Genomic DNA, 115,343 nt, shown 5'->3' on the forward strand with positions numbered 1-115,343 from the left:
AAGCAGTCCCCACTGCCACAACCTGCAGGCAGCACCTTGCTAAACATCGGGCTCCCGCTCGGACAGGCCGGTCCGGACAGCCCGAGATCCTGGCCATCGACCGGCACACGCAAATGCCAACATTTGCCGTACTGGGCCTGACATCCAGCCGTATCGCGTCGGAAGATCAAGGACGCGCGTGCGACAACGGTCGAGCGCCTGTTCGGCATCTAGCTAGCGAACAATGCCCCGATCGCGACGCTGTCGCAACTTCCTAGCCGCCAGTTCGGGGGAGGTCCTGTCCGAGGCGAACCTGCGGGGACTTGGTCCATCCGAAACGCAGGTGGTGATTGACGGTCGGCGGCGAGATTGATGTGCGGGTCTTTCTCGACCTGGATCGGCGCGGCCATGTCATTGCCGGCTACGGCTTGCAGGCGAGGCCGGAGAGGATGGATTGTTGACCTTCGGCGACTTGCCCAGACTATCTCAGCAGCGCCTGCGGGAAGCAGGGCGGCGGTCGCTGTGCGTGCTTCAACAGCCTCAGGGGTCGGATTTCCTTAGCAATTCGGTGCCCATGAGGGACCCTCCAGGAGTTGGGTCCCTCCATATGCTCTGCGAATATGAGCGGATATTTTCGTTGTGAATGTCGTCAGTGTCGAGACACGAACGTAACGAGCCGGAGTGCCCGTCCTTCGCGCCCAATGCGGCCGGGTAGATATCGGCAACGGTCTTGCCGGGCTTGGTTTTGGTAGAGGGGGTGACGAACAGCTGACCGGTTCGCCGGTTGATGGTTGCGCCTGAATTGATCGAGCCGAACGAGTCCGTCGGTAAATCCGCGCCGTGATCCGGTCGACCCCCTTAAAAATCACGGTGCGATCGATCGGACCAGTATCTTTCGCGCCGTGCAACAGATTGTGGATATCGGCCACGCGCGCAGACGGTCGGGAAGCCGGGACACAGGCACGTGCTCGCTCCGCTGCGAAGCGTGTCGGCTGAATGTGGTTCGGGAAGAACCGCGGCCGATGCGGAACGGAACACCGCATTGGTCCGATTTTTGCCGGCCGCCCAAGGTCCTGCACCTCGCCGGATATCTCCGGCAGGACGCAGATTCTTGGTACAAGTGCCAGACCCAGTCGGTTGGCCCCGGGCCGATCAATAATGGAGCCGGAATTCCACGCCGACCCGCCGAGGAGTCAGCACGCCGCGGGAATAATAGCGTTCGACCGTGTCGGTCCGGACCTGGTTGAACGAGGACCGATCGTTGCTGATCGCGGTCACCGCATATTTATCGAAGATGTTGTCGGCGAAGAGACCGATTTCGAACGGTGCGGTGATGTAGTTCAGCGATGCGCTGTGCGTCACATAGCTCGGGATCGCCTCGCCATTGCCGCGCAGGCCGACGCGGGAATAGATGCTGCCGCGGTAGACAGAGGCCCAGTTCGCCTGGATCCGGCGACCGTCGCCGAGCGGATGATTATAGACGAGCTGCGCGCTGCCGGAATTCTTGGCCGAGCCGGGCAGCCGATCGCCGTCGAACGCATCGTCGCGGACGCCCTGGCTGACGACCAGTCCGGTGACGTCCCGCGTCAGATGGGCATCGACATAGGAGTAAGTGCCGATCACCGCCAGATTGGGCGTGATCTTGAACGTGCCTGAAAAATCGAAACCCTTCGACACTGCCTCCGCGCCGTTGACTGTGATGCCGATCGCGCCGTTCAACGTCTGGCTGGGCACCTGGACGCCCGACCATTTGACATGGAAGGCATCCACCGTGAACTGGAGCCGCTTGTCGAACAGGCTGGTGCGCACGCCGATTTCCGCATTCTTGGTCCGGTCCGGGCCGTAGAACAGCTCGTTGGGCAGGGCGCACAGGACCTGGCCACCCGAGGCGGCCCTGGCCAGATCCTCCGGCGTGCAGGCCACGACCTGATTGACGCCGCCGACCCGGTAGCCGGTCGAGTAGGTGGCATAGGCCAGCAGATCGCTGCTGAACTTGTACGACGTGTTCGCTTTCCAGACGAAGCCGTCCTTGCCGGTTCCCCCGGTCCGCACCCGCGCGGGGTTGATCGTCGTGGACGGGAAGGGGCCGATCCCGACGCCGATCAGTGGGAGGGCGCTGCCGCCGGCGACGGTGGCATCATATTTGAAGTAGCGCAGACCGCCCGTCACCTGCCACGCGCTGGTCAGGTTGAGCGTCGCTTCGCCGTAGACCGCCTTTTCCACCGTCTTGCTGCGCAGCTGGGCAATATATTCCAGATTGTCGGCCCGGTCGAGGCCGGCAAATTCGGAGAAGCCCGGCGTATATTCGCGCCGGTCGGTGTTGAGTTTCAGGCGGTTGTAGAAGCCGCCGATCACCCAGTTCAGCGGACCGCCATGGGTGGAGACGAGCCGGACCTCCTGATTCAGCTGCTTATACTTGCGTTCGTTGTTGGCGAAGGAAGAGAAGGCCGGGAACGCTTCATAGCCATAGTCCAGATCGAGCAGCAGATCGGTGTTGTCGTCGGTCGTGCTGATATCCTGCTCGGTATAGGCGGTGGTGCTGACGAGCTGGGCGATGTTGCCGAGCCCGATGTTGAATTCGGCCGAAAACAGATCCGCGCTGCGGTCGACCGGTTCGAGATAGCGGAACGGCCCTTCATAGTTGCCGGTGCCCAGCACGCCCGCGCCATTGGCCTGTCGCCCGCCGGTCTTGGTGCGTTGATGCGCGTAGGTGAGGTACGCCTTGATGTCGGGATTATATTGAAGCAGCAGCTGGTTGCGCGTGGTGAACGTGCGTTCGTAGTTCACATCCTCGCGGCGCCGGAAGTTGGCGGCATAGTCCGCGGTCGTGCCGAACGATCCGGTCGACGTCGCGGTCGCGCGGCCGGGTTGCGGGTCGGAAACGCCCGGCTGCTGGAGCAGGTAGTTGTAATCGATGAAGCCGGCGTTGCGGTAATAGCCGGTCGAGGTGCGGAACGCGACATGGTCCTTGATCAGCGGGACGTTGATCGCGACGTCGCCGACCCCGCCGAAATCGTCAGAGTGCGACTGCGCATAGCCGCGGCCATGGACATCGACCGAGAAGCGATCGGTTTCGGGGCGGTTGGGGATGTAACGGACCGCGCCGGCCAGCGTGCCGAGGCCGTAGAGCGTGCCCTGCGGCCCCTGCAGGACCTCGACCCGGTTGACGTCGATCAGCTTGAAATCAAGGTAGAGCGGCACTTCGCCCAGATAGACCCCGACCGAGTTGCCGGCGTTGGCGCCGAATACGCTGGTGTCGCCCGACGCGATGCCGCGCAGGATGATGCCACCGGTCGATGCCGGGCCGGTATCGGCCACCGTGACGCCGGGCGTGAAGGAAGCCAGCGAGCGGATATCGTCGAGCCGCTGCGTCTGGATCGTTTCGGAGGATACGGCGGTGATGTTGATCGGCGCATCCTGCAGCGTGGTGCGGCGGCGGCTGCCGGTGACGATGATCTCGTTGGCGTCGGCGACGGCGGTTTCCGCGCCGGATGCTGCGGGCGCGGTAGCGGTGGCGACTGTTTCCTGGGCCAGTGCCGGCACCGCCATCACGCCGACCAGCGCGGTCGCGCACAACAGACCAGCGCGCGAAAATCGTCCTGCCATATAAGCCCCCTGATACCTGAAACGCGGTCGCCCCTCCGCGACCGTATCGATGCCGGCACCTCGTTCGGGGGCCAATGCTGGGAGGAGAGTGTGGATATTCCGGACGGACCGACATGGGGTGTTTGACGTAAGCCGCATGATGCGGAGGATGCGCGCCGGGCGCCGGGGCGGACGACGTCGAATAGCCTACGTCAAACAGCGAATGCCCCGGCCGCGCGGGGCGCGGTATCGGCGGTCATGGCCATCCACGATCTTCGTCGTTTCATCGTCCCGTTCGCCGGCCTGTTCTGTGCGCTGACGATGGTGGCCGCACCGGCGCAGGGGGCGCGGGCGATGCGGGCGCGGCTGGTACAGTGCGGGCCGGAAAGCTGCCTGCGTCTGTCGGGATATCGGCCGAGCGCGACGGCGGTCGTCCGGATCGGCGCGCGGGCGCTGGCGGTGGACGGTGGGCGCAAGTGGCAGGCGACGGTCCCGCTGACCGTGGCGCGGACCTGGCCGATCGCGCGGGGCTATGCGTTGCGGGTGGTCGTCGCGGATCCGGATACGCTTACGGAGCGGTCCGAGCGGGTGCTGCTGCCGCCCGGCGCGCTCGGATCGCGCAACGAGATCGCGTCGCTGGTGGTCAGCGCGCGCTGATTTCGGACGCCCGCGCGGCCGCCTTGTGCTTGTGATCGCCGGGGGGCGGTCCTACATCCTTGCAACCATGCTGCCGGAGAGCGGCAGGTTCACAATAGCAGGAGATGATGATGAAGATTGGTCTCGCGGTCTGTGCCGCAGTGTTGGCGGCGTCGCCCGCCCTTGCCGCAACCGCCGCAAATCCTTTTTCCGCCGACACCGCCGTGCTCGACCTGAGTGGGATCAACTTCGCCAGTGTCGACGGGCAGAAGCGCCTGGCGATCCGCATGGACGATGTTGCGAACAAGGTGTGCGGTCAGGGGATGAGCACGATCCACCTGGCACTTGGCGCGCAGGCCCGCGGTTGCCGTGCGGACGTGATCGCCGACATCCGTGCCCGTGTCGCCGTCGCGACCGCCGCACGTGAGCCGGCACGCGGGACGCAGCTGGCAGCACGCTGATTTTTTACGCGGGCCGCGGTCGGGCGATCTCCGCCCGGCGGCGGTCCGGTAAATGGCGTATGGCGGGCCGCGTCCCGGTGTCTAGTCTCGCCGGATGATGTCGGCGCCTTTCAGACATATCAGGCGCGGTGTGTTCGGTTCGGGCACACTTGCCGTCGCTGCATTTCTTCTGATGGCTGCGACTGGGGCCGACGTCGGGCCGCACTTCGCGCCTTGGATCGACGGCACGACAGGGGGCGAACCCGGGACGCAGGTACAGCGTATCGATGCGGACACGTTCGCGATCCGGCAATCGGTACGAACGAATTTCGAGGCGCCGTTCCTCTACCTGCTGTTCGGCCGCGACCGGGCGCTGTTGATCGACAGCGGAGCCGGCGGCCTGGCAATCCGGCCGACCGTGGACCGACTCGTCGCGGACTGGCGCGCGCGGCATGGGCAGCGGGCGATCCGGCTGATCGTCGCGCACTCGCATGGCCATGGCGATCATCATGCCGGTGACGACGAGTATCGCGACCGGCCGAATACCGTCATGGTCGGATTGAAGCCGGCAGAGGTCGCGGCGTTCTTCGGAGTCCGGGACTGGCCGCGCGGGATCGGCCATTACGAACTTGGTGGTCGGACGCTGGATATCGTGCCGACGCCGGGTCACGAGCCGGCGCATGTCATGGTCTATGATGCGCGGACGCGGCTGCTATTCTCGGGCGACATGCTGTATCCGGGGAGGCTGTACGTGCCGCGCGATCGGTTCGATGTGTTTCGCGCAAGCGCGGAACGACTGGCCGGTTTCGCCCGGACCCATCCGATCCGCGCGCTGCTAGGGGCGCATATCGAGATGACGACGACGCCCGGACAGGATTATCCGATGGAGGCTGCCGCGCATCCGTCCGAGCATGGCCTCGCGCTTGCACCGTCGGCGATCGCGGAACTGGCCGCCGCGACTGCTTCCGCCAAGACGCCGCCGGCCATCGATCGGCACCACGATTTCATCGTTTATCCGGTCGCGCCAAGGCCGGAGTGAGGTTTGTTCGTCCGAGCGAAGTCAGGGGGGTGCCGTAGCCCGTCCCGGCTTCGCTCGGAATGGATGGTTCATTTATCCTCCGTTCCATTTGGTTGCGTGGCAAGCGACGTGTCAGCGCAGTCCGGGCGTCAGTCGCCGGCCGTTCGTGGAGTGGCCCACCAGGACAGGGTATGGGCGTCGTGTGCGCTGGTCCAGATGCCGGCGGGCGTATAGCGGAGCGCGCCGCTGCCGGCCGCCTTGCCCAGGCGTGCGGTGATGGCGAGCGAGGCGGGGTCGATCACCACGAAGGTCTGGCCGGCGGTCGTCCGCAACCATACCTTGCCGCCGCCCGTGTCGATGTCGCCATATTTCAGCGTCTCGTCGACCTTGACCCGGCCGGATACCTTGGCGGTCGCGGGATCGATCCGCGCGACGGTGCCGTCGCCCTGCTCCTGCACCCAGACCGAACCCTCGCCGGCGGTCAGGAAACCGGGTTCGCGGCCGAGCGCCGTGGTCGCGACGACGCGGTTGGTGGCAGGGTCGATCTTCTGCAGGCTGCGCTGCGTGCCGCTGGCCGCCCAGAGCGATCCCATGCCGAAGGTGAGGTAGAAGCTGTCCGGATTGACCGGGATGGATGCGGTGACGGTGTTCGTCGCGGGTTCGATCCGTGCAATCATGCCTTTGGCGTCGCTCGCTACCCAGACCGATCCCGCGCCGGCGACGACGTTCAGCTCGCCCTTAGGATTGGCGATGCCGGTCGCGATCACGGCGCTGACCTTCGCGGTCTTCAGGTCGATGCGGCTGAGCGTGCTGGTCTTGCAGTCCGCGACCCACAGCGACCGGAACGCGATCGTCATCGCGCCGCAGGGATGCGCCATGGCGACCGACGCCCGCTTGCCCGCGCGGGACCAGCGTTCGACGCGCCCGACATTGGTGGCCCACACGGTGTCGCCGTCGACCGCCAGGAAATCCGCGAAGCCGGGCACCGGCATCACCTGTTCGCGCGGGTCGGCGGCGGATGCGGGGGCCGCGGCCAAGGTGCCGGCGAGCAACGCGGCGGTCCAGATCTTCATCGTCAATATCGTCTCCAAGGTTCGTGCCGCGCGTCGTGTCATGCCGATCGGGCGGAACCTTTCACCGCGCGGTCGGTCCGGCGCGCATGCAACCGGTCGATCAACGGGCGCGCCGGGAAGAGGAACTGTTCCGGGATGGTCAGCCGCCGCCGGTCGTCCTGACCCACCATTTCGGCCTCGCCCTCGCGGTAGGTGCCGAAGATGCGGTCGAGCAGGATCAGCGAATTGCCATAGTTGCAGCGCGTTTCTTCATAGCCGGTCGAATGGTGCAGGCTGTGGTTGCGGATTGTCGTGAAGACGAACGCGTACCAGCGCGGCGGATCGAAGCGCGTATTGGCATGGGCGAAGGTTGCGACCACCGCCAGGATGTTGATCGCGCAGAAGATCGCGGCCTGTGGCAGATCGAGCAGCGCGACAACGCTGAGGCTGATGAGGAACAGTTCGATCGGGTTGCCGACCGCGCCCTTCATCGCGTTGAGCTGCGTCAGGTGATGATGCGGCGCGTGCGTCGACCAGAAGAAGGACTGGTTGTGCATCAGCCGGTGGAGCCAATATTGCCCGAATTCGATCAGCAGCACGACCAGTGCGACCTGAACCAGGAACGGCAGCTGCATCGCCCAGGGGGTGCCGATCCCAAGCGCGTCCTTGGCCGCCTTCAGCGGTTCTTCGGCCAGCGTCGCGGTCGCCCAAGCGATCACGGTATAGCTGAGGATCACGTAGAAGACGTCGGTGAGGAATTCGCGTTTCGTCAGGCGCCAGCTCGAATGGCGTTCGTTCACCCATTCGAGACCCTGGATCAGCGCGGTGGTGAGCAGGGTCGCGGCCACGATCGACCAGGGGCTGGCGATCCAGCCCGCCGGGCCGAACGCCCAGAACAGCAGGATGCCGGCGACCATGACCGGTTGCACATAACTCGACAGGACTTTGTTCATCGCATCCCACCCGGTGCGGTCGGCCAGGATGCCGACATGCGTCTGCACCCTAGGTTGCGGGAACCGGGGTGGCAGGTGTGCGAATGACGTACGTCGGCGCGGTGGCGTGCGATGGTCCCGTGGTGTTTTCAGCCGCAGACGGGGCGCGGCTGCACCTCAGTCGACGGCGATCCCACGCGAGATGAGGAAGGCGCGGGCGGGGGCGAGGGCGTCGGCGTGGCGGCGCCAGCGATCGACGGCGTCACGGTAGAGCGGGCGCCGGACCTGTGCGGCGCTGGGCGTGGAGACGGGTGCGGCGTTGGCGTGGAAATCGAGGCAGGCGTCGGACCAGTCGAGGCCGCAATGGTCGAGCAGACGCGCTGTTTCGCACTGCTGGTCCGCGACGAGCGATTCGTAGCCGAGTTCGAGCACGCGGCCGGGGAGGGCGGTACGCCAGAGGGCCATCAGCCGGTCGAAGCGCTCGTAATAGGCCGCGATGTCCAGCAGGTCGTAGCTATAGTCGTAGTAGCGCGAGCCGATCGCGAACAGGTTGCGGAAGTTGGCGAGGATCGTGTCCATCGGGTTGCGGCGCAGGCAGATGATCGTCGCGTTCGGCAGCGCCCGCGCGATCAGCCCGACGTAGAAGACATTCCCCGGAAACTTGTCGACGAAGCGCGGCCGTGCGCCGGCGACATGCGAGGCGGCGCGGGCGAGATAGTCGCGGCCGATGGCGGCGAGATCGGCGCCGGCCGCGGCGTGGATCGTGTCAACGTCGAGGACAGTGCGGCTACGCGTGCCGGCGGCGGCCTTGACCGCGAGCGGCATGGCCTGGAGTTCGCCGGCGCTTTCGACGGCGGGGTGGGAGGACAGGATGCGATCGACCAGCGTCGTGCCGGTGCGCGGCATGCCGACGATGAAGATCGGTGATGCCGGCGAGGGATCCACGACCGGGGACTTAGAGATCTTCGGCCAGGCGGCGGTGACGGCGTCGAAGATCGCGGCATCGTCGGCGAAGCGGTAGGGGAGCGTGGCGCGGTGTTCGGCGTTCGCCCCGGTCAGGATCGCGAAGGCGGCGTGCGGGTCGGCGAGGTCGTCGATCTCCTTGGCGAGTGCATAGCCGAGCAGCAGTCGGTCGCGGGGCGCGCGGGCGGCCCTGCGGGTTTTCGTCAGCCGGTCGACATGGTTGCGGTCCGGCGTCTGGCGGCGCAGGCCGGCGAGCAGGTGATGGGCGCGGGCATCGGCGGGGGTGAGCGCGAGCAGGGCTTCGATCGCCTGTTCTGCCTCCTCCTGCCGCCCGACGAAGCTGAGCGCGGCGGCGTGGTTGTAGCGGAACGCGGTGTTCGCGGGGGCGAGGCGTATCGCCTCGGCGAAATGCGGGAGCGCGGCGGCGTGATCGCCGAGCCGGGCGTAGACGCAGCCCATCGTGTCGCGGCCGAGCGCGTCGGCCGGGGGTGAGGCTTCTGCGGCGGCAAGCGCGCGGGCGGCGTCCGCATCGCGCCGGACGAGCGTGTAGAGGCGGGCGAGCTGGGCGTGATATTCGCCGCGGCCGTCGCGTTCAACCGCGGTTTCGATCAGGCCGATCGCGGCGGTGACCTTGCCCAGCATGGCCGAGGCGACCCCGGCGAGGAAGTGCGCCTCGGCCGCGTCCGGAGCTTCCGTCCGCCAGCGTGTGGCGGACGCGAAGGCGTCGTCGGCATCCCCGCGGGCAAGTGTGGCGCGGATCGCGGCGGCGCGTGCGGGGATCGGCCGGTCCATGCGATTCGGGGCCTTAGCGGGTGAGCGTGGCGACGGCGATCGCCGTTGCCGACGCGCGATTTTCGACGCCCATCTTCTCGAAGATCTGTTCGAGATGCTTGTTCACGGTGCGCGGGCTGATCTCCAGGATCGCGCTGACTTCGCGGTTCTGCTTGCCGCGGCTGATCCAGAGCAGCACTTCCGCCTCGCGCGAGGTCAGCCCATGCTGGGCGGCGAGCGTCGCCTTGTCCTCGCCCTCATGGCGTTCGGCCAGCCGGAACACCCATTGGTCGGCGGCGGTGGTGCGCAGCAGGCCGGCCTCGAGCGTGCGATCGCCAGCGGCCACTGAGACACGCGCGCCGGGCGTGGGGGCGCTGGCCTGCAACGCGCGGAGTGCGCCGAGAAACGGTTCGGGCAGGCGGGCCGATGCGCAGGACCAGCCCGGGAACAGCCGTTCGAGCATCGCGCTGGCCGCCGGCGTCAGCCAGAGCGGTTCGCCGGCCCCGTCGACCGCCAGCGCCGGCCGGCCGCTCATGTCGAGCGCCAGATGGCTGCCATGTGCGACGCGCGCGGTGTTCAGGTGGACCCGGATGCGTGCGAGCAGTTCGTCGATCACGATCGGCTTGCTGACGAAATCGATCCCGCCGGCGGTCAGCCCGCGCACGACCTGGTCGGGTTCGGTCAGGCCGGTCATGAAGATGATCGGCAGGTGCTGGAACGCCGGCTGCGCCTTGATCCGCCGGGTCGTTTCGAACCCGTCGAGGTTCGGCATCACCGCGTCCATCAGGATGAGGTCGGGCGTGATCTTCTTCAGCAGATCCAGCGCCGCCAGCCCGTCGATCGCGATCAGCACGGTCATGCCGGCCTGTTCGATCGTCGTGGTCAGGAACCGCAACGCCTCGGGCGTGTCGTCGACGACCAGGACGACCGGGCGCGCCATGCCGGGAGATTCAGCGCGTTGCATGGTCGATCGTCTTCCGGAGCGAGCGCAGGTCGAGATCGTTCAGCTGGCGGCGCAGCACCGCTACCAGGGGGGCGGCATCCGGCACCGCATGGGCGAGGTCGTTCAAGGCACTTTCCATTCCGCGGACATAGCCGACGGCGGCGTAATCGTTCAGTCGGTCGAGGAACGGGAACGCTTCGGACGGCGCGGGCGGCATCGGCGTGGCGGCGGGCTGTGTTGCGTCGGTCGCGCCGCTTTCGGGGGCCTGGTCCGCTGCGTCCCAGTGCAGGTCGAGCTGGCTGCCGATCAGCGCCACCAGCGCGTCGAGTTCGACCGGCTTGGTGACGAAGGCATCGTGGCTGCTGCGGCCGTCGCCGCCGGCGTGGAACTGATGCGCGTCGGCCGAGACCATGACGATCCGGAGACGCGGTCCGTGCGCGGTGCGCAGCCGTTCGGCGACCTGCCACCCGTCGAGGCCGGGCATCTGGATGTCGAGCAGGACGATGTCGACCGGGAGGGATGCGGCGAGCGCGATCCCATCGGCCCCGTTGCACGCGGTATGGACGACGAAGCCGAGCCCGTGCAGCAGCGATTGGAGGATCGCGCGTTGGGCGGGATCGTCGTCGATTACCAGTATGGTGCGCGGTGCGCCCTGGTAGCCGATGACGCGCGCGCCCTGCGCCGCGGCGCGACCGGGTAGAACGGGCGTCGCCAGAGCGGGGGTGGGCAGCATGACGCGGAAGCGGAAGACGCTGCCGACGCCGGGCGTGCTGGTGACGGCGATATCACCGCCCAGCACATGGGCGAGCACGCGGGTGATCGCGAGGCCGAGCCCGATGCCGGGCTGCAGCTGCGCCTCGGCCGAACTGCCGCGGTCGAAGGGATCGAAGACGCGGTCCAGATCGGCCGGCGCGATGCCGATGCCGGTATCGCTGACCGCGATGTCGGCCACCTGGCTGCGATAGCGCACGGTGATGGTGACGCCGCCGTCCTGCGTATATTTGATGGCGTTCGAGCAGAGATTGATGAGGATCTGACGGAGTCGCTTCTCGTCCGTCTTGACCCGATCCGGCAGGCGGTCGTCGATGTCGAGCGTGAGCGTGAGGCCCTTGGCTGCCGCCTGGACGCGAAACATGTCGACGACGTGGCCAAGCAGGCTCCGGATATCGACGATGTCGGCGCGGATCGTCAGCACGCCGCTTTCGATGCGGGAGATTTCGAGCAGGCCCTCGACCAGATTGGTGACATGTTCGGCCGATCGGCGGATGATCGTGCCGACCGTCGCGCCGGACAGCGTGTCGTCGCGCTCGAGCAGCTGGGCGTAGCCGTAGATCACGTTGAGCGGGGAGCGGATCTCATGGCTGACCGCGACCAGATAGCGGGTCTTGGCTTCGTTGGCGGCTTCTGCCGACTCCTTGGCGCGACGGAGTTCGGCAAGGGCCGTGGCGTGCGGAGCGTCGCGCGGGGTCATGAGCCCCCCGCGCGCGACAATGTTTCGATATAGGCGCGCCAGCCGCCAAGCGCGGTGATGTCCTCTGCCCCCACGATGGCACGCGGTTCGGCCACGAAACCCTTGACGGTCGACCCGTCGGCCAGCGTGACCGATCCGATCGCAAGCGGTGCCGGCACTTCGACCACGAAGCTGCCGAACGCGGCGACATCGAGTTCATAGACCTCCACCGCGATCGCGGCGCCGGCGGCGTCGTGGATCAGCGCGGGCTTGGGCGGCGTCGAATTGGCCATCGCATAGAGTTTGTAGGTCGGTGCGGTAGTGGTGGCGGCGACCAGGCGGGCGTCGCGCGACGTCAGTTGCCAGTGGAGCGGCATGCCTTCGAGATGGGCGCCGACGACGGCGAGCTTCACGATTTCCATAGGATCCTCGATGTTCAGGGCAGGGGGTGGGGGAAGGGCGGCCGCCGCGAGATAGGCGTCGCCGGCGTCGAGCAGCGCCCGGTCGGTCCAGGCCGGGGCGATCAGCGTGATGCCGAAACCGGTGCCATTGTCGCGCCAGCCGGCAGGCAGCGCGAGGGCCGCCATGTCGAGCAGGTTCACGAAGTTGGTGTACAGCCCGAGATTGCTGTTGAGCGCGATCGGCGCGGCGCGCATTTCGGCGATGCGGTAGATGGTCGGCGTCGTCGGCAGCGCGAGCAGATCGATATCCTGCCACATCGCATCGGCAATCCGCTGGAGTTCGGCGAGCCGGTACTGGCCCCGGAACACGTCGACGCCGCTGACCGAGCGACCGTCTTCCATGATCGCGCGGACGGTAGAATCGATGGCGTCGGGGTGCGTATCGAGTAGCGGCAACGCGGCGGCGGTGCGTTCCGCGACCCATGGGCCGCCGTAGAGCAGCATCGCGGTTTCTCGCAACGGCGTCATGTCGATATCGACCAGTTCGGCACCGTCGGCCGCGAGCGTCGCCAGCGCCCGTTCGTACAGCCGTTCGGAGGCGGCATCGCCGAGGAAGACGCGCTGGTCCGGCCTTGGCACGCCGATCCGGCGGCGGGTCGTGAGCGGGTGGTCCTCACATGAGCGCGAATAGGGATCGGCGGTGTCGAAGCCGGCGACGGCGGCGTCGACCATGCGAGCATCGCCGATCGTGTGGGCGAGCACGGTGATGCAGTCGAGCGTGCGGCAGGCCGGCACCAGCCCGGCCGTGCTCCAGCGGCCCTTGGTGGGTTTCATGCCGACCAGCCCGTTGAACGCGGCGGGGACGCGGCCCGACCCTGCAGTGTCGGTGCCCAGCGCGAAGGCCACCAGCCCGGCCGCGACCGCCACCGCGGAGCCGGAGCTGGACCCGCCGCTGACATAGGCGCGGTTGAACACGCAGGCGGGCGCGCCATAAGGGCTGCGCGTGCCGTTGAGGCCGGTCGCGAACTGGTCGAGGTTGGTCTTGCCCATCGCGACCGCACCGGCCGCGACGAGACGTTCGACCACTTCCGCCGATGTGGCCGGGGTATAGGCGAAATCGGGGCAGGCGGCGGTGGTGGGCACGCCGGCGAGATCGATATTGTCCTTGATTGCGAACGGCACCCCGGCGAGCGGCAGGACCTCGCCCGCGGCGATCCGTGCGTCGACCTGCCGTGCGGCTTTCAGCACCGCGTCTTCGGCAATGCGGGTGATCCACACGGCCGGCTGGATCGCGGCATAGGCGTCGATGCGGGCGAGCGCTTCGCGGGCGACGGTCACCGCGTCGGTGCGGCCGCTGACGACGGCGGCGGCGATCGTGCCGACTTCGAACGGATCGGTCATGCCACCTCCACCGCGAGCATTGCGCCGCCGGGGGCGAGCGCTTGTTTCTCCTGCACGTAGATCCGCCGGACCGTGCCGGTGAACGGGCTTGTCACGGGGGATTCCATCTTCATCGCCTCGATGATGCCGATCGTGTCGCCCGCTGTGACGCTTGCCCCTTCGGCAACGAGCAGCTTCCACAGGCTGCCGCCGAACGGGGCCTCGACCAGTTCGCAGCCGGCGGGCAGGTCGATCTCGGCCGCGACATCCCCGCCGCCGGCGTCTTCGGTCAGCGCGGCGACGCGGTCGAACTCGCCGTTGCGCTCCCAGTCCGCGCGTTCTTCGTCGAACGCGGCCTGGCGCCGGGTCTGGAAGTCCGCGATCGACCCGGCGTTCTCGGTCAGGAAGGCGCGATAGTCCGACAGGCGGAACATCTCCTCCTCGATCCGGATCGCGCGTCGCCCGAGCGGGAAGTCGCGGCGCCATTCGGTCAGTTCGTCGTGGCTGACCGGGAAGAAGCGGATGCGGTCGAAGAAGCGCAGCAGCCAGGGTTTGCCGTCGCGGAAGGCGTCGGTCTGGCGCCAGGCGTTCCAGACCTGGATCGTGCGGCCGAACAGCTGGTAGCCGCCCGGCCCCTCCATGCCGTAGATGCACATATAGGCGCCGCCGATGCCGACGACGTTCGGCGGGGTCCAGGTGCGGGCGGGGTTGTACTTGGTGGTGACGAGCCGGTGGCGCGGGTCGATCGGGGTCGCCACCGGCGCGCCGAGATAGACGTCGCCGAGACCCATGACGAGATATTCGGCGTCGAACACGATCCGCTGGACATCGTCGATGCTGCCGAGGCCGTTCACGCGGCGGATGAATTCGATATTGTCGGGGCACCAGGGCGCGTCATCGCGGACGGACTCGATATACTTGTCGATCGTCCGGTAGATCGCCGGGTCCTTCCACGACAGCGGCAGGTAGACGACGCGCGACGGGATTTCGAAGTCGTCGAGCCCGCCGAGCCGTTCCTCGGCCGCCAGGAGGGCACCCAGCAGCGCGGCCTGGCTCAACTGGCGGCTGTCATAATGGATCTGGAGCGAGCGGATGCCGGGCGTGACGTCGATGATGCCGGTGAGTGCCGCGGCCTCGACCTCCAGCATCAGCGCGTGGACGCGGAGCCGCAGTTCGAGGTCGAGCATGATCGGGCCATATTCGACGAGCAGGTTGCGATCACCCTGCTGGCGGTAGGTGACCGCCGGGCGCACGCCCTGCGCCGGGATCGCGTGGAGGATCGGGGAACCGAGTGCGTCGCCTGCGGGAGGCTGCGTCGGTGTGCCGGAGAGCGTGGCGACGAGCCGGTCCTGCGCCTGTTCGGCCGCCACCGCCGTCGCATTGTCGACGGGCGCGAAGCGGACGGTGTCGCCGGGCGCAAGCTGGCCGACCTTCCACAGGTCCGCCTGCGCGACCACGAATGGGCAGACGAAGCCGCCGAGCGACGGGCCGTCGGGGCCGAGGATGATCGGCATGTCGCCGGTGAAATCGACCGCGCCGATCGCATAGGCATTGTCGTGGATGTTGGAGGGGTGGAGCCCCGCCTCGCCGCCGTCCTGGCGCGCCCATTGCGGCTTCGGACCGAGCAGGCGGACGCCGGTGCGGTTGGAGTTGTAGTGGACCTTCCACGCGGTTTCGCGCAGCATGGCAATGTCGTCGGGCGTGAAGAAATCGGGTGCGCCGTGCGGGCCGTAGAGGACGGCCAGCGTCCAGTCGCGGGTGATCGCCGGCTGGTCGGCGGGAGCCAGCGTTGCGGCGGGCGCGGGGGCCGGATCGCTGCGCCCAAGGTGCAGTGTGTCGCCGGTCATCACCGCGCGTCCGGCATGGCCGCCGAATTCCCCGAGCGTGAAGGCGCTGCGGCTGCCGAGGAACAGCGGCACGTCGAGCCCGCCGGCGATCGCGATATAGCCGCGCATGCCGCCGCCGGTGACGCGGCCGATCTTCAGCGCCTGGCCGGCCGCGACGGCGACGGGTTCGTAGCGGCGCACCGGCGCACCATCGAGCGTCGCGTCGAAATCGGCACCGGTCAGGCAGATCCGCGTGGCGGCGTTGAAGAGCAGCGTGGGGCCAGCGGCGGTGATCTCGAGCCCTGCTGCGCCTTCGTCATTGCCGAGCAGGCGGTTGCCGAGCCGGAAGGCGAGCGCGTCCATCGGCCCCGACGGCGGCACGCCGATGTTCCAGAGATGGAGCCGGCCAGGATAATCCTGCACCGTGGTGGACGCACCGCCGGCGAGCACGCGGATCGAGCGCGGGGTGTAGGCGATGTCCGCGAGCGCACGGGTGGAGACTGCGCCGCTGGTGAACACATCCGATCGGACCACGGTGCGCAGCCAGTCGAGATTGGTCTCGATCCCGGCGATCATCGTGCGGTCGAGCGCATCCTGCATCGCGGCCACCGCCGCGTCGCGGGTGGGGGCGGTGACGATCAACTTGGCGAGCATCGGATCATACCAGGCCGAAACCTCGGTCCCGGCGGCGATCCAGCTGTCGACGCGCGGGCCTTGCGGGAACGACACGCCGACGAGGCGGCCGGAACTCGGACGATAATCCTGCGCGGGATCCTCGGCATAGAGGCGAACCTGGATCGATGCGCCGACGGGCTTCGCCGCGTAGCCGTCGAGGAAGGCGAAGTCGCCGGCAGCACCGCGCACCATCCATTCGACGAGGTCAACGCCGGTGACCTGTTCGGTGATGCCATGTTCGACCTGGAGCCGCGTATTGACCTCCAGGAAGAAGAAGTCGTCGCGTTCGGAATCGTAGAGAAACTCGACCGTGCCCGCCGAGCGATAGGCCGCGGCGCTGGTGAGCCGGACGGCGGCGTCGATCAGCGCCTGTCGCGTGGCGGCGGGGAGCCGCGGCGCGGGCGTTTCCTCGACCACTTTCTGGTTGCGGCGCTGGAGCGAGCAGTCGCGTTCGCCGAGCGCCACGACATTCCCCGCGCCGTCGCCGAAGACCTGCACCTCGATATGGCGGGCTTGCGCGACATAGCGTTCGAGGAAGACGCCGCCGTCGCCGAAATTGCCCGCACCGAGCCGGGCGACGGTGGCGAAGCCCTCGCGGATGTCGGACTCGTCGGCGCAGACCTTCATGCCGATGCCGCCGCCGCCCGCGGTCGCCTTGAGAATGACGGGGTAGCCGATCGTGGCGGCGGCTTTGACGGCGGCGGCTTCGTCGCGCAGCAGGTCGGTGCCCGGCGCGAGCGGGACGCCCTGCGCGGCGGCGAGATCGCGCGCGGTGTGCTTCAGCCCGAAGGCGAGGATATTGTCCGGGGTCGGCCCGATGAAGGCGATGCCGCGGGCCGCGCACGCCTCGGCGAAGGCGGTGTTTTCGGAGAGAAAACCGTAGCCGGGATGAATCGCCTGCGCGCCGGTCGCCTCGGCCGCGGCCAGGATCGCTTCGACGTTGAGGTAGCTTTCGGCGGCGGGCGGGGGGCCGATGCGGACCGCCTCGTCGGCTTGCGCCACGTGCGCGGAGCCGGCGTCGGCGTCGCTGAACACCGCGACCGAGCCGACGCCCATCGCCTTCAGCGTGCGGATGATGCGGCAGGCGATCGCGCCGCGGTTCGCGATCAGGACCTTGTCGAACATCATGCCGAAACCTGCATGCGGACCGGCGTCGGGTTGAACCCGTTGCACGGATTGTTGATCTGCGGGCAGTTGGACACGACGACGATCACATCCATTTCGGCGCGCAGGTCGACGGTCAGGCCGGGCGCGGAGATGCCATCGACGATGCCGAGCGTACCGTCCGCTTCGACCGGCACGTTCATGAAGAAGTTGATGTTCGACACCATGTCGCGCTTGCCGCGACCGGCGCGGACATTGGCGTCGAGGAAATTGTCGACGCAGCTATGTTGCGCCTTGGTGTGGTGGCCGTAGCGCAGCGTGTTGGATTCGCAGGAACAGGCCCCGCCGATCGTGTCGTGATAGGCGACGTTGGTGGCAGTGATCGTCATCATCGGCCGGCCTTCGTTGGACAGCAGCACTGCGCCGGCGCGCAGGAACAGGTTGCGCTGTGCCGCGATCGTATCCTGCGCGCTGTAGCGTTCGGCATCGTCGGCGGCGGCGTACATCAGGAAATCGACCGCCTGATTACCTTCGAGATCGACGATGCGCAGCGTTTCGCCCGCGTTGATGCGGTGCATCCACGGCGCGCGCGCGGGCACGGTCTCGTCGTGGCGGATGGTGCCGGGAAGGGGTGGGGTCATGGCGATCCTCTCTTCAGCGGGCATAAAGATCTTCGGTGTTGAGGAAGGCGCGCAGGCCCTCCGGCGTGGCGGTGCGGACCGCGTCGTCCGCCGCCGCCGGGGTTCCGCGCCAGGCGGTCGCGCGCAGCGGCGTGATGGTGAAGTCGGGGCGCGGGTCGAGGACGTGGGGGCAGTTGGCCAGCACGACGATCAGCTCCATCTCCGCGCGCAGGACGAGGCTGCGGCCGGGGGCGAAGGGGCCGATCTGCGGCTCGGTCGTGCCGTCTCCGGCGATGCGGACACCCTTGAACCAGGTGATGCAGGGATGGACGTCCCTGCGGCCCAGGCCGTGCTTGGCGACGCCCAGCATGAAGCGGTCGCGCGCGTTGGGCTGCGCGCCGTAATTCTTGCCGTTGCCGTAGGCGCGGGCGTTGGACGCTTCGTTGGATGCGCCGCAGAAGGCGTCGTGCGTGGCCGCGTCGTCTTCCAGGACGGTCATCATCACGCGGCCCATGTCCGACAGCAGCAGCCGGCCCGCGGCGAGATAGCCGTTCCACTGCACCTTCAGCGTATCGGCGACGTTCAGCCGCTCGGTCGGCGTCTCCGCATTGAACAGCAGCATCGACGCGCAGGCATCGCCGGCCAGATCGATCAGCCGCAGCCGCGTGCCGCGCGCGATGCGGCGCGACGCGTAGCCGGCGGGCGCGATCGTTTCTTCCCACAGGACCTCGCCGGGTGCGTCATCGGCGGTCGCGGGCAGGGTGGGCATGGACTCGACGCGCGTGCCCGTCATCGCACGGGCATGGTCGCGGGCGCCGAACGGATCGGCGGTGCTGGTTGTCATGCGGGGTCTCCGTGTGAAAGGTCGGTGGCCGGCGCGTCGGGCAATGTCGCGGTCTTGCGGTCGAGCGGCAGATCATAGGTGACCGTCGCGCCGAACCGGTGCGGCGCATGCGGATCGTGGCGGCGCTTGTCGAAGGCGAGCACGCGGGTGCCGAGCTTGAACGCCTCGCCGATGTCGTGCGTGACCATGACGATGGTCAGGCCATGTTCGGCCCACAGCCGGGTGATGAGCGCGTGCATATCGAGCCGGATGCCAGGATCGAGCGCGCCGAACGGTTCGTCCAGCAGCAGGATGCGCGGATGCTTGACCAGCGCCTGCGCGATCGCGAGGCGTTGCTGCATGCCGCCCGACATCTGGGCCGGATAGACGTCCAGATTATGTTCCAGGCCGACCGCGGCGAGCATTTCGATCGCCGTTTCGCGGGCCGCGCGGCGTTGCGCCCCGAACAGCCGGGCGGTGAACGGTGCCTGCGCGCACTCCATCCCGAACATCACATTGCCGAGCGCCGTCAGGTGCGGGAACACCGAATAACGCTGGAACACCACGCCGCGGTCTGGACCGCATTCGGCGCGCATCACTTTGCCGTCGAGCAGCAGCTGGCCGCGCGTGGGCGCTTCCTGCCCGAGGACGAGGCGGAGGAAAGTGCTCTTGCCGGCGCCCGACGGGCCGACCACGGCGACGAAGCTGCGTTCGGCCAGTTCGAGCGACAGCCGTTCGAGCACGATCTTGTCGCCATATTCGACCCAGATGTTGCGCAGTTCCAAAAGCGCGGTCATCGGCCGGCCCCGTGCGCCCAGGGGAAGCCGCGGCGGCTCAAGAACAGTAAGAGAGCATCGGCGGCGATCGCGAGGAGCGAGATCCAGGCGACATAGGGCAGGATGATGTCCATCGCGAAATAGCGCCGGACCAGGAAGATGCGGTAACCGAGACCGACATCGGCGGCGACCGCCTCCGCCGTGATGAGGAACACCCAGGCCGGACCCATCGACAGGCGGAGCGCATCGATCAGCCGCGGCATCAGCTGCGGCAGCGCGACGCGGATCGCTAGTTGCCAGCTGTTCGCGCCCAATGTCTGCGCCTTGGTGAACTGTTCCGCGGGCAACCCGGCGACGAAGTTCGTCAGGTCGCGCGTCATGAACGGCGCGATGCCGATCGCGATCAGCGCGATCTTCGACGCCTCGTCCAGCCCCAGCAGGATGAACAGGATCGGCAGCACCGCGACGGGCGGGATGACCGCCACGACCGCGATCGTGGGGCCGAGGATCGCGCGGGCCAGCGGCATGACGCCGAGCAGCAGCCCGAGGACCAGCGCGGTGACGGTCGCGATGGCCAGCCCGATCCCGAGCCGGTACAGGCTGGCCAGCGTATCGCCGACGATCAGGATGCGATCGGTGTTGGGATCGCGATCGGTGGTGAAGGCCCGGATCGCGTCCGCCATGGCGGAGAAGGTGGGCAGCAGCTTGTCGGCGGGATTGTCCAGATGGCGCGCCTCGGACGCGACGAGATAGACGATCAGCAGCGCGAAGATCGGCAGCGCGCCCAGAACCAGCCGTGCGCCGCGACGCGGGCGGATATCGACCAGCCGCATTATCGCCGGCGTCCCGCGCTCATTGCGCGGGTCCGGGGCGGGCCGGCGATGCGTGTCGCAATGGGGTTCGGCAGCAGGGTCATCATGGTCCTATGTCATGTCGCCTGGCGCCCGGGCGCGCCGCTCCGTTCGCCGGAACCGCTGTTCCGGCGCAGTCCGTCGATCTGCGGCGCAAGGCTACAGCTTACCGTCCGCCGCGAGTTTCATGTAGGTCGGGTCGAACCGCAGCTTGACGTTCTGCGGATCGCCGAGCGTCTTGCCGCCTGCAAACCCGATGCCGATCGCGTCGACGGACTTTGCGCCCGGCCCGAACAGGCCGTTTGCGAAGCTGAAGCGCCGCACGCGGTCGGTCACGGTGATGAGGTCGGGGTTTTCGGCATAGGCCGCCGCATCCTTCGCATTGGCATAGAGATGCGTCGTCTTGAGCTGGGCGTCGAAGCTGGCGATGTCCGTGCCGGCGGCCTTGGCCATGGCGGCGCGGGCGGCGCGGCCGGCGGCGTCGTCGCGCGCCATGACCGCCATCGTTTCGTACCAGATGCCGGCAAGCGCCTTGCCGAGGTTCGGGTTCGCCTTCAGCGTCGCGGTGCTGACGTTCAGCGTGTCGAGGATCTCGTTGGGAATCTTCGAACTGTCGAACACCATCGTGGCACCCGGCGTCGCCCGGATCGTAGCGAGTTGCGGGTTCCAGGTGGCGACCGCGTTCACGCCGGCTGCGGAGAAGGCGCCGACGATATCGGCGTCGCCGGTGTTCACTGTCTTCACGTCGGTGAGCGCCAGCCCGTTCAGTTCGAGGCCGCGGGCAAGCAGGAAGTGCGACACCGAAAGTTCGACCAGCTTGACCGAGCGCCCCTTGATGTCCGCCATGGTGCGGCCGTCCTTGAGCACGACGCCATCATTGCCGTCGGAATAGTCGCCGATCAGCAGGACAGTGGTGTCCTTGCCGCCCGCCGCCGGGATGGTCAGCGCGTCCATCGTGGTGGAGACGACGCCGTCCAGCTTGCCGGCGGCATATTGGTTCACCGATTCGACATAGTCGTTGACCTGCACCAGGCGGATCTTGACGCCATATTGGTCGGCCCATTTCTTGACGATGCCGGATTGCTGGGCATAGGCCCATGGCATCCAGCCGGTGTAGATCGACCAGCCGATCGTGAAGTCCGTCTTGGCGACGGCATCCGCGTTGCCGGTGCCGGCAGGGCTGCCACCGCAGCCGGCCAGCGACATCAGGATGGCCACCGCTCCAACGCTGGCGAGCCACGATCGACTCCGCATTCCCCGTTTCCTTCGTCATTACCGGCCAGTCAGACGCGCATGATGGCGCGTCGGCGGGCCGCCCACATGAAAACCTGTCGAAGGGTCTGTCCCCTGGGCTTCGAAGGTGCCCGGCAGTGAGGCAGTGATGAAGGGTAAAAATTCTGATGCGAGGCATAGGCAGCATCTATGCCTCGCAATACGAACATGTCTCTATCAAGTCGATACAACGTCCTGTCTGGTTGGTTCGGGCCTGTCGAGAAACCTGCGTCGGCTTCTCGACCGGTTCGAACCAGGCGGCTCGGCCCGATGCGGTCGGGCCCTATGCCCTGGCCTGGGCCCGATGCCGGCGCAGGACCTCGTCCATGAACAGCTGCGTCGCGGTGTCGCGCGACGGTTCGGCACGGGCGAGCAGGAAGATGTCGTAGGATGGCTCCATATCCTTGTGGAGCAGCGGCCACAGCAGGCCCTTCGCAACGGCGTCGGCAGCAGGCAGCACAGGCAGGAAGCCGATCCCGACGCCGAGCGTGATGAGCCGGATCGTCTCGTTGATCTCCTCCGCCCGCCCGTTGACCCGGGTGCCGAGCCGGTAGCGCCGGCGCAGGCGAGTGATGGTGTCGAGTTCGTCCTCGCCGGTCAGGACGAAGCCTTCGTCCTTGAGTTCGCCGAGCCGCGCGACGCGGTGGCCGAACAGCGGGTGGTTGCGCGAGCAATAAAGCTGCTGCCGTTCCACGAACAGCGGTTCGTAGACCAGTCCGCTGCGCACGTTGCTGTCATAGCCGACGCCGATCTCCGCCTCGCCATGTTCCAGCGCGTCGAGGACGGCCCGCCAGGGCGAGACGCGGATCTCGATATGGATGTTGGGGTTGCGCCGGTGGAAGCTGGCAATCGACTGGTCGAACTCCGGCGAGGTGATCGCGGAGATCAGCTGGATGCGGACGACGCCTTCGATCCGCCGGGTCGCCTGCGCGACCTGGTGCGGGATCATGCGCGCGGCCTCGAGCATATCCTCGCACAGTGCCAGCAGCGCCGTGCCCGCGGCGGTCATCTCGACGCCGGTAGAGGAGCGCTTGAGCAACTGGACGCCGACCTGGTCCTCCAGTCGCTTCAGCGCGGCGCTGATGCTCGGCTGCTGCTTGTTCAGCCGACGGGCGGCCGCGCCGATGCCGCCGGCCCGGACGATATCGACGAAGGTACGCAACAGGTTCCAGTCGACCCGGCTGGCGAATGTCTTGTCGGGCAGGATCGCGCTATCGGCCAAACATGAAGCTCCCGGATGTCCGGAGATATCCTTTAGCCGCGCGCGGCCTGTGCGCAACATTGGGGGGGGCGGGCGCGGTACCGCATTCAGACCGTGATGACGGGAGGTCGACTATTCTCCGGATCCGCCGGCGGTCCTGTCATCCTGACGAAAGTCACGGTACGTCCGGCCCGGGATGACGACCGTGATGGTCGGACCTGGTCGAACTGGCGCCGGCCGTGACAAGCTGTCGGCGCCTCGGCTGCGCTCGACGGGTTCCGCGGCCGCGCTCGGGATGCCCCGAGGCTATGCGTCCAGCAGGCTTTTCCGGAACAGCCTTTTCACCCGGCGGCTTTCGAGGATGCGGCCGATCACGTAGAGCGCGGCGAAGATCCCTGCGAAGATATAGCCCGGCGTCGGCGACGGCTTCTTGTCGTCCTCGCCGGGTTTCTTGTCCTTCTTGGGCGGGTCGGGTGCGGGCGCGCCCAGCGCGGCGTCGATGGGGTTGAGCTTTTTGGGGGGTTTTGCGACCTCGGGCTTCTTGGGCTTCGTTTCGGCCGCCGGTTCGAAGATCTTCGGCAGGATGACGGTTGCCTGCGCGAAGCCCAGGAACAGCAGGGGGGCCAGGAAACAGAACAGCAGCGCCCGGCTGGTCAGGTGGTAGCGCAGCATCAGCCCGGCCACGTCCCGTTCGATCCGCAGGATGCCCCCGTCGAAGACCGACATCCTGTCCTGCGCCGCCTGATCCTTCTTGCGGAAGATAAGCGTGTCGGTGGTGCGATCGTGGCTGGTTCCGGCCTGGTGGAACAGCGGATCGAGCCGGTCGAAGGCGTCGTCGACCGATTGTCCGGGCGCCAGCGCCAGGCTGCCCCTGACGTGCCAGATCCAGTCGAGGAAGCGCGTGTTCACAGGATTTCCTTCGGCAGCATGACGGGCGATCGGGGCGGCGGTCATGCGGGTGCGGGACCGGTCACTCGGCAGGCATCACCGTACCCGAATGCGACCGTTCGAACCCGCGCCGCGCGCCGAACTTCGCCTTCAGCGTCTTCCAGCCTTCGGTGAAGGGGTAGACCATCGTTTCGCCGACCGACATGCGGCGCCCGCCTTCCATGCCCAGCAGTTCCGCCTCGCCATCGACGCAGGTGCCGAACATCCGGTCGATGATGATCCAGGTTCCGGAATAGTTGCTGCGGCTTGCCTCGAAATCCTGCGAATGGTGGACGCTGTGATGTTCGGTGGTGTTGAACAGGAACCGCCACCAGCGCGGCGTATTGAAGCGGACGTTGATGTGCTGGTAGGTGGCGACCGCCAGACCGAACGTGCCGGCGAGCAGCGCCGCGCGCGGCATGAAATCGAAGAACCCGCCGACGCCGAGCCCGATCAGGAAGAGTTCGACCGGGTTGCCGACCGCGCCCTTGTTGATGTTCAGCTGCGTGATGTAGTGATGCGGGGCGTGGGTCACCCAGAGCGGACCCCAGTTGTGCATCCCGCGGTGCATCCAATATTGCCCGAAATCGAACACGAACGAGATCAGGATCGCCTGCACCAGCAGGGGAAGGCCGGTGAACCAGGCAAATTTTTCCCAGTTCAGGCTGTGCTGGATCGCCTCGATCATGACGCCGTCGCCGACATAGGTATCGACCATGCGGAGCGCGGTGTAGCCGAGCCCGACGTAAAAGAGGTCCGTGGTCAGTTCCTTCCACGTCAGCCGCCAGCTTTCGTGACGCGGGGTCAGCCATTCCAGGCCGAGCAGCAGCACCTTGAAACCGACGCCGATCCAGATGGCGGTCGATGCCTTCGCGATCGAATTCGGCGCGTAGAACCAGAAGGCGATCAGTGCGAACAGCATCACCGGCTGGAACCAGGTGAAGAAAATCTGTTTCATCGGGCCGCCTTCGACCCTGGGAATATTTTCCCAGCCCACAGTGACCGGCGCCTGCGCCCCGATCACCCGCTTGCCTACGCGAACTCCGTCCATCTTGTCCCCGCGATGCGATGTGTCGATCGGAAGATGCCCGAAAAGGCGTTGCGGCATCATACGTCATCGGACGTATGCCGGGCCGGCCGGTCTTGATCTCGCTCAACCGACGCGTCTTTTTTGCAGGTCGGCCGTTACGGTCTTCTGCCTTTCCAACAGCGGGCGCCAAAGGGCGGCCGGGGGGAACGAGCTTGGGAGGACTTGCATGGTCGACAAACAGGGTACGGACGGCGCGCCGCCAAGGGCGATCCATATCGAGCGCAAGAAGGTGAACTGGCTTGCCTGGATCCTGCTGCTGCTGGGGGTTGCGGCATTGCTGTTCGCGTTGTTGCGCCACCGCGACGACGCGGCCGATGTGGCCGTGGCACCCGTTGCAACCGGCGTCGCGACACCGCCCGTTGCGGTCGAGGCGATCACGCTGCCAAATGGCCGGCGGGTCGATCTGGCACCGGCCACGTTGAACTACGACCTGCAACGCTATCTGGCGTCCGACGCGGCGGCGCCGCGGACATTCACGTTCGACAAGCTGAACTTCGACACGGCATCCGCCGCGATCCGTGCCGAAGACCGGCCGACGCTCGATGCGCTGGGCCAGATCCTGACGGCCTACCCAACCGCCAAGGTCGCGCTGATCGGCTATGCCGACGCGCGCGGTTCCGACGCCACGAACGCGACGCTGGGTGCGGCGCGCGGCAATGCCGTGATGAAGGCGCTGACCGACGGCGGGATCGCGGCGGATCGCATTTCGATCGGCACCGGTGGCGAGGCCCGGCCGGTGGCGGACAACGGGACCGCGGACGGTCAATTCGAGAACCGCCGCACCGAACTCGTCGTTACGTCCAAGTAAACCTTTTACAGGAGTCGATCCCATGACCCGTACCATCACCGCTCTGTTCGATGCCCGTAGCGATGCCGAGGCCGCCAAGGCGCGGCTGGAGCAATCGCGCGTCGATGCGGACCATATCCACATTCACGACAAGACCAGCCCCGGTTACAGCGAGGGCCAGTCGAGCCAGGCGGAGCCCGGCATCTGGGCGTCGATCAAGAATGCGTTCCTGCCCGACCAGGATCGTCATACCTACGAAGAGGGCGTGCGCCGCGGCGGCTTCCTGCTGACCGTCGATGTCAACGAAGACGCGGTGGCAGACGTGGTGCAGGTGCTGGAAGATGCCGACACCGTCGATATCGACGCACGTGCTGAGACATGGCGTTCGTCGGGCTGGAACTATGAGGCTGCCGCCGCGGTGACCGGAGCGGGTGATGGGCGGGACGCGTCGCCTTCGCGAACCTATGACGCGAATCCGGACGACACGCTGAGCGATGCGCCGTCCGTCTACAGCCGCCGCGAGACGGATCGCGGTGGATCGCGCGCGCGTTCCTATGTCAGCGAGCCCTATGTTTCGACGACCGGCGACCGGTCGCAGGGCCACGGCGTTGCCGACACGGCGAAGGGGCTGGCCGACGAAGCGATCGGCAACGGCAAGCAGGCCGTCGGCAGTGCATTCGGCAACCCCGCGCTGGAGCGGGACGGCATCGCGCAGGAGCGCAAGGGCGAAGCCGAACAGGGCAAGCCGCGCGACACGGACTACTGAGAACCAAGGCCGTGTCGGAAGGGGGCCGCTGGTGCAACGGCCCCCTTCTCGCGGTAGGCGAATCGGACCGCTGTGTGGCTCTTGCGGTCAGATCCAGTTTCGACCGTCCGGCCCCGAACAGCCATAGGGCGGCAGCTGACCCGGAAAACGCGCCTGCATCTTGTGGCAGCCCCAGCGGCGCAAGGGCGCGGGCGCATAGCCGTTCAAGGCGATGCCGACCTCGTCATACGGGCTCTCCGCATTGGCGACATACATGTACCAACGACCGCCGAAGATCACCGCGGCCGCGATGAGGCCGACGCACACGAGCTGAACCAATTTCTGCATGATACTCCCTCTTGAAACGGGGACGCTCGTGCAGCGATTGTCGGCCAATGGCAACCTTGCCGCTACGGAATGCGAGAGTTTGTAGTCGGTATTTTAAGTCTGCCGATCATTCAATCTCATTCGCGGAGAGATTGGGCGAGGATCCGAGGAACTGCGGATTGCGTCGATCGACGACGCGGTGAGCATGGGCGGCATGTTGCAGGCGCTCATCGCGCACAGCGGACGAAAAAGTCGAAATTGCTGGCAGCTGTCAGGACTCACGGCCGACGGTATACTCAGAGCGCAGGTCCGCCCGTCTGTCGGTTGGCAAGCTGTCGGCAAGAGTTGCCCGGGGCCAGCGTCGTAGCAACGGATGGTCCGGTATCGGAAGATCGGCGCCCATGCCGATGCGGGTGGCATGTCGGGGCTTCGCTACTCTGACGCGATAGGTTTTGTACATAGAAGCGACCGGACGGGATGGCGTCGTGCCCCCCGCCGAGAATGGACGGCGAGGTGGCTGATCGAGCCCAACGCGTCATGCCGTCAGGGCGTAGCGCTCCACCGTCCGTTACCCGAGGCCTGCGTCAGGCGGTGCCGCCCACCGTCAGGCCGTCGATCATCAGGGTCGGCTGACCGACGCCGGCGGGCACGGACTGGCCGCCCTTGCCGCACACGCCGACGCCTTCGTCCAGTGCCATGTCGTTGCCGATCGCGCGGACCTTGGTCAGGACCGAGGGACCGTCACCGATCAGCGTCGCGCCCTTGATCGGCGCACCCAGCTTGCCGTTTTCGATCCGGTACGCCTCGGTGCAGGTGAAGACGAACTTGCCGCTGGTGATGTCCACCTGGCCTCCGCCGAAATTGCGCGCATAGATGCCGTTCTTCGCGCGGACGATGATCTCCTCCGGGTCGTCCTGCCCGCCGAGCATGAAGGTATTGGTCATGCGCGGCATGGGCGCGTGGGCGAAGCTCTGGCGGCGGCCGTTGCCGGTGGGCGCGACGCCCATCAGCCGTGCGTTCAGCCGATCGTGGATATAGCCCTTGAGGATGCCATCCTCGATCAGCGTGTTGCACTGCGTCGGCGTGCCTTCGTCGTCGATGGTCAGCGACCCGCGACGATGCGCGATCGACCCGTCGTCGACCACGGTCACGCCGGGGGCCGCGACCCGATCACCGATCCGGCCGGCGAAGGCGGACGATCCCTTGCGGTTGAAGTCCCCTTCCAGGCCGTGGCCGATCGCCTCGTGCAGCAGCACGCCCGGCCAGCCCGCGCCGCAGACGACGGTCATTTCGCCGGCAGGTGCCGCCACCGCGTCCAGGTTGACGAGCGCACCGCGCAGCGCTTCGTCGATCGCGCGGTTCCACGTCGCCTCGCCGAACAGGTCGTCGTACAGATAGCGCCCGCCGAGCCCATGGAAGCCGCTTTCGCGCCGGCCATTCTGTTCGACCACGATCGAGACGTTCAGGCGCACCAGCGGCCGGACATCGGTGGCGACGAAGCCGTCCGGGCGGACGATCTCGACCACGCTCCACGACCCGCCGAGCCCGACCGAGACCTGCACCACGCGGGGATCGCGGGCGCGGGCGGCGGCGTCGATCCGCTGGCACAGGTCCACCTTGCGCGCGAAGGGGATCGCGGACAGCGGGTCCTGCCCGGTGTAGAGTCCCGCGTTGGTGCGGCGCGGGGGCGCGCTGCGCGGGCCGGTCGCGGGGTCGAGCAATGTCATCGTCTCGCCCGCGCGGCGGATGGCGGCGGCGCTCAGTTCGTTGGCATGCGCGAACGCCGTCGTTTCGCCCGACACGCCGCGCAGGCCGAACCCGGCCTGGGTGTTGAAATCCGCCGTCTTCAGCCGCCCGTCGTCGAAGCCGAAACTCTCCGACGCCATATATTGCAGATAGAGTTCGCCGTCGTCGCAGCCTTTCAGCGTTTCCGCGGTGAGGCGGAGCGCGGCATCGGGATCGAGCGTATCGCGGTAGAGGAAGGCGCGGGGATCGGTCTGGGTCATGGACCGGATATAGGGGGCTCAGCCGGTATGCGCATCCCCGCCGGTGCCGCCGGCCGTGCCGGAGGCGAGATCGGCAGGGCCGCCGATCAGCACGAAACGCCGGTCGCAATAGCCGCAGTCGACAAAACCCTTCTCGTCGATCTGCAACCAGCTGCGCGGATGGCCGAGCGCGGCCCCGCCCGGTATGTCGGTCGCGCCGTCGCAGACGATGCGGGCGGTGGTCACGCGCGCGGTTTCGGGTGCGGTGTCGTTGGCGGATGCGGTCATGGCACCGCGTTACCAACCGGCGCGCGGCGCGGCAAGCGCGGCGGGCCTTATCGCGCGATCAGGACCGCGACCGCCGCCTGCGCGGTGCCGCCCTGCATCATGCCGGCCAGGAAGAAGGCGATCGTCCCCGCCGCGGCAAGCGCGCTGCGGGACCGGTGGAGGAGGACGGTGCGCAGGGTCATGACCAGCAGTATCGCCAGGGATCGTTACCGCCGCCTAAACGATCGCGGTTAACGGCCCGCGTTACGCTTCCAACACAACGCCCCGCCCGCTATGCGCGAGGGATGACAGACGCCGCCATCCGCATCCAGAATCTCTGCAAGACCTATGCGGGGGGCAAGCGCGCGCTCGATGGCGTCTCGCTCGACATTCCGCGCGGTACGATCTTCGGCCTGCTCGGGCCGAACGGCGCGGGCAAGTCGACCATGATCAACATCCTGTCCGGCATGGTGAACAAGACCAGCGGCAGCGCGGAGATCTGGGGGTTCGACATCGACGCCCACCCGCGCAACGCGAAGGCTTCGATCGGCATCGTGCCGCAGGAAATCCTGTTCGATCCGTTCTTCTCGCCCTTCGAATCGCTGGAGATCCAGGCCGGGCTCTACGGCGTGCCCAAGGCGAAACGCCGCACGATGGAACTGCTGCGCGCGGTGCATCTGGAGGACAAGGCGAACGCCTATGCCCGCACGCTGTCCGGCGGCATGAAGCGCCGGCTGCTGGTCGCCAAGGCACTGGTCCATACGCCGCCCGTGCTGGTCCTCGACGAACCGACCGCCGGCGTCGACATCGAACTGCGCCAGCAGCTCTGGGCCTATGTCCGCGAACTGAATGCCGGCGGTGTCACCGTCGTCCTCACCACCCATTATCTGGAAGAGGCCGAGGAGTTGTGCGACCGGATCGCGATCATCAACCATGGCCGCGTGATCGCCGACGAACCGACCCCGCAACTGCTGGCCCGCGCGCAGGAGAAGGTCGTGGAAGTGACCGTCGACCGTGACCTGACCGTGCCGCCGGTGGCCCCCTGCTTCGAAAAGATCGCGCTGAAGGGCGACCGTACCGTCGTCATCACCTATTCAAAGGACAAGGTGAACGCCGGCGAAGTGCTGGCCGCACTCCAGTCCGCGGGGCTGGGCATAGTCGATGTGTCCACGCGCGAGGCGGATCTCGAGGACGTATTCCTCAACCTGACACGTGCGGCCGACGCGGCTTGAATGCGAAGGCCGTGCGCGCCCTCGGCTGCGCTCGGTCGGCCCCTCGACTTCGCTCGGGACAGGCGGACTTTTGATTTCCGACCATGCCGAGCGTAGTCGAGGCACTTTCCCCGAGCGAAGCCGAGGGGCTTTGATGCAGGACCGAACAGCATGACCGACCCCCGCGCCTACGACATCGTCATCATCGGATCCGGTGCAGCGGGCCTTACCGCCGCGATCAACCTGGCGCAGCATCACCGCGTCGTCGTGCTGGCCAAGGGCGGGCTGTCGGACGGCTCCACCGCCTGGGCGCAGGGCGGGATCGCGGCGGTTCTGGAACCCGGCGACACGTTCGAATCGCATATCGAGGATACGATGGTCGCGGGCGCGGGCCTGAACGATCGCCGCACCGTGGAATATGTGATCGGCGGCGCGCCCGCCGCGATCGAGCGGCTGGCGGCACTGGGCGTGCCGTTCAACCCGGGTGAATCGGAACGCTGGCACCTGACCCGCGAAGGCGGGCACAGCCACCGCCGCATCGTCCATGTCGACGACGCGACCGGTTGGGCCGTGCAGCAGGCGCTGGAGAAGGCGGCGGCGGCGAACCCGAACATCACGCTGCTGCCCGACATGGCGGCGATCGACCTGATCAGCGGGCGGCACGGCGTGCGCTATTCCGGGGACGGGCATGTCTGGGGCGTCTACGCGCTCGACCGCGGGACCGGGCGGGTGGAGGCGTTCACCGGCCGCGCGACAATCCTGGCCACCGGCGGCGCAGGCCGCACCTACCTCTATTCCACCGCGCCGCGCGGGGCGACCGGGGACGGGATCGCGATGGCGTGGCGGGCGGGGGCCCGCGTGTCGAACATGGAATTCATGCAGTTCCACCCGACCTGCCTGTACAATCTGGAGGTCAAGAATTTCCTGATCACGGAGGCCGTGCGCGGCGAGGGGGGGCGCCTGCTGCTGCCCGGTTCGGGTCACCGCTTCATGCCCGATTTCGATCCCCGCGCCGAACTTGCGCCGCGCGACGTGGTGGCACGCGCGATCGATCACGAGATCAAGCGGCTGGGCCTCGACTATGTCCATCTCGACATCAGTCACCGCGCGCAGGAATTCGTGCGCGAACATTTCCCCAACATCCATGCCAAGCTGCTGACGCTCGGCATCGACATCACGACCCAGCCGATCCCGGTGGTCCCGGCGCAGCATTATACCTGCGGCGGCGTCCTGACCGACCTCGACGGTCGCACCGACCTGCCCGGCCTGTATGCGGCGGGCGAGGTGACGCAATCGGGACTGCACGGCGCGAACCGGCTGGCGTCCAATTCGCTGCTCGAATGCTTCGTGTTCGGCGAGGCGGCGGCCGACCATATCCATGCACACTGGGACGCGCTGCCGCTGCCGCCTGCGATCCGGCCGTGGGACGAGAGCCGCGTGTCGCATTCGGACGAGGAGGTCGTGGTCCAGCATAACTGGCGCGAGATCCGGCGCTTCATGTGGGATTTCGTCGGCATCGTCCGTACCACCAAGCGCCTCGAGCGTGCATTGCACCGCATCGAACTGCTCGCGGCCGAAACAGAAGATTATTACGGCAATTTCCGGGTGACTGCGGACCTGATCGAACTGCGCAACCTGGTCGAGGTCGCCCGGCTGATCGTCCGCTCCGCGCTCCACCGCAAGGAAAGCCGGGGGTTACACTTCACGCTCGATTATCCGGACACGCTGCCGGATGCGATCGATACGATTCTGGTGCCCTGACCTGGGCTTTCGGCCGCGATACCCGTCATCCCGGATCAAGCCCGGGATGACGATGATTATCGTATATCCGCGGTCGCCAGACGAGCGCATCGGCCCCCAACGTCGCAGTCGCCAAGCGCCGCGCGCATTGCTACATCGCCCCGGTGTCCAGCAATCACCTCTATCTCGTCGACGGGTCCGGATATATTTTCCGCGCCTATCACCGGCTGCCGCCGCTCACCAACCGCAAGGGCGAGCCGGCGGGCGCGGTCTATGGCTTCACCACCATGTTGTGGCGGCTGGTGGACGACCTGCACAAGGCGGACGGGCCGACGCATCTGGCGGTGATCCTCGACGCGTCGTCGCGCACCTTCCGCAACGACATGTACGCCGAATACAAGGCGCACCGACCACCGCCGCCGGAAGACCTCGTTCCGCAGTTCCCCGTGATCCGCGAGGCGACGCGCGCCTTTTCGGTGCCCTGCATCGAAACGGTCGGGCTGGAGGCGGACGACATCATCGCATGCTACGCCAAGGCCGCGCTCAAGGAAGGGTGGAAGGTCACGATCGTCAGTTCCGACAAGGACCTGATGCAGCTGATCGAACCCGATCTCGACATGCTCGACACGATGAACAACCGCCGGCTCGGCGCGGACTATGTGCAGGAGAAGTTCGGCGTGACGCCGGGCCAGCTGGGCGACGTGCTGGCGCTGATGGGCGATGCGGTCGACAATGTCCCCGGCGTGCCGGGCGTGGGGCCGAAGACCGCCAGCCTGCTGATCCAGGAACATGGCAATCTGGAAGCCGTGCTGGCCGCGGCGGATACGATCAAGAAGCCCAAGCTGCGCCAGTCGCTGATCGACCATGCCGATGCCGCGCGCCTCAGCCGCGAACTGGTGCGCCTCGCCTGCCACCACCCGTTGCCCGAACCGCTGGAGGATCTGGCGCTGAAGGGCATTCCGCCGGCCCCCCTGCGCGCGTTCCTGGAAGATCAGGGGTTCAAGTCGCTGCTGCTGAAGGTCACCGACGGTCATGCCATCGGTGAAGCGGTACCGCCGCCCGCCCCGGTCGCGACCGACGAACCGGCCTTCGTCCACAAGGACTATGCGTGTGTCGTCACCGAGGAGGCGCTCGACCGCTGGATCGCGGAGGCGACCGCCGTCGGCACCGTCGCGATCGATACCGAGACGGATCATATCGATTCGATGCGCGCCAACCTCGTCGGCGTGTCGATGGCGATCGCGCCGGGCAAGGCCTGCTACATCCCGATCGGCCATGTCGGCGACGGACTGCTTTCCGAAGTGCCCGCGCAGCTGCCGCGCGACGTCGTGCTGGACCGGTTGCGCCCGCTGTTCGCCGACCCGTCGGTGCTCAAGATCGGCCAGAACCTGAAATACGACCTGGTCGTGCTGCGCCGTGCGGGCGTCGACGTGACGCCCGCCGACGATACGATGATCCTGAGCTACGATCTGGACGCGGGTCTGCGCAACCACGGCATGGACGACCTGTGCAAAGTGCACCTGTCGCACGATACGATCAGCTTCAAGTCGATCTGCGGCACCGGCAAGGCGCAGATCACGTTCGACAAGGTCCCGCTGCCGCAAGCCACCGAATATGCCGCGGAGGACGCCGACGTCACGCTCCGGCTCTGGCGGCGGCTGAAACCGCGGCTGTCGGCCGAGGCCGCGACGCAGGTGTACGAGACGGTCGACCGTCCGCTGGTGACCGTCGTGGCGGAAATGGAACGCGCCGGCATCAAGGTCGACCGCGCCGAACTGTCGCGCCTGTCGAGCGAGTTCGCGACACAGATCGCCATACTGGAAACGCAGGTTCACGAGGCCGCCGGCGGTCCGTTCACGATCGGCAGCCCCAAGCAGCTCGGCGAGGTCCTGTTCGACCGCATGGGTCTGAAGGGCGGCCGCAAGGGCAAGTCGGGCGTCTATTCCACCGACGTCACCGAACTGGAACGGCTGGCGGGCGAGGGCGTGCCGATGGCGCGGCTGGTGCTGGAATGGCGGCAGCTGTCGAAGCTGAAATCGACCTATACCGATGCATTGCAGGCGCAGATCAACCCGGAAACGGGCCGCGTCCACACCAGCTTCAGCCTTGCGGTCGCGCAGACCGGGCGGCTGTCCTCGACCGACCCGAACCTGCAGAACATCCCGATCCGCACCGAGATGGGCCGGCGGATCCGCGATGCGTTCGTGGCGGAGGAGGGCAAGGTCCTGCTCGCCGCCGACTATTCGCAGATCGAACTGCGGCTGGCTGCGCACATGGCCGACGTGCCGCAACTGCGCGCCGCGTTCGCCAATGGCGACGACATCCACAGCCTGACCGCGCAGGAACTGTTCGGCGAGGTCAACCGCGACACGCGCGGCAAGGCCAAGACGATCAACTTCGCGATCCTCTACGGCATCTCCAGCTTCGGCCTCGCCGGCCGGTTGGGCACCGACCGGATCGAGGCACAGGCCATGATCGACCGCTATTTCGACCGCTTCCCCGGCGTAAAGACCTACATGGCCGACACGATCGCGGAGGTCCGCGACAAGGGCTATGTCACGACGCTGTTCGGGCGCAAGACGCACCTGCCCGGTATCCGCGGCAAAACGGTGGGCGAGCGCCAGTCGGCGGAGCGCCAGGCGGTCAATGCGCCGATCCAGGGCACGTCGGCCGACATCATCAAGCGCGCGATGGTGCGGATGGGGCCGCAACTCGAACTGGCCGGGCTGCGTACCGTACGCATGCTGTTGCAGGTCCATGACGAACTGGTGTTCGAACTCGATCCGTCCGAAGTGGAGGCCGCGTCCGCGGTGATCCGCGAGGTGATGGCCGGTGCCGCCGAACCTGCGGTGACGCTGTCCGTCCCGCTGGGCGTCGAAATCGGCACGGGCAAGAGCTGGGGCGCGGCGCATTGAACCGCCGCGACAACCAGTACGGGACGGCAGCCTACGGGATGGCGACCGGCGGTGATTGACGCCGCACCTGCCGCGAGGCCGGGCACGGACATCGAGGCGCTGGCCAAGGGCGGACGGACGAATTTCTTCGGCTTCCTGTTGCGGCTGGCGGCGCGGCTGCCGTTCCTGTTCATCGCGGGGCGCATCTACGGCACCGACGCGCTCGGCCGGTTCGCGCTGGCGACGATCATCGTGGAGTTCGCGGCGCAACTGGCGACGTTGGGGCTGAAACGCGGGCTGGCGCAGCAGCTGACCCGTGCGGACGATCGGCCGCATGTCCACATCGTCTATGATGCGATGCTGGTCGGGATGGTCGGGTCGGCCGCCGCCGCGGTGCTGCTGATCTGCCTGCCCGACCTGATGTTTCCCAACAGCCGGATCAACGGACTGGACTGGCTGCTGCCGCTGACCGTGTTCGGCTGGGCGGGGTCGGATATCGCGCTGGCGGCACTCGCCTATCGCGGTGACGTGGGTGCGACGGTCAAGGCGCGCGCGCTGGTCGAACCCTGGACGATCAGCATCGCGGCGTTCGCGCTGTCTTTCTATTCGATCCGGGACGGACTGATCCTGGCCTATGTGCTGTCGACCATCGCGGCGTTCGTCGCGTCGGTCGTGCCGCTGTGGCGCAGTTACGGCCGCCCGACCGGCTGGCGTCCGCAGCCGCGCGTGCTGGCGCGGATCGCGCGGCGCAACCTGCCGCTGGCGGGGGCGGACGCGATCGAGTGGGGGTCGCGCCGGATCGATATCTACATCCTCGGCATCTTCTTCGCCCCGCAGATCGTCGGCATCTACTGGGCGGCGCAGCAGGTCGCGTCGCTGCCGCAGAAGCTGAAGACCAGTTTCGACCCGATCCTGGGGCCGGTCATCACGCAGAATCTGGAGGACGGGAACAGGGCGGCGGTGGCGCAGCAGGTGCGGCAGGTCGGTTTCTGGATCATCGCCGCGCAGATCGGCATCGCGCTGGCGCTGGCCATCCCGGGCGAGGCGGTGATGGGCCTGATGGGGCCGAGTTTCGTGTTCGGCACCGGCGCGCTCGCCTTCCTGCTGGCGGCCGAGGCGATCGCGGCGACCGCGGCGGTCAGCGAGTCGGCACTCATTTATGTCGCGCGCTATCGCAACTTGGGCGTCTCGGTGCTGATGATTGCGGTGCAGACCGTGCTGTCCGTGCTGCTGATCTACGCGATCCGCGATGCCATGCCCTGGGCGGTGCGGGCCGGATGGGTGCCCGCAGCGGCCGATCCGCGCACCGATCCGGTGTCCGCCGCGGGCGTGGCGATCGCGCTGATGGCGGCGCTGGGCATGGCGTCGGTGGTGAAGGCGCGGATGCTGCGCCGGTTGCTGGATGCGCGGGTTTCGGGCTGGCGCTGGGCGCTGGTCCCGGCGACGCTGCTGGCGCTGGCGGTGGGCGGGCTCACCCTGCTGCTGCCGGAATGGGCGCAGCTGGCGATCGGCATCCCGCTCATCATGGCGGCATACGGCGCGGTGATCTGGTATCGCGGGTTCGGCCCGGAGGACCGGCTGCTGTTCAAGATGGGCAACAAGGCTGCCGCCCCGCTTCCCGTGACGACGCCGTAGTGTCGGGAGGCTGCCTGTTCCGGTCGGTAAGGCGCGCTCGTCAAGCCTGAGGGGAGATCCCGGCGTGCGCCGGGATGATGAGTGTTGGGTGTGGCGGGCTGTCGGACGAGCTTCAGTGCCGGAAGTGGCGCATGCCGGTGAAGACCATCGCCAGACCGGCGTCGTCCGCCGCGGCGATGACGTCGGCGTCGCGGATCGAGCCGCCCGGCTGGATCACGGCCGTGGCGCCAGCCTCCACCGCCGCCAGCAGGCCGTCGGCGAACGGGAAGAACGCGTCGGACGCGACCGCCGAACCGATCGTCAGAGGGGTGGGCCAGCCGGCCTTGTCGGCGGCGTCCTTTGCCTTCCACGCCGCGATCCGCGCGGATTCGAGCCGGTTCATCTGGCCCGCGCCGATGCCGGCGGTCTGGCTGCCGCGCGCGTAGACGATCGCGTTGGATTTCACATGCTTGGCGACGGTCCAGGCGAACAGGCAATCCGCCAGTTCGTCCGCGGTAGGCTGACGCCGGGTGACGACGGTCAGGTCCGCCGCGGCGACATGGCCCGCATCGCGCGACTGGACGAGCATGCCGCCGGCGATCGATTTCAGCATCAGCCCGTCACGCCGCGGATCGGGCAGCGTGCCGGTCAGCAGCAGGCGCAGGTTCTTCTTGCCCGCGAACACCGCGCGGGCCGCGTCGTCGGCGGCCGGGGCCACGACCACTTCGGTGAAGATGCCGCTGATCGCCTCTGCCGTGGGACCGTCGAGCGGGCGGTTGACCGCGATGATGCCGCCGAACGCGGACACGGTGTCGCACGCGAAGGCGGCGCGGTAGGCGTCGATCAGCGTATCGCCGGACGCCACGCCGCACGGATTGGCATGCTTGACGATGACCACGGTCGGCGGCCCGTCGCGAAATTCGGCGACGAGTTCCAGCGCGGCATCGGCGTCGTTATAGTTGTTGTAGCTCAGCGCCTTGCCCTGCACCTGTTCGGCCTGCGCGATGCCGGCGGCGGCGATGGCGGGCAGGTAGAGCGCGGCCTGCTGATGCGGATTTTCGCCGTAGCGCAGGTCGGCGGCCTTGCCGAGCGCGACCGTCATCGTGGCGGGCAGCGTCTCGCCCTGGTCCACCCCGGCGAACCACGCCCCGATCGCGGCATCATAGGCAGCGGTCGCAGCAAACGCCTTGGCGGCCAGCCGGCGGCGCATGTCCAGCGTCGTGCCGCCTTCGGCCGCGACCTGCGCGATCAGTTCGGGATAGTCGGCCGGGTCGGTGGCGATGGCGACGAACGCATGGTTCTTGGCCGCGGACCGCACCATCGACGGGCCGCCGATGTCGATATTCTCGATCACCTCTTCGCGGCCCGCACCCTTCGCCACGGTCTGCGCGAAGGGGTAGAGGTTCACCACCACGAGGTCGATCGCGCCGATGCCGTGCGCGTTCATCGCGGCGACATGGGCCGGATCGTCGCGCACCGCCAGCAGGCCGCCATGGACCAGCGGATGGAGCGTCTTGACGCGGCCGTCCATCATTTCCGGAAATCCGGTCAGGTCGGATACGTCGCGCACGTCTAGCCCCGCCGCGCGCAGCGCCGTGGCCGTCCCGCCGGTCGATACCAGTTCCACCCCGCGTGCCGCCAGCGCCCGGCCGAGTTCGACCAGGCCGCTCTTGTCGGACACCGACAGCAACGCACGGCGGATGGGGATGATGGTCATGGGGCAACTCCGGCTGTCATGTCAGGCGCGCGCCCCTTAGCGCGGTTTCTGACCAGATTGAACCTTCGTCATCGCCCTGCGGGCGACCGCTTCGCGGCGGGATGCTTCCAGCCCGGCGCAGCGTTGCTCGTCGGTCAGGATGCTTCGGCATCGCTTCCTCCTCACGCCTCGCGCGAACCAAAATCCCCTCCGTCCCCGGTTTCGCACCGGACTGATAATCCGGTGCGAAGCTGCGCGCGCCTGCGCGTCAGAAGCCGCGGCGGAGGGTGACGAAGAACTGGCGGGGCGCACCGGCCAGCAACGTCTGGTTGTCGCCGCGCGCGCCGAAGCCGTTGGAACCGACCGTGCCGACATAATCCTTGTCGGTCAGGTTGGTGACGCTGCCTTCGATCGCGAAGCCCTTCAGCGGGCCGGTGGTGGCGAAGGTGTAGCCGATCGTCGCGTCGAGCAGCACGCGGCCGGATACCGACTGGTCGTTTTCGAACGTGAAGAAGCGGCGCGACATGTAGTCCGCGCCGATCCGGGCGAGGAAGCGGCTGTCGTCATAGACGATCTCGCCCTTCACCATGTGGCGTGGGCTGTCGGGCACGATCTTGCCTGCGGTGGCGGTGTTGACGCTGCCGTTGGTGTTAAGCACGTCGTCGCGGAATTCAGACTTGTTGTAGGAATAGGACGCGAACAGTGCGAGCGCGGGGATGAGCTTGTACTGCGCGGTCGCTTCGAAGCCGTAGTTGCGGACGTCGCCCACATTCTGGAGCGTCGTCGGGTTGCCGATCGAGGCGACGCCGTTGACCAGCGACAGCAGGCGGTTGCTGAAATCGACATAATAGGCCGCGGCCGACGCCTGGAACCCGGCAGCGCGGACACGGCCGCCGACTTCGTAGCTGTCCGACTTCTCGGGCTTCAGCGTGTCACGGATCAGGTCGAACCCGACCTGCGTGGTGGCGAAGGGCGATCCGCCGACCGCGGCGGAGGTGAAGGCGCGCATATTCTGCGTGAAGGTGGCGAACAGTTCGGTCGAGCCGCCGAGCGCGTAGACGGCGCCGACCTGCGGCAGGAAATAGTCCTTTGCGTCGATCGTGCCCGAAGCGAGGTTGCCGACGAGCTGCTTGGCGCGGTTGGTGACCTTGTAGCCCTTCCACCCGCCGTTGAGCGTCAGCGCACCGAGTTCGAGGCGGTCGGCGACATAGTACATCGCGGTCGTCGTATCGAACTTCACGTCGAACTGCGTCGCGAAGGGGTTCGACTGGAACGACAGCGCGTTGCGCGACGGAGTCGCCTGGTTCGCGAGGCCGTAGAAGCGGCGTGCGTTGCGGAACGCGTTCGATTCGTACCAGCCGCCGACTTCGAGCCGGTTGGGCCCGGCCTCCCACGCGACATTACCGAGCGCGCCGCCGCGGGTCATGTCGTACTCGGTCGCGCGGACCGACAGGGCGGAGCCGCCCGGTGTCGGGGTGTAGGGCAGGAACCACAGGCCCTGACCGTGATTGTTGTGGAAATAGCCGGTGAGCCTGACCGACAGCGCGTCGTTCAGCCGCCCGTCGAAAGTGGCCCCGCCGAGATAGTCGCGGCGCAGGCCCGCGGCGTCGAAATAGGCGTCGTCCGCGCTCACATAAGGTGCCGGATAGTTGGTGCCGCCGCTTTGCAGCACCTGCGCGATCTGTACCGCGAGCGGGAAGTTGTTGGAGATGTTGTCGGTCCTCAGCCCCAGCCGACGGATCATGTCGAGGCTGAGATCCTGATAATCCTGCTCACGGCGGTCGGAGAAGTTGAAGAAGCCGGTGAGGCTGCCGCGGTCGCCGAGATCCTGGACGAGCTTGACGTTCGCCTGATGCTGGCGCTGTTCACCGTAGCCCTTCCATTTGTCGGTCTTCAGATAGCCGTAGCTGACATAGCCCTTGAGGCCGTTGCCGGTCAGGTCGCCGCTGTCGAGCCGGACGAAGCCGCGATAGGTCGCGTCGCTGCCGTAGGTGCCCGATGCGGCGAGATCCATGTTTTCCGACGGGTCGCGCGACGTGAACATGATCGTGCCGCCGAGATTGCCGGTGGACGCGGTGCCGAGCGCGCCGGCACCCTGCGCTACCGAGACGGCACCGGTGTTCTCGGAGATCAGCGCGCGGCTGATGTGCAGGCCGTTGCTGTTGCCGTAGCTCATGTCGCCGAGCGGCACGCCGTCGAGCGTGAAGCCGAGCTGGTTCTGGTTGAACCCGCGGATCGAGATGCGCGACGACCATTCATAGGCGCCGAACGCGTCGGCCGCCTGGAAATTGACGCCGGGCAGCTTGGCGATCGCCTTCAGCGGCGTGGTGCCGGGGGTGAGGACCGCGATGTCGCGCGCCGTGATCGTCTGGACCGAGCGCGCCTGGCCGAAGCCCAGCACGACGATTTCGCTGCCGTCGCTGCCGTCGGTGATGGAGGCGTCAGCGGGGACGTCTGCCGTGGCGGCGGCGGTCGCGACTGCCGTGTCGGCCGGTGCGTCGGCCGCCCGGGCGGTGCCCGACATGGCTAGGATGGCGGTTCCGGCAAGCAGGCAGGCGCGGCGAGCGATCATGAAAGGTCCCCTTTGAGCGCGTGTGCCGATGCATCTTTCGCGCAAGGGAGCCCTTGCCGGCGCTGCTGGTCAGGTTCGTGAAGGTTCCGCGTCGGTTCGATGACGGTGGGGGTTGGTACGATTCATTGGATGAACTTTGTTCCGTTTGGTTCGAGCCTGTCGAGAACCCTGCGCGGAGTTCTCGACAAGCTCGAACCAAACGGGGCTGGGCAAGGGGGCGCTGTTGGCCGTCTCGGCTGTGCTCGACGGGGTCCCTCGGCTGCGCTCGGAATGGACGGTTTTTGCGGGCGGTTTTCACCGCCCGCGTTCTTGCTGTGCGGTCTATCCCAGCTGGTTGATCGCGAAGGCATAGGTCTCGGCGGCTTCGCGCAGCGCGTCGAAGCGGCCGGACTTGCCGCCGTGGCCGGCGCCCATGTTGATCTTGAGGAGCAATAGAGCATCGTTCGTGCGGGTGGCGCGCAGGCGGGCGGCCCATTTGGCGGGCTCCCAATAGGTAACGCGCGGGTCGTTCAGGCCGCCGGTGATGAGCATGGGTGGATAAGCCTGCGCCCCGACATTCTCGTAAGGGGAGTAACCGTGGATCAGGTCGAACGCGGCCTTGTCGGTGATGGGGTTGCCCCATTCGGGCCATTCGCCGGGGGTGAGCGGCAGGCTTTCGTCCTGCATCGTGTTGAGCACGTCGACGAACGGCACGTCGGCGATGACCGCGCCCCAGAGGTCGGGATCGGTGTTGGCGACGACGCCCATCAGCTCGCCGCCGGCGGAGCCGCCGTTGATCGCGATGCGGCCGGGCTTGGCGAAGCCTTCGGCGATCAGGCCCTTCGCGACATCGACGAAATCGTGGAACGTGTTCCAGCGCTGCGTCGCCTTGCCCTGGAGATACCAGTCGTAGCCGAGATCGTCGCCGCCGCGGATGTGGGCGATGGCGAAGGCGAAGCCGCGGTCGAGCAGCGAGAGCCGACCGGTGGAGAAGCTGGGCGGGATGGCGTGGCCGTAGGCACCGTAGGCGTAGAGGAACAGCGGGCCGGACCCGTCGCGCGGGAAGCCGACCGGGTAGACGACCGACACCGGGATCGACGCGCCGTCGCGCGCCGGCACCATCAGCCGTTCGGTGGCGTAGCGGCTCGCGTCGTAGCCGGACGGGATCTCCTGCACCTTCAGCGTTTCGAGCGTGTCGGTGGCGGGGTCGTAGTCGAACACCGTGACGGGGGTGACCATCGAGGTGTAGCCGATCCGGTAGAGCGGCGGATCGAAGGCAGGGTTGGACCCGAGCGCGGCGGTGTAGCTCGCCTCCGGGAACGCGATACGGTGATCGTCGCCGGCGTAGGTGCGCAGCCGGATCTGGTCGAGCCCGGCGACGCGCTCGGCGATCACGAGGTGTTTCGCGAAGCTGGTGAGGCCGGTCAGGTAGACCTGGTCGGAGCCCTCGATCACCGTCGTCCACTCGCCGGGCGTCGCGGGGTCGGCGCGGGCGATGCGGAAGTTGACGTGGGTGTCGTTGGTCAGGATCCAGAGCGTGTCGTGCGCGTGGTCGACCGAATATTGCCGTTCGACCTGGCGCGGGCTGACCAGCATCGGGGCGGCGTCGAAGTCGGCAGTGGGGACGAGCCGGATCTCGTCGGTCTGGTTGTCGCCGGTGCCGATCAGCAGATATTTGCGGTCCTGCGTGCGGCCAAGACCGACGCGGAAGCCCTGGTCTGGTTCCTCGTACAGCGTCGGCGCGGCGGTGGGATCATCGCCCAGCCGGTGCGCGCGGGCGCGGAAGGTGCGCCAGTTGTCGTTGACCTCGGCATAGGCGATGCGGGTGCTGTCCGCCGACCAGACGACGCCGCCGTTCACGACGTCGCTGACCGTCTCGATATCGGTGCCGGTCGACAAGTCGCGGATTTTGAGCGTGAAGCGTTCGGCGCCGCTGGTGTCCGCGCTCCAGGCGAGCAGGCGGGTGTCCGGGCTGATCGCCAGCGTGCCGGCGCGGAAATAGTCGTGGCCGGCAGCTTCCGCGGTTTCGTCGAGGATCAGTTCGTCGGGTCCGCCGGCGACCGGGCGGCGATACCAGAGGCGGTACTGTCCGCCAGTCTGGAACGCCCACCAGTAGAGATAGTCGCCGTCGACCTGTGGGACGGACGCGTCGTCCTGCTTCAGCCGGCCCTTCATCTCCTCGAACAACGTGTCGACGAGTGTCGCGCTGGGCGCCATCGCGGCCTCGAAATAGGCGTTCTCGGCCTTGAGGTAATCGAGGATCTCGGCGTCCTCGACCTTGGGATAGCCGACGTCCTTCAGCCAGTGATACGGATCCTCGATCGTCACGCCGTGCGCGGTGGTGACGCGCGGGCGGACCGCGGCGACGGGCGGCGGCGGGAGCATCGCGCTGGTGGTGGGGGTGCTGGCCGTCGCGGTGCTGGCGGGGGACGTATCGGACAAGATGCGGTCTCGGTCTGGCTGGCGCGGGGGACCGCGCGGGACTATCTGGGCGTCAACGCTAGATAGAAGGGCGATGGGCCATGTCCACCTATGAAGACCGGTTGCGGCTGCTGCGCGACGAACTGGCGGCGCGCACGCTGGACGGGTTCGTCGTGCCGCTGACCGACGAGCATATGTCGGAATATGTCGGCGCCTATGCGCAGCGGCTGGCGTGGCTGACGGGGTTCCAGGGATCGGCCGGGGCGGCGGTGGTGCTGCCCGCGGACGCCGCGATCTTCACCGACGGACGCTATACGTTGCAGGTCCGCGCACAGGTGGACGGGGCGCACTGGTCGTATCAGCCGGTGCCGCAGACGAGCATTGCCGGCTGGCTGTCCGAACATGCGCCGGCGGGCGGGCGGATCGGCTATGATCCCTGGCTGCACACGCGCGACTGGGTGGCGCAGGCGAAGGCCGCGCTGGCGGCGCGCGGGGCCGAACTGGTGGCGGTGGAGAGCAACCCGGTGGATGCTGTGTGGCCGGACCGACCCGCGCCGTCGACCGCGCGGCTGATGGTGCACGGCGACGACCATGCCGGTCGCACGTCGGCCGACAAGCGGCAAGCGATCGCCGACTGGCTGGTGACCAAAGGTGCCGACGCGACGGTCCTGGCAGCGCTCGATTCGATCGCCTGGACGCTGAACATCCGCGGGGCCGACGTGGACCACATGCCGGTGGCGCTCGCCTTTGCCATCGTGAGCGCGGACGGGACGGCGGACCTGTTCGTGGCACCCGAGAAGATGGCCGACGACGTAGGCCAGCATCTGGGCAATGCGGTGCGCGTGCATCCGCGCGACGCCTTCGCGGATCATCTGCGGTCGCTCAGAGGCCAGCGGATCGCGGTGGACCCGGCGCAGTCGGTGGCGGCGATCTTCGCCGCGCTGGAGGCGGGCGGTGCGCAGGTGGTGGAGGCGCGCGACCCGACCGTGCTGCCGCGCGCCTGCAAGAATGCGGGCGAGATCGCCGGGCAGCGCGCGGCGCAGGCGCGCGACGGGGCGGCGGTGAGCCGGTTCCTGCACTGGCTGTCGATCGAGGCGCCGAAGGGTGGGCTGACCGAATTGTCCGCGGCCGCGAGGCTGGAGGCGTTCCGGCGCGCGGACGACCAGCTGGTCGACCTGAGTTTCGATTCGATTTCGGGGGCGGGGCCGAACGGCGCGATCTGCCACTACAAGGTCGACGAGGGCAGCAATCGGCCGATCGAGATCGACAGCCTGTACCTGATCGATTCGGGTGGGCAGTATCGCGACGGGACGACCGATATCACGCGCACGGTGGCGGTGGGGACGCCGACCGCGGAGATGCGCGACCGCTTCACGCGCGTGCTGAAGGGTCATATCGCGCTGGCCCGTGCGGTGTTCCCGGACGGGACGGTCGGCGGGCAGCTCGACGTGCTGGCGCGGCAATATCTGTGGGCGGTCGGGCTGGATTATCCGCACGGCACCGGCCATGGCGTCGGGTCCTTTCTGTCGGTGCATGAAGGCCCGCAACGGATTTCCCCGGCGTGGAGCAGCCAGTCGGGCGGGTCGGAAAGGCTGCGCGAAGGCATGATCCTGTCCAACGAGCCGGGATATTACAAGGCGGGCGAATATGGCATCCGGATCGAGAACCTGCTGCTGGTCGAACGCCGGGACATTGCGGGCGCGGAGGCGCCGATGCTGGGGTTCGAGACACTGACCTTCGCACCGATCGACCGGGCGCTGGTCGATACCAGCCTGCTCGACGCGGGCGAGCGCGGTTGGCTGGACGCGTATCATGCGGCGGTGCGCGCGGTGGTCGGGCCGCAGCTGGACGGCGCGGCGAAGGACTGGCTGGATGCAGTGACCGTGCCGCTCGGCTAGACGGAATGTCCGCTTGCATGGGGGCGGGCGGCGGGCCCATGCAAGCGGAACAGGCGTTGCGCCGCCACGGCGATCGAAAAGGACGAGACATGCGGAAACTGGCGAAGTTCGGACTGGGCCTGGCGGCGGCCGGCGGTATTGCCGCGGCGGCGTTCGCAGCGGTGTTCCCCACCCCGCCCGCGACCCCGCCGATGGCGGCCGCGGAAGCCGCGCGCAAGACGGCGTGGGATTTCAACCTGGTCGCGATCGACGGCGAACCGATGCCGATGAAGGCCTATCGCGGCAAGGTGGTACTGCTGGTCAACACCGCCAGCTTCTGCGGGTTCAAGAAGCAGTTCGCCGGTCTGCAGGCGTTGCAGAACCAATATGGCAAGGCGGGCTTCACGCTGATCGGCGTGCCGTCGGGCAGCTTCAAGGACCAGGAATATGGGTCCAACAAGGAAATCGCCGATCATTGCCAGACGACGGGGATCAAGTTCCCGATGGCGGAAAAGTCGCCCGTGGTCGGCGCCGGCGCGCTGCCGATCTACAAATGGGCGGCGGCAAAGGTCGGGGCGGACAATACGCCGCGCTGGAATTTCCACAAATATCTGATCGGGCGCGACGGCCGCCTGATCCGCGCGTTCGGCACCGCGACCGATCCGACCGATCCGGCGCTGAACGCCGCGATCATGACGGCGATCCGAGCAAAACCGGCGCGGGCGTGATTGCAGCGTAAGGACCGGTCCCGATGCTCGTCGGGACATGGCGGCCGACCTGAGTGGGCCGGTGCGGGTCGGGAAACAGGGACGGTTCGCAACCGTGATCCCGGCGCAGGTCGGGATGACGCCGTGTCTTTGGGCCACATTCGACCCAAGCGGAAATCCCGGCCTTCGCTGGGGACCACCTGGAGGGTGGCAGGTCAGGTCTGGTCCGGAACCGGCCTGTCCTCGCCGGTTTCCATGGCGGGTTCCGAAACCGGCCGCGCGCGGGCCTGGGCCTTGCGGCGGCGCAGATTGTCGCGCAGCGCCGCCGCCAGCCGCGCGGCGCGGTCCTCTTGTCCGTTGGTCATGATCGGCAGCATAGTCGGTCGGACAGTACGCAGCCAGTCCCCGGAAGGCCGCCGCAGGCGGATGCGGCAACACGGACGCTTGACGCCTGCCGCCGCCTCCGCCATAGCCCGCGTCCTGTCAGGGCCCGCCCCGACATGCTGCCGTAGCTCAGTGGTAGAGCGCATCCTTGGTAAGGCTGAGGTCGTGAGTTCAATCCTCACCGGCAGCACCACGCAGTCTTGAAAATCGCGATATTTACCCCCTCCTGGGGACGCCCCGGTGAGAATGGCGCAGTTCCGCGGCTTTTGCGGCGACTGGTTCAGCTTTTGTGGCCAGAGACGCGGGCGCACTACGGCCATATCCTGCGAGAATCAGCCACCGTCTCTGCAGGCCAGTTTGGCCGCCACAAAACTTTGTGGCAGGTCCTGGAACGGCAACGGGCGCGACTCACGACCGCGCCCGCTGGTTGGTATCATGCTGAGTGTATCAGTAGCCGAGCACTCGTTGTTGCTCCTTCCAGCACATGGGCAGTTCAGAGATCCGCATCAGTGACCTAGCGGTAAGTTCTACCGGCTGGCGACCGTGCACGATCGACGTGATGATGTCGGGCGCAAGGAAACGCAGCCGGGCAAGCCGGGTCAGATGGCTGCGGCGGATGGCGTCGCCGACACCACCGCCGGCTTGGAGATCGTCATAGGCTGCACGCCCGCTGGCAATGAGTTGGATAAGGCGCGGATCACGGGCGCTGGGGCGGGCATCTGGGGCAGCGTAGACCAGCCGCATCTCGTGCCCGCGACGCTTCAGCGACACTGCCAGCTCCATAGTGATACAGTCGTCGATGCTGCCTTCCCCGTGCGAGCAGTTCATGACGCGTGCAACAGCCGGACGCGACAGGCTGATCACCACCGCGACCTCCGTCACCGTCACGCCAACGTCGAGCAGCTCAAGGATCTGCGCAAAGCGATTAGCGTCCGCCGCATCGTCGGCAAGCAAGGAACAACGCTGACGCTGAGTATCGCTGGCTGCACCTGGAACACCAAGCTCGGCCAGGACCCGGTCTGGGTCCCGGAATAAAGTGGTGAAGCCGTCACGTACGATGGTTTCAATATCGCCCGCCGGCAGTCGCCATGCTGGCTGCTCGACGCCTGCAAGGGCACGGCTGACATAGTAGCGATAGCGCCTGCCGCCCTTGTTCGCGTGCTCGGCAGCCATCGGGCGGCCGTGACCGTCGCGAATGTGTCCTGCCAGGATACTGCGCTGCCCGCTGTGCGGTCGCGGCGCGTTGCAGTCGAGCAGCGCCTGCGATGCGGCCCAGACGTCCGGTGCGACGATCCCGACATGCTCGCCATCATAGACATTGTCACGGTGGGGTATGTGACCCGTGTAGATCACGTTGCGCAGCAGATGTGTGATGGCACCTGCAGCGAAGGGCTTGCCGCCCACGACGCGACCATCGCGCATGACGCGGCGCTTGGAACATACGCCGCGTGCTGCCAGATCATCGACAAGGCCGCGGATCGTTCCAAGCGCCTGATGGCGTTCAAAGATCATGCGAACGGTGGCCGCCTCGTCCTCGCGGACGATGAGCTTGCGCTCGACAACTTCGTAGCCGAGCGGAACGGGCCCACCCATCCACATGCCCTTCTTCTTGCTGGCCGCGATCTTGTCGCGGATCCGCTCGCCGGTAACCTCGCGCTCGAACTGGGCGAACGACAGCAGCACGTTGAGCGTCAGACGTCCCATGCTGGTCGTGGTGTTGAACGCCTGAGTCACGCTGACGAAGCTTGCCCCTGTCGCGTCCAGGATCTCGACGATCTTGGAGAAGTCGGACAGGGCGCGAGTAAGCCGGTCGACCTTGTACACGACGATGACGTCGATCCGGCCCGACGCCACGTCAGCCAGAAGCCGCTTGAGGCCAGGCCGTTCCATCGTACCGCCCGAGTAGCCGCCGTCATCATAGAGGGCAGGCGAGGGGACCCACCCCTCATGACGCTGGCTGGCAATGTAGGCAGCGCAAGCCTCGCGCTGGGCATCGAGACTGTTGAACGCCTGCTCGAGACCTTCCTCCGTCGATTTGCGGGTGTAGATGGCGCAGCGGACCTCGCGGACGGCACCGGTACCAACGGCGGCGGGGCGTGCCGTTCGCTTAGCCACGGGCGGCACCGTATACCGGCGGCGGTCCCTTCGGCTTCAGTCCGAAGAAGCGCGGACCGGACCAGCGTGCACCCGTGATGGCACGGGCAACATGGCTGAGCGATCGATAGCGCTGGTCGTCAAACAGCACGCCGTCATCCGTTACGAGCACGGCATGCATGCGACCATTCCACTCACGCATCAGCCTCGTTCCCGGCTTCAGCTGGATCGGGGGGTCGGCAAGCTGCGTCGACGGGTCCTTGGCCAGACTGTCGAGCAGACGTTCGACCGCGGCCGGCAGACCGCGCTCGGCCTGTTCCTGAACCCGGTACGCGAGCTGACGGCGTAGCAGCGAGGCAGGCAGCGACGGTATTGCCTGCCCAAATGCCGTCTCCCACGCGACATGGAGTTCCAACACCGTCATTGCGGCGATGTCGCAGATCGCATCGTCCGTCCGCATCAGGATGCCAGCGTGTAGATGGTGACGCCGTCCCGCGAGCCGCGCTCGATTGCATGACCCTTCTTGCGCAAACCTGTCAGGGCAGCACGCACCGTATGGGGCAGCCAGCCCGTCGCGGCTGTTAGTTCGGCAAGGCTGCCTCCGCCCGGCCGGCGTAGCAGCTCAATCACATAACCGATCTTGCTCGTCCGTAACGACACTGCGATGAGCGCTACTTCCTCGCTGGGACTGGACATATCGTCCGTGCCGTCGGCCAGGCTCGCGGCATCGGGCGAGACACCATCGTCCACCCCGATTGCTGCCCGACCAGCAGCCGTGATGACCAGACCAATGTAAGCCTCAGCTTCCTGCCGAACGCTTGCTGCGTTGGTGTCGACTGGCGCCTCCATAACGAGGCCGTGTTTGATGAGCGCCGGGATTACCTTGCGAACGCGTTCGTCATGGCCGCTCAAAGTCTCGGATGGTGGCAGTAGATTACCATTTTCACGCTGGGCAGCGGTGGTGAGCAGGATGAGTTGGAGGTCGTTCGGTTTGAAGATGCGGGGCATGTGGGGCTCCAGGATTATTGAAGCCGCATCGGTGCGGCTCCCACTGCCCAGAGCCCCGGGGAAGTGTGTCCGCGGGGCGGCGGTGCGCCGTGGCGACACTGCACGAACAGCAATGCTCCGAACGACGGACAAGTCGACGGGAAAGTCCGATGGCAAACAACTTTGCCGGCACCTGCGCAAAGCTGCGGGTCGACTTCCCCGCTCATTCTGTCCTGTGTGTGGTCATGCCTGACCTTACTCCCTTCGATCCAGACCGCTTGGAGCTGATCGCGCTGCTGCTTACCCGAGTCGGCATGATCATGGAGGATACAAGTGCTCTCGCTATTCAGCAGCCGCCCAGCGACCCTGCCGAACTTCGTTGTCACATCGCCAAGTTGCGTGGCCACAGCGAAACCATCATGGCGATGTTGATCGCGGCCGAGCGTTTGGTTGGTACGCCCGGCGCTGCCCCTGAAAAGCGAGCAACAATGTAAAGATTGGTGGTGAGCGGTCCGTCCGCTTTCGGGCGCTGCCGCAGGCAGAAGACCTGCTCGACGCCCTCGAGACAGGCAAGTTAGCCTGAACCAACGTCCGCTTTCACATCCCGCTCAACCCTGCACGAACGGCCGACTTTGGGTCATCACCGCCGCTCGGCTTCGGCGTAGGTTCCGATCAGATCTCCTGTCGCCACGACATGGCCTGCGGCTGCGGCAAGAAGCTGGTCGCGGGTCGCGGCAAGCGGCAGGTCGAGCTGCCGGTCCAGCGCCAACAGCTGGAAGTGGTAACGGTGCGCCCGATCGCCCTTGGGTGGACGCGGGCCGTACCAGCCGACGGTGCCACGGCTGGTCGCACCTTGCATGATCCCTTCGAGCGAGCCACCGGTCAACCGATCGCGCTCCTGCAGGCCAGCTGGCAAGCGGGTGGTGCCGGCGGGCACGTTCCAGGCGACCCAGTGGATCACCGGCTTTGCGGCTCCGTCCGGATCCTCCATCACGATCGCATAGGTCACGGCGCCTGCCACCGACGTCCAGTTCAAGGCGGGTGAGATGCCGAGTCCGTATTCGCTGTGCTCGCGCGGGATTGCGCCGTTCGCCGCGAAGGCTGCAGCGCTGACCGCGATCGACTGGTCGCCGCGTGCGCGCGTTTCCGGTCGGGCAAGCGCGAGCGGCACGCTGTTGCCGCGCGCAGCCTGCTCCAGCATCGGTGCCGCCGGGGGGGCCAGTGGTGCCGCCTGACCTGCCGCGCCCTCATGGGCGATCCGGTAGACGATGCCGTTCGCATCGTCGGACAGCAGGATCGATCCGTCGCGCAGCACGGCTACGCCGCAGGGACGACCGTAATGCCCGGTGCCGTCGCGGCTCATGAAGCCGCTCACGAAGGTTTCGACGCGCAAGGGCTGCCCTTGTACGTCGTAGCGGATACGCGCTAGTTCGTAGCCGGAAGCCGGCTTGCGGTTCCAGCTGCCACGCAGCGCGACGAAGGCGTCGCCAGCGGCGTCCGCGCCGAAGCCGCCGCCGGGATGGAACGCCCATTGCATGCCCGCCGAATGCGCGACGTGCATCAGCACAGGGTTGGTCGAGGCCGCCGCCCACTGTGCGGCGGTGAGCCCACCAGGCGGCTCGTCCTGCGGATTACGCTGGCCGTTCTCGAACACATAGGGCCAGCCGTAGCGGTGTCCGCGCTCAATCCGGTTCACTTCCTCACGCTGGAGGTCGTTGCCCAGCCAGTCGATCCCCTGGTCCCAGCCCCACAGCTCGCCGGTGCGCGGATGCCAGCCAAAGCCGATGGTGTTGCGCAGGCCCGAGGCCCACACCTCGCGCTTCTTCCCATCCAGGCTGGCACGGATCAGCGTAGCGTTCTCCTGGCTGGACTCATCACACGCGTTGCAGGTCGAGCCGGCGCTGATGTAAAGCATGTTGTCCGGCCCTACCGCGAGCGTGCGATTGAGGTGCTGGCCGGCGTCGGGCAGGTCGTCCATCAGCAATTCCACCTGGCCGATGCCGCCATCCGGGCGCAGCGGCGCGCGGAACACCTCACGCGCGGTCATGAAATACAGCTGCCCGTCGTGGATGGTGAGGCCGTGCAGGCCCGGACGGTTGACCACCACGACCGGGGCGCCATCGGCCCGCCCGTCGCCGTTAGCGTCGACCAGGCGGATGATGTCGGCCTCCGACCGGCGGCTGATGTACACCGCGCCGTTGGGCGCCACCGCGATCATGCGGCTGTTCCCGAGGTTGCTCGCCCAGACGCTGGCGCGATAGCCGCGCGGCAGCTTGAGCGAGGACGCGAAATCCGGGCTCGGTTTTAACGGCGTCAGCTCGTAGAAATGCGCATGCACCGGCCGCTTGTCGTTGTCCTCCGGGCTGCTCTGGCCGAGCGCAGGCGTCGTGGCGAGGAAAAACGCGGTAGCGAGCAGGGTGGCCTTCATGCGGAGTAATCCTTCTTGGGTCCTGCCAATAATGCGCGAGACACCGTCACGCTCCCGAAGCGTGCGGCCGACTGCCGCTTTCACGCTCGCGCCCTGTCTCGCTTGGAACCGGTTTGATTTGGCCAGTTAGGCGGCGAAGGATATGAGGAACGTGCCTGGCCGTTACCAAAAGGAAGGTCGACGGCTCTTTGCCGCCAGCCGTTGCGAGGCCTGGGACTTCAGCAACACATTTTTACCGTCATCCAATAACCTGAATGGGCGTCTAGTTGTTGGAAGCTGAAAGGGCGGCGTGGGTGTCGGATTTTGGGTCTTGCTGGCCATGCTGAAATAGCCAGTTCGCAATTCTAACGTCCGACAACGATGCAGGCCGAATCGATGGAAAATCCGGCCGGATAGAGTTCGTCGAGGGAAATTCGTCTGTTAGCAATCACCTAGTTTCTACTGGCCGCCGCGATCGTCGATCAGCCTCATCCTCAATTCTTCATTCTCAGGACCCAAGTGTGTCAGCGGCCGTTTAATGCCTATCACTTCGAGGATTTGACGATGAACTTGAACGATCTACTGCCGAGTGGCGGTATCGAAGCGCTCGCAAGCCAGCTGGGAGTGCCACCTGAGCAAGCCCGGCGCGGTGCCGAAGCACTCCTCCCTTCTGTTCTCGGCGGGATGGGGGATAACTTGGCTGGCCTTGAAACCCATGTCGACGCACTCGGCGGTGCAGAGCTTACCGAGAATGTCGTCGCCTCCGAACCGACACAGATCGACAGAGGCAATCAGCTTCTTGGCGGCATTTTCGGGTCGAAAGACGTGAGCCGTCAGGTTGCGGGCCATGCCGCTGACAGCAGCGGTCTCGACCCGGCGCTTCTGAAGCAGATGCTCCCGATCCTTGCCATGCTGGTGGCGGGCCACCTGTCGGGACGCTCCGGTGGGCAGCAGGGCGGCCTGGGCGGCATCCTGGGGTCGGTGCTTGGCGGACTGGGTGGCGGCGCTGCCGCTGGAGGCGGCGCGCTTGGCGGAGGTCTTGGCGGCGGCCTAGGAGGCATTCTCGGTTCGATACTCGGCGGCCGCCGGTAACGCCGCCCCGCGACGGAAGATCAACACTGACGGACGGGGCTGATATGCGCGGGCGGGGTTCACCGGACCCTCGACGCCCTGGCCAGTGATTACCGAGCACGGACGCTGACGCTTCCACCCTGGCAGCTACCTGACACGGTCGGATTTAGAAACGCACTGTTTCAGTTGCGTCGTCGCATATGTCCTGAGTTTCGTGACAAACGGTTATTGTAGGGATGACCACGAAGAAGCGTGCATATGCACTCGTCGAGAATTGTAACAAGCGACGCGCCAACGATGATGGCGCGTCCATTGCTCCCGGTGCGAAGATTTACGTCGTGCACGCCACTTACCGATCGATCAGTTTCATGCCCATCTCCGGGTAGCGGGCACCCTGAACGGGGATATCGGACAGGATGGCACTAAGCTTCTGCAGTTCATGAGCAGTCAGCCTGACATCGGCTCCCCCGACGTTCTCTTGAAGACGGTGCAGCTTGGTCGTGCCGGGGATCGGTACGATCCAGGGCTTCTGCGCCAGCAGCCACGCAAGAGCCACCTGCGCAGGGGTGACGCCCTTGACCTCCGCAAGCGCACCGACCTGTTCGGCCAGTTTCTGGTTCGCGGCACGCGCCTCTGCTTGGAAGCGGGGCAGCATGTTGCGGATGTCGCCTTCGGCAAAGCTCGTGCTGGTATCGATTGTCCCCGTCAGGAAGCCCTTGCCCAAAGGGCTGAACGGCACAAACCCAATACCCAGCTCCTCGAGCACCGGCAGGATCTCCGCCTCCGGATCGCGCGTAAACATCGAATATTCGCTTTGAAGCGCCGCAACCGGCTGCACGGCATGCGCCCGCCGGATCGTCTGGACGCCCGCCTCCGAAAGGCCGAAATGCCTAACCTTGCCCTCTGCGATGAGGTCGCGCACCGCGCCGGCGACTTCCTCAATCGGAACCTCGGGATCCACGCGGTGTTGGTAGAAAAGGTCAATGCGGTCGGTCTTCAGCCGCTGCAACGACTGCTCGGCAACGAAGCGGATGCGCTCCGGCCGACTATCGAGCAGGCCGGTACGCGCATTGCCATCCTTCCAGCCGAACTTAGTAGCAATCACCACTTGATCGCGGAAGGGAGCGACCGCCTCACCTACCAGTTCCTCGTTTTCGGCACCATAGGCTTCAGCCGTGTCGAAGAAGGTAACGCCCAGATCATGGGCTGCACGAATGAGCTCGATCGCGTCACCGCGCTCGGTCGCGGGGCCATAGCCGAACGACAGCCCCATGCAGCCGAAGCCGAGGGCAGATACCGCAAGTCCGTTCGTCCCAAGCGTGCGCGTGCCCATGGGTCTTCCTTTCACTGTCAGTATCGGGTGTGCGTGCCGAGCGACCACCGAGACAAAGCCACTGCTTTGTTCAGATTACCTCAGCCCCTGCGGTTAACGGTCGACCTTGCCGAGCGGACGGTCCGATCCGGCCTCATAGGGTTGCTCGAACGCCGGCGCGCCGTCCTTCAGCCAGCGGTGCCGCTGGCCGACGCCGAACGCATCGTAGGGATAGCCACCTGCCTCGGGGCGGCTGACGATTTCGAGCGCGGTCGTTGCCTCATCGTCGAGGACCAGATCGGCCGCGCCGAGATTGTCGCTGAGATGCTCGACCGTTCGTGCGCCGAAAATAGGCGCGGTAACGCCGGCGCGATCCGCCAGCCAGCTAAGTGCCACCTGCGCGGGCGTCGCACCCATCGCCTCAGCAATGCGGGTTACCGTGTCGATCGTGTCCCAATTCTGGTCGGACTTTGCGGAATCTGCGGACGTCCATTGATACAGAGGCTTCTCCGATCCTGCCCGCGTGTTCGGGGCTGGCGTGTCGCCGCGCCGATACTTGCCGCTCAAGAATCCACCGGCGAGTGGCGACCAGGGCAGGATGGCGAGATCATTATGCCGGGCCGCGGGGAGCACCTCCCATTCGGCGCGTCGTGACAGCAGGCTGTATTGCGGCTGCAGCGACACTGGCACGTGCAGACCCATTGCCTTGGCCGTCGAGACGATCAGCTGGATCTGCCAGCCCTTGAAGTTGGACAGGCCGACATAGTGGATCTTGCCGGCGCGCACCGCATCATCGAGGAACAGCAGCGTCTCTTCGACGGGCGTGTGCATGTCCGCTGCATGGAGCTGGTAGAGATCAACCGTCTCGACGCCAAGGCGCTCGAGCGATGCATCGAGCGAGCGGTGCAGGAAGCGCCGCGACAGCCCAAGGCCATTCTCGTCGGTAGGATCGCCCATCCGCCCCTTTGTCGCGAGGACAACTCGATCGGTCACGTCCTTGGGCCGCGAGGCAAACCAGCGGCCGATGATCTGCTCCGCGGCGTTGCCGGCATAGACATTGGCGGTGTCGATCAGCGTACCCCCGGCCTCGAGAAAGCCATCGAGGATCGCAAAGGCATCGTCTTCGGACGTCTCGTCACCGAAATACATCGTGCCGAGCGCCAGGCGGGAGACGACGGTGCCTGTGTTGCCGAGCTTGCGATACTTCATGGGTGCTACCTCCTTTGGGGCCAAATTGATTCCTACCGCTGCTCGACATGTGGCCTCTGCGCTTCCGCGCGATTAGAGGCGATAATCAGGATGCCCCTAGAAGGAACGCTTCTGAATGCCCCAAGCCAAGCTCGACGACATTGAGGTGTTGCTGACCGTTGCCCGGGAAGGCAGCTTCACCCGTGCCGCAGCGCTGCTCGGAGTGTCGCAATCGGCGTTGAGCCAGACGGTACGGACATTGGAGGCGCGGATCGGCATTCGCCTGCTCGATCGCACCACACGCAGCGTCGCGCCGACGGAAGCAGGAGCACGGCTACTGGAACGGGTCTCGCCCCGTCTCGAAGAGGTTCGAGCCGAGATCGCTGCACTTAGCGCGTTGAAGGAGACGCCCGCCGGCACCATTCGCATCACCGCCGACGAGCACGGTGCAAGGACTGTTCTTTGGCCGCGGCTTGTCCCCTTGTTGAAGACCTATCCCGACGTGAACGTAGAGATCGTCTCGGACTATGGCCTGACCGACATCGTAGCCGAGCGCTACGACGCTGGCGTTCGACTGGGTGAGTTGGTCGCCAAGGATATGATCGCGGTACCGATCGGACCCGAACAGCGCATGATCGTCGTCGCGGCGCCAGCGTATCTACAGGACAAGGCGGCTCCAGCAACCCCACAGGATCTTCTGACACACGCTTGCATCAATATTCGCCTGCCTACGCACGGCGGCCTGTATGCCTGGGAGTTCGAAAAAGACGGTCACGAGGTCAAGGTACGGGTCGAGGGTCAATGCGTGTTCAACACGCTCGGGCTGATCGTGGAGGCCTCGCTCGAAGGTCTGGGCCTTGCGTTCGTGCCGCAGGACGCGGCGGAGCCCCATCTGGCAGCAGGAACGCTCCGGACGGTGTTAGAGGATTGGTGCCCCTCTTATCCCGGTTACCACCTCTTCTACTCCAGCCGCCGACAGCATTCGGCCGCGTTTTCCCTGGTCGTCGACACCCTGCGATACCGTGCCGGGCATTGATAAGATCTTCTAATAGGACCATGCGGAACTTAGCGTCTAATCCAGAGAGCGCCCCCGGCTTATTGTTGCAGCGCAGTCAGGCGACCCGCCAGGATTGTGTCTGACAGCAGATGGGGTCACCAATGCGCGAACCAAATTTTGGACAGTCCAGCAGCGCAGACAGGCAGGAGCTACTGCGAACCGGAGCATTTGGCTCAGTGCTTGGTGTCATGGCAGCTGTAGGCGCCGCTCCGGCTCTCGCTCAGACAAGCCGCCCGGCAGCCCTCGAGAGTAGCACGCGTCGGGCACGGGTCAATCCGGCCACGGTGCAGGTCCTTTTCGTCGATCTGCAGACATCACTGGTTGCACAAAGCAAGACGACCCCGCCCCAAACGATCGGGACGGCAACGGGTGTTCTGGCCAAAGTGGCGCAGATCCTGAAGCTGCCAACCTTGTTCAGCGTGGTCCTGGAAGGTGAAAATCCACCGAAGTTGATCGCCCCCCTGCTACCCTACAGCAACCCGGCAAACACGTTCCTGCGCAACCCCGCCGGCGCGCTCATGGACCCGGCGACGGTTCAGGCCGTTGCTAGATCGGGCCGGCGCACCCTGGTGATCGCGGGATATGTCGCAGAAGTGGCTATCCTCCATGCCGCTCTCGATGCGATCGCAGCAGGCTACACGGTCTATTACGTCGTCGATTGCATCGGCAGCCCATCGCCTCGGACGGAAAGCGCCGCCTTTCGCGAGCTCGAACTCGCCGGTGCCGTCCCCACCTCGGTGCTCAGCCTTACGACGCGACTGGCACCGGACTTTTCTCAGCCGCCAGGCTCCGAGACCTTCGCCGCACTCAGCCCCATCCTGAAACAATAAGCCGGCTTTCCGCCGACCCACGGGGAAAACGAATGTCTTTGACGACGACCTTGCGGCACACTGTGACCGCTGCCCTTGCCTCGCTGAGCCTTCTTAACGCGGTGCCTGTTGCTGCCCAGTCCGCCCTTGATGTCGTGTCCGCTCAAGGTCCGCTGTCGGGCGTTGCCAACGATGACCTGCAAAGCTGGCTCGGCATTCCGTTCGCGACGCCGCCTGTAGGCCCCTTGCGCTGGAAACCGCCCCAGGTGATGAAGCCATGGACCGCAGTTCGGAAGGCGAACACGGTGGCGTCGAGCTGCGCGCAGAACGCCGATCTCGGTGTGTTCGCGCGCGCCGGCGGCAGCGAGGACTGCCTCTATCTCAACGTGTATCGCAGTGCGGCCGCGGCAGAGCCGGGGCAGAAGTTGCCCGTGTTCGTCTGGATCCACGGCGGTGCCATGCAGGTGGGCCAGGGGGCGGATTATGATGCGACCAAGATGGCGCTGCGCGGCAAGGCAGTCGTCGTTACGCTCAACTATCGGCTTGGCGTGTTCGGCTTCTTCGCGCAGAAGGCGCTTGACACCGAAGGGCATCCGTCCGCGAATTACGGGCTGCTGGACCAGCAGGCGGCGCTGCGCTGGATCAAGCAGAACATTGCCGCTTTTGGCGGTGATCCTACCAACGTGACGATTGCCGGCGAGTCCTCGGGCGGCAACAGCGTGATGCTCCAGATTGCGTCCCCCTCGGCCGCTGACACCTTCCAGCACGCGATCGCCATGAGCGGTGCCGGCGTGATGACGCGGCATCCGGCGTTCGGTGCTCCGCGGCCCCTCGCCGTCGCGCAGGCGCTTGGTGACAGGCTGGCGAAAGAAGTTGGGTGCGAGCAGGACACCGCTGCCTGTCTGCGTGCACTGCCGGCGAAGCGCCTGCTCGATACCCAAACCGACTACCTCCTCAACGAAGCGATCATCGATGGCACCGTGGTGCCAATGCATCCGTCGGATGCTTACCGAAGAGGGCGGATCAACCATGTCACGCTGGTCAACGGCAACACCCGCGACGAGGCCCGCTTTTTCGTGGCGCTTCCCGAGCTCGCCTCGGGCAAGGCAATGACGGCGGCTGATTACCCCGCATGGCTCGAACGCCAATATGGCGCGGCGCTCGCTTCCAAGGTCGCGCGGGAGTATCCACTCACACGCTACGACAGCGCCAGCGAAGCGTTCGCCGCGGCTGCAACCGACAGCATGTTCGCGTGCACTGGCCTCGCCCTCAACCGTTCGCTGGCCAACAAGATTCCGGTCTACGCCTATGAGTTCAGCGACGGCACGGCGCCGACCTATGTCGGCCCGACCACCTTTCCGCTGCTGGCATCGCACACCTACGAGCTGGCTTACATTTTTCCCGGCTTCCGGGGCGGGGCCGACGTGACCGTAAAGCTCAACCCGCTGCAAGAGAAACTGTCGGACCAAATGGTCGACTATTTCGCGCACGTCGGCGACCTTCCTTCCCGGACGGAATGGCCACGGTTCGACACCGATCGCGATGACGTGATGACCTTCAAGCTTCCGGGTGCCGAGCTGGTGTCCGGCAAGTTCGCAGCCTTTCACCGCTGCGGCTTCTGGGATCGCACGGGCACCTACTGAGCATTTTGGGCCAGCAGCCACCTTCCGAAAGGATACACGATGAAGTTGTTCGTTCTCGCCGGAGCGCTCGCCGCTCTTTCCACGGCGGCTTTCGCACAGGAGGTCGTTCGTGCGGGCTCGACCGAGGCAAAGCCTGGTCCGTCAGAAAACTTCACCGGTTCAGTGCGGGTGCGGCTGCTGATTAGCCCGACGGCGCCCGGACAGGCTGGGACCGCGCTCGTCGCCTTCCAGCCTGGCGCACGCAGCAACTGGCACACGCATCCTGCGGGTCAAACTTTGTACGTGACCGAAGGCTGCGGTTGGACCCAGGTCGAGGGCGGCCCGGTCACCCGCATCTGCAGGGGTGACACGATCTACGCTAAGCCAGGCGTCAAGCATTGGCACGGGGGCACGGCAATCACGGCGATGACGCACCTCGCCATCTCCGAAACCCGAGACGGCAAGAAAGTCGACTGGCTCCAGCCGGTCACGGCCGCGCAATATCGCGGGCCTGCTCGCTGACATTCCCGCTCTCGTCCGAAAGGAACATCATGCGCCTCCTGACCCTTGCCGCACTCGCCTTCGGCGCGGCGCCTGCTGCAGCCGAGCAGGTTAAGTCTGTCGCGCCCGAGCCGATGCGCCGGGTGGCACCCGCTCTGGCCGACTACACCGATCGGCTGCTGTTCGGCGATGTCTGGAAGCGGCCTGGGCTTACATGATATGGTCTGCCGATGATGTCGCGCCGTTCATTTATTATTTTGCCCGCTACGCTCGCGTGGCTGTTGAGCGCATCCCCGGCATGGACCCATTCCAGTCCGGTCACCCCCACCGTGTCCGAAATGGAAACATTCGTACGGAGCGAGTGGCCGTACTTCAGCAATCGCATTCGAACCGGGGACGCACTGGCTGTAAAGCCCAAACGGCTGACAAACGTGCCGCACACCCTTTGCCAGCCGGGATACGACGGACGCTTCTTCGAATGCGCTACTCTCGTAGTTTACGAGCTACCCAGCGGTCGCTCTCGCAGCTCGCTTGTTCGGCATGAGGTGGAGCGAGACGGGGAGGGCATGTTGCATACTGCAATCGTAATCAGCGAGCGGCCGACCCAGTTAAAGTAGGGTCTCGCTGGTCGGATACTTCGCCATGATGTAAAACTTGAATTGTGCATCATGATCGCAAAAAAATGGTGAAAGCTGGCCATGCCCGTTAAGTCGAAGTCACTGCACGAAAGTGAGCTTTGCGTACGCGCTTAAGTCGGAAAAGCATCTCTGATTATACAAACTGCGCAGACAAGGTTATGTTAATAATTAACTCGATCTATCAGAAAAGTTCTTGGATCTAAAACCTATCGTTCTATCTGGCGAAGGTTTAACTCTCAAGCGTCGCTCGATTTAAACATATCGATATAGTGCCATATACTAATGCGTATTGTCTGAAATAAATAATCTCTTAATTGTTACCTGAACTGATAATGTTCGGTTTTTTGGCCCTATCTCCTCCTCAGGCATCATGTCTAGCACGGGGTGGCCATCCGCAGCCCAGTGTATGCGCCGCAGACGCGTGTCGCGCCCGTTGCCGCCGACGCCGTCGCCCCAGGTGTGGTAGACATAAATTGGATTACCATCAGAGTCGGCAGTGAAGCTGCCATGGCCGGTGCCTTGTTCGTAGTTCAAGAAGTCATTGACGCCAGCGGGCATCGACCGGCTTTTCTGCAGCGGCGCCTTCCATTTGTGCCACGAGTCGATGTCCGTCAAATCCGCGCCCTCCTTCGCCCAGACGCCGCCAACGACGTAGGTCGGACTGACGCTTGATCCCGAATAAACTAAATGGACACGTCCGTTGTGGAACTGGGCGAACGCGCCCTCGGCCAGATGTTCCTCAAAGGACAGGTTCGGCGCGATGATCGGCCTAGGTTCGGAGAGCAGGCGCGTCGGGTTCGCCGGATTGACCTTTGCAATCCAGGTCAGCGGATCGCCTGGCGGCGCGGACGCCGTCAGGTAGCGCTGCGACCAGATGTAATAAGCCTGCCCGCCCGACACGAAGTATGACATATCGAGGCTGATATTCTTGTCCTGATCGCGGCGGCCAAGCGCAGATCGGTCGCGTTTCAGGATCGCGGCGGGCTTGGACCAGTGGGCGGGGTTGGCCGGATCGCCGCCCGGGCGCAGCTGGATGATGTGCGATTGCACCGTTGACCATAGCCCGCCTTCGTTTGACTGGTCGTCCGTCGGATTGAAGCAGGGCGCGAACAGGATGCTGAGGCGCCCCCCGATCTCATGTATTTCGGGTGCCCAATAACATCCGGCGATCATCTTGCCCTCAACCGTGCGGTCGAGCCGGGTCTTGCGGTTCAGCAAGTCTATCTCGCGCGCCCTGCCGCCATTGTCGTCGGCCAGCGCATCGATGCTATCCGCGATGCGAATTGGCAAATGCACCGAGCCGACGTTCCGGTTGTCGGTGTCGTCGGTTGCGGTGAACAGATATTTCGTCCGCCCCTTGCGGGTGTAAGCATAGATCGTCGGATCGGCGCGGTTGAAGGCGAAGATTTTCGGATAGACTTTCTGCCGGATCGTTCCGCGGACCGCAATCGTGCCGGTGCGCGCGGTGGCCAGGCGACGCAGATCGGCGGGATCCCAATCGACCGCGCGGGTCGCGGTTGAACCGTCGGAGTAATCGAGCCGGGCCCGCGCATTGATCACGGCTTGTATATTACCAGGAGTGATCGTCAGCGGATCGACCTGTGCGCGAGCGTTGACGATCCGGCCAAAACGGTTGGTCAGTGCCGCGACGATATGGCGCCCGACCGGTAGTGCACGCGCGTTCCGCACGCCAGGCATGTCCGGCGCCGGGGCGGTGATCGTCGCAACGCCACCCAAACGGGGTTGCCCGACATTTCCGGCAGAGACAATGCGCGAGCGGCGTCCACCATTTTCAGGATGGAACTGCGTGCGGGTATTTTCGGTCCGCGCCAGATCCTCGACCGTTGTCCATTGCGCAATGCTGTCATCGGTTGTCCAGGAAACGAGGTATCGCTTCTTCGTCGCGTCCCACACCGCGGTGGGCCGGTTCACGCCGGCAGTGGTGCGCAGGTCGATCAGGCCTAGCTCGGTAAAGTCCGCGGGATTTGCGGGGTCGGCTTTGAACATCAGCGCACTCGACGCCTGCGACGCGTCGGCCTTGCCCGATATCTCCGCGCGGGTCGCGATGACGCCCAGACTGCCGTCGGCAAAATAGAAGAGCGCCGGGTCGACAATGCCACGCTCCGACACCCGGTCGATGGCGATATAGTCACCCTTGGCGAACAACACGCCGTAGTTGCCGTTCATGGGCTTCGGCGTAGCATCGCCAACGGCAAGCGCGAGGTGCAGGCTGCGTGCGACAGCTGGCTGATTGGCGTCGTGGGCGTCGGTCGGCGTGCGGGCATAGGAGACGATCCGTGGCGCATCCTTACCGAGCACTTGTACGGCAAACTCCTTCACCGCGGACTTTCCGCCAGGCAAAGCGATCGTGCCGGTCAGGCGCAGCGAAAGTGGTTCTGTGCCGTCATTGACCAGCATGCCGTCCCGCAGGCCCGGCCCGTTGGCGGTCCAACTTACGCTGTATCCCTGTGGGGCCGGGAGGCGGCTGGCCGATGCGACCACTGGTGGAATTACCCAGGCATCCTTCAACTGCCGCGCCACGGCTTCGGCAGAGGGTGGCGGCGGAACCGGCGTCGCACCCCATTTTGCGACGAGCGCGTCGCGCTCCTCCGCGGTTATGGACAGCACCGATCCATGGCGCGGACGCAGCGGGAGGCGGAAGTCCGCCGGATAGGTCCATTTGATATCGCCCCGAAGCGCATTCGTTGCCAGCGGGATATAGCCGATGCCGCGATAGTGATCGACCCAAAGATAGTATTTGAAGCCGCTGGTGTCGCCCTTGTTTGCAACGAACGCACTTGGCCCCTCGACCTCCGGTGTGCCCGCCTTGCGACCGATACAGCGCGATACCACGCTCCATGCGCTAGAGCCGCCAAGTGCGCGAAGCGAGCTTGAGCGCTGGCCGATGATATCCCCCGAAGGGCAGCCGCTTGCCTCGGTCACCTTGGTGAAGCGATAATAAGCGTCGCCATCGCGAAGGACGGTTGAATCGATCATTCCGCGACTTTTGACCAGCTCGGACAGGTCCGCGGCCTTGAACCACTGCTGGGGCTGGGTGAAGGTGCGAAAGTCGCGTGTCGTGGCATACAGCATCTGCGGGCCATTGCCGTCGCCCTGCGTCCGCGCAGCGTCGGTGTAAAGGGTCGACGACCAATAGACGACATAGGCGCCGATCGACAAATCATAGGTCGCCTCCGGTGCCCAGGTCATGCCAGCATTGGGCAGGTTGACCTCGACGTGGCGCTGGCTGCCCCAGTTGATCAGATCGGTCGACTCCCAGATCTCCAGATATCGACTGCCCTGGTTGGTCGCTTCGCGCCAGCCGGTGCGTCCGGCGGAAAGATCGGTGGCAATCAGGAAGAAGCGGTCGCCTTCTGGCGAACGCATGATGAACGGGTCGCGCAGGCCCAACGTGCCGTTCGATGACGTCAGTACCGGCTGGGCGCGATTCAATTCTTTCCACTGCAGCGCGTTGTTCCCATCGGACACGGCAAAACGAAGCTTTTCGCCATCCACCGTGTCGCCACTGAAATAGACGAAGAGATAGGCCTGCTTATTTGTCAGTGTTGGCCGCGCAAGCACAGTCACGTCAATCGGCACTGTGACCGGCGAAAGACCCGGCCCGCTGACGGTGGCGGTCAGGCGGACCATGGCGTCCTGGGCGTAGCGGGTGATCGTGCCCTTCGCGATCGTGTCGCTGCCGGTTCGCCGGTCGCTGACCGAGATAACCTTCATGTTCGACGATTGCCAGGTGATCGTCACTGCCGCTGCCCCGGCGTGATCGGCCAACGCCGGTATTTCGGCGCCGTTGCGGTAAAGCGTCACGTTGCCACGAAGGGGCGCGCGGAGTGCAGGATCGTTGCGGATCGCTTTGGCGACAGCATCGCCAAGCGTTGCGGTCGGGCTGCGAGCCGCGGCGATCGGCTCCAGTGCATGGGTGGCAGCGATCGGGACAAGCATGGCGGCGCACAGCATGGCGGCGCGCAGGGGGGCGGGGAAGCGAAGCCGGCTCATTTGCGGCGCACCTGTTCGCCGATATCGCCGGTCGTGAACGGCGCGACCAATGGATCCATCGGGCGGATTGCGCTACTCGCCATGAACTCCATCCGGGCTATGACCGTCTGACGTTGATAGCCACCGCCGACGGGCAAGGCATGGCGATGGTAGGCTGCATACCAGCGGTCGGTGCCGGGGACGTTGACCACGCTATGATGCCCCGTTCCGACGGCGACGCCGTGTTTTTTCAGCACGATGAAGTCCGTGTCCGGCGACGTGATCGGCCCCATCGGCGATGCGGCCGTACCCCAGCCGACGCGGTAGTCGGGGCTGCGCGCATCATCGATCGACCACATGAAGTAATATTTGCCGTCGCGCTTAAACACGACCGGACCTTCGCGGTGGTCCCGCGCTTCGATCCCCCGTACCGGGCCGTCCAGGGTAATCATATCGCGTTTGAGTTTCACGACATTCAGCAGCTTGCCGTTGCCAAAATACAGATAAGCCTGTCCGTCGCTGTCGATAAACGGATAGGGATCGATGGTGTTGGTCTGGACGCCCATCCCCTTGGCCAGAAGCGGTTTTCCCAACGCATCGACGAACGGCCCGAGCGGTGATTTTGCCGTCGCGACACCGATATTTCCCTCGGCGCAGAAATACATGTAGTAGGAGCCGCCGCGTTCGATGACATCGGGTGCCCAGGCTTGAATCTTCGCCCATTTGAGATCGTGGGCGACATCGAGAACCATTCTCTCCTTTTTCCATTCAACGAGGTTCTTCGACGACCAGACCGAAAAGTCGGTCGTTAGCCAATTTGGTTTGTCCGATGTCAGATAGAGATAGTAGGTGTCACCGAATATCCGGATGGCCGGATCGGCGGTATAGCCCTCCAGCACCGCGGGCGGCGCGGTCGTCGTCGGCGGTGACAGTGGATCTGTCGGCAACCGATTTTTCTCCAGCGATACCGGTTTATTGACGGCGACCCGGCGGAGCACGGCCTGGTTCTTCGCTGCCCGATGGTCATTTTTGCTGAACTGACCAATGTCGCGCTCGCGGCTCCTGATTATGTGGGCATCAAGGTTTCGAAAATGCGGAGGGACGGCGGGCGGGGCCGATGCGGCTGTATTGGACTGCGCATGTGCCGGCATAAACGGGCACAATGCCAGCTTCGCTATCCCGAGCGCCACCACATGACCGGTAGAAGCACGCATTTCTGACCCCTCCGCGGCGGTACCGCACCCGCCGAGCAGGCCATTAGTCCGAGTAGTCGTTCTAGCAGTGCAAGTTTGGATTGCGAGCCCATAACCTCGCTCCCGGAAGCCGTGCCGGGTAAAGCCCTACCGGGACCGACCCTCGTTTGGAGAAGGTACTGTTCGGAGGCTGATCTTAACCGCGTTCAGTCGGAGACGGCAAATCGTCTGCGCTGTTGATGGACGCTGTCGCGCGCCTGATGGATTTCCTGAATCTCGGGTCTCTCGAGCAAGGTCTCGAGCACGCGTTCAAGATGAAGGCGCATCGCCGCGCGCGCCTGTACGGGATCGCTGCGTCTTGAGGACGGCAAGCTGGATGTCCACTTGTGGATCCGATCGAAGAGCAGGGCACTCGAATAGTGTAAGCAGATTTCTGCCAAGCCGTAGCCGTTCGATTTCACGCCGGGGGGAACGCCAAAACAGGCGAGCATACTCACGGTTAAGCTGCGATGGGCTTTCATAGCCCACGACGAAGCCCCCGCTGCTCACGGTTGTGCTGCCGACAGCATCAGGCGCCGTGTCTCCTGCAGGCGCAACTGCTTCTGATATTCCAGCGGCGTCATGTTCGTCACGGCCTGAAATGTTCGTTCAGCGACGATGCCTACATCAACGAGGCCATCGTCCGCCCGACCGCAGCTGGCATATAGGCGGCTCCGCGAAGTATATTCCGGGCGGACCTGTCGACCGCCCGGTCGACCCTGATAAAATGAGGGTATGGAGCGCCCCGGAATGTCGGCTGTCTGCTGTGGAGAGAAACAAAGGACCTCGGGAATGTCTGCTGTTGGGTCAACGACGTTAGGCTTCTGTTGGCGTCCATAACGGCACTTGTTGGTCCTGCCATAGCCCCCGCAGGAAAGCTCTCCATTCAACGGTTGTCCAAAGGCGTCCGGGGGCGGCAGGGAGGTCAGAATGGAACAGCAGTAGCGCCACCACGAGGTCATATAGCCTCGGCATCCGTGCCGCATGATCGGGATCGAGCAGCGTTCGTTTCGGGCTGAAAAGGAGGTTCGATGCTTTGAAGTCGAAGCTGCACCCAGCGAGCGGTAATTCCTTCAAGAGCTCGGCGACGGCAAGCCGCGCCAGCGTCCGCACCGATCGCTTGTCTGCGCCGGCGATTGTCATCGCATTCTCGGCCGACGCAAGGTGCGGCTCGATCCACCCGGCGTCCCACACGACCGGCTCTGCATAGGTCGCGAGAGCGCTTGCTTCCGGTGGGGCAGCCGCGTGCATCCGCCCCAGCAGACGGCCCGCGTCGGCGATTTGAACCTTCGTGACATGGTAGCCCGTGCCCGACACGAACGGATAGACCACCCACTCCTTGCCATCATCGAGCCGACGTGGGGCGGGTGGAGGTGGGCTACCGGTGCCACCACATCGACTCCCAAGTCACGCAGCACTAACAACCAACGACCGATCGCAACGCCGCCCGAATGAACCAACCCCGTGCGCTCGAGAACCCAATCGCCTCGTCTGTCCCGGAGACGCAGCACGGGCGCGTAATCGTAGAGCGACACGGGCTCGTCTGGATGATCGAAGGAGAAGGCTACCACCATTGCCCTGGCCTCCATGTCAATCACTCCCCAGACCGGTGTCGCACCGCTCTACAGTCTGACGGATCGTGATGCGAGCGCCTGCCCCCTTTTCCGGAAGGGAACGTTGAATGAGAATCCTGCCTTTGGGAGACCCCAAAGAACACTGATTTTCTCGAAACCGGTTCCCGCTTACATTTTGTCGGAACTACCTATCAGACATGGAGAACTGGGAAGGCTTCGCGTCGCTTATGTCCTGACCTTCGGACGTCGCGTATGCGCGTATCTATGTGTCTTCTTTTCGGCTCCATCACGGGGACGGGCTGTTCGGGATCAATATAGGAGTTCGCGATCATGTAATTATCGAACTTGCTTGATATGAGCCTTTTAGAAGCCCTAATGGCTCGACAGCTTTCGACAGCTTTCGACAGCTTTCGACAGCTTTCGACAGGTTGGCGACTTTGAATGCGATGCCGATGTTGATCCACGTGGGCCACGCTGCGCGGGAATAAAACTGGCCAGACCGGTAATTGACCCGGTTTGGGACGGGGTGCCGCATGGCCAGAACCGTAGGCAGCTTGGTGCCGGAGTCTGTGGATGCCAGTGGAGCGGCTCCTCGGGCGCGCCTATGACTGGTGCATTGCAAGGCGATCGTCACCGGCAAATTTGCTTTACGTCAATTACAGACTTGAGCTTCACGATATCGGACACGTCCAGCTTATTCGCCTTGGCAGTACGTTGAAGGATGCTGCCTCCACCGGGCAGTTTGTTTGCGTAGGCATAGGCAGCGTCTGCCTGCGCCCGCTTGAGCGTGACATATCGAGCCCCGGCCCTATCCAGCCGTGCCATCACGCCGGGCAACGTCACCGCTGACCAGCCACCAAGGTGCATCAGCAGGACCTGCGGAATGACGCGACCATATACGCGACGGGACACTGCCTTCATCTGGGCGATACCGTCGTCGACGCCCCGAAGATATTGGACTTTCATCGCCGCAATGCTTGTTTGGTCGCCCCTTGCGAGGCACCGGACATACGCATCGGTATAGACCCAATCGCTGAACGCGATGCTGACATCCGCAACTCTATATCTGCGGGTCTTCAGAACATCGGCGGCCGCGATGTGTCGCTCGCCCGTGCCGGCTGCCAGATTGGGAAAGCGGTAATAATGCCAGTCACGGCCTGTCATATGCTTGGCAACCATCGGCTCGCCCGCCACCACATCGGCCGTCCAGGCGGCGATGGTCTTAGCGCGATTGAGATTGAGATGGTCATAACCGTGGTTGCCGAGCGGGTAGCCTGCGTTGCGCCAGATATCTAGCACGGCCTCGCTGTCGCGATCGCCTGCGACCCTGGCGGCATTGACGAAGCCGAATGCCTCCGGGACGCCATGCGCCTAAAGCGTGGCAATGTAGGCACGCGCGATCGAGGCGCGATCGGTGTCCTGCGGCAAGGGCCCGTGCGCAGGCAGGTCATCGACGGTGATTGCGATCGCGAAGCCGTCCTGCGCGGGCGCCGATGCGGCGATTGTCGAAAGGACAAGAGCGGTCGCCAACAGAATGGCATTCTTCATCGGCAGCCCCGTCGGATCAATCCCGCCATCGCGGCGGCTAGTTTAGGACCGAGCCTTTGCTGTGCGCCGGTTGTCAGATGCAGATCGTCCGGATTACGCGCCAATCCTCTGGTGGACACGATGGCCGAGCAGGGTAAGGGGGAGCGTACCTGTTGTGCCTGGATCCTCCTCCAGCTGGGATAGCCGTCCGGATCGGTGCGCGGAGAGTCTGCTATTTGGACTATCACGATCGGCAGTTTCGCTACGCCGAGATCGTGGCGGAATGCGCCGGCCATCTCTACAAAGGCGGCGGTCCACCCAAGCGCTTCGCCGAGCGATTTCTCCGCGTCGGACTCGCCTTGATACCAAAGCAAACCCGCGAGGTGCCCGCCAGCCTCGCGGACACGTGCGACGCAGGAGCCGTACAGCGTCGCGCGATCCTGCGCCGGCTTCCAGCGTCCGATCGACGTGCCGCCCTTGGCGCAAGGGACGAGCGCGATCGGGTGCGTGGCGGTGCGCCGCATCGCGCGCGCGAAAGGCAGGCCCGGACCGACCGCCGCCTGCTTGTCGGCGGATACCGTATCGATCTGGCCGGTAGCATCGTCAAGCGGATCGAGCGCGGTACGCCACTGCCCGTCATTGCCGTAGAGCCGGATGCGGGGATCGGCGATACGATCGCGCAGGTGCAAGTCCGTGATCGCGCCCCGACCCGACATGTTCGACTGGCCGGCAAGGACATAGACGTCGGGAGCCGCGTCGGCGAACAGCATCGCACCTGCGGCCAGCGAGGCGAAGCCGATCATCGCGCCACGGGGCCGTGGAAGTCCGCCTCGACGATCGCCAGGCGCCAGCCGGGGGCGACGGCCTCCGCACCCGTGTCGCCCGACTGCTTGGCGGTGCCGAGTTCGACGATCTTGCCAAAGGCGTCGCGGTCCTGCGTCGGCGCAGTCTGGGTGAGGCGCAGCACGCGGCCCGTGGCGGGCGGGAAGGCGACGTTGGCATAGCCGAGCTGGCGGTCGGTCTGGCCCGTCCACAGCTCCCGCCCGTCGATCGTGATTCGCAGCGGATAGGCGCGCGAACGCCAGCCGACGAGCTTCAGGTCGATCTCGCTGAGCGTCACGGGCCCGGCGAAGCGATACTCGATCCAGGCGGTGCCCGGCGCGCCGTCGCTGACCCAGTGCGTCAATTCGTTGTCGTCGGTCGATCTGACCGCGTCCGCCTGCCGCGACCCCGCCACGATGCTGGCCGGCATCACCGTCGTCCGCGTTATGCGGTACGACGGCGTGGACGGGGTCGGGCCCCGCGTGAGCAGGCCGGGCTGCGCGTCTTCGGCAAAGCTGCGCGACAGGCCGCCATCGACCTTCGCGGCGGCGACGGTCGGCAGGACGAGCGTCGCGGGTTTCAGCCCCGCCGCGGTGGCGGTCAGCCGGACCGTGCCGCGCGCCGCGCCCGCGCGCAGCAGCACGCGGTTGACGCCGCCTTCCACCGGCAGCGTCTTCGACAGGATGTAGTTATCCTCGTCGCGTGCGGTGCCGGCGGTCGGGGTGGTGCCGGGGATCGCGACTTCCGCCTTCGCGACCGTGGCGCGCGGCTTGCCGGAACTGTCGCCCTGCGCAATGCCGCCGCGCCATTCCGCGGGGCCGGCCAGCGCGAAGGCGACCTTGTCGTTCGCGGTCGGCACGCGGCGGCCCTTGGCGTCGACGACCTCGACATCGACCAGCGCGATGTCCGCGCCGTCCATCACGAACCCGCGCGGGCCGGTATGCGGCGTCAGGCGCAGCGCGAAGGGGGCGCCGACCGTTTCGACGACGGCCTGCGACGTGCGCCCGTCCGCCCCGGTCGCGACCGCGCGCAGCGTTCCCGGTTGCCACGTCACGCCGGGCCAGCCGAACAGGAAGCCGGTGGACCGCTTGCCCGGCCCGAGCGACCGGCCGTTGAGGAACAGTTCGACCCTGTCGCCGGTCGAGACGACGCTGACATCCTTCGTCGTGCCGGGCGCATAGCTCCAATGGCCGACGATGTGCGTGGCGGGGCGTTCGACATCGACCCAGCCGTTCCACATCACCTGGTGCGCGAAATAGCCCTCCTTGGGGATCCGCACCGCGTCGACCTCGCCCGAGCGGCGGTAGTTGTTGTCGCCGCGATAATGGGTGTTGCTGTCGGACCAGATGATGTTCACCCCGCCCGAACTCACGCGCCGGCCGGTGCCCGGGCGGATGCGGTAATAGTCCCACCAGCGGCGGACGTCCTCGGCCGCCTGGCTGTCCTGGTTACGATTATAGTCGGGCGCGTCGGCGTGGAACGGCGGGGTCTGCGCATCCTGGTACAGCCGTGCGGCCTCGTCGCGGCAATATTCCATCGCCCACATCGGGATATGCGCGCTCTTGTTAATGTACAGCATCTCGCCGCCATATTCGGCGACCTTGCTGTCGAGCATCTCGCGCGATCCGATCGCACGTCCGCCGTTCGGGTCATACTGGTCGCGGATTGCCTTCATCTCGGCCATGTGCGGCTCGCTGATGCTCTCGTTTCCGCTTTCGTAGAACAGTATCGACGGGTTGTTGCGGTTGTACACGATGGCGCTGCGCATCTGTTCCTTGCGCTGGTCCCACCGGCGGCCCTCGACATCATGTTCGGCGTCGCCCGCGGGCATCGCCTGCGGCAGGCCGACGCGGTCCGCGGATTCGATGTCCTGCTTGGATGGCGTGATGTGCATCCAGCGGACCAGGTTGCCGCCGCTTTCGACCATCTGCGCGTTGGAGAAATCGCTGATCCAGGGCGGGATCGAGACGCCGACGGCGGGCCATTCGTTAGAGGTGCGCTGCGCATAGCCGTGGACCTGCATGACGCGCCCGTTGAGCCGGATCATGCCGTCGCTGAACCCGGTGGACCGGAAACCGGTGAGCGTATCGACGGCGTCGAGGACCTTGCCCTTCTCGACCAGGCTGGTCGTCACGCGGTACAGATAGCCATAGCCCCAGCTCCAGAAATGGAGGTCGGCCAAGCGGGCCTTCGCGGTCAGCACGCGGGTTTCGCCCGGTGCCAGGGTAACGCTGCCCCCGTCGAGCCGGCCGACCAGCTTGCCGTCGCGGTCGCGGATCTCCGCTCGGTAGGAGAGGGTGCGCGGGGTCGCTTCCGCGTTGCGGACCTGCGTTTCGGCGTGGACGACCGCGGTGCGGCCCGGAATGTCGAAATCGTCGGCCCAGACATATTGGCCGGTCGTGCCGAGGTCCGCGAACAGCGGCAGCGTCTGGTAGGTGGACGGCGTCAGGTGCAGCCGCACGTTGCGCGTGATGCCGCCGTAATTCACGTTGAAGTTGCGGTCGTTCCACTGGAAACCGCTGCCGGTCGCCCGTTCCTTGTAACGCCAGTCATTGTCCACGCGCACCGCGATAACGTTCTCGCCGGGTTTCAGCGCGCTGGAAATGTCCGTGCCGAACGCCATCGCGCCGCTTTCGGACAGCGCGACCGAGCGGCCGTTGACCCAGACCTCGGCGGCCTGGCGCACGCCTTCGAATTCGAGGAACGCCTTGCCCGCGGCCGCGGCCGACGGCGCGGTGAAGCGCTTGCGATACCAGATGATGCCGGTCGACAGGTTCTTGATGTCGCGCGCGAACGCCTCGCCTTCGTTGAACGCGTTGGGCAGCGTGACCGCGGTCCAGCCGCGATCGTCGAACGCGGGCTGTTCCGCGCCGGGCTGCTCGCCGGTCGTCATCTGCCAGCCGGGGTTGAGGTTGTAGGTTTGGCGTGCCGAGGCGACGACGCGCGATGCATCATGCGCCTGTGCGGGCTGGGTGGCGAGGAGGAGGACGGCGGTGGCCGCGAGGAGGTGCGCGCGCATGTTCATCCTTCGATATTATGAGGTACTGCACCGCGCGCGTGCGCGATACCGCGTTCGAGCCCGCGCAGTTCGGCGAGCCCGCGCATCCGCCCGAGAAGCGGATAACCCGGGTTTCCGGCGCGGATCATGTCGTCCAGGATGCGGTGGCCGTGGTCGGGCCGCATCGGGATGCTGCGCTTTTCGCGCAGCGACAGGTCGTGGACCGCTGCGACGATCGCCGCCATGCCGGCATCCCCTTCGAGATGCGCGGCCTCGTGGAATGTCCGGTAACCCTCGCGTTGGACCGAGCGGAGATGGAGGAAGCCGATCCGATCGCCCAGCCGTTCGACGATGCCGGGCAGGTCATTGTCCGCGCGCACGCCCAGCGACCCGGCGCAGAAGCACAGGCCGTTCGAGCGGTTGGGCACATGGGCGAACAGCGCCGCCAGATCGGCCTCGGTGCTCACCACGCGGGGCAGGCCGAAGATCGCGAAGGGCGGGTCGTCGGGATGGACGACGAGCCGGATGCCGAGTTCGTCGGCGACCGGGCAGACGGCCCGGAGGAATGCGACGTGGTGGGCGCGCAGCCGGTCCGCATCGATATCGGCATAGCTTGCGATGGCGGCGGCCAATGCGGCGGAGCTGAAGCTTCCCTCGCTACCGGGCAGCCCCGCGATGATCGTGCGTTCGAGCGCGTGGCGCTGGTCCGGCGACATCGTGGCGAAGCGTGCGGCCGCCCGCTTGCGCACGTCGGGGGCATAGTCGCGGTCGGCGTTCGGACGTTTCAGGATGTGCAGATCGTAGACCGCGACCGCAGCCCATTCGAAACGCAGCGCGCGCGCATCATCCGCCAGCCGCCAGTCGAGATCGGTGCGCGTCCAGTCGAGCAGGGGCATGAAATTATAGGTGACGACGGTGATGCCGTGCGCCGCGAGGTTGCGCAGGCTTTCGCGATACGCATCGATCAGCGCCGCGCAGTCCGCACCGCCGGTCTTGATCCCTTCATGCACGGGCAGGCTTTCGACGACGGTCCAGTCCAGCCCCGCCGCCACGATCATCGCCTTTCGCGCGGCGATCGCGTCGCGGCTCCACACCGCGCCGTTCGGCACGTCGTGCAACGCGGTGACGATGCCGGTCGCGCCGGATTGGCGGATTTCGGCGAGCTGCACCGGATCGGCGGGGCCGAACCAGCGCATGGTCTGGGTCATCAGCATCCCCGCACGCCGTGATATCTCCGACAGACCGAACATGGTCGTTGCGACATACTCACCATCCTCACGGTCACCTCACGGATGTCGGGCGCAACATTGGCCTGACCTGTTGCGCCTTGACTGTCGATCAATAGGTATAGGACAGCCGGACCCCGCCATAGCGCCGGAAGTCGCGCGGCAGATACCCCTGGAGCGCGGTCGCGCCATAGGAGCCGGAGACGTTGTTGTAGAGATAGCGATACTGCTTATCGAACAGGTTGTTGACGAAACCGGTCACCGCCCATGTGCGGTCATGATTGCGAAGGCCGAGCTGCATGTTGACCATCGTATAGCCCGGCACCCGGGTCAGCGGATCGCGCGAATATTGGCTGCTCTGATAGGTCGCAGCGCCGGACGTGACGGCCTCCAGATCGGATCCGCCCAGGCTGTGCCAATATTCGTAGTTGGCGGTCAGTTTCCACTTCGGCGCCTGTGCGGCGCGCGTGCCGCTCAGGTCCTGCCGGGGCGGCGTGCCGACGCAGCCCTGTGCCGCGGTCTGCAACGCGTAGCAGGGTGCGCCGACGAACGAGGAATAGACCGCGTCCAGATAGGTGCCCGACGCGCCGATCGACAGGTTGTTGACCGGACGGAAGGCGGTTTCGACCTCGATACCGCGGGTGCGGACCCGGCCGACATTGGTAAGGCGGAAATTCTGCGTGCCGTCGGGCAGGATGTCCACCGCCTGCGCCTGGAAATTCCGGAACTTGGAATCGAACAGGGTGACGTTGAAGGTGGCGCGCCGTTCGAAGAATTGCGAACGGACCCCCAGCTCCCAGTCGGTCGACGTTTCCGGCTTCACCGGGCCGCCATCGGCGCGCAGCTGGTTGAAACCCGTCGAGATGTCATAGGCCTGGCCCTTGTGGCCGGTCGCATAGGTCAGGAACGCGGTGATGTCGGGCGCCAGCTTCTGCTGGATGCCCAGCTTGTAGGTCCCGAAATAATCGACCGAATCCCCACTGAAGCTCCGGTTGGCGACCAGATCGTTATAGACATAGTCGATCTTCTCGCGGCTGTAGCGGCTGCCCGCGATCAGCGTGGTTGTGGGCAGGATGTCATATTCGAGCTGGCCGAAGCCCGAAATCTGCTCGCTGCCGTTCGACGCCGCCCAGCGCGCGACCGAGAAAAGCGGCCCGCGGGTGAAGGTGCGATCGAAGTTGGTCGAGTTGAAGAACAGGCCCAGCGTATAGCGCAACCGGTCGGTACCCGGCGAGATCAGGCGCAGTTCCTGGCTGAACTGTTCGGTGCCGAAATCGCCGATCTGGCGATTGTCGTAGTTCGGGATCGCCGAGTCGTCATTGTCGAGCCGGTCGTGCGAATTATACTTGTCATGCGCGGTGATCGACATGAGCGTCGGGCCGCCGGTGTCGTACGATACGCGCAGCGACTGCGCGAAATCATTATACGTATTGCCCGACGGGAAGTTGGTATAGACGTCGCTGTTCTGCGGGCCGACGACGATGCCGGGCGCGAACACCGCGGGTGTATAGACGCGGTTGCCGCGGAGGATCGCGTTGGGCGCGAGCTGGATGAACGGCCGTGCGCTGGTGCTGCGACCGTCCTGATAATCGATGCCGAGATCGATCTGCAGCGCGCTGGTCGGCCGCCAGCGAAATTTCTGGCGCGCCGAGAAATAGCGGCGACCGTTGACCTTGTCCCCGGTCGCCAGATTGTTCGAATTGCCGGCGAAGTCGTCGAAACTGACGTTCGTTCGGAAGCCGAGGTTTGAGGTGATCGGCCCGGAAAGCGTCAGGCCGACCTGCTGTTCGTTATCGGTGGTGAGCATCGTGCGAGCCGTCGCGGTGAACGTGGTGGTCGGGCCTTTCGTCACGATATTGATCAGGCCGGCCGACGCGGATTTGCCGTAGAGCGTGGTTTGCGGGCCGCGCAGCACTTCGATGCGCTCGAGATCGTTGAGGTCGGTGAAGGCGCGCGCTTGGAACGCCAGCGGCACGTCGTCGAGGACGATCGCGACGCTCGGTTCGACGCCGGGGCTGAACGCCAGCGTGCCGATGCCGCGGATCGAGATGTTGGCGTTGGCCGGCGTTTCGGCGGGGCGGATGATAAGCGACGGCGCGACGCGGTTGAGGTCGTTGAAATCGACCACATTGTTGGCGCGCAGCTGCTGTTCGCCCACGACCTGAACCGACAGCGGCACATCCTGTATATTCTGTTCCCGCTTCTGTGCGGTGACGACGATGTCGGTCGAGTCGGGGTCCGTCGGCGTTGTCTGGGCGACGGTCGTGGGCGCCGCCCGTGGTTCGCCAGCGGCCGTATTCGGTACCGCCTGCGCGATGGCTATTCCCGAGTACCCCAGGCCACAGGTTGCCAGCAACAGCGCTATCTTGGTCCGCATCGCTCATCCCACTTTGTAATTGTCCTGACCAAAATGTGACAAACATCAGGCCAATGCAAGCATTGTTTGGCGGGCGGCGGCTTGTGGTGGTAGCGGCGACACGATAGGTTTGGGTATGATTTCGACCTCGCCCAGCATCCGAACCTATGCCCGCGTGTCGGCCAACCTGCAGGAGCGGATTTCGTGCGGGGAATATGGGATCGGCGCGCGCCTTCCGCCCGAACGCGAACTGGCACAGATCTACAACGTCTCGCGCCCAACCATCCGGGAGGCGATCATCGCGCTCGAGGTCGACGGCGTTGTCTCGGTGCGTCAGGGTTCGGGCGTCTATGTGATCGCCAAGCAGCCGCGCACGGGCATTGCCGGCGAGACAGACATCGGCCCGTTCGAACTTCTCGAAGCGCGTCGCGCGATCGAAGGCGAGGCATGCGCCTTGGCGGCGACACAAATAGACATCGGTCAATTGCAGCAACTCGATGCGCTCGTCGATGAAATGCAGGGCGACAACCTAGAAAATGACATCCCGCGCTCCGAGCAGGCCGACCGTCAGTTCCATATGGTAATTGCCGAGGCGAGCGGAAATAGTGCGATGTCGGCGGTCGTTGACTTGCTATGGGATATTCGTTTCCGCTCGCCGCAGAGCCGAATGTTGACGACCAAAGCCCACTTGGCTGGAATCAAACCAAGGGTCGAAGAACATGTGGCAATAGTTGATGCGCTAAGACGCAGCGATCCCGTACAGGCGCGCGCGGCGATGCGTCTCCATCTTGAACGCGTGCTCGAGACGTTGCTTGAGACAACCGAGATCCAGGAAGTCAATCAGGCGCGCGACCGCGTCCATCAACAGCGTAGAAGATTTGCCGGCCGCGGCTGAACTCGGTTGATTTCACGGTTCGAACCCGGAAGTTCGACACAGCGATCTGGGGGGAATGACCGCTAACGCCCAATTCCGGACGTTAGGTGATCGCCGTCAGGATGATTGGCCGCAGGACTGCTGCCACCACGACCCAAGGCCATGCAACCCACTCATCGGTGACCGCATAGCGCACCCAGTCGGCGGAGATCAGGATGAGATACACGGAAGCTATGGCTCTCAAGTAGGCGATGCGAAGCGGGGGTTTGCGGCGGCCTGATCTAGCTTGCATGGTTAGATCGTCGCTCGCCACATGGCGCCGGTCAATGACCGCTTTCCACCACAATCAGACATACCGCCGTCGCAAAAGTGCTGACTTTTGCGACAATAGATCCGAAAGAGTGTTCAACAAACCGTCGTTTGATGCACAGCCTGACGAAGGAGGAAGAGCATGAACGCCAGCATGGAAGCCCACCTTCAGGCGTTCGCACGCGGGGAATGCTCATCCCGCCAAGCGCGGGAGCAAACCGGGCTCAACTATAGCCAGTTCCTCGACGCACTGGGTGAACTTGGCCTGAGGCTACCAAGCTTCGACTATGAGACCGCCGATGAGGAACTGAAGCGGGGATACGATAATCTCGGCGTCTATTTTGATGCTTACAAAGAGGAGAGGGAAAGCACAACCAGCCACCCAGCGCCTCCTTTAACGGCCGGTGACGGCGTTCCCGGTGTGCCAGATGCCCTGAGAGCCAACAAACTTTGGAAAGTCACTGTAAGCAACCTGTTCCCGAACGGTCAGCGGGTAGAGAATGTTTATGAGGGCCGCCATGCCAGCGAGGAAGCCGCCTGTGGCGCAGCGCTATACACGGAAGGCGAAGATCACGGCGGGTCCACCATTCCCACCATTGTTAAGGTGGAGGACGTCGGATCAGCGACATAGCTAGCCCCGTTTTGATTAAATGGCTGCCGCTAAGCGGCCGTTCTACTATCGCGCCGCAAACGTTAGCTCTACTGGACATCCGATGGAAAAAACTTCTCCAGACGCAGCGACGATCAGCGAAATCGTTGAAATGGCCTTAAGCGATGCGACCAGTTTTTCCGCTATCGAGACTGTTCACGGGATAAACGCCGATGCGGTAAAGGCAATCATGCGAGCGAATTTGAAACCGGGCAGCTATCAGGCATGGCGCAAGCGCATCCGTCAATATTCCGAGCGTCGCCAAAACTAAAAATAATGTTGCGATATTAGTATATTATTTCCCATTAGGTGATTTAGTTGTTTATCACATACAAGTGATTGAACCCCGCGCATGCCCCACCGACTTGGCTACAGAGCAGGATTGGCGTGGTGGGTACCTGCCACATGCCTGTTTCTATAGAACATCAGCACAGATACGCCCGGTGTTCCGACCTTCAGATTTTGCCTAGCACAGAGCAAGATCAGCGCGGTCGTGCAGGTCATCGCCGTCCCGATCCGCGTTCGATATCGCCACGCCCACGCTCATCCGGATTGCGATATCATCGCCAGCAGTTGCACTGGTTGCCTCGAACAGGCGCTTGACCATTGACTCCGCGGCGGCACCGCGAGCCTCCCGGCATTTGCGTGGTCTCCCGCCGGTGGCCCCCTTTTAGGGTCACCGGCGGGAGATCTAGTCAGCCCAACTTGTGGGCTTCACGTTAGATCACCGGACCAGCGCTGCGATGGTGTCCTGTCCACAGCGTTCGAACAGGCTTAAACGCGTACTACCTGATCTTCGCACGCATTCGCTTGGCCCGCTGGGCTGGATCGGGATGGGTTTTCAGCAGCCCGATACCGCCGCCACTACCCAGTGCCGCCAGCTTGTCCATCGCGGCCGGGCATGCCTGTTGCGGGTATCCCTTGGCCGTCATGAACGTCAGCGCATAGTCGTCGGACGCGGTCTCAGCGCCCTGGGAATATTGGGCGCTGATAACATTCTGGATCAGTCCACCAAGCTCGGAACTCGCGATCCTGCGCACACCGCTACTGGCTGTGCCTGCCACACTTAACGCCGCATCCTGTCGTAGCGCCCGTTTTAGACGATTCTGCCCATGTTCAAGTTTAACATGTCCGATTTCGTGGCCGATCACGCAGCGGACTTCATCGTCGCTGAATTTGTCCATTAGTCCGGAATAGACCCGTACCGTTCCATCACCCATCGCAAAGGCATTCACGTCCTTGACGAGATAAGGTTTGATATCGAGCTTAAGCCCGTCGTAGCTGGCCAGGCCCGTGGTGAGTTTAGTCAGACGGACGGCATATGGATTCTTGGCGGGCGCGATCGGATTCTGACGGTCCATCTCATCGGACATTTGCGAAAAATAGCCGACAACCTGGTCGTCCGTGATGGTTGCGGCGTGTGCTATCTTCTTGGCTGAGCCCAGCAGATCGCTAAATCCCTGCGAGTATACGGGTGATCCTGTTGAGACGATTGCCACCCCAACAATAAGGACACCGGCAATCGCCTGCGAAGTTGCCCTTTGAAACAGTTTGTGTTTGCGCATAATCGCCCCTTTTACTCTCAGCGTACGCCGTTCGGCTTGTTGCAAGTCCGGTTACTGCGTCTCGCGAATATTATATCGATGACAGGTTAAAAACAAAGCGAACGCCTTAAGAGGTTTAGACCAGCTTCAGTGTCTCAACACGCTTGGAATGATCGGCCTTGCGCTCAAGCGACCGCGGATGTGATCACCGCGGCCTCAACGTCCACCAGCGCAGCATCCGATCAGAAAGCGCTTGAAATGGCTAAACCCCGATCGACCGCTTGGTGCCTAACAGTTATGTCATCAGTCGTAGCCCTAATTCGTTGCGGTTCGAACGGACGATTGCAAAGCTGTCATGTCACGGTGGATCAGCAGGAACGAATGAAACGAGCCGCTCGTAGATTGTTATCCTGTCGGCTAACGATCGGCTTGTTCGCCGGTACGCCCGCTATCGTTCATGCTCAACGTGCTGGTTTGTGGGAGGCGCAAATCGCTGTCGACGGCAGACCAACCGGTGCACCGGTGTTGTCGTGCAATGCAGCCGATGCGGCGCTGACCGTTCTTGCGATGAAAGTCCCGAATTGTTCGGGCGGTCCGGTTCGTCGCACGACGACTGGGTCCGCCTCGGAAATCCGGTGCATGGGAGGGCTGACCATAAGGCGTGCGGTCTCGGGCGATATGAATGCCCAGTATGAAACGTCCATGTGGATCCGGTTCGAAGGCGCTGGCGCTTCGGCGCAACCGCCGCGCTATTCAGTGGCAACCAGCCGATATGTCGGCCCATGCTGGCAGGCGGCGCCAATCGAGGGCGCTTCTGCCGACAAGACCCCCTCAACGATAGCGGCGACTTTTTGGTTCATTGCCGTCGTCATCCTGCAAATGGCGGCATTTGCAGTCGCGGTCTACGGATCCATCATGGGAATGGCATGGCTTTCGCGGCGGTTGATGGCCCGGGCTTACGCGCGCGCCAGCGTTGCGAATATCACAGTCGACGGTGCAGGCGCGGCCACCATTCCAGTGCTGGCGACGTTCACCGGCGTTCGCGGCCTGCCGTGGTGGTATGGGATTGCGTCGAACAACGCCAAGCCGCTGCTGGTCATCGAACCGGAAGGCATTCGTTTTCGCGTGATACGGCAGACGGTGCGACGCTTCGAGGAGATCGAGATTGTCGATGTTCGGCAGGCGACAGGTACGGTCAATCTCGACATCACCTTTACCGGAGACCTTCTCACCTTCGCCGCCAATCTGGGCGCGGTGCCACTGGCGGCGCATGTCCTATCGTTGCTGCCGCCTTCTGTGCCGTTGTCATCGCGGGCGGTGGCACTGAAGGAAGCCCGGGCGTGAACGACCTTTTCCTGTCGATGTTCGTCAGTGCGATCCTGAGTGGGACAATCGCGACGATGAAAGATCGTTCGGTGATCCTGTGGACGATCCTGAGCGTGGTTGGCGGGCCCATCGCCCTGGCCGTCATCATCTGCCTGCCGTCCCGGAAGGTTGCGACGGTTGCCACACCCGTCCAGTCGCTGGCCGATGAGATCGGCGGCATCGCGGATTTGCGCGACCGCGGTGTCATCTCCGACGCCGAATTCGCGTTGGGCAAGGCGCAGATACTGGCGCAGCCGGTGCCAGCGCCCGCTCGGGCCGCCGCGCAACCCCGGATGCCGAACAGAGCCGCGGCTCCGGTCCGGTCGATCGTCGATGAGATCCATGGCATCGAGGAACAGCAGGAGCGTGGGCTCATTTCCAACGCCGGGGCGGCGCAGCGCAGGGCGGAGATATTGGCGCGGCCCGTGCCTTCGGCGATACCGTCCGCTACGCCACCGACGCCTACCGGCAATCACAAACGGGCGACGTGGGACACCTACCAGCCGGCGGTACGGGCGGGCTTCGCGAGCTTTGCCACGCAGCACGGCATGGAGATACTGTGGCGCGAGGAACCGGGACTGGAGATTGCCTGCGTCTATCCCATCCAACCCAGGCTTTCGTTCGCCATCAATCTTGGGCTAGAAAAAGGCACCATTCACGTCTGGGGTGAGGGTTGGGTGCTGGATAACCGAGATCTGCCGAGCAACGAAGTCGGCCTGCCGAGCGACCTTCATGCCGGACTGAATGCGTTGGTCGAGGGGAACGGCCGGCTGGTGATCCGTACGGCATTCCATCGGACGGAACCGTTCTGGGTATCGTTACAAATCTATCGGGGTGGTCGCTGGAGAACGGCAGAATATCAGGGCGGTATTCCATTCCCGCCGATCTGGCGAAGCGTCAGGATCAGCAACAGGCATGACGATCACCCAGGGTCGCCAGCAGACTCGGTACAGGCCAAGGACAGTGCAATATTGCTGTGATGACGCGCGTTACCCGTGCGCCAGCCATTGTTCTCCGGCTCGGACCGCAACCCCTTGCACGCTTTTGATATGCCCTTACAAATTCGGTCGGTCGCAACGACCAGGGGGACTGAAGCGTGAACAGGCACGGGATGACGATTGCGGGGGCGGCGATCGCACTGATGCTGACCGGCTGTGGCAAGGGCGCCGATCAGGCCGAGAATGGGGCCGCCGCGCAAAGCGGTGCCGCAACCACGGATGCGGGCGACCCGGCGGCAGGAGCCAAGCTCAGTGCCTACACCGCGGGCTATAACAAGCTGCTCGACACGTTCGGCCTGCCGGCCATGGTCGAAGCTTATGCCAAGGAAGAGATTGCGCGCAAATCGCCGACCGACAGCATATCGGTCAATACCGGCTGGCTGGAGCAGGCCATGACCCTGCTCAAGACCGCGCGCGCGATGCCGGGCGGCCCCGCCGATGTCGACCAGGCGGCGGACAGGCTGATCGGCGCGCTGGGTACGGCGATGACCCGTCTCGAGGGGCTGAAGGTGTATTATGACAGCAAGGCGTACAAGGAAGACGGCCTGAAGCGCGGCAAGCTGGAGGATCCGGCGATGACGGCGGAGTTCAAGGCGGCAACGACCGCGATGGAACAGTTTAGCAATATACTGGACCGCGAACAGAAGGTCGCGGGCACCGCGGCGCTCGCGGCACTAAAGGCGAGCGGCGACATGCTCGGCTACCACACCAAGCTGGCCCTGCAGCAGACCGATCAACTGGTTTCAATGTTCAAGGGCGAAGGCGACATCACCAACGCCGCGGTGATCGCCAAGGCGGATGCGCAGGTTGCACAGATCGAGCAGACGCTCGCTACGCAGCGTGCCGAACTGGCCACGGCGAAGGCAGCAGCGACGGCCGACAAGCCAGTGGACGTCGATTACGGGCTGGTGGGCGATCAGCTGACTTCAGTCGTCGGGGATTACCGCGACATGAAGCAGAGCCGGGACACCGATGACTTCAACGACATGGTCGAACATTATAACAGCGCGATCGAGGACGCGAACGACATCGACGGATAAGGCGCGACCGGGCTGGCGCGTCGAGTGACCGCGCCCGCCGATGGTTCTGCAGAAGGTGCCGCATGCGCCTTCTTCCTGAATTCGCATGAACTGGTCAGGAGGCCGATGCCGACACTCTATACGTTGAAGCCGCGATTCCAGGCGCTCCTGCGTCCGTTGGTGACAGGGATGGCGCGCGCGGGGATTTCGGCGAACCAGGTCACGATCCTAGCGGCCGTCATTTCGGTGATCGTCGGTGGCATCATCATCGTGTCGGACAGTCGACAGGCATTCTCGCTATTGCCGATCTGGTTCCTCGTCAGGATGGGTCTGAACGCAGTCGACGGGATGCTGGCACGCGAGTTCGGCCAGAAATCCACATTGGGCGCCTACCTCAACGAATTGGGCGACGTCGTGGCCGATGCGGCGCTGGTCGCGCCATTCGCCATCGTCGCGCCATTCGCACCGGCATGGGTGTTCGCGGTTATCTTCCTTGGGGCGTTGAGCGAATATGCCGGTGTGATGGGGCCGCTTGCCGGGGCCGGCCGCCGTTACGACGGGCCATTCGGCAAGAGTGACCGGGCGCTGCTGTTCGGGGCGCTAGGCCTGTGGATCGGCATCGGCGGCGCGTTGCCGCCATGGACGGCCTGGATCATGCCGGCGCTGACCGTGCTGCTCGCCATGACGGTCATCAACCGGGTTCGAAACGGCGTCGTTGAGGCCGCCAGCAATAAGGATGTGCGATGACACGTGAATGCCGGGAACTGTCGTTCACGACCCATGACGGCGTCGACCTGTTCTATCGCCATTGGCCGGCGGTCGGCGCCGATCCGAAGGGGGCCGTCGTGCTGCTGCACCGCGGTCACGAGCATAGCGGACGCATGGCCCATATCGTCGATGAGCTGGACCTGCCCGACCATCATTTCTTTGCGTGGGATGCGCGCGGGCACGGGCGGTCGCCGGGCCGGCGCGGCCACTCGCCATCACTGGGCCACACCGTCCGAGACCTGGAGAGCTTTTCGCTGCACGTCGCGGACCATCATGCGGTGGCGCGCAAAGACATCGCCGTCGTCGCGCAATCCGTGGGTGCGGTCATCGCCGCCACCTGGGCGCATGATTACGCCCCGCCGATCCGTGCACTCGTCCTGGCCGCGCCGGCATTCTCCGTAAAGCTCTACGTCCCACTGGCGCGCCCGGGCCTTGCCCTGATGCGGCGTCTGCGGGGGCCGTTCGACGTCAATTCCTACGTCAAGGCGAAGCTCCTCACGCACGATCCGGAGCGGCAGGCGACGTACGACACCGACCCGCTGATTTCGAAAGCGATCTCGGTCGATATCCTGTTGCAGCTTTACGAAGCCGGCGAGCGCATCGTCGCCGACGCGGCCGCCATCACGATACCGACGCAGGTGCTGATTGCCGGATCGGACTATGTCGTCAGGGACGGCCCGCAACACGCGTTTCACGACGCGCTGGGAACGCCGGACAAGGAATGCCGTACCTATCCGGGCCTGTTCCATGACATATTGGGAGAGGCCGCCCGCGCGCCGGTGATCGCCGACATGCGTCGTTTTCTGGTCGACCACTTCGCCCGGCCGCGGACGGCGATCGACCTGACCGGGGCCGACCGGGCGGGCTATACGAAGATCGAATCCGACCGGCTCTCCGCCCCACTGTCGATCACCTCGGCCAAGGGGGCGTGGTGGTCATTCTATCGAGCCAATCTGCGACTGGGCGGTCTGTTCTCCCGCGGCATCGCTCTGGGTCATGGGACCGGCTTCGATTCCGGATCGACGCTCGACTATGTCTACCGCGACCGTGCCGAAGGAAAGCTCGGCATCGGCAAGACGATGGACCGGGCCTATCTGGATGCGATCGGTTGGAAGGGTATCCGCCAGCGCAAGTTGCACGTCGAAGAGTTGATCCGGCTGGGCCTGACGCGCCTGCGTGATGCCGGACAACCCGCGCACATCGTCGATATCGCCGCCGGCCATGGCCGCTATGTTCTGGAGGCGCTGACGGACGCGTCGGATTCAATCGAGACGATCCTGCTTCGCGATTATTCCGACATCAACGTGGCGGCAGGACGCGCACTCATCGCGGAAAAAGGCCTGTCCGCGATCGCGCGGTTCGAACATGGCGACGCATTCGACGCGGCCGCGCTGGCGGCGATTAACCCCGCGCCGACACTGGCCGTCGTGTCCGGGCTGTACGAGTTGTTCGCCGACAATGCGCTGGTCGGCCGTTCGCTCGGCGGGCTGGCCCGTGCGGTGCCGGAAGGCGGATACCTGGTCTATACGTGTCAGCCCTGGCACCCGCAGCTTGAAATGATCGCGCGCGCGCTGACGTCGCACCGGGCGGGACAAGCCTGGGTCATGCGTCGTCGCACCCAGGGGGAGATGGATCAACTGGTCGCAGCCGCAGGGTTTCGCAAGATCGAGCAGCGGATCGATCAATGGGGCATCTTCACGGTGTCGCTCGCCATTCGCGAGAGCGGCGCGCCGCGTTGAGCGGGGCAGGCACCGCCAGTGAAAAACCCCCAACGCTGCGTGCCTTCGCGGCGCTGATCGGGCTGGGGGTGGTGTTCTACGGCAGCTATGGCTTGGCCAACTGGCTGGCGTCGTTGCGCAGCGACGTGCCCTCGATCGTCTTCGGGTGGGAGCGGTCGGTGCCCTTCCTGGCGTGGACGATCATCCCCTACTGGACGACCAACCTGTTCTACGCAGCATCGTTGTTCCTCTGCCGTAGCGCACATGAGCTGCGCGTTCACGGCCTGCGACTGGTGTTCGTCCAGCTGATCGCGGTCGCGTGTTTTGTCGTCTTCCCGCTGAAATTCTTGTGGCCGAAACCGCCGACTTTCGGCGTCGCCGGTCGGCTGTTCGATCAACTCGCCGGCTTCGACATGCCATTCAATCAGGCGCCCTCGCTTCATGTCGCGCTGACCGTGATCCTCGCGTCTTTTTACCTGCCGCGATTACCACGCTGGCTGCGAGCACCGTTTCTGGGCTGGTCGTTGATGGTCGTCCTGTCGACCATGACCACCTGGCAGCATCATTTTGTCGATCTGCCGACCGGTGCGTTGCTCGGTTACCTCATCGTCTGGGCGCTTCCAGCCGAAGGACGATCACCGCTGGCGTCCATGCAATTGACGGTGCAGCCGGACCGTCGGCGGCTGGGGCTGCGCTACGCCGCCGGGTCGGCGGTGTCGGTCTTGCTTGCGACATTGGGGGGCGGCTGGCTCTGGTTCCTATGGCCGGCGGTGTCGTTGATGCTGGTGGCGGCCGCCTACCTGCTCATCGGTCCCGCTGTTTTCGGCAAATCGAACGAAGGCCGGATCGGGGCCGCGGCGCGCATCCTGCTGGCGCCTTACCTTATGGGGGCCTGGATCAATTCGCGGCTCTGGACATGGCGCGATCCCGATCCGGTCGAGGTCGTTCCCGACCTCTGGCTCAGCCGCTTTCCGGCCCGCGCGCAGCTGAAGCGTGCCGGACGCGTCGTCGACCTGACCGCGGAGATATCCCGACCGCGCTGGGTAGAGGAGACGGATTGGCGGAGTTTCCCGTGCCTGGATCTCGTCGCGCCCGACCCGCAGGTGCTGCAAAACGCGGCCAATGCGATCGGCCACGTCCGGCCAGGCGAACCCGTCATGGTGTGCTGTGCACTCGGATATGGCCGCAGTGCCGCGACGATCGCTACGTGGATGGTCATCAACGGCAAGGCGGACGACGTTCAGGACAGCGTTGCGCAATTGCGCCGCAAAAGGCCCAGACTTGCGATCCGCCCAAGCCAGTTGGCCGCGATACAGGTAGCAAGTGGTCGTGGCTGAAATGTCCGATACGACCCGGTGGCAGCCCACCATCGCTTACGCAGCCGCGACCGGCAGCGTCCCGTGGCAATATGCCTCGTTGGCGACCGGACTGGTCGGTCTTGCGTGCGTCGCCGTCCGGGGCACGGAGGCACCATCGGGCGGCTGGCTTGTCCTCTCGATCCTGCAAGCGGCGTTGGTGTTGGCAGGGTTGTGGCTCAGTCTGCGCCTCCGGATCGATACGGTGCTGTTCCACGCCCTGGCGAAGGCCGGCGACATGGACGCCTTCGACCGGGCGATGGTCGAACTCGGATTGCTGGAGGCCGGCAAAGTCGGTCGTCCGATGCCGGACCGTGTCAGGGGGTTGATGCGACTGGTCCGTCTGCTGGCGGTGGTGGTCGTGACGCAACTGGGTCTGTTGATTGCAACGGGGTGGCTCGCATGGCAGTAATCCGTACCCTTGCCGCGCGCGTGACCGCGCGGCTGATCGCCGGCTTCGCCCGGCTCGCGACCGGGGTCTATGGCGACTGGCGCGGTTGCCCGCCCGCACTCAACCAGCGTGTCTATTTCGCAAATCACACGAGCCACGGCGATTTCGTGCTGATCTGGACCGTGTTGTCCGGTCGCGCACGACGACAGACGCGCCCCGTCGCCGCTGCGGATTACTGGAACGTACCAGGACTCCGGCGCTTCATCGGCGCGCATGTTTTCAACGCGCTGCTGATCGACCGGCAGGCAGGCGGCAGCAGCGCGATCGCGGCGATGGCCGATGCTTTGGCGCAGGGCAATTCCCTCATCATCTTCCCGGAAGGAACGCGGAACACCGGAGACACGCCGCTGCTGCCGCTGCGATCCGGGATTCATCATCTGGCCCGGACCTGCCCGACGGTCGAGTTCGTGCCGGTGTGGATCGACAACATCTCGCGTGTGATGCCGAAGGGGGAGCTTTTGCCGGTGCCGCTGCTGTGTTCGGTCATCTTCGGCCAACCGATTTCGGTCGCACCGGACGAGCCGCGCGAGCAGTTTCTGGACCGCGCGCGACAGGCACTGCTGCAATTGAAACCCGGCGAGGGACCATGATGACGAACCTGACGGACCGGCAATGGCTGCTGGACCATCCTACGCTCGTGCTGTTCGCGGGGCTCGGCCTGGTCCTGCTGATCGCAACCGCGATCGGCCGGACGCTGGGGCTCATTCACGGCAACACGCCGACCATCGACAACCTCAATCAGCGGATCGACGCCTGGTGGATCATGGTGGCAGCGATGGGCGTCGCCTTCATCTTCGGGCTGACCGGACTGGTGATCCTGTTTGCGCTGCTCTCCTTCTGGGCGCTGCGCGAGTTCCTGACGTTGACCCCGACCCGGCACGGCGATCATTCCTCGCTGCTGCTGCTCTTTTTCGTCGGTTTGCCCGTCCAGTATCTGCTGGTCTGGCAAGAATGGTACGGCCTGTATTCGATCTTCCTGCCCGTCTACGGATTCCTGGTCCTGGCGATTGCCGCGACGTTACGGGGCGATACGGAAAACTTCCTGCAGCGCGTGTCGTTCGTCCAGTGGGGCATGATGATCTGCATCTATTTCATCTCGCACGTTCCTGCGCTCGTCACCCTGCCACTGGCATCGGGCCGGTCGTCCGACGGCCTGTTGCTCATCGCGTTTCTGGTCATCGTCGTGCAGGGATCGGACGTCCTGCAATATATCTTTGGCAAGCTGTTCGGCCGCCATCCGGTTTCGCCGCGGCTGTCGCCGTCCAAGACGTGGGAGGGGCTGATCGGCGGTATCGCCAGCGCCACGCTGCTGGGCGCGGCCCTGTGGTGGATTACGCCGTTCAGTGTCCCCGTGGCGGCCGGGATGGCGTTCGTCATCTGCGTGACGGGGTTCTTCGGCGGGCTTGTCCTGTCCGCGATCAAGCGCGATCGCGGCGTCAAGGATTGGGGTCGGATGATCCGCGGGCATGGCGGAATTCTGGATCGGCTGGACAGCGTCATCTTCGCCGCGCCGGTCTTCCTACATCTCACACGCTACTGGTACACCATATGACGGCGGTGCCTGGCAAGCTTCGGCATATAAACAATGGCGGGTGTTCCGACTGGTGAAGCCTTATAGTGACAATCGACCCTACGTGTTGGCGAACCGTTGCGGGGTTGTCGTGCATATGTCCCCAGTTTTGAACGTGGTTCGAACTGTTTCTTAAGCTGACCGGCCGCACGGTTGCTGCAGTGGTTCAGTCGTTCAGTGCCGCCACGCTTAGCGCCCCAAGGTTGATGGTCAGCTGAATGGTGACAGCATTATCCATCTGCCCCCGTGCCCCGCCGCGCGCGATGCGATACTGATTGAGGTAGCCCAGATCAGCCATCACCAAGGGGCCGATTGGGAAGGTCACACCAACGATGTTACGCATTCGCTCATAGCCTGCGCGCTGGCCCCAGGCGGTGCTGTTCGGCAGGATGAAGCTTTCATGGCTGACGAACAGCACGACCCGCTCGCGTCTCGTGGGCAGGTTGTAGCGCAGTAGCGGACGGACGCGGAAGCCGATCTCGCTGCCCAGCGGATTGAACCGTTCGTCCAGTCGTAGGCGCCCCGCAAAGCGTCCGCGGGCGATCACCACCTGCTGGCGGAAGCGGTTCTCATTGGCCGCGAGATTTTCGCTGTGGAAACCGACATGGCGATACCCGAAACCGAGTTCGACGCCTGGTGCCACCTGCAACCCAAGCAGGGCGCCCAGTTTGGTCGTATAAGGTCCGCCCTGACGATCACTGACTCGCGCGATCTGTTCAAGCGTCACCCGAACGGAGGGCGCAAGTGGCACGATGACGTTGAGCTGCTCCCACCCCTGCACGTCCTGCCCCACCGCTGGTGTTGCCACGAAGGTTAGTGGCAACATCGCCAGGAACAAAGATCGCGACATCGCGCGGCGATGACACGTTTCGCAACGCACCGGTAGTCGGGCGATACACCGGCAATGATCGCCCCTGACGACCGTTCGGATAAGTTCGCGTTCCGGTTTGATGGCTAAGCTGCTGTAGCGATGCCGACGGCTCAATGTCGCGCAAGTCCTAAGTTTTGCGACACGGCACCCGCGAACGTCTAGCGAAGGTCTACGCTGTCGCGAATTTCTTTCGCTAAAAAGGGCAGTTTCGAACCATATTTGCAACGCTAAATATTTGATCGTGATGGCGGTACCGCGAGTTAGCGCGGTCGCGTTAGTATCCACATTTGCGCAAGCTTTGAAGGACCAGCCTTGCGAACTCACGCCGGGGTTCAGCTCAGCAGTTCGCCAGCGGTCACGCCGAGCGGTTGCGCCAATTTCTCAACGATCAGGATCGTCGGGTTGCGCGATCCGCGTTCGATATCGCTGACGTAGGTCCGGTGGATGTCGGCCTCGTGGGCAAAAGCTTCCTGACTCCAGCCCTTGGCCTCACGCAGGCGGCGTACGTTGCGACCGAGGCGAGTGCGAACATCCACGCTGAGCAGAGACGCGCCTGCAGACGATCGATCTACAGACGATGAGAGACAACGTGGTTGACTGCCTGTGCGTGTCGAGCATGACGGTCGTCACTCATCGTATGCAGCGATGAGCGAAGAAGTGAGGCAAAGCGGTGGAACAGTTGTCGGCAACAGGACGGATCAGCGCCTGCACCATCCGGGATCGCGCGGCGCATGCCGCCTTTGGACAACCGCTTGTGACCAACATGCTGCGCGGTCTCGTTGTTGAGGCAATCGTTGCTACTGTGCTCGAACCCGACTGGCGTTGGTGCTCGGCGGATTACGCCGCCTGGGACTTCGACCGTAGTGACGGCCTGCGTCTCGAGGTCAAACAGTCTGCGGTCCGTCAGAGCTGGGCACAGACCAAAACCACCGCCCGGCCAGCAACGTTCGATATCGCACCACGGACAGGGCGGTACGACGGCGATGTCTGGCTGGCCGAGGTGCGGCGCTGGGCAGACCTTTATGTTTTTGCGCATCACCATGTCGCAGACGACACCGCCGACCACCGCGATCCGGCGCAGTGGACCTTCTATGTCGTTCTTACCACGGCACTGCCCACTCAGAAGACGGTTGGCCTAGCAAAAGTCCGTATGCTCGCAACTGGATGCGGCGTTGATGACTTGAAAATGATCGTCGCACTCGCGGCAGCTGGCGGTCGTGGCCCACTTACTCCGAACGGCGCTTCAACACCGATCGCCGGAAAGTTTGACGCGTCGACCACGCCTCGGCAGCTTAAATTTTGAGCGATTGCTGGTGCGTGCCGTCTCGGCATAGAGATCTTCATGCCGGGACAATGACGTGCCCCAGCGCCGTCTGAACGCTGAAGACTTGTTCTGTAGGGTTCCCACCGAGATAGCGAGTCGACGGCGGCGAATGACCACGCGGGCAGCGATCTGAGCAGGGGTTTCCCCTGTACCAGCTTCCATATCGCGAAGAGCAAGCCAGCTGGCCAGCTGCTCTCTCGCGTGTAGGTCGCCCAAGCGGCATTTGAGAATGCTATATTCGCGCAGCCCCATCATCAGCCATGGTTCGTTATGTTCACGAAACGGCAGACGTCCGCGTGGTCGCTTGACGTTTCCGGATCTGAAATTTGCTGCAAAGGTCGTGAAAAGCACGTCACGGTGTGCGTAGGGATTGTCGCGCTCGATATCTTTAATCTGCTCGAGATCAACATAATGGTTGCAGCGCATATCGTTATGAAATCGCGTCAGGCTACCTGTGCCATAGCCAGCACGGTAAATACTGTACTCAGACGCAGAGTTTAGCTCGGATGGTATGGGCATCGCCGGACCTCGGGGCTCGTGGGACCATCTTATAACGCGGCTTTCTACGTTTTGCGATTTAACGTGAATGACCGGCATCGTCTTCGCGTTCATCTGGGCGTCTCCCGTTGAGGAGAGCTAAAGTGAATATCGATGCCAAGACCCTCGAAACCCGCCGCGTTCAGGATCTCATTCCCTACGCCGGCAACGCCCGTACCCACAGCGCCAAGCAGGTGCGTCAAATCTCAGACAGCATCGCCAAGTTCGGTTTTCTGAATCCCATCATCGTCGATGCTGACGGGCGTCTGCTTGCAGGACACGCAAGGCTGTCCGCGGCCAAGCTGCTAGGTCGCGAGCATGTGCCGACGATCCGGCTGGATCATATGAGCCAGGCCGAGAAGCGCGCCTATGTGCTGACTGACAACAGGCTGGCTGAAGCGTCGGGATGGTCGAAAACGCAGCTGGCAACCGAACTCGCTTTAATCATTGCCGAGGATCCCGACTTTAACATCGAGCTCACCGGTTTTGATCTCGGTACGGTCGAGCTGCTGCTCGACCAGGATGCGGTCTCCGGCCTCAAGGACGAGGAGCCGGTCGACGTGCCGGCCGGGCCGGCGGTGTCGCGTGTCGGGGACCTCGGGCAGCTCGGGCCGCACCGGCTCTACTGCGGCGATGCCACCTTGCGCGCGAGCTACCTCGCCCTGATGGGGCGGGCACGCGCGCAGATGATCTTCTGCGACCCGCCCTACAACGTCCCAGTCCAGGGTCATGTCTCGGGGCTTGGCAAGAACCAGCACCGCGAGTTCGTGCAGGGCTCTGGCGAGTTGAGCGAAGCTGGCTTCATCGCTTTCCTGACCGCCGCCATGACCCATATGGCCGCGTTCAGTATCGACGGCTCGGTCCATTTCCACTGCATGGACTGGCGCCACCATCACGAGATCGGCACCGCGGGAAGAGCGGTCTATGATGGGCTTCTGAACATCTGCGTCTACGCCAAGCCCAACGGCGGCATGGGCTCGCTCTACCGCAGTCAGCATGAACTGGTGTTCGTGTTCAAGCGGGGCACGCGGTCGCACATCAACGCGGTCGAACTTGGTCGGCATGGCCGCAACCGCACGAACCTCTGGTCCTATGACGGTGCCAGCAGCTTTTCCAAAGATCGCGCGCAGCACCTCGCCTGGCACCCGACCGTGAAGCCGCTCGCGATGGTTGCGGACGCCATTCTCGACGTCAGCCGCCGGGACGGCGCTGTGCTCGACCCGTTCGGCGGTTCGGGTACAACATTGATGGCGGCTGAGCAGACCGGACGACGGGCTCGGCTGATGGAGCTCGACCCGCTCTACTGCGACCTCATCATCCGCCGCTTCGAGGCGGCGACCGGACAGGTGGCGCGCGACCAGAACGGCCAGACGCTCAGCGAGCGGGCGCACGTGTCTTCCAGCGTTGCGGGGACGGAGAATGGCGGTGAGTGATCACAAGCCCAATGAGGACGAGACAAACGCGCAGGATCAGAGCGCTGACGGAGCTGACGGTCCAGACTATAGCGTCGGCTACAAGCGGCCGCCGCGCGCGCATCAGTTTCAGCCGAACAAGTCGGGTAACCCAAAGGGGCGGCCGCGCGGACGCAGATCGTTCAGCACGGAAGTCCGCGAAGTGCTCGCAGAGCGGATCCCGGTCACCGAAAACGGCCGCAAGACCAAGGTGTCTGTGTCGCACGCAATGTTGCTGCGTCTTCGCCAGCAGGCGCTATCCGGCGACATAAAGGCCATCGACCGCCTGCTCGGCTACGCCGCAGCGCATTTACCGCCCGAGCGGCAACCTGCCTCGGATGCCGACGCCGAGCATGACGCGGCGATCCTGGCGCAATGGATTCGAACCCAGCAAGTGAAGCCAGACCATGACGACGGCTGATCATCACCGTCTGCTGGAAGCCGTTCTCAGGAACGATCTCGCGTCGTTCCTGAAAGTGTCGTTCCCCATTCTGGTGCCGGGTGAAACACTGCACTGGAACTGGCACCTTGACGCGATCTGTCACCAGCTTGAGCGCGTGTTGGCGGGAGACGTCCGCCGCCTCATTATCGAGGTGCCGCCCCGATCACTGAAATCGATCATCGCCTCCGTCGTGTTTCCAGCCTTCTGCCTCGGTCGCGATCCGCGCCACAAGCTCATTACCGCCAGCTATTCCGGCGATCTGGCGGTTAAGCATGCCAACGATACCCGGGCCCTCATGCGCAGTGCACGCTACCGTGCGCTGTTTCCGGGCACCATTATCGGCGGCAAGGACACTGAGGCCGACTTCAACACGACGGAGCGCGGCTATCGCTATTCGACGTCGCCTGCCGGAACGTTGACCGGGCGCGGCGGCAACATGCTGATCCTCGACGACATCATGAACCCGCGCGAGGCAGTGTCGGACGCACGGCGCGAGGCGGTGATCAACTGGTACGCGAATACCGCCTTCTCGCGATTGAATGACAAGGCAACCGGATCGATCATCCTGGTCATGCAACGGCTACATATGAACGACCTGGCGGGGCATCTGCGCGAGCAGGGCGGTTTCACGATCTTGTCGCTCCCGGCGGTCGCTGAGGAGGACGAGTGGATCGCGCTGAACCATGGACACCGCCACCGACGCCAGGTGGGTGACCTCCTGCATTCTTCTCGTGAACCTCAGTCCGTGCTCGACGAACTTCGCCGGACGATCGGAAGCTACAATTTCTCCGCGCAGTATCAGCAGCGCCCGGTCCCGCTAGACGGGGAAGTTCTGAAGTGGAGCTGGTTCAAGCGCTACCGGGAACTGCCGCATGTTCCAGGCGCGACGATCGTGCAGAGCTGGGACGTCGGCATGAAGGCCGGGGACAGCAACGATTATTCTGTATGCACCACCTGGGTGAGGGGTAAACATGCTCATTATCTAATCGACGTCACCCGCGGGCGTTGGGACTTTCCGGAACTGCTGCGAAAGGTCACAGAGCTGGCGCGTCTGCATCGGGCTGACACCATCCTCATCGAGGACAAGATCACCGGAACTGCGTTGATTCAGCAGGTCAGGAGTATGCGGGCAGTGGGCGTGCCGTCGCCAATCGCGTGCCTGCCGACTGGTGACAAGCTGTCCCGCATGGTCGGCGAAAGTGCGATCATCGAGGCCGGGAACGTCCTGCTTCCGGATGCCTCGCCATGGCTCGATGCCTTTCGCAGCGAAGTCGCGCAGTTCCCGCACGGTCGCCATGACGATCAGATCGACAGCCTGTCGCAATATCTGAACTGGGCGCGGCAACGCGGTGGCGCGTCCGTCACGAAGGTGAGAGTGCGGTAGCAGGTTTCCTGCGGTCGCTGATGTAGCTGGCGCCGCCCGGGCGCGGATGAGCCCGGTCGCTGTTCGGTGCGATATCATTCCCTGTTCGGTGCATAGGGAAATCCCCTCCGAAACTGCGTAATTCCGCCATTTGTGACGACCGCACATAACCGAAACAGCGATATTCCAACGTTTTTCGCTGTTAATCGGGGTTTATCAGCGAATATGACCGTGAGACTGGTTCGCACCAGACTGCGTCGCGCACCATTTTTCCTGATGAAGATTAGAACGACAGTCCCCCTAAAGGGCACCGACTGCATTCGGCGGCTGGCCCGGGTAGGGGCGGGGTAGCATGCGTCGATGGCTGGAGGCGAGCTACCTGCGAAGCGATGTTTGACTGGTGCCCACGGTTTGCGTGGGTCGTCTCGATACGAAAGGCGGTACGCCACGCTGTGTGGTGGCGGCGCCAACGCTTCGTCTTCGAAGCTTCGTTGCCGTAGCCAATCAAAGCTTGGCTACGGCGCACATATCCAGCTTTCATTTTGTGCTGAATGAAATCTGGATAGATGATGAAGGCTCGGAATGGTCGTGAATAGTGTCGATCTAGTCCGACACCTATCCCTTCAGCTTCGAACGCATCCGCTTGGCTCGCTGCGCTGGATCGGGATGCGTTTTCAGCAGTCCGATGCCGCCGCCGCTGCCCAGCGCCGCCAATTTGTCCATCGCAGCCGGGCATGCCTGTTGTGGATAGCCTTTGGCTGCCATGAAGGTCAGCGCATAATCGTCGGACGCGGTTTCGGCAGCCTGTGAATATTGCGCGCTCAGCACGTTCTGGATCAGTCCACCAATCTCGGAACTCGCAATGGTGCGCACCCCGCTGCTCGCCGTGCCGGCCACGCCGAGTGCAGCGTCCTGTTGCAGCGCACGTTTAGAGCGTTTCTGTCCATGGTGCAGCAGATCGGCAGAAGCAGAAAGGCCTGCCGGCTATTCGACCAGATAAGGCCGACCCCGATTATTCCTGAGATATCGGTAGCGAGAAGCGTGATCCAATTGGCAGGAATACCTGCGCGAGCCATTATTATCACGATTGGCCTCAGAAGTGCCTGAAAGCGCGATTTGAACGAATAGAGTGTCGGCATCAGGCGCCTGACCGGCTCGCTGGGCGACCGTCTCGGCACGCGCGATCAGGCGGGCGAGGTCGGGTGTATAGATCTGGGTGTCCGGCACGACAGGACCGATATTCCTGTACAGGCGATCAACGAACCTCTTCGCCGCGACAGCCGGCGTTTTGGCGGATGCCGGTCCGACAAAAGCCATTGCGGCCAAGGATATTGCCAATGCCGATCCGGCCCGAGACATAATGCGTCTCGGGCGGAAGTGATCGCCGGGAATCTTCGTTCCGCACTTTGCTGCTTACGACAGGGAGCACGAGGCAAAGGACAGCGCGTGGGCAACTATGGCTTTTGTAACAGCGCGAAACCATGGGCTCCGTTCTCCACAAGCGTCTGTCGTGCGTGAGAACGAAAATTTCCCGCCCATCGACAGGCCGCCACCAGCATGGGCGCGTTCCGCGATGCGCCGGCATCGACGTGCCGAGGGCAGGCGTCGCACTCGCTTTCAGGAGCATCTGCATGTCGATCGTGATCAGGGCCGCGCTCATGCCGGTCCGCTCCTTCGGTATAGGGGCGCCGTGATCGGTCGCGTGCCGTTTCACCTGCGCTGGAACCAGCATTTTCGATTGGGAAGCGAGCGCCAAGCTCTGTTACGATTTCGTAATGACATGGTCACGATACTGTCACCTTGTCGAAGTAGCTGCCGAAAATATTGTAGTTAAGTGGGTTTTCAGACAGTAAAAAACTGCTGCATTCCAAAATACAACCTTAACATGCATTAGAATTGTCAAATTGGGGGCCAATAAATGTATCTCAAAATACTGCTCGCCGTGGCCTCGACCACGGCGCTGACGCCGTTTGTCGCCGTAGCGCAAACGCTTCCGACCACGCCGCCGCTGAATTACAACAACAGCTCCGATCCGAATCCCGGCACCGATATCGCCAAGCTGCTCGACAGCTACGTCACGCTGCAGCGGAGAAATCCCGAAGCGTTCGTTCGCAATTATCAGATGGTCGTGGACATGACGCGGAACCGCACGGCCGCCGAAACGCTGGCCGCGGTGCGCGATGACCGCGCGACGCAGATCTACAACGTGTTGAACGGCCTCGGGCCGCTCACAAACCTCTACCTGACGGGTGCGGGCGCTTCCGCCTCCAGCGCCACCCGCCCCAACAGCCTGACACCGACGACCTTCGCGACGGCGACGCTCGAGGACTATAACCGGGACGTCAATTTTCTGAATTCGGCCTCGGCCGGGGCCACGACGTTCGGCAACGGAACTGCCACGCCGCTCGCGCGTGCCGTTCAGCTGGTCAACGACCTGCGCTTCCCGGGATCCACGGAGCCGCCCAAGCGGACTTTCGCACGATATCAGGGAGAGAATTCGGCGATCAGCCCCCTGGACTCCCGTTACCAGAATTACAACGCGCTCACGAACCGCACGACGCTGCGCGCGTCCGACACCGCCGGCATCGTGGTGCCAAGCTTCCTGTCGAGCTTCACGACGCCAGCGCCTTATGCCAACACCAGCGAGTGGGTGCGTGGCTTCACCGTTACGGCCGAGCGGATCGCCGCCAATGGCGGCAACCCGATCACCGTCCCCAACGTCGGATCGTTCAGCAACGGCGTCTTCACGCCCGCGACGTTCCGTGTCGGCGAATATGTGCCCGGCATCGGCGCTTCGGTACGTCCATATCGCGTGTCGACCGATGTTGCCGTGCCTACCCAATTGCGTACCGTCATCAACGCAACCAATCCGTACAATGACGGTGCCTATCCGAGCGGTCACACCAACAGCGCCTATATGCAGGCCTACGGTCTGGCTTTCCTGATCCCGCAGCAGGGGCAGGAACTGCTTACCCGCGCTGCGGATCTCGGCAACAGCCGCATATTGGCCGGCATGCATTCCCCGTTCGACATCATGGGCGGACGGATCGAGGCGTCGGCCATCATCGCCACCGAACTGTATCGCCGCCTGTACGACGCGAACGGCCAGCGGGTCGACTGGACCAACCCTGCCAACACCGCCGCCAATTCCGTCTATCTGGCCTACCGGGAAACGCAGGGCTACCTGGCCAGCGCGTGCAACGCGGCCAGCGTGACCGCCTGCATCACGGCGGCGCGGGCCTCGGGTGCCACCGCATCCGACCCGTTCGGCAATCCGGCCGCGAACAAGGCCGCCTATGAGGCGCGACTGACCTACGGTTTCGCGCCGGTCGGTCCGGTCGCACCGCTGACCGCAGCGCAGGTGCCGATCCAGTCGCAGGTCTTCCTGCTGACGCGCTTTCCCTATCTGACGGATGCCCAGCGGATCGATATCCTGGCGAGTACCGGTCTGTCTTCGGGCTATCCGATCCTCAGCGGCAATACCTGGGACGGCTGGGGTCAGCTGAACCTCTACGCCGCTTTCGACGGATATGGCGCGTTCGCCAATCAGGTCACCGTGACCATGGATGCCGCGCAGGGCGGCTATGCGGCAAGCGACGTCTGGGCCAACAACATCGCCGGTGCCGGTGGACTGACCAAGAACGGCTCCGGCATGCTGATGCTGACGGGGACCAGTCGCTATACCGGACCGACCGTCGTGAACGGCGGCACATTGGCGGTGGTGGGGTCGATCACCTCGCCGACCACGGTCAACGGCGGGATGCTTGCCGTCACCGGGACGACCGGGGCGGTAACGGTCGCCAACACCGGCATGCTGACCGGCACCGGAACCACCGGAGCCGTTACCATTGCCGCGGGCGGCACGCTGGCACCGGGGCTTGGCGGCGTGCCCGGCACTCTTACCGTCAATGGTCCGCTGACCCTGGCCGGCGGCGCAACGCTATTGGCGCCGATCGTCGGCACGAACGCAACGCGGGTGACCGTCAACGGCGCCGCGACGCTGGGCGGGAACGTCAACGTCGCGGCGTCGACCCAGGCGCAGCCGGTGACGCGCGTCGCCCTGATAACGGCGACGGGCGGCGTGAGCGGCCAGTTCGGGACGGTGGCCACCACGGCAGCAGCGACCCGGGCGGCGGTTTCCTACGGCAGCAACGACGCGACCCTGGTGCTGACACGCACCGACGTGAACTATGTGCCGCTTGCGACGGGCGCCAACCAGGTGGCGGTCGCCTCTGCACTGAACGCCGCGCTTCCGGCCGCCCGCAGCGCCGCTGCGGCAGCGCTGCTCAACAATGTTTTCGCCGCGGGCCAGGCGGGCGTTGCCGCCGGCGGCGCAGTCCTCGACCGCCTCGGCGGGGAGAGCCTGGCCGCGGGGAACGCCGCCGCACTCGATGCGGGCGAGATGTTCCTCACAAACGTCACGCGCGAGCAGCGTCGGATGTCGCTCGGAACGCATCTCTGGGGTGGCCCTTACGGCGGCCGTAACCGGACTGACGGCGAAACCGGCCTCGGCACGACCAACCGTCGATCCAGCACTTATGGCGGCATATTGGGTATCGGTGGTGAAGTGGTGCCCGGCTGGCAGGTCGGTTTCGCCGGCGGCGGCGCGCAGACCGACTATCGCCTGCGCGGTAGCGCCAAGTCGGAGATCGACAGCGCGCATGTGGCTGCCTACTCCACGGTCTCGGGTGGCAACGCGTATGTCCAGGCGGCGCTGGCCTACGGCCATTACGAGACCACGAACAACCGCACGGCAAGCGACGGTGTCGTCTCCGGTGTCCAGCGTGCGAAGTTCGACGGAGCCGAGCTGCGCGCCAAGGGTGAGGCCGGCATCCGCCTGCCGCTCGGAAGCTATGGGCTCACGCCGTTCGTCGGTGTGGAATATGCCCGGCTGTGGACCGACGCATTCCAGGAGCAGGCCACCGCTTCGTCCGGGCCGGCGCTGCGCGCCGAACGGCAGTCGATCAGCATGTTCCCGGTGATGATCGGTGCCAGGCTGGACGGTTCGATCGGTACGTTGCGGCCATATATCCAGGCCGATTATCGGCATGAGTTCCGCCGCAACCGTACCGCGAACCTGAGCTTCGTGGAGCTGGCGGGTTCGGGCTTCACCATCGCGGCGGCACGCCCGGCCCAGAGTGCCTTCCATGCCGCAGCGGGTGCCGAAGTCGGCCTGTCCGCACGCCTGAGCGCCTACATCACCGCGGACGGCACGATTTCGGACGGCTATACCGCGGTGAATGGCAACGCCGGGTTGCGGCTGGTGTTTTAAGGGGAATGGTCCTGACCGCGGTTGCGCTGCGGCTGCGGTCAGGACTCATTGCGCATCGGGTGCTGGCCGACCTTTGCTGGTCCAGCCTGGGATCGTTTTCAGGACGCCGTCGGTCGGCGATCGTCCTGCAATGGTTCATCTTCCTGCAATGTCCAGGACTGGCCAGCGGCGGTTCGGCTCGCACTCCACCCGGGCGGCAGCGTGGCGATCTCGACAAGACCGGGATGCCGATCCACAACCGTGGACATCGAGACGACGCGCGCCTCCGCCGGAGCAAACTGGTCTCCGCCCCAGAACGCCTGTTCCCGATCGGCTTTTCCCGGAATGGGGATGCGTCGATGGAAACCGGAAAGCGGCCATGTCGCCACTTTGTAGCAGCGTGCGATGGTTGAAAAGCATCGCGTTTCGGCAATCAGGTTTCTGCTTGACAAGAACTGACGCCGAGCGGCGTGCATCTCGCCCGCGCCAATCCTCCCGCCCAGGCGGCAACACCGGCCTCGCGACGCCGGGCGGCGACCATAGGAATGCCGGATTTCGCCGGGCTGTTACCGACCTTGCCTGCCGTGCGCTGCAGGCGACGTTGCCGCCGGCCCTGCAGTCATGGGGATGGGCGATCCGCCGCGAGGCGGCCAGCATCCCGGACGATACCAGGGCGCTCCTGTTCACGCTCGACAGCCTGTGCGGACTCATGCCGCGCGCGGTCGCATCGCGTCTTCGTCAACCCTTCGTTTCGCTGACCGGCGAGGGCGCTCCCTTTTCGAAAGGATCGACCATCATGCACATCGTGAATGCCATCACGCGCCGCCCTCGCGCGCTCGGCATCATCTGTGCGATCGGTGCCGTTGTGCTCGGCCTTGCCTATATGGCGATCGCCGGTGCGTCGCTGCGCTACCTTGAAATAAACGTCGGCGCATTGGTGATTGGCCTGACGATGATCCCGCTGCTCGGCCGCATTGCAGCGGCGGGCGAGCGATGGGCAGGCTGTGCGATCATCGCGGTGGCGGGCGCGCTGCTCGCGACCGCGCTTCTGGGCTCCAGGGTTGAGGGCCCAGCACGTTGGGTCAGCCTCGGCGGACTGGCCATTCAACCGAGCCTGATCCTGTTGCCGGTGATGCTCGTCGCCTTCTGCCGAACCCGTAACGTGCCGGCGACCGCCGGAATCGTCGTGGCCGCTGCCGCGATGGCGCTTCAACCCGACCGGGCGATGGGCGGGATGCTTGCGCTCTGCCTGGCGGCGCTGGTGGTCATCCGCCGCGACAGGCACGTCGTCGTGGCGCTCGCCGCCAGTATCGCCGGCTTCGCGACGACGCTGGTGCGTGCCGATACGTTGCCGGCGGCCCCCTATGTCGACCAGATCCTCTATTCTTCCTTCGACGTTCATGCCGGTGCCGGACTGGCAGTGTCGGGAGGTCTGGCGCTGCTCCTGGCTCCGGCGATCGTCGGCTGGAGCCGCGATGGCGACAACCGCGCGACCTATGCCGCTTTCGGCGCAGTCTGGTTCGCCGCGATCGTGGCGGCTGCGCTCGGCAACTATCCGACGCCCATCGTCGGTTACGGTGGCAGCGCCATCATCGGCTATGCGTTGAGCCTGCTGGCGTTGCCGAAAATGGCAGGAGGCTCCGTCGCGGTCGGTTCCAGGACGTCCTGCGCAACGGACGAGCCGCCGTCCGATCGGAATCTGCGCATCGCACTGGCCTGATCGTATTTACGTCCTCTCCCGGCGGCAGGCCTCGTCGTTGGGTGGGCTCGATGCGGGCGCACCCCGATCGCTACTGGTTCGTCGCGGGACCCACTGCCGCACTGACCTACTCCGCGTGGGTAGAGATCACGCGAGAACCGGCAGTGGCTTCCTGGACGATTTGATGGCTCCGATGCCGGCAATCATCCTAGACGTGTAGATGATGGCACGGAGATAGGCGGCGAACGATGCCGGACCCGCCGAGAAGGAAGATTCATGAAGGCTCTCGTCCTCCGCCTCAGCGTCCGGTTGCGTGAGAGCTACTGGGTGATACCTGCGATCATGGCGATCACCGCCGTGCTGCTTGCCGGCGGCATGATCGCGCTGGACACCTATGAGGGATCCGGCTGGATGGACGGCTTTTCCTGGCTGCACGCATCCAGACCGTCGGGCGCGCGCCAGCTTCTGTCCGCGATCGGTGGATCGATGATCACCGTTGCCGGCACCGTATTCTCGGTGACGATCGCGGCGGTCGTCTATGCGTCCGGCCAGTACGGGCCGCGGCTGCTGAGCAACTTCATGGCGGACCGGGGCAATCAGGTCACGCTCGGCACGTTCATCGCGACGTTTCTCTATTGCCTCATCGTGCTGCGCACGGTGCGTTCGCCCGAAGAGTCCGACGGGATCGGCTTCGTCCCGAACATGGCGGTGCTGGTCGCGGTGCTGCTGGCTGTCTGCTCGATCGCGGTGCTGATCTTCTTCATTCATCACGTGCCCAGCAAGCTGCATATCAACAGCGTCATCAAGGACATCGGCGATACGCTGATCAAGGAAGTCGGACAGCGATTTCCGAATGCCATTGGTGCTGCCCGGCCGGAGCGGAACGGGCAGCCTGAGAAGGCGCGGGTGCCGCCCGCCTTCCGCGACGACGCCACGCCGCAGGCGGCCAGCGAGCGCTTCCTGATCGCCGCGCTGCACACCGGTTACATCCAGACCGTCGATGCGGATGCGATCACGGCGCAGGCCAGGGCGAACGACCTGGTGTTGCGGCTTCGGTATCAACCGGGCGACTTCGTCCATGTCGGCCGTACGCTGGTGGAGGCGACACCACCCGGGCGCTGCGATGCGACGACCGCCAAGGCGATAGCGGAGGCCTATGCCGTCGGCGCACGGCGTACCGCGATCCAGGATCTGCGATTTCTGGTCGATGAGTTGGTCGAGATCGGTGCGCGGGCGCTATCGGCCGGGATCAACGATCCCTTCACGGCGATCACCTGCCTCGACTGGCTGGCGGCCGCGCTTGCCGATCTCGCCTGCCGGGAGATGCCCTCGCCCTTGCGCATCGACGCGGCCGGCGCATTGCGGGTCATTGCCCATCTCGAAACCTTTGCCGGCTTCATGGACCGTTCGTTCGGCGCGCTCATCCCTTACGTCGCAGGCGACGTCGTGGTCGGCCTGCGTTTTGTCCGCGCACTCGGCGAAGTGGCGCTCGACTGCGACGCTCCGGATCGGCTGGCCTGCGTGAAAGCCACTGTCGACAGGTTGGCCGCGCTCTCGAAAGAGACGCTGACCGGTTCCAGCGTCGAACGCCTGGTCGAGCGCTGCGACGAACTGCGCAACGCCTTGCGTGCGCCCGACTTCAAGCGCCGACTGCGGGATGGCACTACCTGGCTGGCGGGATCGGCCTGAGACGGGTGACGGCCATGACCGGCTTTTTCCTGACACCCGGCCGGTGTGGCGCGGGGCCTAGCTGGCTGCGGTAGGGCCGCCCGCGGGCCAGGTGGCAAGCGTCGCGCCGGTCGTGCCGTTCTCGATCGTGATCTCGTCGAGCGACGTGGCGACGAGGCACACCGGCCGCTGTTCCGCGCCGCCGGCCTGCTGGCACACCACCGGATCGCCGTCCGGCGCGGCGACGATACGACCGGTCAGGCGTACCCGGAAACCCTTGCCCGGCTGTACCGCATCAGCCGTCACGCGCAGGACGGCGGTGTAGGGGCTGCCCTCGCGGCGCCCCTGCCGGCCGCTTTCCCGATCGAATATCTGGCCGATCGCCAGCGTCTGTCCGGGCAGGGTCACGGGTTCCGCCCCCATGGGCGCAACCGGATCCCGGGCCGCGGGGCATGTCTCGCTACTGGTCCAGGGACGCGCGATCCAGAAGCCCTCCAGCGCCTCGACCCCGGCCGGCGCTTCGCCCGACCACCAGTCGGCAGGCGACCAGGCAAGCGGGGCAACATGGATCCGCAAGACACCATCCGCCGCATCGTAGGTCCAGCGCATGGCGGCATCGCTGCCCTCGGTCGCCGGCCCCGCGCACCCGAACGGAAGCGCGATCGTGAAGGATCGACCGATCATGCCGCGTACCGTGGCGGGCATGGCCGTGGCTTGTGCGGTTGCATCCGCGGCGGATGCGGCCAGCGCGATCAGATCGGCCCGGCCCAACGTGCGTCCGGCGTCCTGTTCCGGTTGCACGGCCGGGCGCACCACGGCCGGAACCGGGGCTGGGACCGCAGCGACCGGGCGCGTGTTCGTGGCACGTTGTCCCAGCAGGAACCCGCCACCGCCGACGATCGCGACCGCGACGATCCCGGCGGTGATGACGAGGCGGCTGGCGCGTGGACTGGGTTCTCTCATGGACATGCCATAGCAAGGTCCGGCAGAGGGTTCATCATGAACGTGACAGACCATCGCCATCCGCCGGGGGTCGTTTCCGGGTGACCCTATCGCAGATCGTCACGCTTGCCGTGCTCCTGTCGGTCGTCGGCGCGCTGATCTGGGACAAGGTGCGGTCCGACGTCGTAGCCCTGACCGGTGCCGCGGTGCTGCTGGTGACGGGCGTCGTGCGGCCGGTCGAGGTGCAGGGGGCGTTCGCGAGCCCCGCGATCATCGCGCTCGCCTCGCTGTTCGTGATTGCCTACGCGCTCGAATTGTCGGGACTGCTCGACCGGGCCATCGATGCCGCGGTCCGCATGTGCAGGCGGCTTGGCGGGGCGGGGGTCTGGCTGTTGCTCGCGTTGATCGGGCTGCTGTCCTGTTTCCTCAACAGCACACCGATCGTGGTGCTGGGCGCCCCTGTCGTCCGCGACGTCGCGAACGCGCTGAAGCTACCGCCGAAGCGCTATCTGATGCCGCTGTCCTACATCACCGTGCTGACCGGTTGCTGCACGCTGATCGGCACGTCCACCAACCTGCTGGTCGACGATATGGCGCGCGTCGCGGGCCAGCCGCGCTTCGGCCTGTTCGAGATCACACCCGTCGGGTTGCCGATCGCGCTGGCCGGCGGGTTGTACCTGTTCCTGTTCAGCAGCAGGCTGATGGGGCGCAGCCTGACCGGACCGGCCATCGTCCAGCATGCCCCCGATTTCGAGGCGCCGGGCGCACAGGTCGGCGACGCCGAACTGTTCGCGGAGCGGCGGCCGTTCCAGTCGGCAAAGGCGTTGTTGGCCGGGGCGGTGTTCGTCGGGGCGATCGCTGCGGCCGCAATGAACATCGCGCCGATCGCGGCATCCGCCTTTGCCGGTGCGGTCCTGCTGATCCTGATGCGCGTGATTACCGCGGACGAGGCCTATGGCGGGTTGCGACCGCAGATCCTGATCCTGATCGCGGGCATGGTCGTCATCGGCATCGCGATGGAGGAAAGCGGCCTCGCTGCGGTCGCGACGAACACGCTTGTCGGATCGCTGCACGGCGTAAGCCCGCTGGTCGCGCTCGTCGTCCTCTACGGCCTGACGATGGTGCTGACCGAGTTGCTGTCCAACGCCACGGTGGCTGTACTGGTCACGCCGATCGCCGTCGCCCTCGCGGAGAGTCTGGGGGTCAGTCCGCGGCCGTTCCTCGTCGCCGTGATGATGGCGGGCAGCGCCGCCTTCGCCACGCCGTTCGGTTATCAGACCAACGTCATCGTCTACCAGATGGGGGGGTATCGCTACATGGACTTCGTGCGGGTCGGGCTGCCGCTCAACCTGCTTACCTTCGCGGTGGCGATCGTCGCGATACGGTTTTCCTTCCCTTTCTAGGCAGGCTGTCCGCGTCTGACGCGCCGGCAGAAACTGCCCGTCGCGGGTCGTGCCGGCCGAGGCGCAAATGTCCACGCCCGGCAGGGACGCACCTGTAGGCGACCTGCAGGCCATGAAAGCGGCGGGGTCGCGAGACCCCTTGTGGAGGTTCCGGTTCGTGGCGGGATCGGCAACTTCCTGCAGATCGATCCAGCCTAGGCGGGCGCGGTGTCGCCTGTGTCGGAGGCCGCCACGCCGCCCCAGTCGATCCGCCGCGTGGCGTACATCACGCCGGCCAATGCGGCGAACAGCGTGGCCGAACCGATCAGCAGCGAATAGGCTTCGAGGCTGAGCAGGACATACAGGATCGCATACAGCCCGGCGAGCAGTGCCGCGACCACGGCGGCCCGCCGCCAGCTGTGCAGGATGGCCGCGGAGTAACTGCTGATCAGCGCGACGATGGCAAGGCTGGCGACCAGATAGGCACCGAGGAACCCGATCACCTCAGCCAGCGCGAGCAGCAGGATGAAGAACAGGACCAGTCCGGCACCGATCAGCAGATAGGCCACGCCCGGCACCGGCGCGCCGCCGATGATGTCGAACATCAGCAGCGCCAGGAAGGTGAAGCCGATGAACATGAAACCATATTTGGTCGCACGGTTGACCTGCGAATACAGATTGACCGGATCGAGCAGCCCGATCGTGACCGCTTCGTTCGCGTCGGCCGGATCCGCCGGGTTCGTCTCCTGCTCGCCGATCCTGACGACCGGCCGGTTGAGGGCGAGATTGCCGATCTGCCAGCTGGCGGGGAACGCCGACGCGCCCGGCGTCCGGTTCGGCAGGAAGGCCCCGGTGAACGAAGGATGCGGCCACGCGGAAATCGCCTCGATCGTGGTCTGTTCGGCCGACGGCAGGAACGAGAGTTCGTCGCTGCCGCGCAGGTCGAAGGCCACATCGAACGGCACCGCCATGTTCGTCGCGCCGGTCGCGATCGGCCCCCGCGCGGTGAAGCCGCTGCCGCTGGTCGTCGCAAGGCTGGATCCCGGGATCAGCGGCAGCGCCCGACCGGCGACGCGGATCGCCGGCCGCGAGCCCGCAAGTCCCCTGGCGTTGCTGATCCCGACGCGGATCTCCGCGTCGGCGAGGCGCAGGCTGTCCGGCGGAATGTTCAGCGCCGCAAAGTCGGGCAGGCGAAACTGGCCGGCGATCCGGACATGCGAGCGATAGACCACCGCTTCGTAAATCGACCGACGCCGCCGTTCCGCATCGATCCGCATGCGGACCGCCGAGCGCGTCGGCGCGACGAACAGCAGCTCTTCCTCGCGATCGGTACGCCGGATGGTGCGGCCGCTTTCGACCGTATCGCGCGTGACGATGCGGCTGAACGGGATCACCAGGAACGGCCCGGCAATGCTTTGCGGGCCACCCCAGCCTTCGACGATCGACGTGCGCGCGACCTGCGACTGGTTTTCACGATCGTAGACCAGCAGATAGGTGGCGAACAACGGAACGGACAGCAGCAGACCCAGCAGGATCGTCATGGCGAGCTTGCGCCCCGGGGTATTGTGCGTCGGCGACGACGAAAGCTTTATCATGCTACCCCAGACGATCCCGACCGCGTTTCCGGGGTTTGAATTGGACGTCCGGGTTCGTCAATCGAAAGCATCCGGGGCTGCAATACCGGAACTACAGCCCCTGTTATCCGGAGAACACCCATGGGTCGTACCGTCAAGTTCGTCCTGATCGTCACATTGGTATCCGGGCTGACGTCTTTCCTGCTCACCTTCCTGACCGCGACGGGGCAGCGGTCCCAATCCGACCCGACCTTCATCGGCCTTGTCTTCGGCATGACGGCCGGCGTCGCGTTCCTGCTGCTGAGCGGCAATCGCAGGATACCGCTGGCCGACGATGCGACGCGCCGCGCGGTGCTGGCCGAACCGGCCGCCGCGGGCGCGGCGCGCCTGCTGATCGTCCGGGAAAGCAAGGTCGGGATGATGGTCGGCGTCGACGTCGAAGTGGACGGCGCCGTCGTGACCCAGCTCAGGAGCCCGCGCTTCGCGGCGGTCACGGTATCGCCCGGACGGCACGCCTGCGTCGCGATCGCACAAGGCAGGCGCTCCGCCCCCCTGGCCATCGACGCGGAGGCGGGCGGGACCGTGGTCCTGCGCATCTCCACGGGGTTCGGCGGGATCAAGCTGACCCGCGAAGACGATAGCCCCGCGCTGCGCACGGCTCTGGCAAAGGTGCCGATGGTCGCACCGGCCTAGGACGGATCGACAATCGATCGGACCTTGCCGTGGTCACCGCTTCGGCTGCATCGCGCGCAACGCCCGCGTCCATATCCAGGCCATCAGCGTCCCGCCAAACAGGACCGACACTATCGGCGCAACACCGTCCGCACCGGGGATGCGCCCGTCCAGCACCATGCGCCGGAGCAGCACGGCATTCCCGGCCAGTTCGAAGCCATGCCCGCGCATCCTCGCGCATCCAGGTCGGGAGGCGCGCCACCGAAGGTTCTCCCTCGATCGGTGGGACCGGCGGATCGGTCGCGGGGCCCGCGCTGCTTGCGGGATAGCGCGCCAGCATGACGACGGTGACCGGATCGGTCGGGGATCGGCCAGGCGCGCGCAGCGGCAGGTAATAATCGTCATAGCTGCTCGTTCGCATGTTCCAGCGGCGTAGCCATGCCTGATCGTAATCGGGCGGCGCGTCGGCGCAGTGGCCGAAGCGTCCTTCAGACAGAAATCGCCGCCTGACGCCGCCGGCGGAAAAGGACGAGCGCGACGACGGGCAGCAGGACTAGCGGGAGGAGGGGCAGGGCCTTGGCCATGTCCGGATGCGCGCCGATCCAGCGTACGAACAGCATGGCCATGCCTGCCCCGCTCCATATGAGCGCGACCGTGAGGCACAGGCTGGTTGCAATGATGCCCAGTCGTATCTTGCCGTTCATGACGCGCTCTCTCGTTGGATCGACCGCAGCCTTTGGACCTGGAACGGTTCGGGCGGAAGCGCCGATGTGCCGTCCCCAACCGGGGTAATTCACGCAGCGGCGGGGCAAACCGGACGCGGCGCTACGATGCATCGTCCGTACTGCGATCCATGAAATCCGCGATCAGCGCGAAGTAGCCGGGCAGCACCGCCGCCAGGGCAGCGCGGCCGTCGGGGGTGAGCCGCACCTTCTTCGCACGTCTGTCGCTTATGTCCCGGATACTGTGCAGCAGGCCGGCCCGTTCCAGCGACTTGATGGTATCCGTCACCACCGGGCGCGAAATGTCCAGCCGGTCGGCGATCTCGCTGGGAAACAGTCCGTCGCGTGCCGGCTCGCGATCGATCAGGATCATGGTCAGGAAGCGGGTTTGCGACAGGGCATGCGCCGAGAAATACGCTTCCAGTTCGCGCATGAGCAGGCTGCCGCGTCGCAACAGGCGCAGCGCCTCGCCAACCGCCTGCGGGTTCATGTCGGGGAAGCGATCCCTGTATGTCAGGAGCATTTGCCGCGTCGGCAGTTCCCTCAGGAAGAACATTCCGCCTCCGGACCGATTTCGCGAAGCAGGGTGAGATCGACGGGTTCGGAAAGCCACTCGCGGTAGCTGTCGAAGACCGACTGCGTGTAGGGTTGGGCGTGATGTGCGGCGAGTGCGGCGGCGTCCTCCCACACTTCATAGAGATAGAGGCAGGATCCGCCGTCCCGATCTTCATGCAGAGTGAATATCCGGCACCCCGGTTCGGCATGCGTCGCCTGCATGATGCCACGGACTGCATTCCGGGCGGCTTCCAGATATTCGGGCTTTGGCGCGATGCGTGCAAATACGGTAAGCGGTTCGGACATGACCCGTGCCTTACATCGTTAGGATGCTAACTATGTAATCGGTGAAATCGGGGTGCACAAGCGACGCCCTGCCGTCTCTCCACTCACACCACCTAAATTCCCGCGACCGTTGTCGCGAAATTTTCCGAGATGCGTTGGCCGGGGAATCCACGGAAACAGACAGTCGGATCACGCCGCAAGCGTGCTGATCGTGGCCCGGTTGCGACCGTCGCGCTTGGACTGGTACAACGCCGCGTCCGCCGCCTGGATGAGTGCGGAACCGTCGCGCACCATGGCGTCGGACCAGGTTGCGATGCCGAACGACATGCTGGTCGAACCGAGCGTGCGGGTGCCATGGCGCACGTTCAGTTCCGCGATGGCCTGACGGACGATTTCGACGCGCCCGGCGAGCGCCTCGGCGGTCGTGCCGGGTGCGATGATCGTGAACTCCTCGCCGCCGAAGCGACAGACAACATCGCCGTCGCGGAACCGGCTGCGCATCTCCGTGGCCACCGCCTGCAGCACGGCGTCGCCCGCGTCGTGGCCGAATTCGTCGTTGAACCGCTTGAAATGATCGATATCGCACATGATGAGGCTGAGCGGCGTGCCCGACCGCACGGTCCGGGATATCTCGAGCGTCAGCGCCTCCTCCATGTAGCGGCGGTTGAAAAGGCCGGTCAGCGGATCGCGGATCGTCTGTTCCCTGAGCGATCGCTGGAGCCGGTGATTGACCAGCGCCGAGCCGATGTTTTCGGCCAGCACGTTCATCCGGAAGCGGTTCTCGGCGTCGATGCGACCGCGCAGGTAGAGCACGCCGATCACCTCGCCGCCGGCCAGGAGCGGTTCGCAGTGATAGACCGCGTCATCGACCACATGCCCGCAGACGATATCGCGGCCGGGGTCCACGACGCTATGGCTCTGGCCGCGACGAAGCGCCCAGCATCGTTCCGGCGGAAAGCCATCGGCCGCCACCGCGATGCCGCCCCAGCAGGCGACGGGGACCAGGCAGTTGCGCGAATTATTATGGGCGTACAGGACACCTGGAATGGCGGGCAGCACCTGCGGCACGAACACCCGGATGATCTGCGCCAGTTCGTCGTCGGTACGGGCGGCCTGCATCCGATGCGCCATACCCCCGAGCAGTTCGATCACGTCGCCGCGTTCACGCAGCGTCGCGGTATTGCGTTCGAGTTCCGCGTTCACGATCTGCAGTTCACGCTCGCTGGCCCCCTGGCGCGCGACGGCCCCCTCAAGGCGGTCGGCCATGGCGTTGTAGCCCACAGCCAGTCGCGTAAATTCCCGCGAACCCATCGCCATGTCGATCCGCGCCTCCTGTTCACCGCTGCCCAATGCGGTCATCGCTTTCAGCATGGTGTTGAGAGGGCGGCGGATCCCCCGTACCAGCAACGCAAAGCTGCCGATGACGAGAAGCGCGACGGCGATCGCGCCGATGATGGCCAGTCTTTTGGCGCCGCGAAGGCGCCGGATGGCCGCGTCCTGCCGGGTGGTCTGGAGCGTGCGTTCTTCGTCGAGAAAGCTTGTCGCGCGCACGGTGACGGCATCCATCAGTTCCCGCCCGCGGCCGCTTGCGATGACTGCGACCGCACCTGCGAAATCGCCGCGGCGCGCCAGATCGAGCGGCTGTAACAGCACGGCGGAACGCTGCTTCATCAGCACCGCGATTTCCCGCGCACGGGCGTGTTGCAGGTGATTGTCTTCGGTCTGTTCGACGACCCTGGCGATCGTCCGGGCCGCATTTTCCACGCGTTGCCGGAACGACCGGGCATAGGCGGGATCATGCGTGATGACGAAACCGCGCTGACCGGACTCCGCCTCGCGCAGATCGCCCAGTGCCGCCTCGGTCGTCTCGATGATCGCGGCGGAATGGGTGGCCCAGGAGACGCTCTGGCTCGCCTGATACGAAGCATCGACGAGAAGCGCCGCAAGCGACCCCAGCGCCAGGAGGACGATAAGCCCGATCGCGGCAATACGCGCTGTGAGCGAAACGAACATTGCGTCAGCCTAGCGGCCGAGGCTTAACGCTTGGTTGCTTCGTCTCGACGGCGGCCCGCGCATGGCGGTGCCGTTCTTCCGGCCCGGGATCAACGCCGGTGCGCCGTGTTCCGTCGGTGTACCGGACGGTGTGTTCGAGCAAGCCGCATCGCTGCCGAGCGGCAGGACGGGTCCGTGCCTGCCGGCAAGGTAGCGACCTTGTGGGCGGCCCGCCGAAAGATGGTTCGTGACTATCGTCCGACCGAACGGCCGGTTACCGGTGCAGCCGCACGCGCAGCCTGCGTTGCGCGATAGATCGGTGAGTATCTCGGCCATGCGTAGAGTTTCCAGCGTGATTACCGGTGGTGGCGCTTCATTGATCCTGGCCCTTTCGCTCGCCGGTTGCGGCAAGGTGGAGCAGAAGAGCGCCGATGTCGTGAGCAAGCCGCGCGCGGAAGCGAAGCGGCATCGGGTCGCCTGCGCATCCTCGGTCGCCTATGACCGGTTGAAGGGGCTTGTGTTCGATCAGGCGGTCGATCGACATGCGGGCGATCGCGCCAATCTGGACATTCTGGCGGACTATTCGGTCGTGCGGATCGAAGAGCCGGTCGTGGACGGCTGGGACTCCGCGCTCGACCTTACCCGGTGCACGGGCCGCTTCATCCTGCAGATCCCGCCGGGCGCCGAGCGTGCGTTCGGCGGCGAGCGCCGTCTGGAGGCCGACATCCGCTACACCGCGCAGGCGGCGGCCGATGGCAGCGGCTTCGTCTATCGCCTGAACGGCGCGGAGGCGATCATCGCACGGCTTGCCGCATTCAATCTGTCCGTCGGTGCCTATCGACCTTCACCGGCGATCGATCCGGGACAGGATGACGCCGCCGGCTCGGCCGATACCGCGCCGGACCGGGCGGACGTGCCGCCGCCCCTGTCGGACGATCCCGTAGGCGATGCACCGGATGATGAGCGGTTGCCGACGCGGCCTGCGCAGCGCGCGTCCGACGTGGCCGGCCGCGATCCGGACGCGGTGGCGGCCGGATCACGAACCGACGCGCCCGGGCGCACCGGCGAGACGGTTATCCGCACATTCTACGGGGCGCTGGGTGGCGGGGACGGACGGACCGCGTCGGCCCAGATGATCCCGGAGAAGCGAACGAGCCGGTCCTTCGCCCCGGAGGCGCTGTCGCGGTTCTACGGGCAGTTGGCCGAGCCGATCCGGCTGACGCGGATCGTGCCGCTGGCCGGGAACACATATCAGGTAAGCTATCGCTATGCAGCGGGGCGCTCGCGTTGCCGGGGCAGTGCGGTGATCCGTCTCGCCAACCGCGATGGCCGCACGCTCATCCGTTCCATCGACGCACTGGACGGCTGCTGAACCGGCGTCTGCCGACCGTCATGGACACCGGTCTGCGGACGTCGGGCGCGCAGGGCGGCCGTCGCGAAGGGCGATCAGTTCGATGGCGGCCAAAGGCGCGTTGGTCGGAGGCATGGCGACCGCGACGACGTCGGCAAGTCCCCAAGCGCACTGACGATATAATAACCGTTGATCATTTAAACCTATGTTATTATCTCAGGTTGGAGTAATGACTTGGTCTATACATAGGTCTAGTTCGATAAACTTCATTTCGCCTTAAGTTCGCTCTATTACTGGAGGGTCCATGGCAAATCGGGACGAAGATGCGCGACTTGATGCGCTGTACAAGCTCAACCTGCTCGACACGTCGCCAAGCGAGAGTTTCGACCGGATCACGCGGATGGCGAGCCAGATCTTCGACCTGCCGATTTCCGCGGTCTCGCTGACCGATCGGGACAGGCAGTGGTTCAAGTCGCGCGTCGGGGTGGAACACATGTCCATTCCGCGGGAAAATGCGCCATGTTCCCGTGTTGCGGAGACGGCCGATACGGTGCTGATTACCGACCTGCTTGCCGACGATCGTTATCGGGACAGCATCCTGGCCGAGCAGGGGGTGCGCTTCTATGCCGGTGTGCCGCTCGTGACGCGGGAGGGCTTTGGTCTGGGGGCGCTGTGCGTTCTGGGCACCGAGCCGAGAACGGCCTCCACCGCCGAAATGGCCGCGCTGAAGGATCTCGCGCAGATGGTCATGTCGCAGATCGAGCTGCAGCACGCCTTCGGGCGGGTCGATCCGCTCAGCGGATTGCCGAACCGCACGCAGTTCCTCGACGATCTGGACGACCTTGGACGGGATGACCCGGGTCGTCGCCGACTGGCCGTGATCGTGGACCTCGCGCGGGCCGAGCAGCTCAACTCCGGCTTCCGGGTCATGGGTTCCAGCTATGTCGACGACATGGTGCAGGAAGCGACGCGTACGTTGCGCGCCATACTCGGCAGCGATCACATGGCGTACCATGTCGCGGCAACGCAGTTCGCGTTCGTTGGTCCGGACGGTGTCGACGAAGTGGCGTATATCGTCCGGCTCGAAGCCATGCTGGTGCAGCTTCGCGCGGCGTCGCATGTCCGCTTCGTCATGTCGCCGACGATCGGCGTCGCGCCGTTCGTGACGGGGGCGACGTCGTCACACGACGTCCTGCGGACCGCCCACAACGCGGCGCTGGATGCGCGCGCGTCGGAAACGGCGGTCGGCTTCTATTCCCCGTCGAAGGATGGCGCGCACCGCCGGCGTTTCCGGTTGCTCAACGATTTCGGGATGGCGCTCGATCGGCCGGAGCAGCTCCGTCTGGTGTTCCAGCCGCGGATCGACCTGGCGACAGGCACCTGCGTCGGTGCCGAGGCCCTGCTGCGCTGGTCGCACCCGCTGCTGGGCGAGGTATCGCCGGGCGAATTCATGCCGATCGTGGAACAGACCTCGCTCGCGCGCCCGACCACCGCCTGGGTGCTGGAGGCGGGTCTGGACCAGCTCGGCCGCTGGTGCGCGGCACGCCTGCACATCCCGCTTTCGATCAACGTCTCGGCCGCCAACCTCGACGAGGCGGACTTTGCGCAGCGCGTGCAGCTCTACCTCATCAAGCACCGCGTTCCGCCCGCGCTGCTGGAGCTGGAGGTGACCGAGAGTGCGGTCATGGGCAATTCCGTCCGGGCGATCGGGCAGCTTCAGGCCGTGGAGCTTGCCGGGATACGCATCGCGATCGACGATTTCGGCACGGGATATAGCAGCCTCGCCTATCTGCAGAAACTGCCGGCACAGGTCGTGAAGATCGACCAGTCGTTCGTGCGCGACCTGGCGAAGGGCGATCGGGAGCAGTCCCTGGTGCGCTCCATGATCTCGCTCTCGCATGATCTGGGTTACCGCGTCGTCGCCGAAGGCGTCGAGACCGCGGAGGCGGCCGCGCTGCTGATCGAGATGGGATGCGACGAAGGCCAGGGCTATTTCTTTGCGCGGCCCATGGAAGTGACGGACTTCGAGCAGTGGATCCGGGGGCCGGGGATGCAGGCCGTCGCGGGCTGATACCGCGATTATCGGTTTCGCGCGGCGAACGGTTCGCGCCGGAGCCGGGGCCCGATCGACGAGCACATGGTCGAAGACGCCCTGCCGATTCGGTGGCAAGCGCCTGCGGAACCCCCGCGTTCCGGACCGGCCGGGAAAAGCCTGCGTTACTTCGAGGCAAGCGCGCGAGGAACCGCCGCTTGCCGGATCAGGCGAAGATATCGGCGAGCTGGTCCGTGAGGGGGCCGTCCTTCCAATGGCGCAGTTCGACGAACAGCGCTGCGCTGACGGTGGTGTACCAGGTGAGTATCACGGTCGTGACGATCGATTGCAGCAACTGGACCCAGAGCGCGGGTGCCGACACCGGCAACTGCGCAGTGCCGCCGGTGAGCGCGCTGAACGAACCATAGCCCGCCACCCCCATGAGCCCGACGACGATCGAGACGAGGATATAGATTGCGAGCGCCAGCAGCAGTATGCCGAAGACTTGCCACCGCGCCCCCTTTGTCAGGGCACGGCTGCGTCCGAACGCGCCGAAGATGCCGACGCGTTCCGCGACGATGGCGGGAACCGATACGGACCACATCACCGCCAGCATGATTCCGGGGATCACCAAGAAGAGAAGGCCGATCCACGCGGCCAGGACGAACAGGACATTCACCACGAACAGCGGGAGGCAGCGCAGCAGGCCGATACGCAGATTCTCGGCCAGAGCCGACACCCGTCCCTCATCATGCGCGACCGTCGCATGAACGATCGCCCCGCTGGCGATCAGCCACAGCAAGCCGACCACGAACCCGTAAAGACCGAGCACCGCATAGGTATCGTTGCCAAGCCCGCGGAAAAGCCCGGCGCGCCCGCCGAACTGTTCGAGGAGCAGCTGTGGCAACGCTATCATCACGAAGCCGATGCCGAACGTTCCGACCGGATTGGCCTTGAGGACATCGACGCTGCGCCCGAACACGCCGCTGACCGAGATGCCGTCCGTCGTTCCCGCAGTCGTCCCTGTAAGTGCCCGACTTGCCATCATGCGTCCCCCCGATCCCCGTCCGGGAAGGTGACGGCCGAATACCGGACTGTCCAGCCTTCTCATCGCAAGACAGCTTCCGCCGGGTCAATGACGGATGATGGATTGCGCTCTGGCCCGATCCGGTTAGTTTCCGCCTTGGGGGACAGCGGCGACGCCGTCGGGGGAGGGCATCATCGGCGCGTCACCGCAGGATATGGCAGTTGCGACCGACCGGTTCGCCGCAGCGC

The 115,343-nt window shown here is 65.1% G+C and carries 96 protein-coding genes, 1 tRNA gene and 1 pseudogene (1 of these 98 running past the window's edge); 43 read left to right on the forward strand and 55 right to left on the reverse strand.

The window, feature by feature from the left end; genetic code table 11:
• Positions 1–1,131: 1,131 nt before the first annotated feature.
• On the reverse strand, positions 1,132–3,585 hold the full coding sequence (locus tag BKY59_RS15190; protein ID WP_076073009.1) for a TonB-dependent receptor: 2,454 nt from the start codon (positions 3,583–3,585) through the stop codon (positions 1,132–1,134).
• A 237-nt stretch (positions 3,586–3,822) separates the two neighbouring features.
• Between BKY59_RS15190 and BKY59_RS15195 the strand changes: the two genes are divergently transcribed.
• The 3 genes from BKY59_RS15195 to BKY59_RS15205 all read left to right on the forward strand — a co-directional run bounded on the left by BKY59_RS15195 (position 3,823) and on the right by BKY59_RS15205 (position 5,679).
• Positions 3,823–4,221, forward strand: coding sequence for a hypothetical protein (locus tag BKY59_RS15195; protein ID WP_076073010.1), 399 nt, complete (start codon positions 3,823–3,825; stop codon positions 4,219–4,221).
• A gap of 110 nt (positions 4,222–4,331) precedes the next feature.
• The gene (locus BKY59_RS15200; protein ID WP_206362088.1) at positions 4,332–4,661 is read left to right on the forward strand and encodes a UrcA family protein; all 330 of its coding nucleotides are present in this window, start codon (positions 4,332–4,334) and stop codon (positions 4,659–4,661) included.
• 172 nt (positions 4,662–4,833) lie between these two features.
• The gene (locus BKY59_RS15205) at positions 4,834–5,679 is read left to right on the forward strand and encodes an MBL fold metallo-hydrolase (RefSeq protein WP_240500138.1); all 846 of its coding nucleotides are present in this window, start codon (positions 4,834–4,836) and stop codon (positions 5,677–5,679) included.
• 128 nt (positions 5,680–5,807) lie between these two features.
• Here the strand turns inward: BKY59_RS15205 and BKY59_RS15210 are convergent, their stop codons facing one another.
• The 15 genes from BKY59_RS15210 to BKY59_RS15280 all read right to left on the reverse strand — a co-directional run bounded on the left by BKY59_RS15210 (position 5,808) and on the right by BKY59_RS15280 (position 24,676).
• Entirely contained in the window at positions 5,808–6,731 is a 924-nt protein-coding gene (locus tag BKY59_RS15210) for a Vgb family protein (protein WP_076073012.1), read from the reverse strand.
• Between the two features lie 38 nt (positions 6,732–6,769).
• Positions 6,770–7,663: a sterol desaturase family protein gene (locus BKY59_RS15215; protein ID WP_076073301.1), complete on the reverse strand. Its 894-nt coding sequence runs from the start codon at positions 7,661–7,663 to the stop codon at positions 6,770–6,772.
• A 156-nt stretch (positions 7,664–7,819) separates the two neighbouring features.
• Entirely contained in the window at positions 7,820–9,397 is a 1,578-nt protein-coding gene (locus BKY59_RS15220) for a tetratricopeptide repeat-containing sulfotransferase family protein (RefSeq protein ID WP_076073013.1), read from the reverse strand.
• A gap of 13 nt (positions 9,398–9,410) precedes the next feature.
• Positions 9,411–10,316 (reverse strand): response regulator transcription factor, encoded by a 906-nt coding sequence (locus tag BKY59_RS15225; RefSeq protein ID WP_076073014.1) that lies wholly within the window; start codon positions 10,314–10,316, stop codon positions 9,411–9,413.
• A gap of 10 nt (positions 10,317–10,326) precedes the next feature.
• Entirely contained in the window at positions 10,327–11,790 is a 1,464-nt protein-coding gene (locus BKY59_RS15230; protein WP_076073015.1) for a hybrid sensor histidine kinase/response regulator, read from the reverse strand.
• Positions 11,787–13,571 carry an allophanate hydrolase gene (gene atzF / locus BKY59_RS15235; protein WP_076073016.1) on the reverse strand — a complete coding sequence of 595 codons (1,785 nt, stop codon included), beginning with the start codon at positions 13,569–13,571 and terminating at the stop codon, positions 11,787–11,789. The genes BKY59_RS15230 and atzF overlap by 4 nt, the downstream gene beginning before the upstream one ends.
• Complete coding sequence (gene uca, locus BKY59_RS15240; protein WP_206362089.1) at positions 13,568–17,179, reverse strand: urea carboxylase; 3,612 nt, start codon at positions 17,177–17,179, stop codon at positions 13,568–13,570. Before uca ends, atzF begins: the two co-directional genes overlap by 4 nt.
• Positions 17,176–17,796: an urea amidolyase associated protein UAAP2 gene (locus tag BKY59_RS15245; RefSeq protein ID WP_240500139.1), complete on the reverse strand. Its 621-nt coding sequence runs from the start codon at positions 17,794–17,796 to the stop codon at positions 17,176–17,178. Before BKY59_RS15245 ends, uca begins: the two co-directional genes overlap by 4 nt.
• 13 nt (positions 17,797–17,809) lie before the next feature.
• Positions 17,810–18,619 carry an urea amidolyase associated protein UAAP1 gene (locus BKY59_RS15250; RefSeq protein ID WP_076073018.1) on the reverse strand — a complete coding sequence of 270 codons (810 nt, stop codon included), beginning with the start codon at positions 18,617–18,619 and terminating at the stop codon, positions 17,810–17,812.
• Entirely contained in the window at positions 18,616–19,395 is a 780-nt protein-coding gene (locus BKY59_RS15255) for an ABC transporter ATP-binding protein (protein WP_076073019.1), read from the reverse strand. Before BKY59_RS15255 ends, BKY59_RS15250 begins: the two co-directional genes overlap by 4 nt.
• Positions 19,392–20,207: an ABC transporter permease gene (locus BKY59_RS15260; RefSeq protein WP_076073020.1), complete on the reverse strand. Its 816-nt coding sequence runs from the start codon at positions 20,205–20,207 to the stop codon at positions 19,392–19,394. The genes BKY59_RS15255 and BKY59_RS15260 overlap by 4 nt, the downstream gene beginning before the upstream one ends.
• A 177-nt stretch (positions 20,208–20,384) precedes the next feature.
• Entirely contained in the window at positions 20,385–21,479 is a 1,095-nt protein-coding gene (locus tag BKY59_RS15265; protein ID WP_076073021.1) for a putative urea ABC transporter substrate-binding protein, read from the reverse strand.
• Between the two features lie 301 nt (positions 21,480–21,780).
• Complete coding sequence (locus BKY59_RS15270) at positions 21,781–22,719, reverse strand: LysR family transcriptional regulator (RefSeq protein WP_076073022.1); 939 nt, start codon at positions 22,717–22,719, stop codon at positions 21,781–21,783.
• A gap of 285 nt (positions 22,720–23,004) precedes the next feature.
• A complete protein-coding gene (locus BKY59_RS15275; RefSeq protein ID WP_076073303.1) occupies positions 23,005–23,607 on the reverse strand; it encodes a hypothetical protein in 603 nt (200 codons plus the stop codon).
• 61 nt (positions 23,608–23,668) lie between these two features.
• The gene (locus BKY59_RS15280; protein ID WP_076073304.1) at positions 23,669–24,676 is read right to left on the reverse strand and encodes a sterol desaturase family protein; all 1,008 of its coding nucleotides are present in this window, start codon (positions 24,674–24,676) and stop codon (positions 23,669–23,671) included.
• A 205-nt stretch (positions 24,677–24,881) separates the two neighbouring features.
• Here BKY59_RS15280 and BKY59_RS15285 point away from each other — a divergent pair, with 205 nt between their 5' ends.
• Positions 24,882–25,523, forward strand: a complete 642-nt coding sequence (locus tag BKY59_RS15285) for an OmpA family protein (RefSeq protein WP_076073023.1) — start codon at positions 24,882–24,884, stop codon at positions 25,521–25,523.
• A 22-nt stretch (positions 25,524–25,545) separates the two neighbouring features.
• The gene (locus BKY59_RS15290; protein ID WP_076073024.1) at positions 25,546–26,268 is read left to right on the forward strand and encodes a CsbD family protein; all 723 of its coding nucleotides are present in this window, start codon (positions 25,546–25,548) and stop codon (positions 26,266–26,268) included.
• 87 nt (positions 26,269–26,355) lie between these two features.
• Here BKY59_RS15290 and BKY59_RS15295 read toward each other — a convergent pair whose 3' ends face one another.
• The 4 genes from BKY59_RS15295 to BKY59_RS18255 all read right to left on the reverse strand — a co-directional run bounded on the left by BKY59_RS15295 (position 26,356) and on the right by BKY59_RS18255 (position 29,029).
• Positions 26,356–26,595, reverse strand: coding sequence for a hypothetical protein (locus BKY59_RS15295; RefSeq protein ID WP_076073025.1), 240 nt, complete (start codon positions 26,593–26,595; stop codon positions 26,356–26,358).
• 563 nt (positions 26,596–27,158) lie between these two features.
• Positions 27,159–28,580, reverse strand: coding sequence for a metalloprotease TldD (tldD, locus tag BKY59_RS15300; RefSeq protein WP_076073026.1), 1,422 nt, complete (start codon positions 28,578–28,580; stop codon positions 27,159–27,161).
• Between the two features lie 18 nt (positions 28,581–28,598).
• On the reverse strand, positions 28,599–28,847 hold the full coding sequence (locus BKY59_RS15305) for a zinc-finger domain-containing protein (protein ID WP_076073027.1): 249 nt from the start codon (positions 28,845–28,847) through the stop codon (positions 28,599–28,601).
• 47 nt (positions 28,848–28,894) lie between these two features.
• Entirely contained in the window at positions 28,895–29,029 is a 135-nt protein-coding gene (locus tag BKY59_RS18255; protein WP_276205528.1) for a hypothetical protein, read from the reverse strand.
• Positions 29,030–29,131: 102 nt separating this feature from the next.
• On the opposite strand from BKY59_RS18255, the gene BKY59_RS15310 reads away from it, so the two are divergent.
• The 4 genes from BKY59_RS15310 to BKY59_RS15325 all read left to right on the forward strand — a co-directional run bounded on the left by BKY59_RS15310 (position 29,132) and on the right by BKY59_RS15325 (position 36,306).
• Positions 29,132–30,058, forward strand: coding sequence for an ABC transporter ATP-binding protein (locus BKY59_RS15310; RefSeq protein WP_076073028.1), 927 nt, complete (start codon positions 29,132–29,134; stop codon positions 30,056–30,058).
• 150 nt (positions 30,059–30,208) lie between these two features.
• Positions 30,209–31,798 (forward strand): L-aspartate oxidase, encoded by a 1,590-nt coding sequence (nadB, locus tag BKY59_RS15315; RefSeq protein WP_076073029.1) that lies wholly within the window; start codon positions 30,209–30,211, stop codon positions 31,796–31,798.
• Positions 31,799–31,941: 143 nt separating this feature from the next.
• Positions 31,942–34,692 (forward strand): DNA polymerase I, encoded by a 2,751-nt coding sequence (gene polA, locus BKY59_RS15320; protein ID WP_076073030.1) that lies wholly within the window; start codon positions 31,942–31,944, stop codon positions 34,690–34,692.
• Between the two features lie 51 nt (positions 34,693–34,743).
• On the forward strand, positions 34,744–36,306 hold the full coding sequence (locus tag BKY59_RS15325; protein WP_076073031.1) for a lipopolysaccharide biosynthesis protein: 1,563 nt from the start codon (positions 34,744–34,746) through the stop codon (positions 36,304–36,306).
• A 112-nt stretch (positions 36,307–36,418) separates the two neighbouring features.
• Here BKY59_RS15325 and purH read toward each other — a convergent pair whose 3' ends face one another.
• The 3 genes from purH to BKY59_RS15340 form a co-directional block, all read right to left on the reverse strand.
• Positions 36,419–38,002 (reverse strand): bifunctional phosphoribosylaminoimidazolecarboxamide formyltransferase/IMP cyclohydrolase, encoded by a 1,584-nt coding sequence (gene purH / locus BKY59_RS15330; RefSeq protein WP_076073032.1) that lies wholly within the window; start codon positions 38,000–38,002, stop codon positions 36,419–36,421.
• A gap of 247 nt (positions 38,003–38,249) precedes the next feature.
• Positions 38,250–40,553 (reverse strand): TonB-dependent receptor, encoded by a 2,304-nt coding sequence (locus tag BKY59_RS15335; RefSeq protein WP_076073033.1) that lies wholly within the window; start codon positions 40,551–40,553, stop codon positions 38,250–38,252.
• 321 nt (positions 40,554–40,874) lie between these two features.
• Positions 40,875–42,917: a S9 family peptidase gene (locus BKY59_RS15340; protein ID WP_076073305.1), complete on the reverse strand. Its 2,043-nt coding sequence runs from the start codon at positions 42,915–42,917 to the stop codon at positions 40,875–40,877.
• A 137-nt stretch (positions 42,918–43,054) separates the two neighbouring features.
• Here BKY59_RS15340 and BKY59_RS15345 point away from each other — a divergent pair, with 137 nt between their 5' ends.
• Together BKY59_RS15345 and BKY59_RS15350 are read left to right on the forward strand one after the other, a co-directional pair.
• Positions 43,055–44,851, forward strand: coding sequence for an aminopeptidase P family protein (locus BKY59_RS15345; RefSeq protein ID WP_076073034.1), 1,797 nt, complete (start codon positions 43,055–43,057; stop codon positions 44,849–44,851).
• Between the two features lie 89 nt (positions 44,852–44,940).
• Positions 44,941–45,558 (forward strand): glutathione peroxidase, encoded by a 618-nt coding sequence (locus BKY59_RS15350; protein WP_076073035.1) that lies wholly within the window; start codon positions 44,941–44,943, stop codon positions 45,556–45,558.
• Positions 45,559–45,752: 194 nt separating this feature from the next.
• On the opposite strand, the gene BKY59_RS17835 is transcribed toward BKY59_RS15350, so the two are convergent.
• Positions 45,753–45,902: a hypothetical protein gene (locus BKY59_RS17835; protein ID WP_165374871.1), complete on the reverse strand. Its 150-nt coding sequence runs from the start codon at positions 45,900–45,902 to the stop codon at positions 45,753–45,755.
• Positions 45,903–46,039: 137 nt separating this feature from the next.
• Here BKY59_RS17835 and BKY59_RS15355 point away from each other — a divergent pair.
• Positions 46,040–46,114 (forward strand) — tRNA-Thr (locus BKY59_RS15355).
• 254 nt (positions 46,115–46,368) lie between these two features.
• On the opposite strand, the gene BKY59_RS15360 is transcribed toward BKY59_RS15355, so the two are convergent.
• From BKY59_RS15360 to BKY59_RS15370, 3 genes are read right to left on the reverse strand one after another with little or no spacing between them, the layout of a single operon-like run.
• Positions 46,369–48,036 carry a recombinase family protein gene (locus BKY59_RS15360; RefSeq protein WP_076073306.1) on the reverse strand — a complete coding sequence of 556 codons (1,668 nt, stop codon included), beginning with the start codon at positions 48,034–48,036 and terminating at the stop codon, positions 46,369–46,371.
• A complete protein-coding gene (locus tag BKY59_RS15365; protein WP_206362090.1) occupies positions 48,029–48,475 on the reverse strand; it encodes a DUF2924 domain-containing protein in 447 nt (148 codons plus the stop codon). Before BKY59_RS15365 ends, BKY59_RS15360 begins: the two co-directional genes overlap by 8 nt.
• A complete protein-coding gene (locus tag BKY59_RS15370; RefSeq protein WP_076073037.1) occupies positions 48,475–49,023 on the reverse strand; it encodes a DUF3489 domain-containing protein in 549 nt (182 codons plus the stop codon). The genes BKY59_RS15365 and BKY59_RS15370 overlap by 1 nt, the downstream gene beginning before the upstream one ends.
• A 149-nt stretch (positions 49,024–49,172) precedes the next feature.
• Between BKY59_RS15370 and BKY59_RS15375 the strand changes: the two genes are divergently transcribed.
• Positions 49,173–49,496, forward strand: a complete 324-nt coding sequence (locus tag BKY59_RS15375; RefSeq protein WP_076073038.1) for a hypothetical protein — start codon at positions 49,173–49,175, stop codon at positions 49,494–49,496.
• Between the two features lie 146 nt (positions 49,497–49,642).
• Here the strand turns inward: BKY59_RS15375 and BKY59_RS15380 are convergent, their stop codons facing one another.
• Positions 49,643–51,430: a YbhB/YbcL family Raf kinase inhibitor-like protein gene (locus BKY59_RS15380; RefSeq protein WP_076073039.1), complete on the reverse strand. Its 1,788-nt coding sequence runs from the start codon at positions 51,428–51,430 to the stop codon at positions 49,643–49,645.
• 543 nt (positions 51,431–51,973) lie between these two features.
• On the opposite strand from BKY59_RS15380, the gene BKY59_RS15385 reads away from it, so the two are divergent.
• Entirely contained in the window at positions 51,974–52,501 is a 528-nt protein-coding gene (locus BKY59_RS15385) for a DUF937 domain-containing protein (RefSeq protein WP_076073040.1), read from the forward strand.
• A gap of 328 nt (positions 52,502–52,829) precedes the next feature.
• Here the strand turns inward: BKY59_RS15385 and BKY59_RS15390 are convergent, their stop codons facing one another.
• Both BKY59_RS15390 and BKY59_RS15395 read right to left on the reverse strand, forming a co-directional pair.
• On the reverse strand, positions 52,830–53,813 hold the full coding sequence (locus BKY59_RS15390; RefSeq protein WP_076073041.1) for an aldo/keto reductase: 984 nt from the start codon (positions 53,811–53,813) through the stop codon (positions 52,830–52,832).
• A gap of 93 nt (positions 53,814–53,906) precedes the next feature.
• Positions 53,907–55,001 carry an aldo/keto reductase gene (locus BKY59_RS15395; RefSeq protein ID WP_076073042.1) on the reverse strand — a complete coding sequence of 365 codons (1,095 nt, stop codon included), beginning with the start codon at positions 54,999–55,001 and terminating at the stop codon, positions 53,907–53,909.
• A 115-nt stretch (positions 55,002–55,116) separates the two neighbouring features.
• On the opposite strand from BKY59_RS15395, the gene BKY59_RS15400 reads away from it, so the two are divergent.
• The 5 genes from BKY59_RS15400 (at position 55,117) to BKY59_RS17840 (ending at position 59,187) form a co-directional block, all read left to right on the forward strand.
• On the forward strand, positions 55,117–56,016 hold the full coding sequence (locus BKY59_RS15400; RefSeq protein ID WP_076073043.1) for a LysR family transcriptional regulator: 900 nt from the start codon (positions 55,117–55,119) through the stop codon (positions 56,014–56,016).
• Positions 56,017–56,321: 305 nt separating this feature from the next.
• Positions 56,322–56,867, forward strand: a complete 546-nt coding sequence (locus BKY59_RS15405) for an isochorismatase family protein (RefSeq protein WP_076073044.1) — start codon at positions 56,322–56,324, stop codon at positions 56,865–56,867.
• 32 nt (positions 56,868–56,899) lie between these two features.
• The gene (locus tag BKY59_RS15410; RefSeq protein WP_076073045.1) at positions 56,900–58,489 is read left to right on the forward strand and encodes a carboxylesterase/lipase family protein; all 1,590 of its coding nucleotides are present in this window, start codon (positions 56,900–56,902) and stop codon (positions 58,487–58,489) included.
• 39 nt (positions 58,490–58,528) lie between these two features.
• Positions 58,529–58,990, forward strand: a complete 462-nt coding sequence (locus tag BKY59_RS15415; protein ID WP_076073046.1) for a (R)-mandelonitrile lyase — start codon at positions 58,529–58,531, stop codon at positions 58,988–58,990.
• Between the two features lie 29 nt (positions 58,991–59,019).
• Positions 59,020–59,187, forward strand: coding sequence for a hypothetical protein (locus BKY59_RS17840; RefSeq protein WP_165374872.1), 168 nt, complete (start codon positions 59,020–59,022; stop codon positions 59,185–59,187).
• Between the two features lie 699 nt (positions 59,188–59,886).
• On the opposite strand, the gene BKY59_RS15420 is transcribed toward BKY59_RS17840, so the two are convergent.
• The 10 genes and pseudogenes from BKY59_RS15420 to BKY59_RS15460 all read right to left on the reverse strand — a co-directional run bounded on the left by BKY59_RS15420 (position 59,887) and on the right by BKY59_RS15460 (position 75,356).
• A complete protein-coding gene (locus tag BKY59_RS15420; RefSeq protein WP_083672188.1) occupies positions 59,887–63,621 on the reverse strand; it encodes a family 43 glycosylhydrolase in 3,735 nt (1,244 codons plus the stop codon).
• A complete protein-coding gene (locus BKY59_RS15425; RefSeq protein WP_083672189.1) occupies positions 63,618–64,814 on the reverse strand; it encodes a family 43 glycosylhydrolase in 1,197 nt (398 codons plus the stop codon). Before BKY59_RS15425 ends, BKY59_RS15420 begins: the two co-directional genes overlap by 4 nt.
• 185 nt (positions 64,815–64,999) lie before the next feature.
• Positions 65,000–65,290 (reverse strand): GPW/gp25 family protein, encoded by a 291-nt coding sequence (locus tag BKY59_RS17845; RefSeq protein WP_165374870.1) that lies wholly within the window; start codon positions 65,288–65,290, stop codon positions 65,000–65,002.
• 358 nt (positions 65,291–65,648) lie between these two features.
• A pseudogene (locus tag BKY59_RS15435) lies at positions 65,649–66,191 on the reverse strand (phosphotransferase); the annotation flags it as partial.
• 845 nt (positions 66,192–67,036) lie between these two features.
• Positions 67,037–67,705 (reverse strand): polysaccharide deacetylase family protein, encoded by a 669-nt coding sequence (locus BKY59_RS15440; protein ID WP_129586424.1) that lies wholly within the window; start codon positions 67,703–67,705, stop codon positions 67,037–67,039.
• Between the two features lie 72 nt (positions 67,706–67,777).
• Complete coding sequence (locus tag BKY59_RS17850; RefSeq protein WP_165374873.1) at positions 67,778–67,954, reverse strand: hypothetical protein; 177 nt, start codon at positions 67,952–67,954, stop codon at positions 67,778–67,780.
• Entirely contained in the window at positions 67,951–68,703 is a 753-nt protein-coding gene (locus BKY59_RS15445) for a sialate O-acetylesterase (RefSeq protein WP_240500140.1), read from the reverse strand. The genes BKY59_RS17850 and BKY59_RS15445 overlap by 4 nt, the downstream gene beginning before the upstream one ends.
• Before the next feature lie 29 nt (positions 68,704–68,732).
• Positions 68,733–71,774, reverse strand: coding sequence for a glycoside hydrolase family 2 protein (locus BKY59_RS15450; protein WP_240500141.1), 3,042 nt, complete (start codon positions 71,772–71,774; stop codon positions 68,733–68,735).
• A gap of 2 nt (positions 71,775–71,776) precedes the next feature.
• Positions 71,777–72,961: a mannonate dehydratase gene (gene uxuA, locus BKY59_RS15455; protein WP_240500142.1), complete on the reverse strand. Its 1,185-nt coding sequence runs from the start codon at positions 72,959–72,961 to the stop codon at positions 71,777–71,779.
• 130 nt (positions 72,962–73,091) lie between these two features.
• A complete protein-coding gene (locus BKY59_RS15460; RefSeq protein WP_076073050.1) occupies positions 73,092–75,356 on the reverse strand; it encodes a TonB-dependent receptor in 2,265 nt (754 codons plus the stop codon).
• Between the two features lie 115 nt (positions 75,357–75,471).
• Here BKY59_RS15460 and BKY59_RS15465 point away from each other — a divergent pair, with 115 nt between their 5' ends.
• Positions 75,472–76,230, forward strand: coding sequence for a FadR/GntR family transcriptional regulator (locus BKY59_RS15465; protein WP_076073051.1), 759 nt, complete (start codon positions 75,472–75,474; stop codon positions 76,228–76,230).
• An 82-nt stretch (positions 76,231–76,312) separates the two neighbouring features.
• Here the strand turns inward: BKY59_RS15465 and BKY59_RS18260 are convergent, their stop codons facing one another.
• Complete coding sequence (locus BKY59_RS18260) at positions 76,313–76,435, reverse strand: hypothetical protein (RefSeq protein WP_276205531.1); 123 nt, start codon at positions 76,433–76,435, stop codon at positions 76,313–76,315.
• A gap of 225 nt (positions 76,436–76,660) precedes the next feature.
• Here BKY59_RS18260 and BKY59_RS17505 point away from each other — a divergent pair, with 225 nt between their 5' ends.
• Positions 76,661–77,149 (forward strand): hypothetical protein, encoded by a 489-nt coding sequence (locus BKY59_RS17505; RefSeq protein ID WP_129586425.1) that lies wholly within the window; start codon positions 76,661–76,663, stop codon positions 77,147–77,149.
• A 19-nt stretch (positions 77,150–77,168) separates the two neighbouring features.
• Positions 77,169–77,438 carry a DUF2805 domain-containing protein gene (locus tag BKY59_RS15470; protein WP_240500143.1) on the forward strand — a complete coding sequence of 90 codons (270 nt, stop codon included), beginning with the start codon at positions 77,169–77,171 and terminating at the stop codon, positions 77,436–77,438.
• A gap of 514 nt (positions 77,439–77,952) precedes the next feature.
• Here the strand turns inward: BKY59_RS15470 and BKY59_RS15475 are convergent.
• On the reverse strand, positions 77,953–78,732 hold the full coding sequence (locus tag BKY59_RS15475) for a M48 family metalloprotease (RefSeq protein WP_083672190.1): 780 nt from the start codon (positions 78,730–78,732) through the stop codon (positions 77,953–77,955).
• A gap of 408 nt (positions 78,733–79,140) precedes the next feature.
• On the opposite strand from BKY59_RS15475, the gene BKY59_RS15480 reads away from it, so the two are divergent.
• From BKY59_RS15480 to BKY59_RS15520, 9 genes are all read left to right on the forward strand, one after another.
• A complete protein-coding gene (locus tag BKY59_RS15480) occupies positions 79,141–80,055 on the forward strand; it encodes a hypothetical protein (protein ID WP_129586426.1) in 915 nt (304 codons plus the stop codon).
• Positions 80,052–81,056, forward strand: coding sequence for an SHOCT domain-containing protein (locus tag BKY59_RS17930; RefSeq protein ID WP_076073054.1), 1,005 nt, complete (start codon positions 80,052–80,054; stop codon positions 81,054–81,056). Before BKY59_RS15480 ends, BKY59_RS17930 begins: the two co-directional genes overlap by 4 nt.
• A gap of 116 nt (positions 81,057–81,172) precedes the next feature.
• Positions 81,173–82,114: a DUF3829 domain-containing protein gene (locus tag BKY59_RS15490; RefSeq protein WP_129586427.1), complete on the forward strand. Its 942-nt coding sequence runs from the start codon at positions 81,173–81,175 to the stop codon at positions 82,112–82,114.
• A gap of 105 nt (positions 82,115–82,219) precedes the next feature.
• Entirely contained in the window at positions 82,220–82,840 is a 621-nt protein-coding gene (locus BKY59_RS15495; protein WP_076073056.1) for a CDP-alcohol phosphatidyltransferase family protein, read from the forward strand.
• On the forward strand, positions 82,837–84,600 hold the full coding sequence (locus BKY59_RS15500) for a bifunctional alpha/beta hydrolase/class I SAM-dependent methyltransferase (RefSeq protein ID WP_076073057.1): 1,764 nt from the start codon (positions 82,837–82,839) through the stop codon (positions 84,598–84,600). The genes BKY59_RS15495 and BKY59_RS15500 overlap by 4 nt, the downstream gene beginning before the upstream one ends.
• On the forward strand, positions 84,597–85,916 hold the full coding sequence (locus tag BKY59_RS15505; RefSeq protein ID WP_076073058.1) for a phosphatase PAP2/dual specificity phosphatase family protein: 1,320 nt from the start codon (positions 84,597–84,599) through the stop codon (positions 85,914–85,916). The genes BKY59_RS15500 and BKY59_RS15505 overlap by 4 nt, the downstream gene beginning before the upstream one ends.
• A gap of 1 nt (position 85,917) precedes the next feature.
• Positions 85,918–86,346 (forward strand): hypothetical protein, encoded by a 429-nt coding sequence (locus BKY59_RS17140; RefSeq protein WP_083672191.1) that lies wholly within the window; start codon positions 85,918–85,920, stop codon positions 86,344–86,346.
• Positions 86,337–86,975 (forward strand): lysophospholipid acyltransferase family protein, encoded by a 639-nt coding sequence (locus tag BKY59_RS15515; protein WP_076073059.1) that lies wholly within the window; start codon positions 86,337–86,339, stop codon positions 86,973–86,975. The genes BKY59_RS17140 and BKY59_RS15515 overlap by 10 nt, the downstream gene beginning before the upstream one ends.
• Positions 86,972–87,937, forward strand: coding sequence for a phosphatidate cytidylyltransferase (locus BKY59_RS15520; protein WP_206362091.1), 966 nt, complete (start codon positions 86,972–86,974; stop codon positions 87,935–87,937). Before BKY59_RS15515 ends, BKY59_RS15520 begins: the two co-directional genes overlap by 4 nt.
• Positions 87,938–88,121: 184 nt before the next feature.
• Here the strand turns inward: BKY59_RS15520 and BKY59_RS15525 are convergent, their stop codons facing one another.
• Both BKY59_RS15525 and BKY59_RS15530 read right to left on the reverse strand, forming a co-directional pair.
• Positions 88,122–88,793 (reverse strand): DUF2490 domain-containing protein, encoded by a 672-nt coding sequence (locus tag BKY59_RS15525; protein ID WP_240500144.1) that lies wholly within the window; start codon positions 88,791–88,793, stop codon positions 88,122–88,124.
• 365 nt (positions 88,794–89,158) lie between these two features.
• Positions 89,159–89,362, reverse strand: a complete 204-nt coding sequence (locus BKY59_RS15530) for a helix-turn-helix domain-containing protein (protein WP_076073062.1) — start codon at positions 89,360–89,362, stop codon at positions 89,159–89,161.
• Positions 89,363–89,496: 134 nt separating this feature from the next.
• On the opposite strand from BKY59_RS15530, the gene BKY59_RS15535 reads away from it, so the two are divergent.
• The gene (locus BKY59_RS15535) at positions 89,497–90,129 is read left to right on the forward strand and encodes a hypothetical protein (protein WP_129586428.1); all 633 of its coding nucleotides are present in this window, start codon (positions 89,497–89,499) and stop codon (positions 90,127–90,129) included.
• Here the strand turns inward: BKY59_RS15535 and BKY59_RS17515 are convergent.
• Positions 90,070–90,762 carry a hypothetical protein gene (locus BKY59_RS17515; protein ID WP_129586429.1) on the reverse strand — a complete coding sequence of 231 codons (693 nt, stop codon included), beginning with the start codon at positions 90,760–90,762 and terminating at the stop codon, positions 90,070–90,072. The genes BKY59_RS15535 and BKY59_RS17515 overlap by 60 nt on opposite strands.
• Positions 90,763–90,791: 29 nt before the next feature.
• Here BKY59_RS17515 and BKY59_RS15540 point away from each other — a divergent pair, with 29 nt between their 5' ends.
• The 3 genes from BKY59_RS15540 to terL are packed head-to-tail and all read left to right on the forward strand — an operon-like array spanning position 90,792 to position 93,964.
• Positions 90,792–92,120: a site-specific DNA-methyltransferase gene (locus BKY59_RS15540; RefSeq protein WP_206362092.1), complete on the forward strand. Its 1,329-nt coding sequence runs from the start codon at positions 90,792–90,794 to the stop codon at positions 92,118–92,120.
• On the forward strand, positions 92,113–92,559 hold the full coding sequence (locus tag BKY59_RS15545; RefSeq protein ID WP_129586430.1) for a DUF5681 domain-containing protein: 447 nt from the start codon (positions 92,113–92,115) through the stop codon (positions 92,557–92,559). Before BKY59_RS15540 ends, BKY59_RS15545 begins: the two co-directional genes overlap by 8 nt.
• Positions 92,546–93,964: a phage terminase large subunit gene (gene terL, locus BKY59_RS15550; protein WP_076073066.1), complete on the forward strand. Its 1,419-nt coding sequence runs from the start codon at positions 92,546–92,548 to the stop codon at positions 93,962–93,964. Before BKY59_RS15545 ends, terL begins: the two co-directional genes overlap by 14 nt.
• Before the next feature lie 594 nt (positions 93,965–94,558).
• Here terL and BKY59_RS15555 read toward each other — a convergent pair.
• Positions 94,559–94,840 (reverse strand): M48 family metalloprotease, encoded by a 282-nt coding sequence (locus BKY59_RS15555; RefSeq protein WP_076073067.1) that lies wholly within the window; start codon positions 94,838–94,840, stop codon positions 94,559–94,561.
• A gap of 1,021 nt (positions 94,841–95,861) precedes the next feature.
• On the opposite strand from BKY59_RS15555, the gene BKY59_RS15560 reads away from it, so the two are divergent.
• Positions 95,862–99,215: an autotransporter domain-containing protein gene (locus BKY59_RS15560; RefSeq protein ID WP_076073068.1), complete on the forward strand. Its 3,354-nt coding sequence runs from the start codon at positions 95,862–95,864 to the stop codon at positions 99,213–99,215.
• 98 nt (positions 99,216–99,313) lie between these two features.
• On the opposite strand, the gene BKY59_RS17935 is transcribed toward BKY59_RS15560, so the two are convergent.
• Positions 99,314–99,583, reverse strand: a complete 270-nt coding sequence (locus tag BKY59_RS17935; RefSeq protein WP_129586432.1) for a hypothetical protein — start codon at positions 99,581–99,583, stop codon at positions 99,314–99,316.
• Positions 99,584–99,603: 20 nt separating this feature from the next.
• Here BKY59_RS17935 and BKY59_RS15565 point away from each other — a divergent pair, with 20 nt between their 5' ends.
• Positions 99,604–100,914, forward strand: coding sequence for a putative peptidoglycan glycosyltransferase FtsW/RodA (locus BKY59_RS15565; RefSeq protein ID WP_240500145.1), 1,311 nt, complete (start codon positions 99,604–99,606; stop codon positions 100,912–100,914).
• A 255-nt stretch (positions 100,915–101,169) separates the two neighbouring features.
• On the forward strand, positions 101,170–102,582 hold the full coding sequence (locus BKY59_RS15570) for a DUF2254 domain-containing protein (protein WP_076073069.1): 1,413 nt from the start codon (positions 101,170–101,172) through the stop codon (positions 102,580–102,582).
• A gap of 57 nt (positions 102,583–102,639) precedes the next feature.
• Here BKY59_RS15570 and BKY59_RS15575 read toward each other — a convergent pair whose 3' ends face one another.
• The gene (locus BKY59_RS15575) at positions 102,640–103,524 is read right to left on the reverse strand and encodes a hypothetical protein (protein ID WP_076073070.1); all 885 of its coding nucleotides are present in this window, start codon (positions 103,522–103,524) and stop codon (positions 102,640–102,642) included.
• 80 nt (positions 103,525–103,604) lie between these two features.
• Here BKY59_RS15575 and BKY59_RS15580 point away from each other — a divergent pair, with 80 nt between their 5' ends.
• The gene (locus BKY59_RS15580) at positions 103,605–104,906 is read left to right on the forward strand and encodes an SLC13 family permease (RefSeq protein ID WP_076073071.1); all 1,302 of its coding nucleotides are present in this window, start codon (positions 103,605–103,607) and stop codon (positions 104,904–104,906) included.
• Positions 104,907–105,100: 194 nt separating this feature from the next.
• Here BKY59_RS15580 and creD read toward each other — a convergent pair whose 3' ends face one another.
• Positions 105,101–106,480, reverse strand: a complete 1,380-nt coding sequence (creD, locus tag BKY59_RS15585; protein ID WP_076073072.1) for a cell envelope integrity protein CreD — start codon at positions 106,478–106,480, stop codon at positions 105,101–105,103.
• A 120-nt stretch (positions 106,481–106,600) separates the two neighbouring features.
• On the opposite strand from creD, the gene BKY59_RS15590 reads away from it, so the two are divergent.
• A complete protein-coding gene (locus BKY59_RS15590; RefSeq protein ID WP_076073073.1) occupies positions 106,601–107,152 on the forward strand; it encodes a hypothetical protein in 552 nt (183 codons plus the stop codon).
• A gap of 33 nt (positions 107,153–107,185) precedes the next feature.
• On the opposite strand, the gene BKY59_RS17860 is transcribed toward BKY59_RS15590, so the two are convergent.
• The 5 genes from BKY59_RS17860 to BKY59_RS15610 all read right to left on the reverse strand — a co-directional run bounded on the left by BKY59_RS17860 (position 107,186) and on the right by BKY59_RS15610 (position 110,706).
• Positions 107,186–107,362 carry a hypothetical protein gene (locus BKY59_RS17860; protein WP_165374875.1) on the reverse strand — a complete coding sequence of 59 codons (177 nt, stop codon included), beginning with the start codon at positions 107,360–107,362 and terminating at the stop codon, positions 107,186–107,188.
• 257 nt (positions 107,363–107,619) lie between these two features.
• The gene (locus tag BKY59_RS15595) at positions 107,620–107,835 is read right to left on the reverse strand and encodes a hypothetical protein (RefSeq protein ID WP_076073074.1); all 216 of its coding nucleotides are present in this window, start codon (positions 107,833–107,835) and stop codon (positions 107,620–107,622) included.
• Positions 107,836–107,956: 121 nt separating this feature from the next.
• Positions 107,957–108,343: a MarR family transcriptional regulator gene (locus BKY59_RS15600; protein WP_240500146.1), complete on the reverse strand. Its 387-nt coding sequence runs from the start codon at positions 108,341–108,343 to the stop codon at positions 107,957–107,959.
• A gap of 53 nt (positions 108,344–108,396) precedes the next feature.
• Positions 108,397–108,714 (reverse strand): putative quinol monooxygenase, encoded by a 318-nt coding sequence (locus tag BKY59_RS15605; RefSeq protein ID WP_076073076.1) that lies wholly within the window; start codon positions 108,712–108,714, stop codon positions 108,397–108,399.
• Positions 108,715–108,882: 168 nt separating this feature from the next.
• A complete protein-coding gene (locus tag BKY59_RS15610; RefSeq protein WP_083672192.1) occupies positions 108,883–110,706 on the reverse strand; it encodes a diguanylate cyclase in 1,824 nt (607 codons plus the stop codon).
• A 313-nt stretch (positions 110,707–111,019) separates the two neighbouring features.
• Here BKY59_RS15610 and BKY59_RS15615 point away from each other — a divergent pair, with 313 nt between their 5' ends.
• Both BKY59_RS15615 and BKY59_RS15620 read left to right on the forward strand, forming a co-directional pair.
• On the forward strand, positions 111,020–112,057 hold the full coding sequence (locus BKY59_RS15615; protein WP_129586433.1) for a hypothetical protein: 1,038 nt from the start codon (positions 111,020–111,022) through the stop codon (positions 112,055–112,057).
• A 283-nt stretch (positions 112,058–112,340) separates the two neighbouring features.
• Positions 112,341–114,107 (forward strand): putative bifunctional diguanylate cyclase/phosphodiesterase, encoded by a 1,767-nt coding sequence (locus BKY59_RS15620; protein WP_076073078.1) that lies wholly within the window; start codon positions 112,341–112,343, stop codon positions 114,105–114,107.
• 187 nt (positions 114,108–114,294) lie between these two features.
• On the opposite strand, the gene BKY59_RS15625 is transcribed toward BKY59_RS15620, so the two are convergent.
• Positions 114,295–115,116 (reverse strand): glycerophosphoryl diester phosphodiesterase membrane domain-containing protein, encoded by an 822-nt coding sequence (locus BKY59_RS15625; protein ID WP_083672193.1) that lies wholly within the window; start codon positions 115,114–115,116, stop codon positions 114,295–114,297.
• Positions 115,117–115,309: 193 nt separating this feature from the next.
• On the opposite strand from BKY59_RS15625, the gene BKY59_RS15630 reads away from it, so the two are divergent.
• Positions 115,310–115,343, forward strand: partial view of a DUF4129 domain-containing protein gene (locus BKY59_RS15630; protein ID WP_206362093.1) — the 5' portion only. It continues 650 nt past the right edge of the window; 34 of the gene's 684 nt are visible here — the first part of the coding sequence; its start codon is at positions 115,310–115,312; the stop codon falls past the right edge of the window.

Origin of the sequence: Sphingomonas montana, assembly GCF_001956315.1 — a bacterium.
Classification (GTDB): Bacteria; Pseudomonadota; Alphaproteobacteria; order Sphingomonadales; family Sphingomonadaceae; genus Sphingomonas_R; species Sphingomonas_R montana.

Excerpts from the sequence above, each read along its gene's own strand:
- BKY59_RS15190 (WP_076073009.1), bottom strand. The coding sequence starts at position 3,585 with ATGGCAGGACGATTTTCGCGCGCTGGTCTGTTGTGCGCGACCGCGCTG.
- BKY59_RS15195 (WP_076073010.1), top strand. The coding sequence starts at position 3,823 with ATGGCCATCCACGATCTTCGTCGTTTCATCGTCCCGTTCGCCGGCCTG.
- BKY59_RS15200 (WP_206362088.1), top strand. The coding sequence starts at position 4,332 with ATGAAGATTGGTCTCGCGGTCTGTGCCGCAGTGTTGGCGGCGTCGCCC.
- BKY59_RS15205 (WP_240500138.1), top strand. The coding sequence starts at position 4,834 with ATGGCTGCGACTGGGGCCGACGTCGGGCCGCACTTCGCGCCTTGGATC.
- BKY59_RS15210 (WP_076073012.1), bottom strand. The coding sequence starts at position 6,731 with ATGAAGATCTGGACCGCCGCGTTGCTCGCCGGCACCTTGGCCGCGGCC.
- BKY59_RS15215 (WP_076073301.1), bottom strand. The coding sequence starts at position 7,663 with ATGAACAAAGTCCTGTCGAGTTATGTGCAACCGGTCATGGTCGCCGGC.
- BKY59_RS15220 (WP_076073013.1), bottom strand. The coding sequence starts at position 9,397 with ATGGACCGGCCGATCCCCGCACGCGCCGCCGCGATCCGCGCCACACTT.
- BKY59_RS15225 (WP_076073014.1), bottom strand. The coding sequence starts at position 10,316 with ATGGCGCGCCCGGTCGTCCTGGTCGTCGACGACACGCCCGAGGCGTTG.
- BKY59_RS15230 (WP_076073015.1), bottom strand. The coding sequence starts at position 11,790 with ATGACCCCGCGCGACGCTCCGCACGCCACGGCCCTTGCCGAACTCCGT.
- atzF (WP_076073016.1), bottom strand. The coding sequence starts at position 13,571 with ATGACCGATCCGTTCGAAGTCGGCACGATCGCCGCCGCCGTCGTCAGC.
- uca (WP_206362089.1), bottom strand. The coding sequence starts at position 17,179 with ATGATGTTCGACAAGGTCCTGATCGCGAACCGCGGCGCGATCGCCTGC.
- BKY59_RS15245 (WP_240500139.1), bottom strand. The coding sequence starts at position 17,796 with ATGACCCCACCCCTTCCCGGCACCATCCGCCACGACGAGACCGTGCCC.
- BKY59_RS15250 (WP_076073018.1), bottom strand. The coding sequence starts at position 18,619 with ATGACAACCAGCACCGCCGATCCGTTCGGCGCCCGCGACCATGCCCGT.
- BKY59_RS15255 (WP_076073019.1), bottom strand. The coding sequence starts at position 19,395 with ATGACCGCGCTTTTGGAACTGCGCAACATCTGGGTCGAATATGGCGAC.
- BKY59_RS15260 (WP_076073020.1), bottom strand. The coding sequence starts at position 20,207 with ATGCGGCTGGTCGATATCCGCCCGCGTCGCGGCGCACGGCTGGTTCTG.
- BKY59_RS15265 (WP_076073021.1), bottom strand. The coding sequence starts at position 21,479 with ATGCGGAGTCGATCGTGGCTCGCCAGCGTTGGAGCGGTGGCCATCCTG.
- BKY59_RS15280 (WP_076073304.1), bottom strand. The coding sequence starts at position 24,676 with ATGGACGGAGTTCGCGTAGGCAAGCGGGTGATCGGGGCGCAGGCGCCG.
- BKY59_RS15285 (WP_076073023.1), top strand. The coding sequence starts at position 24,882 with ATGGTCGACAAACAGGGTACGGACGGCGCGCCGCCAAGGGCGATCCAT.
- BKY59_RS15290 (WP_076073024.1), top strand. The coding sequence starts at position 25,546 with ATGACCCGTACCATCACCGCTCTGTTCGATGCCCGTAGCGATGCCGAG.
- BKY59_RS15295 (WP_076073025.1), bottom strand. The coding sequence starts at position 26,595 with ATGCAGAAATTGGTTCAGCTCGTGTGCGTCGGCCTCATCGCGGCCGCG.
- tldD (WP_076073026.1), bottom strand. The coding sequence starts at position 28,580 with ATGACCCAGACCGATCCCCGCGCCTTCCTCTACCGCGATACGCTCGAT.
- BKY59_RS15305 (WP_076073027.1), bottom strand. The coding sequence starts at position 28,847 with ATGACCGCATCCGCCAACGACACCGCACCCGAAACCGCGCGCGTGACC.
- BKY59_RS18255 (WP_276205528.1), bottom strand. The coding sequence starts at position 29,029 with ATGACCCTGCGCACCGTCCTCCTCCACCGGTCCCGCAGCGCGCTTGCC.
- BKY59_RS15310 (WP_076073028.1), top strand. The coding sequence starts at position 29,132 with ATGACAGACGCCGCCATCCGCATCCAGAATCTCTGCAAGACCTATGCG.
- nadB (WP_076073029.1), top strand. The coding sequence starts at position 30,209 with ATGACCGACCCCCGCGCCTACGACATCGTCATCATCGGATCCGGTGCA.
- purH (WP_076073032.1), bottom strand. The coding sequence starts at position 38,002 with ATGACCATCATCCCCATCCGCCGTGCGTTGCTGTCGGTGTCCGACAAG.
- BKY59_RS15335 (WP_076073033.1), bottom strand. The coding sequence starts at position 40,553 with ATGATCGCTCGCCGCGCCTGCCTGCTTGCCGGAACCGCCATCCTAGCC.
- BKY59_RS15340 (WP_076073305.1), bottom strand. The coding sequence starts at position 42,917 with ATGCTCCCGCCGCCGCCCGTCGCCGCGGTCCGCCCGCGCGTCACCACC.
- BKY59_RS15345 (WP_076073034.1), top strand. The coding sequence starts at position 43,055 with ATGTCCACCTATGAAGACCGGTTGCGGCTGCTGCGCGACGAACTGGCG.
- BKY59_RS15350 (WP_076073035.1), top strand. The coding sequence starts at position 44,941 with ATGCGGAAACTGGCGAAGTTCGGACTGGGCCTGGCGGCGGCCGGCGGT.
- BKY59_RS17835 (WP_165374871.1), bottom strand. The coding sequence starts at position 45,902 with ATGACCAACGGACAAGAGGACCGCGCCGCGCGGCTGGCGGCGGCGCTG.
- BKY59_RS15365 (WP_206362090.1), bottom strand. The coding sequence starts at position 48,475 with ATGCGGACGGACGATGCGATCTGCGACATCGCCGCAATGACGGTGTTG.
- BKY59_RS15370 (WP_076073037.1), bottom strand. The coding sequence starts at position 49,023 with ATGCCCCGCATCTTCAAACCGAACGACCTCCAACTCATCCTGCTCACC.
- BKY59_RS15375 (WP_076073038.1), top strand. The coding sequence starts at position 49,173 with ATGGCAAACAACTTTGCCGGCACCTGCGCAAAGCTGCGGGTCGACTTC.
- BKY59_RS15380 (WP_076073039.1), bottom strand. The coding sequence starts at position 51,430 with ATGAAGGCCACCCTGCTCGCTACCGCGTTTTTCCTCGCCACGACGCCT.
- BKY59_RS15385 (WP_076073040.1), top strand. The coding sequence starts at position 51,974 with ATGAACTTGAACGATCTACTGCCGAGTGGCGGTATCGAAGCGCTCGCA.
- BKY59_RS15390 (WP_076073041.1), bottom strand. The coding sequence starts at position 53,813 with ATGGGCACGCGCACGCTTGGGACGAACGGACTTGCGGTATCTGCCCTC.
- BKY59_RS15395 (WP_076073042.1), bottom strand. The coding sequence starts at position 55,001 with ATGAAGTATCGCAAGCTCGGCAACACAGGCACCGTCGTCTCCCGCCTG.
- BKY59_RS15400 (WP_076073043.1), top strand. The coding sequence starts at position 55,117 with ATGCCCCAAGCCAAGCTCGACGACATTGAGGTGTTGCTGACCGTTGCC.
- BKY59_RS15410 (WP_076073045.1), top strand. The coding sequence starts at position 56,900 with ATGTCTTTGACGACGACCTTGCGGCACACTGTGACCGCTGCCCTTGCC.
- BKY59_RS15415 (WP_076073046.1), top strand. The coding sequence starts at position 58,529 with ATGAAGTTGTTCGTTCTCGCCGGAGCGCTCGCCGCTCTTTCCACGGCG.
- BKY59_RS17840 (WP_165374872.1), top strand. The coding sequence starts at position 59,020 with ATGCGCCTCCTGACCCTTGCCGCACTCGCCTTCGGCGCGGCGCCTGCT.
- BKY59_RS15420 (WP_083672188.1), bottom strand. The coding sequence starts at position 63,621 with ATGAGCCGGCTTCGCTTCCCCGCCCCCCTGCGCGCCGCCATGCTGTGC.
- BKY59_RS15425 (WP_083672189.1), bottom strand. The coding sequence starts at position 64,814 with ATGCGTGCTTCTACCGGTCATGTGGTGGCGCTCGGGATAGCGAAGCTG.
- BKY59_RS17850 (WP_165374873.1), bottom strand. The coding sequence starts at position 67,954 with ATGAAGAATGCCATTCTGTTGGCGACCGCTCTTGTCCTTTCGACAATC.
- BKY59_RS15445 (WP_240500140.1), bottom strand. The coding sequence starts at position 68,703 with ATGCTGTTCGCCGACGCGGCTCCCGACGTCTATGTCCTTGCCGGCCAG.
- BKY59_RS15450 (WP_240500141.1), bottom strand. The coding sequence starts at position 71,774 with ATGCGCGCGCACCTCCTCGCGGCCACCGCCGTCCTCCTCCTCGCCACC.
- uxuA (WP_240500142.1), bottom strand. The coding sequence starts at position 72,961 with ATGACCCAGACCATGCGCTGGTTCGGCCCCGCCGATCCGGTGCAGCTC.
- BKY59_RS15460 (WP_076073050.1), bottom strand. The coding sequence starts at position 75,356 with ATGCGGACCAAGATAGCGCTGTTGCTGGCAACCTGTGGCCTGGGGTAC.
- BKY59_RS15465 (WP_076073051.1), top strand. The coding sequence starts at position 75,472 with ATGATTTCGACCTCGCCCAGCATCCGAACCTATGCCCGCGTGTCGGCC.
- BKY59_RS17505 (WP_129586425.1), top strand. The coding sequence starts at position 76,661 with ATGAACGCCAGCATGGAAGCCCACCTTCAGGCGTTCGCACGCGGGGAA.
- BKY59_RS15470 (WP_240500143.1), top strand. The coding sequence starts at position 77,169 with ATGGCTGCCGCTAAGCGGCCGTTCTACTATCGCGCCGCAAACGTTAGC.
- BKY59_RS15475 (WP_083672190.1), bottom strand. The coding sequence starts at position 78,732 with ATGCGCAAACACAAACTGTTTCAAAGGGCAACTTCGCAGGCGATTGCC.
- BKY59_RS15495 (WP_076073056.1), top strand. The coding sequence starts at position 82,220 with ATGCCGACACTCTATACGTTGAAGCCGCGATTCCAGGCGCTCCTGCGT.
- BKY59_RS15500 (WP_076073057.1), top strand. The coding sequence starts at position 82,837 with ATGACACGTGAATGCCGGGAACTGTCGTTCACGACCCATGACGGCGTC.
- BKY59_RS17140 (WP_083672191.1), top strand. The coding sequence starts at position 85,918 with ATGTCCGATACGACCCGGTGGCAGCCCACCATCGCTTACGCAGCCGCG.
- BKY59_RS15515 (WP_076073059.1), top strand. The coding sequence starts at position 86,337 with ATGGCAGTAATCCGTACCCTTGCCGCGCGCGTGACCGCGCGGCTGATC.
- BKY59_RS15520 (WP_206362091.1), top strand. The coding sequence starts at position 86,972 with ATGATGACGAACCTGACGGACCGGCAATGGCTGCTGGACCATCCTACG.
- BKY59_RS17515 (WP_129586429.1), bottom strand. The coding sequence starts at position 90,762 with ATGAACGCGAAGACGATGCCGGTCATTCACGTTAAATCGCAAAACGTA.
- terL (WP_076073066.1), top strand. The coding sequence starts at position 92,546 with ATGACGACGGCTGATCATCACCGTCTGCTGGAAGCCGTTCTCAGGAAC.
- BKY59_RS15560 (WP_076073068.1), top strand. The coding sequence starts at position 95,862 with ATGTATCTCAAAATACTGCTCGCCGTGGCCTCGACCACGGCGCTGACG.
- BKY59_RS15570 (WP_076073069.1), top strand. The coding sequence starts at position 101,170 with ATGAAGGCTCTCGTCCTCCGCCTCAGCGTCCGGTTGCGTGAGAGCTAC.
- BKY59_RS15575 (WP_076073070.1), bottom strand. The coding sequence starts at position 103,524 with ATGAGAGAACCCAGTCCACGCGCCAGCCGCCTCGTCATCACCGCCGGG.
- creD (WP_076073072.1), bottom strand. The coding sequence starts at position 106,480 with ATGATAAAGCTTTCGTCGTCGCCGACGCACAATACCCCGGGGCGCAAG.
- BKY59_RS15590 (WP_076073073.1), top strand. The coding sequence starts at position 106,601 with ATGGGTCGTACCGTCAAGTTCGTCCTGATCGTCACATTGGTATCCGGG.
- BKY59_RS17860 (WP_165374875.1), bottom strand. The coding sequence starts at position 107,362 with ATGCGCGGGCATGGCTTCGAACTGGCCGGGAATGCCGTGCTGCTCCGG.
- BKY59_RS15595 (WP_076073074.1), bottom strand. The coding sequence starts at position 107,835 with ATGAACGGCAAGATACGACTGGGCATCATTGCAACCAGCCTGTGCCTC.
- BKY59_RS15600 (WP_240500146.1), bottom strand. The coding sequence starts at position 108,343 with ATGAACCCGCAGGCGGTTGGCGAGGCGCTGCGCCTGTTGCGACGCGGC.
- BKY59_RS15605 (WP_076073076.1), bottom strand. The coding sequence starts at position 108,714 with ATGTCCGAACCGCTTACCGTATTTGCACGCATCGCGCCAAAGCCCGAA.
- BKY59_RS15610 (WP_083672192.1), bottom strand. The coding sequence starts at position 110,706 with ATGTTCGTTTCGCTCACAGCGCGTATTGCCGCGATCGGGCTTATCGTC.
- BKY59_RS15615 (WP_129586433.1), top strand. The coding sequence starts at position 111,020 with ATGCGTAGAGTTTCCAGCGTGATTACCGGTGGTGGCGCTTCATTGATC.
- BKY59_RS15620 (WP_076073078.1), top strand. The coding sequence starts at position 112,341 with ATGGCAAATCGGGACGAAGATGCGCGACTTGATGCGCTGTACAAGCTC.
- BKY59_RS15625 (WP_083672193.1), bottom strand. The coding sequence starts at position 115,116 with ATGATGGCAAGTCGGGCACTTACAGGGACGACTGCGGGAACGACGGAC.